The organism is Streptomyces sp. ITFR-6, from assembly GCF_031844725.1.
Classification (GTDB): domain Bacteria; phylum Actinomycetota; class Actinomycetes; order Streptomycetales; family Streptomycetaceae; genus Streptomyces.
Genome location: NZ_CP134612.1, coordinates 3,649,992 through 3,763,858 on the forward strand (window position 1 = coordinate 3,649,992; position 113,867 = coordinate 3,763,858).

At 70.6% G+C, this 113,867-nt stretch carries 100 protein-coding genes, 3 rRNA genes and 2 pseudogenes (1 of these 105 only partly in view); 54 read left to right on the plus strand and 51 right to left on the minus strand.

The window, feature by feature from the left end:
- Positions 1-146 carry the 5' end (the start) of a hypothetical protein gene (locus tag RLT59_RS16590; RefSeq protein WP_311304115.1) on the minus strand. Its footprint begins 493 nt before the window's first position, so 146 of the gene's 639 nt are visible here — the first part of the coding sequence; it begins with the start codon at positions 144-146; its stop codon lies beyond the left edge, outside the window.
- 27 nt (positions 147-173) lie between these two features.
- Positions 174-629, minus strand: a complete 456-nt coding sequence (locus RLT59_RS16595; protein WP_311304116.1) for a helix-turn-helix domain-containing protein — start codon at positions 627-629, stop codon at positions 174-176.
- 256 nt (positions 630-885) lie between these two features.
- Here RLT59_RS16595 and RLT59_RS16600 point away from each other — a divergent pair, with 256 nt between their 5' ends.
- The gene (locus tag RLT59_RS16600; RefSeq protein ID WP_311304117.1) at positions 886-1,782 is read left to right on the plus strand and encodes an aminoglycoside phosphotransferase family protein; all 897 of its coding nucleotides are present in this window, start codon (positions 886-888) and stop codon (positions 1,780-1,782) included.
- Between the two features lie 207 nt (positions 1,783-1,989).
- A complete protein-coding gene (locus RLT59_RS16605) occupies positions 1,990-2,502 on the plus strand; it encodes a tetratricopeptide repeat protein (RefSeq protein WP_311304118.1) in 513 nt (170 codons plus the stop codon).
- 125 nt (positions 2,503-2,627) lie between these two features.
- Here RLT59_RS16605 and RLT59_RS16610 read toward each other — a convergent pair whose 3' ends face one another.
- Together RLT59_RS16610 and RLT59_RS16615 are read right to left on the minus strand one after the other, a co-directional pair.
- Positions 2,628-3,278 (minus strand): DUF6000 family protein, encoded by a 651-nt coding sequence (locus tag RLT59_RS16610; protein WP_311304119.1) that lies wholly within the window; start codon positions 3,276-3,278, stop codon positions 2,628-2,630.
- A 68-nt stretch (positions 3,279-3,346) separates the two neighbouring features.
- Positions 3,347-4,543, minus strand: coding sequence for an MFS transporter (locus RLT59_RS16615; protein WP_399125554.1), 1,197 nt, complete (start codon positions 4,541-4,543; stop codon positions 3,347-3,349).
- Positions 4,544-4,646: 103 nt separating this feature from the next.
- Here RLT59_RS16615 and RLT59_RS16620 point away from each other — a divergent pair, with 103 nt between their 5' ends.
- Positions 4,647-5,156, plus strand: a complete 510-nt coding sequence (locus tag RLT59_RS16620; RefSeq protein WP_311304120.1) for a winged helix-turn-helix transcriptional regulator — start codon at positions 4,647-4,649, stop codon at positions 5,154-5,156.
- Positions 5,157-5,186: 30 nt separating this feature from the next.
- On the opposite strand, the gene RLT59_RS16625 is transcribed toward RLT59_RS16620, so the two are convergent.
- Entirely contained in the window at positions 5,187-6,164 is a 978-nt protein-coding gene (locus tag RLT59_RS16625) for an NAD(P)H-dependent flavin oxidoreductase (protein ID WP_311304121.1), read from the minus strand.
- Between the two features lie 124 nt (positions 6,165-6,288).
- A complete protein-coding gene (locus RLT59_RS16630; protein WP_311304122.1) occupies positions 6,289-6,639 on the minus strand; it encodes a winged helix-turn-helix transcriptional regulator in 351 nt (116 codons plus the stop codon).
- Between the two features lie 54 nt (positions 6,640-6,693).
- Here RLT59_RS16630 and RLT59_RS16635 point away from each other — a divergent pair.
- A pseudogene (locus RLT59_RS16635) lies at positions 6,694-7,581 on the plus strand (NAD(P)-dependent oxidoreductase).
- Between the two features lie 68 nt (positions 7,582-7,649).
- On the opposite strand, the gene RLT59_RS16640 reads toward RLT59_RS16635, so the two are convergent.
- Both RLT59_RS16640 and RLT59_RS16645 read right to left on the minus strand, forming a co-directional pair.
- Positions 7,650-8,717: an MFS transporter gene (locus tag RLT59_RS16640; RefSeq protein ID WP_311304123.1), complete on the minus strand. Its 1,068-nt coding sequence runs from the start codon at positions 8,715-8,717 to the stop codon at positions 7,650-7,652.
- A gap of 308 nt (positions 8,718-9,025) precedes the next feature.
- Positions 9,026-10,141 carry a DUF4037 domain-containing protein gene (locus RLT59_RS16645; protein WP_311304124.1) on the minus strand — a complete coding sequence of 372 codons (1,116 nt, stop codon included), beginning with the start codon at positions 10,139-10,141 and terminating at the stop codon, positions 9,026-9,028.
- A 123-nt stretch (positions 10,142-10,264) separates the two neighbouring features.
- On the opposite strand from RLT59_RS16645, the gene RLT59_RS16650 reads away from it, so the two are divergent.
- The 3 genes from RLT59_RS16650 to RLT59_RS16660 all read left to right on the plus strand — a co-directional run bounded on the left by RLT59_RS16650 (position 10,265) and on the right by RLT59_RS16660 (position 13,023).
- The gene (locus RLT59_RS16650) at positions 10,265-10,753 is read left to right on the plus strand and encodes a MarR family winged helix-turn-helix transcriptional regulator (RefSeq protein WP_311304125.1); all 489 of its coding nucleotides are present in this window, start codon (positions 10,265-10,267) and stop codon (positions 10,751-10,753) included.
- A gap of 131 nt (positions 10,754-10,884) precedes the next feature.
- A complete protein-coding gene (locus tag RLT59_RS16655; RefSeq protein WP_311304126.1) occupies positions 10,885-12,438 on the plus strand; it encodes an MFS transporter in 1,554 nt (517 codons plus the stop codon).
- Positions 12,439-12,504: 66 nt separating this feature from the next.
- Positions 12,505-13,023: a DUF2199 domain-containing protein gene (locus tag RLT59_RS16660; protein ID WP_399125559.1), complete on the plus strand. Its 519-nt coding sequence runs from the start codon at positions 12,505-12,507 to the stop codon at positions 13,021-13,023.
- Here RLT59_RS16660 and RLT59_RS16665 read toward each other — a convergent pair.
- Positions 13,020-13,703: a TetR/AcrR family transcriptional regulator gene (locus RLT59_RS16665; RefSeq protein WP_399125561.1), complete on the minus strand. Its 684-nt coding sequence runs from the start codon at positions 13,701-13,703 to the stop codon at positions 13,020-13,022. The genes RLT59_RS16660 and RLT59_RS16665 overlap by 4 nt on opposite strands.
- A 19-nt stretch (positions 13,704-13,722) precedes the next feature.
- Positions 13,723-14,532, minus strand: coding sequence for a TetR/AcrR family transcriptional regulator (locus RLT59_RS16670; RefSeq protein WP_311304128.1), 810 nt, complete (start codon positions 14,530-14,532; stop codon positions 13,723-13,725).
- 98 nt (positions 14,533-14,630) lie between these two features.
- Here RLT59_RS16670 and RLT59_RS16675 point away from each other — a divergent pair.
- Both RLT59_RS16675 and RLT59_RS16680 read left to right on the plus strand, forming a co-directional pair.
- Positions 14,631-15,633 (plus strand): annotated as a pseudogene (locus tag RLT59_RS16675) (ATP-binding cassette domain-containing protein).
- Positions 15,626-16,354, plus strand: coding sequence for an ABC transporter permease (locus tag RLT59_RS16680; protein ID WP_311304129.1), 729 nt, complete (start codon positions 15,626-15,628; stop codon positions 16,352-16,354). The pseudogene RLT59_RS16675 and the gene RLT59_RS16680 overlap by 8 nt, the downstream one beginning before the upstream one ends.
- Before the next feature lie 311 nt (positions 16,355-16,665).
- On the opposite strand, the gene RLT59_RS16685 is transcribed toward RLT59_RS16680, so the two are convergent.
- Complete coding sequence (locus tag RLT59_RS16685; RefSeq protein ID WP_311304130.1) at positions 16,666-16,929, minus strand: DUF7848 domain-containing protein; 264 nt, start codon at positions 16,927-16,929, stop codon at positions 16,666-16,668.
- Positions 16,926-17,315, minus strand: coding sequence for a hypothetical protein (locus tag RLT59_RS16690; RefSeq protein ID WP_311304131.1), 390 nt, complete (start codon positions 17,313-17,315; stop codon positions 16,926-16,928). Before RLT59_RS16690 ends, RLT59_RS16685 begins: the two co-directional genes overlap by 4 nt.
- Before the next feature lie 187 nt (positions 17,316-17,502).
- Between RLT59_RS16690 and RLT59_RS16695 the strand changes: the two genes are divergently transcribed.
- Positions 17,503-18,735 (plus strand): helix-turn-helix domain-containing protein, encoded by a 1,233-nt coding sequence (locus RLT59_RS16695; protein ID WP_311304132.1) that lies wholly within the window; start codon positions 17,503-17,505, stop codon positions 18,733-18,735.
- On the opposite strand, the gene RLT59_RS16700 is transcribed toward RLT59_RS16695, so the two are convergent.
- The 5 genes from RLT59_RS16700 to RLT59_RS16720 all read right to left on the minus strand — a co-directional run bounded on the left by RLT59_RS16700 (position 18,716) and on the right by RLT59_RS16720 (position 22,666).
- Entirely contained in the window at positions 18,716-19,378 is a 663-nt protein-coding gene (locus tag RLT59_RS16700; protein WP_311304133.1) for an HAD family hydrolase, read from the minus strand. The two genes, RLT59_RS16695 and RLT59_RS16700, sit on opposite strands and share 20 nt — an antisense overlap.
- Positions 19,347-19,565: a hypothetical protein gene (locus RLT59_RS16705; RefSeq protein WP_311304134.1), complete on the minus strand. Its 219-nt coding sequence runs from the start codon at positions 19,563-19,565 to the stop codon at positions 19,347-19,349. The genes RLT59_RS16700 and RLT59_RS16705 overlap by 32 nt, the downstream gene beginning before the upstream one ends.
- A gap of 78 nt (positions 19,566-19,643) precedes the next feature.
- The gene (locus RLT59_RS16710; RefSeq protein WP_311304135.1) at positions 19,644-20,897 is read right to left on the minus strand and encodes a GNAT family N-acetyltransferase; all 1,254 of its coding nucleotides are present in this window, start codon (positions 20,895-20,897) and stop codon (positions 19,644-19,646) included.
- Positions 20,898-20,979: 82 nt separating this feature from the next.
- A complete protein-coding gene (locus RLT59_RS16715; protein ID WP_311304136.1) occupies positions 20,980-21,996 on the minus strand; it encodes an asparaginase in 1,017 nt (338 codons plus the stop codon).
- Between the two features lie 46 nt (positions 21,997-22,042).
- Positions 22,043-22,666 (minus strand): RsiG family protein, encoded by a 624-nt coding sequence (locus tag RLT59_RS16720; protein WP_311304137.1) that lies wholly within the window; start codon positions 22,664-22,666, stop codon positions 22,043-22,045.
- 114 nt (positions 22,667-22,780) lie between these two features.
- On the opposite strand from RLT59_RS16720, the gene dtd reads away from it, so the two are divergent.
- Positions 22,781-23,230, plus strand: coding sequence for a D-aminoacyl-tRNA deacylase (gene dtd / locus RLT59_RS16725; RefSeq protein WP_311304138.1), 450 nt, complete (start codon positions 22,781-22,783; stop codon positions 23,228-23,230).
- A 28-nt stretch (positions 23,231-23,258) separates the two neighbouring features.
- Here dtd and RLT59_RS16730 read toward each other — a convergent pair whose 3' ends face one another.
- The 3 genes from RLT59_RS16730 to RLT59_RS16740 form a co-directional block, all read right to left on the minus strand.
- Complete coding sequence (locus RLT59_RS16730) at positions 23,259-24,227, minus strand: CAF17-like 4Fe-4S cluster assembly/insertion protein YgfZ (protein WP_311304139.1); 969 nt, start codon at positions 24,225-24,227, stop codon at positions 23,259-23,261.
- Positions 24,228-24,251: 24 nt separating this feature from the next.
- Entirely contained in the window at positions 24,252-24,764 is a 513-nt protein-coding gene (locus RLT59_RS16735; RefSeq protein ID WP_311304140.1) for a Fur family transcriptional regulator, read from the minus strand.
- A gap of 67 nt (positions 24,765-24,831) precedes the next feature.
- A complete protein-coding gene (locus RLT59_RS16740; RefSeq protein WP_311304141.1) occupies positions 24,832-25,404 on the minus strand; it encodes a heme-binding beta-barrel domain-containing protein in 573 nt (190 codons plus the stop codon).
- Positions 25,405-25,743: 339 nt separating this feature from the next.
- On the opposite strand from RLT59_RS16740, the gene RLT59_RS16745 reads away from it, so the two are divergent.
- Positions 25,744-26,106, plus strand: a complete 363-nt coding sequence (locus tag RLT59_RS16745) for a DsrE family protein (protein ID WP_073733068.1) — start codon at positions 25,744-25,746, stop codon at positions 26,104-26,106.
- 9 nt (positions 26,107-26,115) lie between these two features.
- On the opposite strand, the gene RLT59_RS16750 is transcribed toward RLT59_RS16745, so the two are convergent.
- The 8 genes from RLT59_RS16750 to RLT59_RS16780 all read right to left on the minus strand — a co-directional run bounded on the left by RLT59_RS16750 (position 26,116) and on the right by RLT59_RS16780 (position 31,780).
- A complete protein-coding gene (locus RLT59_RS16750) occupies positions 26,116-26,469 on the minus strand; it encodes a DUF3099 domain-containing protein (protein WP_311304142.1) in 354 nt (117 codons plus the stop codon).
- Between the two features lie 147 nt (positions 26,470-26,616).
- Positions 26,617-26,904, minus strand: a complete 288-nt coding sequence (locus RLT59_RS16755; RefSeq protein WP_018490348.1) for a DUF1416 domain-containing protein — start codon at positions 26,902-26,904, stop codon at positions 26,617-26,619.
- A 50-nt stretch (positions 26,905-26,954) separates the two neighbouring features.
- Complete coding sequence (locus tag RLT59_RS16760; protein WP_311304143.1) at positions 26,955-27,800, minus strand: sulfurtransferase; 846 nt, start codon at positions 27,798-27,800, stop codon at positions 26,955-26,957.
- 153 nt (positions 27,801-27,953) lie between these two features.
- On the minus strand, positions 27,954-28,061 hold the full coding sequence (locus RLT59_RS39375; protein WP_353962123.1) for a putative leader peptide: 108 nt from the start codon (positions 28,059-28,061) through the stop codon (positions 27,954-27,956).
- 209 nt (positions 28,062-28,270) lie between these two features.
- A complete protein-coding gene (locus RLT59_RS16765; RefSeq protein WP_311304144.1) occupies positions 28,271-28,966 on the minus strand; it encodes an LmeA family phospholipid-binding protein in 696 nt (231 codons plus the stop codon).
- A 183-nt stretch (positions 28,967-29,149) separates the two neighbouring features.
- Positions 29,150-30,556, minus strand: a complete 1,407-nt coding sequence (locus tag RLT59_RS16770) for a hypothetical protein (protein WP_311304145.1) — start codon at positions 30,554-30,556, stop codon at positions 29,150-29,152.
- 10 nt (positions 30,557-30,566) lie between these two features.
- Positions 30,567-30,821 (minus strand): MoaD/ThiS family protein, encoded by a 255-nt coding sequence (locus RLT59_RS16775; protein ID WP_024489652.1) that lies wholly within the window; start codon positions 30,819-30,821, stop codon positions 30,567-30,569.
- A gap of 62 nt (positions 30,822-30,883) precedes the next feature.
- Positions 30,884-31,780 (minus strand): alpha/beta hydrolase family protein, encoded by an 897-nt coding sequence (locus RLT59_RS16780; protein ID WP_311304146.1) that lies wholly within the window; start codon positions 31,778-31,780, stop codon positions 30,884-30,886.
- Between the two features lie 302 nt (positions 31,781-32,082).
- Between RLT59_RS16780 and RLT59_RS16785 the strand changes: the two genes are divergently transcribed.
- The 8 genes from RLT59_RS16785 to RLT59_RS16820 all read left to right on the plus strand — a co-directional run bounded on the left by RLT59_RS16785 (position 32,083) and on the right by RLT59_RS16820 (position 39,609).
- Positions 32,083-32,883 (plus strand): response regulator transcription factor, encoded by an 801-nt coding sequence (locus RLT59_RS16785; protein ID WP_311304147.1) that lies wholly within the window; start codon positions 32,083-32,085, stop codon positions 32,881-32,883.
- Positions 32,884-32,907: 24 nt separating this feature from the next.
- Positions 32,908-33,954, plus strand: a complete 1,047-nt coding sequence (locus RLT59_RS16790; RefSeq protein ID WP_311304148.1) for a LacI family DNA-binding transcriptional regulator — start codon at positions 32,908-32,910, stop codon at positions 33,952-33,954.
- A 192-nt stretch (positions 33,955-34,146) separates the two neighbouring features.
- Complete coding sequence (locus tag RLT59_RS16795) at positions 34,147-34,890, plus strand: DUF4232 domain-containing protein (protein ID WP_311304149.1); 744 nt, start codon at positions 34,147-34,149, stop codon at positions 34,888-34,890.
- 117 nt (positions 34,891-35,007) lie between these two features.
- Positions 35,008-36,093, plus strand: a complete 1,086-nt coding sequence (locus RLT59_RS16800; RefSeq protein ID WP_311304150.1) for a S1C family serine protease — start codon at positions 35,008-35,010, stop codon at positions 36,091-36,093.
- Between the two features lie 89 nt (positions 36,094-36,182).
- Complete coding sequence (locus RLT59_RS16805) at positions 36,183-36,914, plus strand: response regulator transcription factor (RefSeq protein ID WP_311304151.1); 732 nt, start codon at positions 36,183-36,185, stop codon at positions 36,912-36,914.
- On the plus strand, positions 36,911-38,353 hold the full coding sequence (locus RLT59_RS16810) for a sensor histidine kinase (RefSeq protein WP_311304152.1): 1,443 nt from the start codon (positions 36,911-36,913) through the stop codon (positions 38,351-38,353). Before RLT59_RS16805 ends, RLT59_RS16810 begins: the two co-directional genes overlap by 4 nt.
- A gap of 300 nt (positions 38,354-38,653) precedes the next feature.
- Positions 38,654-39,172 (plus strand): hypothetical protein, encoded by a 519-nt coding sequence (locus tag RLT59_RS16815; RefSeq protein ID WP_311304153.1) that lies wholly within the window; start codon positions 38,654-38,656, stop codon positions 39,170-39,172.
- Complete coding sequence (locus RLT59_RS16820; protein WP_311304154.1) at positions 39,124-39,609, plus strand: LAETG motif-containing sortase-dependent surface protein; 486 nt, start codon at positions 39,124-39,126, stop codon at positions 39,607-39,609. The genes RLT59_RS16815 and RLT59_RS16820 overlap by 49 nt, the downstream gene beginning before the upstream one ends.
- Before the next feature lie 86 nt (positions 39,610-39,695).
- Here RLT59_RS16820 and RLT59_RS16825 read toward each other — a convergent pair whose 3' ends face one another.
- Positions 39,696-40,589 carry a phosphatidylinositol-specific phospholipase C gene (locus RLT59_RS16825; RefSeq protein WP_311304155.1) on the minus strand — a complete coding sequence of 298 codons (894 nt, stop codon included), beginning with the start codon at positions 40,587-40,589 and terminating at the stop codon, positions 39,696-39,698.
- Between the two features lie 394 nt (positions 40,590-40,983).
- Positions 40,984-42,879, minus strand: a complete 1,896-nt coding sequence (locus tag RLT59_RS16830; RefSeq protein ID WP_311304156.1) for a bifunctional metallophosphatase/5'-nucleotidase — start codon at positions 42,877-42,879, stop codon at positions 40,984-40,986.
- A gap of 340 nt (positions 42,880-43,219) precedes the next feature.
- Between RLT59_RS16830 and mshD the strand changes: the two genes are divergently transcribed.
- The 11 genes from mshD to pstB all read left to right on the plus strand — a co-directional run bounded on the left by mshD (position 43,220) and on the right by pstB (position 54,826).
- Positions 43,220-44,158 (plus strand): mycothiol synthase, encoded by a 939-nt coding sequence (gene mshD, locus RLT59_RS16835; RefSeq protein WP_311304157.1) that lies wholly within the window; start codon positions 43,220-43,222, stop codon positions 44,156-44,158.
- An 89-nt stretch (positions 44,159-44,247) separates the two neighbouring features.
- Positions 44,248-44,655 carry a GntR family transcriptional regulator gene (locus RLT59_RS16840; RefSeq protein WP_311304158.1) on the plus strand — a complete coding sequence of 136 codons (408 nt, stop codon included), beginning with the start codon at positions 44,248-44,250 and terminating at the stop codon, positions 44,653-44,655.
- The gene (locus tag RLT59_RS16845; protein ID WP_311304159.1) at positions 44,655-45,557 is read left to right on the plus strand and encodes an ABC transporter ATP-binding protein; all 903 of its coding nucleotides are present in this window, start codon (positions 44,655-44,657) and stop codon (positions 45,555-45,557) included. The genes RLT59_RS16840 and RLT59_RS16845 overlap by 1 nt, the downstream gene beginning before the upstream one ends.
- Positions 45,554-46,522: an ABC-2 membrane transporter-related protein gene (locus RLT59_RS16850; protein WP_311304160.1), complete on the plus strand. Its 969-nt coding sequence runs from the start codon at positions 45,554-45,556 to the stop codon at positions 46,520-46,522. Before RLT59_RS16845 ends, RLT59_RS16850 begins: the two co-directional genes overlap by 4 nt.
- Positions 46,523-46,758: 236 nt before the next feature.
- Positions 46,759-49,014, plus strand: a complete 2,256-nt coding sequence (locus tag RLT59_RS16855; protein ID WP_311304161.1) for an RNA degradosome polyphosphate kinase — start codon at positions 46,759-46,761, stop codon at positions 49,012-49,014.
- A complete protein-coding gene (locus RLT59_RS16860) occupies positions 49,001-49,987 on the plus strand; it encodes a CHAD domain-containing protein (RefSeq protein WP_311304162.1) in 987 nt (328 codons plus the stop codon). Before RLT59_RS16855 ends, RLT59_RS16860 begins: the two co-directional genes overlap by 14 nt.
- Entirely contained in the window at positions 49,984-50,430 is a 447-nt protein-coding gene (locus RLT59_RS16865; RefSeq protein WP_311304163.1) for an NUDIX hydrolase, read from the plus strand. Before RLT59_RS16860 ends, RLT59_RS16865 begins: the two co-directional genes overlap by 4 nt.
- A gap of 259 nt (positions 50,431-50,689) precedes the next feature.
- Entirely contained in the window at positions 50,690-51,817 is a 1,128-nt protein-coding gene (gene pstS / locus RLT59_RS16870; RefSeq protein ID WP_311304164.1) for a phosphate ABC transporter substrate-binding protein PstS, read from the plus strand.
- Between the two features lie 136 nt (positions 51,818-51,953).
- The gene (gene pstC / locus RLT59_RS16875) at positions 51,954-52,946 is read left to right on the plus strand and encodes a phosphate ABC transporter permease subunit PstC (RefSeq protein ID WP_311304165.1); all 993 of its coding nucleotides are present in this window, start codon (positions 51,954-51,956) and stop codon (positions 52,944-52,946) included.
- Positions 52,943-54,025, plus strand: coding sequence for a phosphate ABC transporter permease PstA (pstA, locus tag RLT59_RS16880; protein ID WP_311304166.1), 1,083 nt, complete (start codon positions 52,943-52,945; stop codon positions 54,023-54,025). Before pstC ends, pstA begins: the two co-directional genes overlap by 4 nt.
- 24 nt (positions 54,026-54,049) lie before the next feature.
- Entirely contained in the window at positions 54,050-54,826 is a 777-nt protein-coding gene (pstB, locus tag RLT59_RS16885; RefSeq protein WP_311304167.1) for a phosphate ABC transporter ATP-binding protein PstB, read from the plus strand.
- Between the two features lie 157 nt (positions 54,827-54,983).
- Here the strand turns inward: pstB and RLT59_RS16890 are convergent, their stop codons facing one another.
- Complete coding sequence (locus RLT59_RS16890) at positions 54,984-55,982, minus strand: inorganic phosphate transporter (RefSeq protein ID WP_311304168.1); 999 nt, start codon at positions 55,980-55,982, stop codon at positions 54,984-54,986.
- 5 nt (positions 55,983-55,987) lie between these two features.
- Positions 55,988-56,608 (minus strand): DUF47 domain-containing protein, encoded by a 621-nt coding sequence (locus RLT59_RS16895; RefSeq protein WP_024493297.1) that lies wholly within the window; start codon positions 56,606-56,608, stop codon positions 55,988-55,990.
- Positions 56,609-56,808: 200 nt separating this feature from the next.
- Here RLT59_RS16895 and RLT59_RS16900 point away from each other — a divergent pair, with 200 nt between their 5' ends.
- Positions 56,809-57,204, plus strand: a complete 396-nt coding sequence (locus RLT59_RS16900) for a metal-sensitive transcriptional regulator (protein WP_311304169.1) — start codon at positions 56,809-56,811, stop codon at positions 57,202-57,204.
- Positions 57,205-57,263: 59 nt separating this feature from the next.
- Here the strand turns inward: RLT59_RS16900 and RLT59_RS16905 are convergent, their stop codons facing one another.
- Both RLT59_RS16905 and RLT59_RS16910 read right to left on the minus strand, forming a co-directional pair.
- A complete protein-coding gene (locus tag RLT59_RS16905) occupies positions 57,264-57,458 on the minus strand; it encodes a hypothetical protein (RefSeq protein ID WP_123527661.1) in 195 nt (64 codons plus the stop codon).
- Between the two features lie 135 nt (positions 57,459-57,593).
- Positions 57,594-58,580, minus strand: coding sequence for an SCO4651 family lipoprotein (locus RLT59_RS16910; protein ID WP_311304170.1), 987 nt, complete (start codon positions 58,578-58,580; stop codon positions 57,594-57,596).
- 132 nt (positions 58,581-58,712) lie between these two features.
- Between RLT59_RS16910 and RLT59_RS16915 the strand changes: the two genes are divergently transcribed.
- Together RLT59_RS16915 and RLT59_RS16920 are read left to right on the plus strand one after the other, a co-directional pair.
- Positions 58,713-58,898, plus strand: coding sequence for a hypothetical protein (locus RLT59_RS16915; protein ID WP_311304171.1), 186 nt, complete (start codon positions 58,713-58,715; stop codon positions 58,896-58,898).
- 43 nt (positions 58,899-58,941) lie between these two features.
- Positions 58,942-60,546, plus strand: a complete 1,605-nt coding sequence (locus RLT59_RS16920) for an FAD-binding oxidoreductase (RefSeq protein WP_311304172.1) — start codon at positions 58,942-58,944, stop codon at positions 60,544-60,546.
- An 88-nt stretch (positions 60,547-60,634) separates the two neighbouring features.
- Here the strand turns inward: RLT59_RS16920 and RLT59_RS16925 are convergent, their stop codons facing one another.
- The 5 genes from RLT59_RS16925 to RLT59_RS16945 form a co-directional block, all read right to left on the minus strand.
- On the minus strand, positions 60,635-61,369 hold the full coding sequence (locus RLT59_RS16925; protein ID WP_311304173.1) for a phosphatase PAP2 family protein: 735 nt from the start codon (positions 61,367-61,369) through the stop codon (positions 60,635-60,637).
- Between the two features lie 269 nt (positions 61,370-61,638).
- Positions 61,639-62,601, minus strand: a complete 963-nt coding sequence (locus RLT59_RS16930; RefSeq protein WP_399126907.1) for a C40 family peptidase — start codon at positions 62,599-62,601, stop codon at positions 61,639-61,641.
- A 126-nt stretch (positions 62,602-62,727) separates the two neighbouring features.
- Positions 62,728-63,285, minus strand: coding sequence for a hypothetical protein (locus RLT59_RS16935; protein WP_399126909.1), 558 nt, complete (start codon positions 63,283-63,285; stop codon positions 62,728-62,730).
- A complete protein-coding gene (locus RLT59_RS16940) occupies positions 63,285-65,093 on the minus strand; it encodes an alpha/beta hydrolase (protein WP_311304176.1) in 1,809 nt (602 codons plus the stop codon). Before RLT59_RS16940 ends, RLT59_RS16935 begins: the two co-directional genes overlap by 1 nt.
- Complete coding sequence (locus tag RLT59_RS16945; protein ID WP_311304177.1) at positions 65,090-65,353, minus strand: hypothetical protein; 264 nt, start codon at positions 65,351-65,353, stop codon at positions 65,090-65,092. Before RLT59_RS16945 ends, RLT59_RS16940 begins: the two co-directional genes overlap by 4 nt.
- Before the next feature lie 488 nt (positions 65,354-65,841).
- On the opposite strand from RLT59_RS16945, the gene RLT59_RS16950 reads away from it, so the two are divergent.
- Positions 65,842-67,029, plus strand: a complete 1,188-nt coding sequence (locus RLT59_RS16950; protein WP_311304178.1) for a low temperature requirement protein A — start codon at positions 65,842-65,844, stop codon at positions 67,027-67,029.
- Positions 67,030-67,059: 30 nt separating this feature from the next.
- Here the strand turns inward: RLT59_RS16950 and RLT59_RS16955 are convergent, their stop codons facing one another.
- Positions 67,060-68,232 (minus strand): hypothetical protein, encoded by a 1,173-nt coding sequence (locus RLT59_RS16955; protein ID WP_311304179.1) that lies wholly within the window; start codon positions 68,230-68,232, stop codon positions 67,060-67,062.
- Between the two features lie 248 nt (positions 68,233-68,480).
- Positions 68,481-71,645, minus strand: coding sequence for a beta-galactosidase, LacZ type (locus RLT59_RS16960; RefSeq protein ID WP_311304180.1), 3,165 nt, complete (start codon positions 71,643-71,645; stop codon positions 68,481-68,483).
- A gap of 237 nt (positions 71,646-71,882) precedes the next feature.
- Here RLT59_RS16960 and RLT59_RS16965 point away from each other — a divergent pair, with 237 nt between their 5' ends.
- From RLT59_RS16965 to RLT59_RS17000, 8 genes are all read left to right on the plus strand, one after another.
- A complete protein-coding gene (locus tag RLT59_RS16965; protein ID WP_311304181.1) occupies positions 71,883-72,278 on the plus strand; it encodes a hypothetical protein in 396 nt (131 codons plus the stop codon).
- A gap of 68 nt (positions 72,279-72,346) precedes the next feature.
- Positions 72,347-73,066 carry a ribonuclease FAU-1 family protein gene (locus RLT59_RS16970; protein ID WP_311304182.1) on the plus strand — a complete coding sequence of 240 codons (720 nt, stop codon included), beginning with the start codon at positions 72,347-72,349 and terminating at the stop codon, positions 73,064-73,066.
- Between the two features lie 324 nt (positions 73,067-73,390).
- Positions 73,391-73,699: a DUF8827 family protein gene (locus tag RLT59_RS16975; protein ID WP_024493027.1), complete on the plus strand. Its 309-nt coding sequence runs from the start codon at positions 73,391-73,393 to the stop codon at positions 73,697-73,699.
- Between the two features lie 182 nt (positions 73,700-73,881).
- Positions 73,882-74,760, plus strand: a complete 879-nt coding sequence (locus RLT59_RS16980) for a DUF8175 domain-containg protein (RefSeq protein ID WP_311304183.1) — start codon at positions 73,882-73,884, stop codon at positions 74,758-74,760.
- Entirely contained in the window at positions 74,750-76,105 is a 1,356-nt protein-coding gene (locus RLT59_RS16985; RefSeq protein ID WP_311304184.1) for a hypothetical protein, read from the plus strand. Before RLT59_RS16980 ends, RLT59_RS16985 begins: the two co-directional genes overlap by 11 nt.
- Complete coding sequence (locus RLT59_RS16990) at positions 76,102-77,652, plus strand: SCO6880 family protein (RefSeq protein WP_311304185.1); 1,551 nt, start codon at positions 76,102-76,104, stop codon at positions 77,650-77,652. The genes RLT59_RS16985 and RLT59_RS16990 overlap by 4 nt, the downstream gene beginning before the upstream one ends.
- An 87-nt stretch (positions 77,653-77,739) precedes the next feature.
- Positions 77,740-79,158, plus strand: a complete 1,419-nt coding sequence (locus RLT59_RS16995; RefSeq protein ID WP_311304186.1) for an ATP-binding protein — start codon at positions 77,740-77,742, stop codon at positions 79,156-79,158.
- A 1-nt stretch (position 79,159) separates the two neighbouring features.
- Positions 79,160-80,749 (plus strand): type IV secretory system conjugative DNA transfer family protein, encoded by a 1,590-nt coding sequence (locus RLT59_RS17000; RefSeq protein WP_311304187.1) that lies wholly within the window; start codon positions 79,160-79,162, stop codon positions 80,747-80,749.
- Between the two features lie 34 nt (positions 80,750-80,783).
- On the opposite strand, the gene RLT59_RS17005 is transcribed toward RLT59_RS17000, so the two are convergent.
- Complete coding sequence (locus RLT59_RS17005; RefSeq protein ID WP_311304188.1) at positions 80,784-81,341, minus strand: GNAT family N-acetyltransferase; 558 nt, start codon at positions 81,339-81,341, stop codon at positions 80,784-80,786.
- A 141-nt stretch (positions 81,342-81,482) separates the two neighbouring features.
- On the opposite strand from RLT59_RS17005, the gene RLT59_RS17010 reads away from it, so the two are divergent.
- The 4 genes from RLT59_RS17010 (at position 81,483) to RLT59_RS17025 (ending at position 85,219) form a co-directional block, all read left to right on the plus strand.
- On the plus strand, positions 81,483-82,424 hold the full coding sequence (locus tag RLT59_RS17010) for an ABC transporter ATP-binding protein (RefSeq protein WP_311304189.1): 942 nt from the start codon (positions 81,483-81,485) through the stop codon (positions 82,422-82,424).
- The gene (locus RLT59_RS17015; protein ID WP_311304190.1) at positions 82,421-83,212 is read left to right on the plus strand and encodes an ABC transporter permease; all 792 of its coding nucleotides are present in this window, start codon (positions 82,421-82,423) and stop codon (positions 83,210-83,212) included. The genes RLT59_RS17010 and RLT59_RS17015 overlap by 4 nt, the downstream gene beginning before the upstream one ends.
- Before the next feature lie 70 nt (positions 83,213-83,282).
- On the plus strand, positions 83,283-84,557 hold the full coding sequence (locus RLT59_RS17020; RefSeq protein ID WP_311304191.1) for a sensor histidine kinase: 1,275 nt from the start codon (positions 83,283-83,285) through the stop codon (positions 84,555-84,557).
- Positions 84,554-85,219, plus strand: coding sequence for a response regulator (locus tag RLT59_RS17025; RefSeq protein WP_311304192.1), 666 nt, complete (start codon positions 84,554-84,556; stop codon positions 85,217-85,219). The genes RLT59_RS17020 and RLT59_RS17025 overlap by 4 nt, the downstream gene beginning before the upstream one ends.
- 97 nt (positions 85,220-85,316) lie before the next feature.
- On the opposite strand, the gene rrf is transcribed toward RLT59_RS17025, so the two are convergent.
- The 4 genes from rrf to RLT59_RS17045 all read right to left on the minus strand — a co-directional run bounded on the left by rrf (position 85,317) and on the right by RLT59_RS17045 (position 91,707).
- Positions 85,317-85,433, minus strand: a 5S ribosomal RNA gene (gene rrf / locus RLT59_RS17030).
- 79 nt (positions 85,434-85,512) lie between these two features.
- Positions 85,513-88,641, minus strand: a 23S ribosomal RNA gene (locus RLT59_RS17035).
- A 302-nt stretch (positions 88,642-88,943) separates the two neighbouring features.
- Positions 88,944-90,470 (minus strand): 16S ribosomal RNA (locus tag RLT59_RS17040).
- Together the 16S, 23S and 5S rRNA genes form the textbook arrangement of a ribosomal RNA operon.
- Before the next feature lie 682 nt (positions 90,471-91,152).
- Positions 91,153-91,707 (minus strand): MarR family winged helix-turn-helix transcriptional regulator, encoded by a 555-nt coding sequence (locus RLT59_RS17045; RefSeq protein ID WP_207319605.1) that lies wholly within the window; start codon positions 91,705-91,707, stop codon positions 91,153-91,155.
- 156 nt (positions 91,708-91,863) lie between these two features.
- On the opposite strand from RLT59_RS17045, the gene RLT59_RS17050 reads away from it, so the two are divergent.
- The gene (locus RLT59_RS17050; protein ID WP_311307751.1) at positions 91,864-93,174 is read left to right on the plus strand and encodes an MFS transporter; all 1,311 of its coding nucleotides are present in this window, start codon (positions 91,864-91,866) and stop codon (positions 93,172-93,174) included.
- 21 nt (positions 93,175-93,195) lie between these two features.
- Here the strand turns inward: RLT59_RS17050 and RLT59_RS17055 are convergent, their stop codons facing one another.
- Both RLT59_RS17055 and RLT59_RS17060 read right to left on the minus strand, forming a co-directional pair.
- The gene (locus tag RLT59_RS17055) at positions 93,196-94,860 is read right to left on the minus strand and encodes an ATP-binding SpoIIE family protein phosphatase (protein ID WP_311304193.1); all 1,665 of its coding nucleotides are present in this window, start codon (positions 94,858-94,860) and stop codon (positions 93,196-93,198) included.
- Positions 94,861-95,133: 273 nt separating this feature from the next.
- Entirely contained in the window at positions 95,134-96,531 is a 1,398-nt protein-coding gene (locus RLT59_RS17060) for an NAD(P)/FAD-dependent oxidoreductase (RefSeq protein WP_311304194.1), read from the minus strand.
- A gap of 336 nt (positions 96,532-96,867) precedes the next feature.
- Here RLT59_RS17060 and RLT59_RS17065 point away from each other — a divergent pair, with 336 nt between their 5' ends.
- Together RLT59_RS17065 and RLT59_RS17070 are read left to right on the plus strand one after the other, a co-directional pair.
- Complete coding sequence (locus RLT59_RS17065) at positions 96,868-97,764, plus strand: TetR/AcrR family transcriptional regulator (protein WP_311304195.1); 897 nt, start codon at positions 96,868-96,870, stop codon at positions 97,762-97,764.
- A 351-nt stretch (positions 97,765-98,115) separates the two neighbouring features.
- On the plus strand, positions 98,116-100,095 hold the full coding sequence (locus RLT59_RS17070) for a sigma-70 family RNA polymerase sigma factor (protein ID WP_311304196.1): 1,980 nt from the start codon (positions 98,116-98,118) through the stop codon (positions 100,093-100,095).
- Here RLT59_RS17070 and RLT59_RS17075 read toward each other — a convergent pair.
- Both RLT59_RS17075 and RLT59_RS17080 read right to left on the minus strand, forming a co-directional pair.
- Positions 100,082-103,528 carry an ATP-binding protein gene (locus RLT59_RS17075; RefSeq protein ID WP_311304197.1) on the minus strand — a complete coding sequence of 1,149 codons (3,447 nt, stop codon included), beginning with the start codon at positions 103,526-103,528 and terminating at the stop codon, positions 100,082-100,084. The genes RLT59_RS17070 and RLT59_RS17075 overlap by 14 nt on opposite strands.
- Before the next feature lie 81 nt (positions 103,529-103,609).
- Complete coding sequence (locus tag RLT59_RS17080; RefSeq protein WP_311304198.1) at positions 103,610-105,721, minus strand: asparagine synthase-related protein; 2,112 nt, start codon at positions 105,719-105,721, stop codon at positions 103,610-103,612.
- A gap of 1,397 nt (positions 105,722-107,118) precedes the next feature.
- Here RLT59_RS17080 and RLT59_RS17085 point away from each other — a divergent pair.
- The 4 genes from RLT59_RS17085 to RLT59_RS17100 all read left to right on the plus strand — a co-directional run bounded on the left by RLT59_RS17085 (position 107,119) and on the right by RLT59_RS17100 (position 112,835).
- The gene (locus RLT59_RS17085; RefSeq protein WP_311304199.1) at positions 107,119-108,759 is read left to right on the plus strand and encodes a collagen-like triple helix repeat-containing protein; all 1,641 of its coding nucleotides are present in this window, start codon (positions 107,119-107,121) and stop codon (positions 108,757-108,759) included.
- A gap of 133 nt (positions 108,760-108,892) precedes the next feature.
- Positions 108,893-110,149: an L-2-hydroxyglutarate dehydrogenase gene (gene lhgO / locus RLT59_RS17090; protein ID WP_311304200.1), complete on the plus strand. Its 1,257-nt coding sequence runs from the start codon at positions 108,893-108,895 to the stop codon at positions 110,147-110,149.
- A gap of 4 nt (positions 110,150-110,153) precedes the next feature.
- On the plus strand, positions 110,154-111,041 hold the full coding sequence (gene trmB / locus RLT59_RS17095) for a tRNA (guanosine(46)-N7)-methyltransferase TrmB (RefSeq protein ID WP_311307752.1): 888 nt from the start codon (positions 110,154-110,156) through the stop codon (positions 111,039-111,041).
- 96 nt (positions 111,042-111,137) lie between these two features.
- Complete coding sequence (locus RLT59_RS17100) at positions 111,138-112,835, plus strand: PrsW family intramembrane metalloprotease (protein ID WP_311304201.1); 1,698 nt, start codon at positions 111,138-111,140, stop codon at positions 112,833-112,835.
- Positions 112,836-112,889: 54 nt separating this feature from the next.
- On the opposite strand, the gene RLT59_RS17105 is transcribed toward RLT59_RS17100, so the two are convergent.
- Positions 112,890-113,834: an aldo/keto reductase gene (locus RLT59_RS17105; protein WP_311304202.1), complete on the minus strand. Its 945-nt coding sequence runs from the start codon at positions 113,832-113,834 to the stop codon at positions 112,890-112,892.
- Between the last annotated feature and the right edge of the window lie 33 nt (positions 113,835-113,867).

Sequence of the window (113,867 nt, forward strand, 5' to 3'; positions counted from 1 at the left end):
ATGCGCTCCGGCGCCTCGGCCCGCAGCTGCTCGATCAGCGCCGGAACCTTGCGCGCCTGCTGCACGGCGAGATCGGCCGTACCGGCGGCGAAGTAGAGGGGGGTCGGGTCGGTGAGGGTCTTGCGCAGGTCATCGGTGATGGCCATGACTGTGGTCCTCCCGGATCATCAGACTCAGTGTGAGGGTTTTGAAGGCTTTGAAGCTGTATCGGCAGCACTGCCGTCGGCATTGAAGGGCGCGTCCGCACCGGACGCACTCCCCTCCTCACCCCCGGGCCCGTCCTCGAACCCGTTCTCCTTGCGGAAGGAGGCGTAGATCTGCAGCAGCACGCTCTTCTGCCGCTCGTTGATCGACGGATCGGCCAGAATCACCGCCCGCGTCTCCAGCTCGTCCCGCTCCCGCTCGTCCAGGATCCCGGCCCGTACGTAAAGCGTCTCGGCGGAGATCCGCAGCGCCTTGGCGACCTGCTGCAGCACCTCGGCACTGGGCTTGCGCAGCCCGCGCTCGATCTGGCTGAGGTAGGGATTGGACACCCCGGCCGCATCCGCGAGCTGCCGCAGCGACAGCTGCGCGGTGCGCCGCTGCTCACGCAGGTACTCGCCGAGGCTGCCGACGTTGAGTGATGCCATGCCTTGATGGTGGACCCTCGGCGCTAACTTTTGCAAGCAGCCGCTTGCAAAAGTGTTCCGAACCACTCGCACGGGTCTGCGGCGGCGGCTGAGCACGCCATCCGTTCCCAGTACAGCTGTCCGTTCCCCGTACGTCTGCGGCGTCCCGCCGGACCCGAGATGCGCACGGCGATAAATCGGTCGACAGGCGAGCCGCGACACACTGTGATGGCCCGCACCGTCCGCCGCACGGAGTGGACCGAGCGCAGGAGGCGTCTTGGCAACCGCGAGAACCGCGGACATCCGGCCGGAGATCGATGCCGCACTCGTCAGGCGCCTGATCGACACCCAGTTCCCGCAGTGGGCGGGACTGCCCCTGAAACTGCTCGACCCGGCCGGCTCCGACCATGTGATCTACCGGCTGGGCGAGGAGCTGAGCGTGCGGCTGCCCCGCCATGCCGGGGCAATCGGCCAGGCCAGGAAAGAGTTCCAGTGGCTGCCGCGACTCTCCCCGCGCCTTCCCCTGAGCATTGCGGTACCCGTAGAAGTAGGGGAACCCGGCTTCGGCTATCCGTGGCCGTGGGCGGTGTCCCGCTGGCTCGAAGGCGAAGTGGCGACTGTCGACGCGCACGCCGACTCCACCAGGACCGCCGTCGAACTGGCACACTTCCTGGCCGCTCTACAGCGGTTTTCGCCCGACACCACACCCAGGACCGCCCAAGAGCATCTCACCAGTTGGTCGTTGTCCGACCGAGATCACGCGACGCGGGCCGCCATCGCGAAGGTCGACGGCGTCTTCGACGCCGCGGCGATGACCGAGCTGTGGGATGCGGCCATGAGCGCCCCCGGATGGCATGGCCCTCCGGTGTGTTTCCACGGCGACTTCCACACGGGCAACCTGCTGACCGTCCACGGCCGCCTCAGCGCCGTCATCGACTTCGGCGGGCTCGGCATCGGCGACCCGGCCTGTGACCTGATGATCGCCTTCACCCTGATGACGGCCGGCAGCCGAGCCTCATTCCGCAACGCGCTCGGCGTGGACGACGCCACATGGTTGCGAGGCCGCGGCTGGGCCATGGCCACCGGCCTGAACGCCTACACCTCCTACGCCGCCGTCAGCCCTCGGGTCGCCGCGCAGACCACCCGGCAGATCACCGAGGCGCTCACCGGCTGATGGGGGGCATCGGTGGTTGGACCGCCACATCGCGGCCCGCACCCGAGGGAAGGTGGTCCTCAGCGTCGCGGCGGGGTGACCCTTCGACACAGCGGACCAACTGGTGTCCTCGGTGCCCGAAGTCGGTCGGTTCCGCGCCTGCCGCAGCGGGGGCGAGGCGCGATACGGTGCGTTGATCTTCAGGCTTGTACCAAGGGGGAGGAAGCGGTGACGGCCGACTTGACACCAGAGCTGGCCGAGGCGATCCAGCGCGGCTACGAGCAGCGCGACCGGGCGGACATGGCACCGACGATCGCCTATTTCCAGGCACTGCTCGCGGACCATCCCGACCACCCGGTCCTCGTGTACGAGGTGGCCGGCGCCTACGACACCGCGGGCGAGGAGGAGACCGCCCGCGGCTACTACGAGCGGGCACTCGCCCTCGGCCTCGACGGTGACGTCCTGCGCCGCTGCCTGTGCCAGTACGCCAGCACCCTGAGGTGGCTGGGCAAGCTCGACGAGTCGCTCGCGGTGCTCGACCGCGCCGCCGAGGAGTTCCCGGACTCCGACTCCGTCCGCGTCTTTCGCGCTCTGACTCTCAACGACGCCCATCGGGGGGACGAGGCGGTCGCCGCACTGCTGACCGTCGTCACCGAGCATGCCGAGGTCACCGACCTCGGGCGGTGGGCGGTCGGACTGCGCGGCCTCGCCCAGTGGCTCGCCGACGGCCGCCCCGAGTAGCGGCCCCGAGACCGGCAGGGACCCGCGCGCCACGATCGGGGTGTCGCGGCGCGGCGGGTCCGGCTCGGAGCTCCGGCGACGGATTCAGGTGCCTGTGCAGGGCGCCGGGCCGAGGGCAGGGTGGCTCAACCCTGTTGGCTCGGATCGTGGTTGAGGATCGGCCTCTCCCGCAGTTCAGCGCATTCGTAGGCGAACGCGCAGAGCCTGCGGATCAGGCTGAGGTGGGTGGCGGGGTCCGTGGTGCGCTGCACGCGGGGTGCCTCCCGGAGCCACTCGTGCCACAGGCCGCCCGGGGCCAGGAACCGGGCGGCGTAGTCGTCCCCGAGGTTCAGACCAGTGAACACGAGGGCGCCCATGGCCACGATCTGGTCGTAGCCGAGGTCCGGGCGGCGAAGGTAGCGGTCGAGATAGGCGGCCAGCAGTTCGGCATCGCGCGGCGTGCCGAAGCGGGCGAGGGCCACGCTGTACGCCAGCCCTGCGCAGCAGACCTCGCTGTCCAGCAGGAGTTCTCCGAGGCGCTCACGGAACTCGGTCCGGCAGGAGACCGCGATGAGCCATGCGGCGGTCCTCCGCTCGCGCCATCCGCCCTCCAGGAGGGTGGCGATCTCGTGCGGGGTGACGCGTCCCGCGTCTTCGCCGAGGGCTCGCGCGAAGCGGTCGTATGCTGGATCGGGCATGGTCAGCACACCGCCGCCGAGCTTCCGGTAGCGGCGCCCCGGCGTGACGTAGCGGCTGACCAGGGCCCGCAGTTCGGTGTCCTCGTGAGCATGGCGCATCACAGGATCCTGGCTCTCCGGCGCGTGATCGGCCACCCCTTCTCCGAAGTGCATGTGCCGGAGTTCCGCTACCGAAGCTGAAGGCCGGGGGACGCGCTCGTGCGGCGGGTGAGCGCCCATACCGCCAGGGCGGCGACGGCGTAGGCCGCGCCCAGCAGGCAGGAGGCCCGCCAGCCGGCGGTGGCGTACGCCCAGGTCGTGGTGGTGGCGCCGAGGGCGGAGCCGAGCGAGTAGAAGGCCATGTAGGCGCCGATGACGCTGCTGGAGCGTTCGGGGTGCGCGGCGGTGAGAAGGTGCTGGTTGCTCACGTGCACCGCCTGGACGGCGAAGTCGAGGAGTACGACGCCCGTGATGAGCGGCCACAGGCTCGGGGACGTCCACGCGGTGAGCGTCCAGGACACCGCCAGGAGCACCAGCGACCAGCCGGTGACGGCGTGGGCGTGTCCCGCGTCGGCCCAGCTGCCCGCGCGTGCGGCGGCCACCGCGCCGATGAGGCCGGCCAGGCCGAACAGCCCGATCACCGACGTGCCGAAGTGCCACGGCGCGGCCCCCAGCGGCAGGGCCAGCCCGCTCCACAGCGTGCCGAAGGACGCGAACAGGAAGAACGCGATCAGCCCTCGGCCGAGGAGGAGCCGGTCGGTGGCGACGAGGCGTCCGGCGGCAGCCAGGACGTCGCGGTAACGGGCCCGCGCGGGCCGGACGTCGGGGTGCAGGGTCAGGCGGGCGAGCAGCGCGAGAGCGAGGCAGAGCACGGCGAGTACGGCGTAGACCGACCGCCATCCGAGGCTGTCCCCCAGTACGCCCGCGAGCAGCCGGACGCCGAGGATCCCCAGCACCACCCCCGAGGTGACCGTACCGATGTTGCGACCGCGCTCCCCCGGGGGCGAGGTCGCCGCGACGTAGGCGACCGTGATCTGCACGACGACCGCGAACAGGCCCGCGAGCGCCAGTCCGGCCCCGGCCGCCAACCCGCCGGGAGCGAGTGACGTGATCGCCGCACCCGTCCCGGTGAGGACCAGATGCCCGACGATCAGCGTGCGCCGGTCCAGTACGTCCCCGAGGGGCACCAGCAGGACGAGCCCGGCGAAGTAGCCGAGCTGGCCGGCCGCGACCAGCCGTCCCAGCTCCGGCCCGGCCAGCCCGAGTTCGCCGCCCGCGGACTCCAGTACCGGCTGGATGGCGTAGATCGTGGACACCGCCACCGCGCACACCGCCGCCAGGACGAACCGCTGACCGCGCGTGATTGCCGACGGCATCTCCGTCATGTCCCCGCCACCCTCCGATTGGTTTCAATCTGCAACCGTTTGAGAGTAGGACATCACCGCTTGAGGCACAATGGTTTCAATCTGAAACTCATATGGGGGCCCGATGACGGACGTGGAACGGACCGAAGAGAACCGGACAGAGCAGGACCCGGCCGAGCTGGACTGGACCGATCCGGCGTGCCCCGTCGCGCGCACGGTCGATCTCGTGGGCGACCGCTGGAGCCTGCTCATCGTCCGGGACGCGATGGCCGGCGCGGCGTCGTTCACCGACTTCCGCAACCGCCTCGGGGTCGCCCGCAACATCCTCAGCGACCGGCTCCGGAAGCTCACCGCGCACGGCATCCTGGCCACGAGCACGCCGCCCGGGGCCAAGCGCCACACCTACCGGCTGACCGAGTCCGGCCAGGAGCTGTTCACCGTCGTCGTCGCGCTCAGGCAGTGGGGTGAGCGGCACGCCTTCGCGCCCGGCGAGGAGCACTCCGTGCTGGTCGACGACAGCGGGCGGGACGTGCCCCGCTTCCGCGTGCTGGACCGGAGCGGCCGGCCCGTCACCGCGGCGACATCACATGTGCGGAAGGCCGGGACACCACAGGTGCGGAAGGGCGGTGAGTGACACCGCCCCCGGCCGTTCACCACTCACCACTCACCGCCCCTCCTGCGCGCGGTGCTTCCCCGCCCGCTCCAGGGCGTCGGACGCCTGGGCCGCCAGCTCGGCTACGAGATCGGCCGCGCGCGGCATGTCCGTGATGAGGTCGGCGCCCTCACCCGCCCATACCGGCACGGGCGGTACGGAGCCGTCGGCCACGTCGCCCCGATAGCGCCGCCGGGCCCCGGAATCCGCCGCGAGTTCCGCCTCCCGGCCCCGCCACCGGTCGAGGTAGGGGTGACCGAGGGTGCGAGCCGTGTACTCCGCCGGCCACCGCGACTCCCGGGCGATGTCGAGAACGCGGCTGCGCTCCGTGTCCTGCCCGCTCCCCCGCACGATCGCCTCGGTGACCGAGGCGTCGGCCAGGGCCTCCGCCGTGGCCTGGAACCGGGTGCCGATGAGCGCCCCCGCGGCGCCCAGGGCCAGGGCGGCGGCCACGCCCCGGCCGTCCGCGATCCCGCCGGCCGCCAGCACGGGTACCGGACCCGCCAGGTCCACCACGACCGGCACGAACGGCAGGGTGGACCTCCCTCGCCGGGCACCGTGCCCACCGCTCTCGGTGCCCTGCGCCACGATGGCGTCGGCGCCCATATCCACGGCCTGCCGGGCCTCCTCCACACCGGTGACCTGGATGATCAGCGCCGCACCCGCCTCACGGACGCGTTCCGCAAACGGGCCGGGGTCCCCGAACGACAGCATCACCGCCCGGGGCCCGTGCTCCAGCACCCGCTCGACCGCGCCGATATCCGCCGCCCAGCTCAGGAAGCCGACGCCCCACGGCTCCGCCACATCCGCCATGAGCGGCAGTTCCCGGTCCAGCCAGTCCCGGTCGCCCATTCCGGCACCCAGCATGCCGAGCCCGCCGCCGCGCGAGACGGCCGCCGCCAGGGCGCCCCCGGCCGATCCGCCCATCGGCGCCAGCATGATCGGGTGCCGTACACCGAGCAACTCCGTGAAAACAGTCGACAGTTCCATCCCGCCAGCATCGCCCGTACCCACCTTTTTGTGGGTACTTGGCAGCGGAACCCGCCGGGGCGAACCTGGATACGGAAGACGGCGGGGCAGCAGGCGGAATCGGGAATGGAGGGGGTGAGCCCGGTCAGGTCGCCGGGGCGGAACCGGTCAGCCGGTCCAGGCGGCGGTGTCCCCAGTCGGACAGCGGCGCCAGCGCCTCGGAGAGTGCCCGCCCGAACGGGGTCAGGGAGTACTCGGTCCTGAGCGGCAGTTCGTCGTACACCTCCCGGTGCACGAGTCCGTCGTCCGCCATCTCGCGCAGCGCCTGCGTCAGCACCTTCTCGCTGAGCCCCGGCAGCTGTCGCCGCAGCTCCCCCGGGCGGCACGGCCCCGACTCCAGCAGCCAGAGCAGGACGGTCTTCCAATTGCCGTCGATCACCGCGATCGCGGCCGTCACTCCGCAGACATTCGGGTCCTTCGCACGGCTGCGCGTCATCTCGGCCCTTCCACCGCTTTCATCAACGTTCTTGATTTTCCATGGAGTTGAACCATGCCCACATCCTCCGGACAGTCTGCCGTCACCGTGCTCGGCCTGGGGGCGATGGGCCGTTGCCTGGCCCGTGCGTTCCTGGACGCGGGTCTGCGGACCACGGTCTGAAACCGGACACCGGGCCGGGACCGGGAGATGCTCGAACGCGGCGCGGCCGGCGCCCCCTCGGCCGGGGAGGCGGTCGCCGCGAGCCCGCTGACCGTGGTGTGCGTCGTGAACTACGACGCGGCCGACGCCGTCCTGCGGAGCGTTACGGTCACGGCCGCGGCCAAAGGCCGCACGGTCGTGAACCTGAGCGCCGACACCCCGGAGCGGGCCCGGTCCACCGCGCGGTGGGCCGCCGCGCACGGTGTGCGCTACCTGGACGGCGCGATCATGACACCGACCACGACCATCGGGACCCCGGCCGCCGTGTTCCTCCACAGCGGCCCGGCAGAGGTCTACCGGGAGCACCGGCCGGTACTGGAGGCGCTGGGCGGCACCCATACCCATCTGAGCGAGGAGACCGGCCGGGCGGCCGCGTACGACATCGCGCTGCTGGACATCTTCTGGACCGCCATGACCGGCTTCGCCCACGCCCTGGCGGTGGCACGGGCGGAAGGGATCACCGCCCGCGAACTGGCCCCGTTCGCCCAGGGAATCGGCGCCATCCTGCCCCCGCTCTTCGAGCAGTACGCGGGGGCGCTGGACGACGGGGACTTCTCCGGCGACGACAATCCCCTCACCTCGGCGGCATCCTCCATGACCCATATCGCCCACGCCTCCGAGGCCCACGGCATCGACGCGGGCGTGATGCGGGCGGCCGGGGAACTGGCGCGGCGGGCCATCGCCGACGGACACGGCGCCGACGGCTTCGTCCGGATCGCGGAGCTCCTCGGCCGGGCCTGAGGGGCGGAGTCCCGGCCGGGCCCACGGGCGGAGTCCGGGCCGGGCAAACGGGCGGGGGCCCGGCCTGCTCAGCCGTTGCCGTTGCCGTTGGCGCTGGCGCTGGCGCTGGCGCTGGCGGCGCGGGCGCGGACCGCGAGGGCCGCCGCCAAGGTGCTCGGTACGAGCAGCAGGCCGAAGGCGGCGGCGTACCCGGCCAGGTCGGCGGAGCCGATGCCCAGGAAGAGGTTGAACAGGGCGGAGGAGGCCCCCATGACCGCCATCTGGCCCAGGTTCTGGCTGGTCTGCATCGCGCTGCTCGCGTACCCCTGCCGGCCCGGCGGGCTGTGGGTGAGCGAGAGCAGGGTGAGGGACGGGGCGACCATGCCCATGCCGATGGCCGCGAACACCACGGCCCCGGCGGCGGTGAGCGCGGGCGTACCGGGAAGCGTCCCGGCCGCCGCGATCACGACCGCCGCGCCCATCACCAGCGAACCGGCGGAGACCAGGCGGTGCCGGGACACCCGCCCCTGGAGCCGCCCCTGCAGCCAGGAGGCGCCCGCCCAGGCGATGGCGGCGCCGGTGAACGCCAGCCCCGTCAGCACCGGCGGCACGTGCCGGGCGGTGTCCAGCAGCAGCGGCACGAAGGCCTCCAGAGTGAAGTACGCCCCCGACGTCAGACCGCGCAGCAGCACGGCGGCGGGCAGCCCGCGCGCTGCGCGCCAGGTGCCCGGCGGCAGCAGCCGGGGCGTGAAGACCACCAGCAGCGCCACACCCGCCACCCCGAACAGCAGATGGCGCACATCCCAGCCCGAGACGGCGTACTGCCCCAGCGCCGCGCCCACGCTCACCGCGGCGGCGACCAGCAGCGCGGGGCGCGGCACCCGCTCCGCCGACGCCTCGGGCACCCGGTCGGCGGGCGCCGCCCGCAGGGAGCGGCTCCGCAGCAGGAACACCACGACCAGCGACGGGATCACGGTCAGGGCGGCGAGGCCGTAGAACACCACCCGCCAGGACCACCGGTCGGCCACCAGCCCGGCCAGCGGCGGACCGGTCAGCGACGGGATGATCCAGCAGGTACTCATCAACGCCAGGGCGCGCGCCCGCAGCCGGTCCGGGTAGGCGTGGGCGATGGCGGTGTTGATGGCCACCGCGATCATCCCGGCCGCCACCCCGTCCAGGAAGCGCCCGGAGGAACATCACGGCGGCGAAACTGACGGTCGCGGCCGCGTACGCCCGGGAGAACAGGCGCTCCTCGACGACGGTCCCCGGCTTCACCGGAGCCCGCTCCGTCATCGGTCTCCGCCCGTCACCGGGAGGGCAGTTGACCGGGTACGGAGCACATCTGTCAACCCGTCACGCGGCGCTTTGGGATCATGGGTCACGGGCGCCAAAGCTATGTGCGCGACGCCACGGCCTGCCACTCCTTTTCGTGCCGCCGAGCGAAGGCGTCGAGGGGACGGCGCCCTCACCCGCGGGCCGCGGCCGCCTCCGCCGCCCGGAGCGCCTCCCCGTCCGCCCCCGTCAACAGGTCCGTACTGTCCGCCCATTGGTCCACGGAGCCGGTCAGCGGTCGGCCGCGCAGCTCCGGGTCCGTGACCGAGGCGGCGAGCGGGCGGACGAAGCGTTCGGCGTGCAGGACGAGGAACGGCCTGCCGTGGTACGGGCGCGGGGACGGGTCCACCGGGTCGACGAGGCCGCTCTCGTTCCGGCGGATCGCGACGGCCCGGTACGCGTCGCAGAGATGCCGTTCCCGGTCCGGGTGGCCGGTCGCGGCCAGTGCGCCGCGCAGGGACGGCAACATCCCCTCGGCCGAGTCCAGTTGGGCGAAGGTACTGCCGAGCCATTTGCTGTACGACGCGTACCGCCGCTCCAGGAGCAGGCTGAGGCGCATGAGGTCGCGCACCTGCCGGGCCGCGACCACGGCGGAGCCGAGTTCGTCACCGACCTCGGCGCAGCGCCCGACGAACGCCTCCTCCTGGGAGATCCGCTGCCACTGGCAGGCCAGCAGGTACCGCCACACCTGTTCGGGGTACCGGGCCAGCCGCCGCCGTGCGGTGGTGAGGAGTCCGCGGCCGTCGTGGAACACCGCGCCGCCGGTGATCCCGGCGAGCCGCTGCTGAGGCATCGCGAGCCAGTCCCGTACGGACGGTCCGGCGGCCGTCGCGTCGAAGCCGGCCTCCCGGGTCAGCCAGCCGGCGATGTCGTGGGCGGCCGCGCGGTGGTTGACCGGTCCGTCGGTCGCCGCCATGTGCCCGACCGGGTCGAGCGGATCGTCGGCGGGGCGGAAGTGGGTGGGCCAGCCGCGGATCTCCTTGGGCAGCCGGTCCGCCAGGAGCCGTCTGATCGTGTCGCCGTGTGCCGCGACGTCGTCCGCCGTGAGGAAGAGGTCCAGCCGCGGGCCCCAGTCGTGGTCGGCGGAGCGGGCCGTGTCGAAGCCGAGCACCTCGGAGCCCGGCCCGATCCGCGCGGCGGCGTACGGCAGTCCGGGGAAGGCGGCGTACAGGACCGGCCGTACCGCCTCCTCGTAAAGGATCCGGGAGAGCTCCAGACCCGGCAGGAAGGCGGCTTCGGTGGGCGTCATACGGACACTCTGCGGGGACGGAAACGGATCGGCCAGCGAAATTACCCCGGGCCGGCGGCAGCCGCGCAGGGACAGTCCGCTTGCGGACAATCCGCCACAGACCGAATTGTTACCCTGGCGGACATGACCGCCATGGCGCCCACGCGCACCGAACCGGACCTCTCCTACCTCCTCGACCACACCAGCCACGTCCTGCGGACCCAGATGTCGGCGGCGCTCGCCGAGATCGGGCTCACGGCACGGATGCACTGCGTCCTGGTCCACGCCCTGGAGGAGGAGCGCACCCAGATCCAGCTCGCCGAAATCGGCGACATGGACAAGACCACGATGGTGGTGACGGTGGACGCCCTGGAGAGCGCCGGCCTCGCCGAGCGCCGGCCCTCCAGCCGGGACCGCCGGGCGCGGATCATCGCCGTCACCGAGAAGGGCGCCGAGGTCGCCGCGAGGAGCCAGGACATCGTGGACCGGGTGCACGCGCACGCCCTGGCCGGGCTGGACCGCGGCGACCGGCAGACGCTGCTGCGCGCCCTGGAACGGCTGACGGGCGACCGCCTCGCCACCCCGGCCGAGACCCCGGCGACGGCCCGCCGCGCCCGCCAGAGCCAGAAGTAACCCGACCCACCCCCAATTCGCGAGTTCCACGGCGCCCACGATATCCACGGAAAACAGAACCGAAAGAAATAGTCTGCAACAAAACCATCTGTTAGCGTCTCTCTTGTCGACCCGACCGACAGGAGAGTCCGATGTCCGTGCCTTCGCCTGCCCGCACGCCCGCCACCGCTCCCAGCGCTCCCACCACCCCACCGGCCACCGCCCGTTCACGCCGGCTCGCCCTCGGCGTGATCGCCACCGGCCTGCTGATGACCGTGCTCGACGGCTCGATCGTGACCGTCGCCATGCCCGCCATCCAGAACGACCTCGGGTTCTCACCCGCCGGCCTCAGCTGGGTCGTGAACGCCTACCTGATCGCCTTCGGCGGACTGCTGCTGCTCGCCGGCCGGCTCGGTGACCTCATCGGCCGCAGGCGGATGTTCCTGACCGGCACCGCCGTCTTCACCGCCTCCTCGGTACTGGCGGGCGCGGCCGGCTCCCCCGCGCTGCTGATCACCGCCCGGTTCCTCCAGGGCACGGGCAGCGCCATGGCCTCCGCGGTCGGCCTGGGCATTCTCGTCACGCTGTTCACCGAGAGCCGTGAACGCACCAGGGCCATCGCGGTGTTCAGCTTCACCGGAGCGGCGGGCGCGTCGATCGGGCAGGTGCTCGGCGGGGTCCTCACCGACGCCGTCGGCTGGCACTGGATCTTCCTCATCAACCTGCCGGTCGGGGTCGCGGCACTCCTCGTCGCGGTGCGCGTGCTGCCCGCCGACCGGGGTCCCGGCCTGCGCGCCGGGGCCGACGTCATCGGTGCCGCCCTGGTCACCTCCGGGGTGATGCTGGGCATCTACTCGGTCGTCGAGGCCGGGACGTACGGGTGGCTGTCGGCGCACACGCTCGGCCTCGGCGCGCTCGCCCTCGCCCTGCTCGCCGGGTTCCTCGTCCGGCAGGCCACGGCCAGGACGCCACTGCTGCCGCTGCGCGTCCTGCGGTCGCGGAACGTCGCCGGCGCCAATCTGATCCAGATGCTCATGGTGGCCGCGCTGTTCTCGTTCCAGATCCTGGTCGCGCTGTACCTCCAGCGGGTGCTCGGCCACGGGGCCGCCACCACCGGTCTCGCGATGCTGCCCGCCGCCGCCGTCATCGGAGCCGTGTCACTCGGCGTCTCGGCCCGGCTGAGCGCGCGGTTCGGTGAGCGCAACGTCCTGCTCCTGGGGCTCGCCCTGCTGATCGCCCTGCTCGGCATGCTCACCCGGCTCCCCGCCCACGGGCACTACGCCACCGACCTGCTTCCGCTGATGTTCCTCGCCGCGGGCTTCGGCCTCGCCCTCCCGGCGCTCACCGCGCTCGGCATGTCGGGGGCGGGCGAGGAGGACGCCGGGCTCGTGTCCGGGCTGTTCAACACCACCCAGCAGATCGGCATGGCGACGGGCGTCGCCGTCCTCTCCACCCTGGCGGCCTCCCGCACCGACACGCTGCTCTCCGAGGGCAGCGGCCGGGCCGAGGCGCTGACCGGCGGCTACCACCTGGCGTTCGCGGTCGGCGGCGGGCTCCTCACGGCCGCCTTCCTCGTCGCACTCACGGTCCTCGGGCGCAGCCGCCCCGGCGCACCCACCCGCTCAGACCGGCCGGAGCACGGAACGGCTCACCGAGCCGGGGCCGCCGAAGCCGTCGAAGCCACCGACGCGGTCCGGTCCGCGTAGCCGTCTCGGCGGGCGCCGGACAAGCGGGTGGGCCCCGGTGCCCCTTCCGGCCATAGGATCCCGCCCATGGCACCCGACCCCGGCTACACCTGCTCCCGCTGCGGCGGACACCACTCGGAACTCCCGATGGGGTACTCGACCATGGCACCCGACGTCTGGGACGCGAGCCTGGAGAGCGATCCCGACAGCATGCTCTCGACGGATCAGTGCATCGTCAGACACGAGCACTACTTCATCAAGGGCCTGATCGAGATACCCGTGGCGGGCAGCCGGGAGCCGTTCTCCTGGGGCGTCTGGGTCTCACTGAGCCGGGAGAACTTCGGCCGCGCCCTCGACGTGTGGGAGACGCCGGGCCGGGAGTCGGAGAAGCCGTACTTCGGCTGGCTGACCACCGAGCTGGGGCTCTACTCCCCCCGTACGACCAACCTCAGGACCAACGCGCACACCCGCGAGATCGGCCGGCGCCCGCTCATCGAACTGGAGCCCACCGACCATCCGCTGGCGGTGGAGCAGCGGAACGGAATCACGTTCGACCGGGTACGGGAGATAGCCGAAGCGGTGCAGCACGCCGAGGACAGACCCTAACGCGTGCCCGGTCCCAGCCCCGACCGCAGCTGTACGAACCCCAGCTCCGCCGCCTCGACCGCGTCCGTGTACACCTCGTCCGCGCTCTGCCCCGCGCTGATCCGGCGCCAGTTGTCCAGGGCCAGGATGCGCAGGACCGCGATGATCTGGCCCGCCGCCAGCCGGTCCGGCACCGCGTTGCCCAGAGCGCGGGCGAGCGCCGCCTCCGAGCGGCCCTGGTACGCGTAGAGCCTGGCCACCAGGGACGGGGTCCCGTACAGCAGCCGGTGGAACGCCAGCACCTCGGGCACGTCGCACAGGCCGGTGACCGGGTCGCGCCGCTCCAGGCCCTCCAGGAAGTGCCGCCGCAGCGCGTCGAGCGGGGATTCACCGTCCGCGCGGGCGGCGACCACCCGGGCCGACTCGTCCTCGTGATCGGCGAACCGGTGCAGGGCCAGGTCCTCCTTGGACGGGAAGTACCGGAACAGCGTCGGCTTGGAGATGTCCGCCGCGGCCGCGACCTCCGCCACCGAGACCTTGTCGAAGCCGCGCTCCAGGAACATGGCGATCGCGGCGTCGGACACGGCCTGGTACGTCAGCTGCTTCTTCCGCTCGCGCAGGCTCATCGGCGCGTTCGGCCCACGGGGCGCGTCCTCGTCCGCCACCGCGCCGGACCTGGGCTTCTCTCCGCTCATGACCATGCAGCGTACGCCCTCGACCTCAACCGGACTTGACGTCCACCGCCGCATCCCGCTCCCGCTCCCGCCGCCGCTCGCGGATCAGCGCCTCGACCCCGTCCAGCACCCGTTCGATGCCGAACCGGAACTCGTAGTCGGGCTCGTCCGGGACCCACATCACGTCGGTGGCCATCAGCCGGGAGAGCGCGGGGTGGCGTTCGGGGTCGACGAGCCGGGTCAGCGTACGGGCGTAGCCCTCCATGACCTCCCGCGCCGGTACGCCGCGCGCCTCCACGGCGGCGTCCAGATCGCCCATCAGCAGTGCCTCGTTCCGTACGAAACCGCTGACCAGAAGGATGACGGAGACGGCGTCGCCCGGCCCCAGACCGCTGCCTTCGAGGGCCTGGAGGCCCTGCTCCCACCAGGCGACGGAGTGCGGGCTCGCGGGCGGTCCGGCGATGGGGATGCGGAGCATCCAGAGGTTGCGGTGGTAGACCCCGCGCTGCGCCCAGGCCCACTGGGAAAGCGCCTCCCGCCAGCCGGCCCCTTCCTCCAGGGCGGGCAGCGGGGGCGGCGGGCCCATGGCCGCCTCCTGCATCAGCACGTAGAGCTCGTCCTTGGCGGCCACGTACCGGTAGAGGGACATCGTCGAGGCGCCCAGGTCCTTGGCGACCCGCCCCATGGACACCCCGCCGAGCCCCTCGGACGCCGCCACCGCCACCGCCGCGTCCACGATGCGCGCCAGGCTCAGTCCGGGCTTGGGCCCCTTCACCGGACGCGCCCGCAGCCCCCAGGCGGCCTCGATGCTGGCCGGCAGGCCCGTACCGCCCGGCTGACCGTTCTCTTCCGTCACCTGAAAACCGCCTTCCCTTGACGGCCATCCTAGTTATGCGTAACCCTTACACAGTAACGCGTACGCCATACGCAGAGAGCGCGCGGAGAGGCGCACCCATGCCACCAACCACACGGACACCACCAGCCCCGGCGGCCATGATCGAGGCCCACGGCCTGACGAAGTCGTACGGAGCGTGCGCACCGCCCGTCCTGGACGGCATCGACCTGCGCGTCGAGCGCGCCACCGTCTTCGCACTCCTCGGCCCGAACGGTGCGGGCAAGACCACCGCCGTACGCATCCTGGCCACGCTCACCACCGCCGACAGCGGCACGGCCCGCGTCGCCGGGTACGACGTCGTGGCCGAGCGCGGCCGGGTCCGCCGCGCGATCAGCCTCACCGGGCAGAACGCCGCCGTCGACGAGACGCAGACCGGCGAGGAGAACCTGCGCATGATGGCCAGGCTCACCGGCCGCTCCCGGGCGGACGCGCGCCACCGGGCCGCCGAACTCCTCGAACGCTTCGACCTCACCGCGGCGGCCCGCCGCACCGTCCGCACGTACTCCGGCGGCATGCGGCGCCGGCGCGACCTGGCGGCCGGCCTGGTCGGCAGCCCGCAGCCGGAGGTCTTCTTCCTGGACGAGCCGACGACCGGCCTCGACCCGCGCAGCCGCCAGGAGCTCTGGCAGGTGGTCCGCGAACTCGCCGCCGAGGGCGCCACGGTGCTGCTCACCACCCAGTACCTGGAGGAGGCCGACCGGCTGGCCGACCGGATCGCCGTCCTCGACCGGGGCCGGAAGGCCGCAGAGGGCACGGCGGACTCCCTGAAGTCACGCGTCGGCGGACACCGCCTCGACCTGGTCATGGCCGACCGCGCGAGCTACCTCCGGCTCACCCACCGCGCCGTGCACCACTCCCCCGCGACCCTCACCATCGGACGGCTCGGCGGCCCAGATACGAGCGCTGCTCGACGAGATCGACCCGGGCCGCACGGCGGTCGAGCGGTTCACCGTGCACAGCACCACGCTCGACGACGTCTTCCTGGCCCTGACCGCGACGGACCCGAGGACGGACCCGGAGGCCGCGACGGACCCGAAGGAGGCACCGCCCGCCCATGTCTGAAGCCCTCACCACCACCGCCCCGCCGCACGCGCCCCTGACCTCGCTGATGCTGCCGGTCATGCTGATGCTGATCTTCGTCTACTTCTTCGGCGGCGCGATCGACACCGGAATCCCGCACACCGCGTACGTCACCTACGTCGTCCCCGGTGTGCTGCTGCTGTGCGCCGGCTTCGGCGCCGCCACCACCGCGGTGGCCGTCAGCGAGGACATGAAGGGCGGCATCATCGACCGCTTCCGCACCCTCGACATCGGCGGTGCGGCGATCCTGGCCGGTCACGTCGGAGCGAGCACGGCCCGCAGCCTGGTCTCCACCGCCCTGGTCCTGGGCATCGCCCTCCTGATCGGCTTCCGCCCCACAGCCACCGCCACCGGCTGGCTCCTCGCCCTCGCCGTCCTGATCGCGTACCTCGTCGCGCTCTCCTGGCTGTCGGCCGCGATCGGCCTGCTCGCCAGAACCCCGGAGGCGGCCGGCGGATTCACCTTCCTTATGCTGTTCCTGCCCTACCCGAGCAGCGCCTTCGTCCCGGTCGACTCCATGCCGGCCTGGCTCCACGGCTTCGCCGAGCACCAGCCCGTCACCCCGGCCATCGAGTCCCTGCGCGGCCTCCTGCTGGACCAGCCGGTGGGCAACTCCCCCTGGATCGCGCTGACCTGGGCCGCCGGGATCCTGCTGACGGCCGTGGTCCTTTCGGGCGTGCTGTTCAGGGTGCGGACTCGGTGACCACGGGGCCGCCCACAGACGCTCGGCGAGCCCCCCGAGCGGGAGCACAGCGCCGGCGTCGACGTCAGTGTCGACGTCGGCCGAGGTCGTGGCTGTCGTCGAACTTCCGCCGGAACGCCAGCCGCTTCCGGGTGCGGGGCAGGCACTCCGGGGTTCGCGGTGGACGGCGTACGAGTCCTGTCGGGCCGCTGACATCGAATCGCCGTACGCGACCACCACGTACGCGCCGGTGATCACCTGGTCGCAGTCGACGCAGATCACGACCGCACCCGATCCCCTGCCCCCAGGGCCGGGGATCGCGGGCACCTCCGTCATGGCGCCTCCCGGTGGAGCGGGTTGCCCGGGGCGGGAGCAACACGGAGGAACGACGTGATCACCGCGCGGTATCCGCGATGGTCAGGGTTGCGTCCGGTATGACGCAGCGCCCAGTCCTCGGGCGGCCTCGGCCGCTCGTCGGCGTCGGACGCCTCCCGGCAGGTGGTGCACTCCACCTCGTACACGGGGCCCGAGGCGCCAGGGGTACGGTCCACGGTGATCGCCCAGTCCGCGAAGTGAATCACCGATCGGGTGCTCATTCCGCTTCCTCCGTGGCAAGAGCCGGTCCGAATGCGTCCAGCAGCGCCGCACGTAACGCAGCCGGTTCCGTGACCCAGGCTCCTTCACCCGGACAAACCCGCCAGTAAAAGCCTGGCCCTTCCGTGCGACGGACAGGCGGGATGGCAAGGTGCGCTTTCTGCTCCAGAGTCCTGGTGTTCGGGACATTCCACTCGACGGACGCACCCTGCGGGATGAACCAGTACAGCGAGGCCGAGAGCGGGTCATCAAGGACGGCACCGGACCGGCTGCCGAGGATGGCCAAGGCGTCGAGACCGATACTGCGGGGCACGCGAACCGCGTCTCCGGTACGCCCCGCTTCTTCGCTGCGACAGCTGCTGACTGTGCCGATCCTGGGACTGGGCATGGGCGGCTCCTTGGGGCACCGTATGGACAGTGCCCCAAGCCTGGCCCTCATAGGCTCACCATTCGAGGGCTTCCAAGGGACTTTCCTTGCAACCGAAGAGGGCTTTCAGGCCACGGAACGGATGATCGCTGGCCTTGGAAAGGGCCTGCTGTGAAACTGACTTGAGTTGCATCAATGGAGGCCCACCATGTCGCAGTCCGCAAGCAATGTCCGACTGAGGTCGGCCCGGCACGCCGCTGGCTACCGCTCACAGCAGGAACTGGCCACCGCTCTCGGAGTCGGCGTCCGGCAGGTCCGGCGCTGGGAGTCCGAGAACCCGCCGTGGCCGCACCCGGAACTCCAGCAGGCTCTTACCGACCTGCTCGGACAAGACCTGGAATCGCTCGGATTCACTCCCCCTGCCGGACGCGACCGGCCGCACACACTGCGCCGGACGACGGCAGGGACGGCTGTCGCCGCAGCCGGCCTCGCAGCGATTCCGGTGCAGACCACCGCCGCGATCCAGCCCGCGTCAGTGGCCGCCGACTTCGAAGCCGTGACCCGGTCTCACCGACGTCTGTACTGGTCAGTTACCCCCGCGACGCTGCACCCTGCGGCAGTCGCCCATGCCGCTCTCGGCTGCGCCCTGCTCACGGAGACAACTGGGCAGACCCGCCGATCCGTCGCCGCAGCACTCGCCGAGTCGTACCTGCTGGCCGGACGGATCGAGTTCTTCGACCTGCGCGACTCAGAACATGCGGGCCGGACTCTTCTGCTCGCCCTGCAAGCCGCCGGGCAGGCGGACGACCCCCTGCTCGGTGCTGCGATCCTCGCTCATTCAGCGTTCATCCCGGCCTGGGACAGTGAGCGAGAGGCCGCAGCGGAACGCATGGTCGCCGCCCGCACGTATGCCCGCCGCGGGCCGGCTTCAACCGAGTTCCTGGCATGGCTGGACGCAGTCGAGGCCGAGTGCGAGACCCGATGCGGGAACATCCGGACGGCCCTCCACCTGATCGGCCACGCCGAGGATGTCCTGCGCCATGGCACCGGGCACACGAGTCCCCCCTGGATGGACTGGTTCTCCGGCGCGCGATTGGCGGCATTCAAGGGCAACACCCAGCTGGTGGCCGGTCATTTGCCCCAGGCCCGGACGACTCTCCTGAGTGTCCTGGAAGACATGCCGGCCACAGAAGACAAACAGCGCACCGTGGTTTACGGCGACTTGGCTGCCGTGGAGGCTGCCGCAGGAAACCCGGAGCAGGCTTGCGCGTATGCGCGTCAGGCGCTCGACCAACTCGGGATCACCTGGTACGCCATGGGCATGGATCGCATTCGCGAGGTGCGGCGCACCTTGGCCCCGCACCAGCATGAGCAGTGCGTACGTGACCTGGACGAGCACCTGTACGGGTGGTCGACGACCGTCAGTGCGCTCGCTCGTTGAACTTGCCGATGGCGCCAGGCAGTTGTGCCAACGGCTCGATGCGGAACGTCGGCAGCTCGCGGGCCTCCGCGGTATTCCACTGGATGGTCCCCCAGGGCCCCCGGTGGATGAGCGCCGTGTGCATACCCGCGGCGACGGCAGGGCGCAGATCGTTGTCCACGCGGTCTCCGACGTAAAGGATCTCCCGGGGCTCGTACGGGACCACGGCGGCAACCTGGACGAAGAACTCGGGATCAGGCTTCGACGCCCCCCAGTCGTCCGAGGTTCCGATCAGATCGACGTCATCCGCGAACAGGGAGCGGAGGATTGCACCGGCCCGAACGGTCCGGTTGCCCGCGATACCGAGCCACAGCGCGTCGGCCCGTAGCCGCGCCAGGGCAGGGCGGACATCGTCGTAGAGGTCGGTCTCGTCGAAGTGCTCGGGCTGACCGGCATCGGCACGCGCCTGCCGCTGCTCGTACAGGTCGAAGCCGGGCCGGAACTCCTGGAACACGTCCCTGTAGTCACGGCCCTGGGCGACCACAGCCCCGAACATCGAAGCGAACGTGTGCCGCGGGACGCCGAGCCAGTCGGCCCAAGTGCCGTACTCGCGGGTCTCATCCACCAGGCACTCACCGACGTCGAATACGACCGCGCGAATCATGGACCGATCCTCCGTAGGCGCATTGCCGTCCTGGCGAGGGCGGGGCAGCGAACGCGCCCGAGTCGACCGCCTCGCTGGACTGGCTCCGCATGAGCGGATCCGCGAACGCGGCCAGCACCGCCGGGGCGTCCTCGGCCTGCCAGCTCCGCAGCACCAGGCCTGCGGAGGCGTCTACACGATCGCGCATGCCGCGAGCCTCCCCCGGCGGGCACGGCCCGTCACGCCGGTTTCCCGGCAACTGCCGCGCCCCACGCGGTCGCAGGCACTAGAACACATCCGGGCACCAGGCCCGCCGTCCCGCCCGGAGGACCACGTCCGCCAGCGCCGCCGCGCCCGGGGTCAGTTCCTCGATCCGGTCCAGGGCCGCCAGCCGCAGGGCCGACTCGTCGCCCAGGTAGAGCGTCCCCAGCTCCCGCACGTCCAGCGCGAGATCCGCGGTGCGCGTGGTAGGGGCGCAGGTGGCGCCGGACGGCGAGGCGTCCAGGTGGAAGCGGCCGGCGGTGAGGCCGGTGGCGTCGTGGACGTCCAGGACCAGGGAGCCGGGGACCGCGTAGGTACGGGCCTCCAGCGCGCGTACGACGTCCAGGAGGCGCACCCACAGGAAGTCCGCTTGCGTCACCACACGGGCCGCGCGCGGGTCCGGGAGGAGCAGCGGGAGGAGGTCGTCGGGGGCGCGGTTGCCGGTGCGGATCGTGGTGACCCAGTCGACCGAGCAGAGGAAGTGCCACAGCGCCCGCTCCGCCGCCGGGGTCGTCGCGATCATGCTGCGCACCGTCGCCCGGTTCAGTGGCTGCTTGGCATCGCCCCAGTGGTCGTCGGCGCGGTAGACGAGGAGACCGTCCACGGTGCCTTCGGCGTCGCGGTGGACGGCGTAGAACGGCTCGGTCCAGTGGTCGTTCGGGAAGAGCACCTCGCCGGTCGTCAGGTCCCACCAGCGGTCGTTACGGCTCACCACCCCGTGCTGCCGGGCCCGCAGCCGGTCGTGGAGGGCAGGGCCCAGCTTGCGCACCTCCGGCGCGTCCACCAGGTCGATCCGGCCGCCGTCCGCTGCCGACGTCCCGGACAGTCGGGGGTCGAGGCCCGCCCGGGGTATGTCGATCTCCCACTCGGTGGTCCAGGCCGCGGGGCCGAAGCCGTACCGCCCGTAGATCGGGTACTCGGCGGCGATCAGGGTCGCGGCCACGTCGCCGCGCTCCCTGGCCGCCGCCAGGTCCTTCGCCATCAGCCGGGAGAGCAGCCCGCGGCGGCGGTGGGTGGGCGTCACGGTGACGTTGGTGACCGCGTCGGTGGGCACCGTCGCACCCCCGACGACCGTCAGCTCCTGCGCGAACGAACGGAACGTCGCCACGCACCGCCCGGCGTCGAACACCCCCTGGACGCGGGCCAGATCCATATGGGGCAGCCTTCCGGCCACCTCCTCGTCCGAGGGGGTCGGCGCGCGCAGGAATCCGGTGTTCAAGGCGCGCAGCCAGTCGGCGAACTCGGACTCGGTGACGGTACGGGCCTCAAGGCTGTTCATACGCTCCACGCTAGACACCGCCGTTCGGGATGTCGCCCGCTTTTCCCGGTGCGCGGGGCGGGGCAGGGGGGCCGGAACGGGCTCAGAACGCCGCTCGGATCTCGCCCACCTCCGCGGCGCCGCCCAGCAGCGGTGCCCGGCCGATCCGCGACACCACCGGGGCGTCCACCCCGAGCAGGCCGAGCGCGCGGGCCAGCACCGGACCCAGCGCCCGGGTCGAACCGTCGTCGATCTTGAAGGCCAGCGCCCTGCCGTCCGCGAGGGCCACCGCCTGGACCGCCTCCGCGCCCATCTTGGACAGCGTGCCGGGCAGCTCGCGCATCAGCCAGGTGTCGGGGCGGCGGGTGCCCGCCACGTACTCCGGGTGCGCCCGCATCGCGTCCGCCACCCGGCGCTCCGCCGTACCCGGGGTCGCCGTGACGAACGTACGGAACGCCCGCGCGAGGCCCACCAGCGAGATCGCCATCAGCGGCGCCCCGCAGCCGTCCGTACCGACAGAGGCGACCGGTTCGCCCGCCGCCTCCTCGACCACCTGGAGCACGAGTTGCTGGAGCGGGTGCGCCGGGTCGAGATAGCCGGCCGGGTCCCAGCCGTTGCGCAGGCACACCGCGAGCATCGCCGCGTGCTTGCCCGAGCAGTTCATGGTGATCCGCTCCCGGACGTGGCCCGCGGCGAGGTACGCCTCCGCCTCGACCGGGTCCAGCGGCAGGTCAGGCGGGGTCTGGAGGTCGTCGGGCGACAGCCCGTGCTCGGTGAGCATCGTGCGTACGAGATCGAGGTGGAAGCCCTCGCCCGAGTGGCTCGCGGCGGCGAGCGCCAGCCGCTCCCCCGACAGGTCGAGCCCGGCCCGCAGCACCGCCGCGGCCTGCATCGGCTTGTTCGAGGAGCGCGGGAAGACCGGCGCCGCCGGATCGCCCATGGTCAGCTCGACGCTGCCGTCGGCGGCCAGGACGACCAGTGATCCGCGGTGGTGGCCCTCGATGAAACCGGACCGCACGATCTCGGCCAGCACCGGTGGTGCGGGCACCGGCCCGGATACCGGCCCGGGTATGGCGTCGGAATCGGCGGAACCGGCGGACGGGGCTGCGCTGGAGGTCATGTTGGCCTTCCGGGGACGGGCGGGACCCGCCCCCGGAGGGGTTGCCTCAGGCGAGCAGGTCGTCTACTTGTGCTTCCCCGTCACGGTACCTGCGGGCGATCTCCGCGCTGCAGTCGTCCGCGGTGCGCTGGAGCCGGTGGCGGCGCCGGGACACCTGCTGCTCGTAGCGGACCAGGCGGCCCATCGCGGTGTGCAGCTCTTCGTCCGTACGGGCGTCGAGGTCGGACAGCTCGACCTCCGCGAGCGTCTCGGCCGCCAGCTGCCGGTACTCGTCGCTGCGCGGGGTGCTCAGCGTGACGTGCCGGGCCGAGGAGCGGTGCAGCGACGGGGCGTCCGCGAGGATCTCGGAGAGCCGGTCCACCACCGGCGACTCGGGGTCCCGGCGCCGGGCCAGCTCGGCCCGCAGGATGTCCACGCGTCCCTGGACCAGCCGCCGCACATAGCTCAGGTCGGCCTCGTCGCTCTGCGAGTCGCGGCGCAGGGTGCGCAGCTCCGGCAGTCGCAGGGCGCCCAGTTCGGGCGGGGGCGCGGCCGGACCGTCGTCGGAGCCCTGTCCGGTCCGCTGCACAGGTGGGCGCATGGTGCTCGTGCTCGTACCCGCACTGCTGTTGACGCCGGCACGCGTGACCGGCACGGTACCCGGGGACTGCCCGGTTCCATGGGTGCTCATGCTTGTCCATCCCCTCGACCGGTGCGTCGGCGCACCGTCTCCGTGCATCGTGCCACTCCGAGGGTGCCGGTGGAGGTGCTCTGTACCCGTTCAGCCCAAGATAGGTTGGTCTGTATGCGTGCAGTGGTACAGAGGGTGGACGGTGCGACCGTCACAGTGGCCGACGCCGACGGCGAGGGCAGCGGCCCCGCGGTGGTCGGTGAAATCATCGGCGAGGGCCTGTGTGTGCTGGTCGGAGTCACCCACGGGGACACCCCGGAGAAGGCGGCACAGCTCGCCCGGAAGCTCTGGTCGGTCCGCATCCTGGGGGGCGAGAAGTCCTGCTCCGACGTGAATGCGCCGCTTCTGGTGATTTCGCAGTTCACTCTCTACGGGGACGCCCGCAAGGGCCGCCGGCCCACCTGGAACGCCGCCGCGCCCGGCTCCACCGCCGAGCCGCTGGTCGACGAGGTGGTGGCGCGGCTGCGGGCGCTGGGGGCGCAGGTGGAGACGGGCCGGTTCGGGGCGGACATGCGGGTCTCGCTCACCAACCACGGCCCGTTCACCCTCGTCGTCGAGGTCTGACGCGGGACACCCCCCCAAGGCTCGACCCCTAAGGCTCGACGACCGTCTCCTGGGCGGCGGCCGTGTTCTCCCCCGCCAGCAGCTCCGCGTCCACCGGCACGTTCCGCTTCACCAGGGCCAGGGCGATCGGCCCCAGCTCGTGGTGGCGGGCGGAGCTGGTGATGAAGCCGAGCTGACGGCCCTCCGAGCCGTCGGAGGCGAGCCGGACCGGGGTGCCGTGCCCGGGGAGCAGCACCTCGCTGCCGTCCAGGTGCAGGAAGACCAGTCGGCGGGGCGGCTTGCCCAGGTTCTGCACCCGGGCCACGGTCTCCTGGCCCCGGTAGCAGCCCTTCTGGAGGTGGACGGCGCTGCCGATCAGGCCCAGCTCGTGCGGGATGGTGCGGTGGTCGGTCTCGAAGCCGAGGCGCGGGCGGTGGCCCTCGACGCGCAGCGCCTCGTAGGCCAGCACCCCGGCGGCCGGCCCGTGCTCCGCCGCGTACGCCTCCAGACCGGCGCGCGGCAGGAACAGGTCGCGGCCGTACGGCGTCTCGCGTACGGCGCTGCCCTCCGGCGCCGGGGCGATGGAACCGGCCGGCAGGTACACGACCGCAAAGTCCTCGGTACGGTCGGCGACCTCGACGCGGTAGAAGAACTTCATCGACTCCAGATAGGCGATCAGCTCGCCCTGGGTGCCCGGCTCGACGTGCATCCACACGGTCTCGCCGTCGTCGACGAGATACATGGCGTGCTCGATGTGCCCGTTCGCCGTGAGGATCAGGGAATCGGTGGCCTGGCCGGGCGCGAGGTCGGTGACGTGCTGGGTGATCAGCAGGTGCAGCCAGGCCAGCCGGTCGCTCCCGGTGACGGTGACCACCCCGCGGTGCGAGAGGTCGACGAGGCCGGAGCCGTCAGCGAGGGCACGCTGCTCGCGGAACAGGTCACCGTAGTGCGCGGCGACACCTTCGTCGCAGCCCTCGGCGGGGACGGCACCGGGCAGGGACAGCAGGGGGCTCTTCATGCGACCAGCGTACGACTCGGGCCCTCAGGCCGGACCCGCAGACCGCTCGGCCGGATCCGCGGGCCGCTCGGCCGCCTTCGGCGCGGAGCCCGCAGAGCCCGCGGAGCCCGAGCAGTCCGCGGAGCCCGAGCAGTCCGCGCATCGGCCGAAGATCGCGAAGTGCTTCATGTCCGTCTCGAACCCGAACGTGCCCCGCAGCTTCTCGGTGAACTCCGCGACGACCGCGACATCGGCCTCGATGACGTCTCCGCAGTCCCGGCAGACGAGGTGGATGTGGTGATGGCGGTCGGCCAGGTGGTACGTCGGTGCCCCGTGGCCCAGGTGGGCGTGGCTGACCAGGCCGAGCTCCTCCAGGAGCTCCAGGGTCCGGTAGACGGTCGAGATGTTCACGCCGGAGGCCGTCCGGCGGACCTCGGAGAGGATGTCGTCGGGCGTCGCGTGCTCCAGCACGTCCACGGCTTCCAGGACAAGCTGCCGCTGCGGCGTCAGCCGGTAGCCACGCTGCCGAAGATCGGTCTTCCAGTCGGTGCTCACCACAGGCCCCAGTGTAGGACCGTACGGGTGCCGCCCCCAGCAGATCGGAGGGCGGACCGCCGGGCCGGGGCTACTTGAAGAACGCGATCCCGTCGTCCGGCAGGTCCCCGAGGCTCTTCGCCATCGCGGCGACGTCTTCGGGGGTGACGACCTTCTTGAGGTGCGCCGACATGTACGGGCGCAGCTCCACCTCGGGCGTGGACTTCTCACCGACCCACATCAGGTCGCTCTTCACATAGCCGTAGAGCCGCTTGCCACCGTTGTACGGGCCGGAGGCCGCGGTCCGGGCCACCGCGTCGGTGACCAGATCGATCTGCGGCTTCTGGTGGGCCAGCTCGCCGTACCAGATCTCGATGACGCCCTGGTCGCGGACCATCACGACCTCGACCTTGCGGTCCTTGTCGATGCGCCAGTAGCCGGACTCGGACTCCAGCGGCCGGACCTTCTCGCCCTCGGCGTCGAGCACCCAGGTGTGCGAGACGTACTCCAGGAAGTCCCGGCCGTCGTGGCTGAAGGTCACTTCCTGGCCGAAGTTGCACTTCTCGGCACCGGGGAAGTCGGACACGCCCGCGCCCGCCCAGTTGCCCAGGAGGAAGGCCAGCGGGACGAGGTCCGGGTGGAGGTCGGACGGAATCTCGATCATGAGCGGCTCAGACGATCTGTGAGGCGGGCGGAACGGGGAGGACGCGCGTGGAGCTGAGAGGTCAGCGCTGACCCTGGTACAGCTTCTTCACGGTCAGACCGGCGAAGGCGAGGGTGCCGACACAGACCAGGACCAGCAGGGTGGTGAAGAATGCCTCAAGCACGGGAGCTCCTTGAACGAGCGGTATGGCAGCAGTACGGGCCGGGCCCCAGCCTAATGGGTGGAGGCCCGGCCCGTCGGTTCGGGGTTTGCCGCGGAGCGGCTCGGCCCAGCGGCTGGTACCGCACCGACCCGCCACTCACCGCCGGGGCCGTACGCCCGAGGATTACAGTTCCGCGTATGCCGAAGAAGCTCGTGATCAAGGTGACCGCAGGTGCCGACTCCGCCGAGCGCTGCTCGCAGGCGTTCACGGTGGCGGCGGTCGCCGTCGCCAGCGGCGTGGAGGTCTCGCTCTGGCTGACCGGGGAATCCGCCTGGTTCGCCCTGCCGGGGCGGGCCGCCGAGTTCGAACTGCCTCACGCGGCGCCGCTGCCGGATCTGATCGAGTCGATCCAGGCGGGCGGCCTGATCACGCTCTGCACGCAGTGCGCGGCCCGGCGCGACATCACCGAGCAGGACGTACTGGACGGGGTACGGATCGCCGGGGCCCAGGTCTTCGTCAGCGAGATCATGGCCGACGGCGTGCAGGCCCTCGTCTACTGACGGAACCCGTTACTGGCGGCGCTTCCTGCCGTCGAGCTCGTCCCACCACGCGTCCGACTCCGGGTCACCGGTGGGGTTCCATTTGTCCGTGCGGCCCGTCCGGTCCGTGCGGTCCGTCCGGTCCGCGCGGTCCGTGCGGTCCGTGCGCTGCCGCGGATCCTGGGGCGGGTCGTCCCACCAGCGGTCCTCCGGGCCCTTCCGGTTGGCCACGATCGCCGCGACGGGCGGGATGACCATGGCGATCACGCACATGCTGATGGCGGCGGGAATCGACCAGAGCCGCACGAAGGCCCAGGACGAGACGAAGAGGACGAGACATCCGCCCATCATCAGGAAATATGCGCGACGGCGTCGGGCGTACATAAGTCCAGCGTAGGCCTGATTCGCCCGCCCAGCCGGTCCTGGAGAGCGGGCACCTTCACCCGGACGCCACAAAGGGCCGTACCCCGGTTCAACAGGGCGTCCAACGCCCGGGGGTACGGCCCTTCGGCCGGTCTGTCGTGCCTGGTGCTAGACCGCGATGGCCACCTCGGAGAGGCCGCCCGTCTGCGCCACGACCGTGCGGTCGGCGCTGCCGCCCGGGACGAGCGCGCGCAGCGTCCAGGTGCCCTCGGCCGCGTAGAAGCGGAACTGTCCGGTCGCGGAGGTCGGGACCTCCGCGGTGAACTCGCCGGTCGAGTCCAGCAGGCGGACGTAGCCGGTGACGGGCTCGCCGTCGCGGGTCACGCTGCCCTGGATGGTGGTCTCACCGGGCTTGATCGTCGAAGCGTCGGGGCCGCCGGCCTTTGCTCCACACATGGTGTTCTGTCCTTCTGGTCGGGGGTCGTGCCGATCCGGGTGGTACGGAGTTACTTGTTGGCGCCGAGCTCGATCGGCACGCCCACCAGGGAGCCGTACTCGGTCCACGAACCGTCGTAGTTCTTGACGTTCTCCTGGCCGAGGAGCTGGTGCAGCACGAACCAGGTGAGCGCGGAGCGCTCACCGATGCGGCAGTAGGCGATGGTGTCCTTCGACAGGTCGACCTGCTCGGCCTCGTAGAGGGCCTTCAGCTCGTCGTCCGACTTGAAGGTGCCGTCGTCGTTGGCGTTCTTCGACCACGGAATGTTGCGGGCGCTCGGCACGTGGCCGGGGCGCTGCGACTGCTCCTGCGGGAGGTGGGCCGGGGCGAGCAGCTTGCCGCTGAACTCGTCGGGCGAACGCACGTCGACCAGGTTCTGGGTGCCGATCGCCTTCACGACGTCGTCGCGGTAGGCGCGGATCGACTCGTCCTGCGGCTTGGCCTTGTACTGGGTGGCCGGGCGGGACGGGATCTGGTCGCCGTCCACCAGGTCGCGGGAGTCGAGCTCCCACTTCTTGCGGCCGCCGTCGAGCAGGCGGACGTCCTGGTGGCCGTAGAGCTTGAAGTACCAGAACGCGTAGGACGCGAACCAGTTGTTGTTGCCGCCGTACAGGACGACCGTGGTGTCGTTGCCGATGCCCTTGCCGGACAGCAGCTCCTCGAAGCCCGCCTGGTCGATGAAGTCACGCCGGACCGGGTCCTGGAGGTCCTTGGTCCAGTCGATCCGGATCGCGTTCTTGATGTGGTTCTTCTCGTACGCGGCGGTGTCCTCGTCGACCTCGACGATGGCAACCTTCGGGTCGTCGATGTGGGCCTCGACCCAGTCGGCGTCTACCAGGACGTCACTGCGGCTCATTGTGTTCTCCTCCGGGGCAGTCTGCGGCGAGATGATGCGAGTTGGTGCGGATGCGGATGTACGGAGCGCGGAATTCGGCACGTGCACAGAGGCATCGGGATGGCCCCGACACAGGGTCGGAAGGCCGGGAATGCGGGAAGTCGACGCTCCCGCTCAGACAGTGCGACAGAGCATGGCGGCGACGCGGCACAGGTCCACTGCCCGCCGCTTCGTGAGATCCGCCCGTCCCCGCTGCGGGAGACCGCTAATAGAGCACTGCATGGGACCGATCGTAGGGACGTACGGGCGGACATGTCACCGTCGTGTCGCCCATTGAGACACGATCGTCCGCAGGATGAGACGGGAGGGGATTCGCGCCTCCCCCGCTCCCGCTTCCGGGGTCGCCGCGCCCGCCAGGCATCTGCGGAACGGACGCAGCCGTCTCAGTATGTGGCGCAGGCCCGGTATGACGCGGCGACTCGCCGCCGGAGTCAGCCGGCGAGCGTGACCTCGGTGCCGGTCACCGAGATCTCCAGGCCCTCGGCGGTCGGCTCGATCTTCTCCAGCTTCAGGCCCTTGGGCAGCCCGCCGACCTCGCGCTCGAAGTCGGTCTTCTTTCGCACCAGGCCCTCAAGTCCGGGGATGCCCTCGCCCGGCACCTTGTCGGCGTGCACCCGCACGGTGTGGCCGTCGGCCAAGGTGACGCTGGACAGCACGCTGCGCGAGATCTCCTGGCCGAGGCCGGGGACCTGGACCGTGCCGGTCACCTTCACCTTGCCGTTGCCGCCGTACGCGACCGCGACGTCCGCGCTGGCCGCCTTGGTGAGGTCCGCGTACGACACCAGGGCCGTCCCGGTGGCCCGTGCGGCGACCGCGCCGGAGAAGCCGTCGGTCAGCCGGACCTGGTGCAGGTCGGCGTTCATCTCGCTGATCCGGAGCGTGCGGCCGTTCGCACTGGTCTCCAGGCCGGTGATCTTCACGTCGACCTCGTCGAGCTCGGAGCCGGCGAGCTGCGTCAGGAACGGGAAGCCCTTGATCGAGACATCCGTCGAGCCGATCTCCGCCCCGGGCACTCGCACCCGCTCCGCGACCTGCGATTCGGCGAAATACACCGCCGCGCGGTCGATGGCGATGAACACGCCGGCCAGAATCACCACCATGACCAGCAGTATTCGCAGTGCACGCATGCCTTGTCCTCCCCCACCCGCGCCCGTTCGGACGGCTCGGCGACCGTGAGCCTACTGCGGCCGCACGTCACGCTCCGGGTGATCGACGAGCGGAAGCCCCCCATCGGTTCCCCGTGGAGGGCTTCGGCATCTCTGTGACGTATGAGGCGCGACGGTCAGGAGTGACGGGTCGCGGGCGACCGGCTACCCGATCGCGCGGCCGATCAGATACACGGCTGGCGCGGCCGCAGTGAGCGGCAGCGCCACTCCGGCGGTCATGTGCACGAAGCGCGACGGGTAGTCGTAGCTGGCCACCCGCAGCCCGATCAGCGCGCAGCCACCGGCGGCCAGGCCGAGCAGCGCACCCTTCGCCCCCAGGTCCGTGACGGCCCCCGCCGCCCCGCCCGCGGCCGCCGCGACGAGCAGCGCCGCCACCACGGAGACCGGCCCCGGCAGCGGAAGCGCCCGAGCCAGCACCGCGACGGCCACCGCGATCCCGCCGACCGTCACCGCGTCCGGGACCGCCGCGAGGTGCCCGGCGGCCAGGACCGCGAGCGCGGCGGAGGCGACGGTCGCCATCAGCCCTTCCATCCGCTCGTCGGCGCCCGCCCGGCTGCGCAGCTGGAGGACGACGGTGAGCAGCACCCAGACGCCGAGCGTGCCGAGGATCGCGGCCGGACCGTTCTCCCGGCCCGCGGCCAGCAGCGCCACATCGGCGACGAGGCCGCCGGCGAACGCGAGCGCGATGCCCTGCCGGGCCGGCCACATGCCGTTGAGCCGGAACCATCCGGCCGCGGTCACCGCCTGGAGCAGCACCAGCGGCACGACCAGGGCGTACGAGCCGACGGCCGCGCCGAGCGCGAGCAGCAGCCCGAGCCCGGCTGTGATCGCGGCCGGCTGCATCCCGGGCGCGATGATCGGGGAGCGGCCCTCGGCGCGGGCCCGCTGGGCGTCCGTGATGCGGCTGTTGCCCAGCGTGGTGGGCGCGCTGTACCCGTCGTCGCCCTGCGCGGCGTCCACGGAGGAGGCCACCGGCTCGGGAGCCACGGGCGCCGCCTGGACCTCGGGCGGCAGCGGGTAGGCGCCGGAGGCACCCTGCGCGGCCTGCACGGGCTGTGCGGGCTGCTGCGCCGGCCGGAGGGTGGGCTGGTACTGGGTGTCCCAGGTCTGGCCCTCCCAGGTCTGCGCGACCACCGGCTCCCCGGCCTGCGGATCCCGGTAGGGCTGCTGCGCCTGAGGTGCCTGCTGGGGCTCGTAGGGCTGCTGCGCCTGGTGGGGCTCGTACGCGTGCTGCACGGACTGGTGGGTCGGGTGTGCGGCCCGGTACGGCTGTGGCGCGGCCTGCGGCGGCTCGTACGTGCCCTGCGGTGCCGGTGCTGCCTGTGGTGCGTACGGGGCCGCTTCGCCCACGTAGGGGGTCTGCTGACCGTAGGACGGTTCACCGTAGGGCCGCTGCTGCCCGTAGGCGGGGTCCTGGTAGCCCTGGCCCCCGTACGGCTGGTCCCCGTACGACTGCGACTCCTGCCCGTACGGCTGATTCCCGTACGGCTGCTGCGGCTCCTGGCCGTGCGGCTGGTCCGGGTACGGATGCTGCTGATCGCTGCTGCTCATGTTCTGCGGTTCACCCTCCTGCGAACGGCGGGAGCACCTCGACCGTGCCGCCCTCGGCAAGGCGTACGGTCTCATGGCTCCGGGTCCCGACGGGGTCCCCGTCGATGAGGAACGAACACCTCTGGAGCACCCGGGTCAGCTCACCGGGGTGCCGGCCGCGCACCGCGTCGAGCGCCTCCTTGAGCGTCGCAGCGGTGTACGGCTCCTCCGCCGTTCCGGCAGCGGCCTTGGCGGCTGCCCAGTAACGGATCGTTCCCGCGGGCATGGCGGCGGCTCCTCTCGTCTCGCGTCGGCTCGGGTCCGGCTGTCCATCATCGTGCACCGGGGTCACCGGTCCGCGGCCCAGTCGGCGATGCGGCCGAGGAGAGCCGCGTCCGCCGCGTTCTCCGCGTGCCCCATCCCGCGCTCCAGCCACAGCTCAGCGGCCCCGTCCGCCGCGTCCGCCAGCATCCGGGGGTGGTCGAGCGGGAAGTACGGGTCGCGGTCGCCGTGCACGATCAGCAACGGGGCCGGGGCGATCAGCGGGACCGCCGCGACCGGGGAGAGCGGGACCGGGTCCCAGTCGTCGCGGGCGATCCGGGTCCGGAAGCCGTACCGCCCGACGAGCCGGCCGGTGGGACGGGTCACCACCCAGTGCAGCCGACGCATCGGGGCCGTACCCCGGTAGTACCAACGCGCCGGAGCGCTCACGGAGACCACCGCATCGGCGTACGCCCCCAAACGCGCTTCCGTGCGCCCCCTGCGCGCCGGAACGGACCGGACGCCCTCGCGCTCGGCCGCCGGAGCCGTATACAGCGCCCCGTGCCGGAGCACCACGGAACCGCCCATGGAGAACCCGACCGTAACGACTCGCCGGTGCCCGAGCGACCGCGCCCAGTCCACCGCGGCGGCCAGATCCAGCACCTCGCGGTCGCCCACCGTGGAGCGTCCACCGGAGCCGCCGTGCCCCCGGAAGGAGAACGTGATCACGGCCGCACGCTGGGAGAACACCTCCACGGCGCGCCGCACCGCAAGGCGGTCGGCCGAACCGGTGAAACCGTGCGCGACGACGATCGCCGTACCGGCGCCGTCCGCACCCGCGAGTGCGTCGTCATCCGCCGTACACGGGTCGTACACCGCCTCGATCAGCACGCCGTCATCGGCGCGCAACGTGGTCCGCGACGGCCGGCGCGTGATCAAGGGAACAGAGGAACTCCGAAATCGCCCCTCGGACACAGAACTCATGTGGGCTATTCTGCTGGGAAGAGGATCCGGGCAATGCAGCCCCCGGGTCCTTTTGTGCTTTCCGCGCGTTGTTACGGAGACGTTTCAACAAGCTCAGCGGCCCTGGGCGCGGGGCCGCACCGGTAAAACCCGTATGACGAAACGTCGTACGGAACAACACGAATAAGCGTACGAAGCAGTGCCGCATACTCCCCCGGGCCCGGCCCGGGAGTGCCCCTCTCGCAGGGAACGAGGAGGACCGACGTAATGGGCGAGCCAACCGTGCACGATCATCGACCGACGACCCAGGCAGGTGGGCGGCGATGAGTTCACTGCTGCTCCTGACGAATGCCCTCCAACCGTCGACGGAGGTGCTTCCCGCCCTCGGCCTCCTGCTCCACAGCGTGCGGGTGGCGCCCGCCGAAGGCCCCGCTCTCGTCGACACCCCAGGTGCCGACGTCGTCCTCATCGACGGACGGCGCGACCTGCCCCAGGTCCGCTCCCTCTGTCAGCTGCTGCGGTCCACCGGACCCGGCTGTCCGCTGATCCTCGTCGTCACGGAGGGCGGCCTCGCGGCCGTCACCGCGGACTGGGGAATCGATGACGTACTGCTGGACACGGCGGGACCCGCAGAGGTCGAGGCGCGGCTGCGGCTGGCCACCGGCCGGCAGCAGATCACCTCCGACGACTCCCCGATGGAGATCCGCAACGGCGATCTGTCGATCGACGAGGCGACGTACAGCGCCAAGCTCAAGGGCCGGGTCCTGGACCTGACCTTCAAGGAATTCGAACTGATCAAGTACCTGGCGCAGCACCCGGGACGGGTCTTCACCCGCGCCCAGCTGCTCCAGGAGGTCTGGGGCTACGACTACTTCGGCGGCACCCGGACGGTCGACGTACACGTCCGGCGGCTGCGCGCCAAGCTCGGCCCCGAGCACGAGTCGCTGATCGGCACCGTCCGCAACGTGGGCTACCGGTTCGTCGCACCCGAGAAGGTGGAACGGGCCGCGGAGGAGGCCAAGTCGGCGGCCGCGAAGACGGCCTCCGAGAGCCTCACCCGTTCGGAGCAGCCGGAGGCTGTCGAGGTAACGGAAGAAGGCCCGGTCCAGCCTGCCAAGAGGTAGTTATATCCGCGTAGACTGCCGCGCGTGGCCAAGGTGACGCGGGACGATGTGGCGAGACTTGCGGGAACGTCGACCGCGGTCGTCAGCTACGTCATCAACAACGGACCCAGGCCGGTCGCCCCGGCCACGCGCGAGCGGGTACTCGCCGCGATCAAGGAGCTGGGCTACCGGCCCGACCGGGTCGCCCAGGCGATGGCCTCGCGGCGGACCGATCTCATAGGGATGATCGTGCCGGACGCGCGGCAGCCGTTCTTCGCGGAGATGGCGCACGCGGTCGAACAGGCCGCCGCCGAGCGCGGAAAAATGGTGCTCGTCGGCAACTCCGACTACCGCGACGAGCGCGAGGTCCACTATCTGCGGGCCTTCCTCGGCATGCGGGTCTCCGGGCTGATCCTGGTCAGCCAGGGCCCCAGCGAGCGCGCGGCGGCGGAGATAGAGGCGTGGGACGCCCGGGTCGTGCTGCTGCACGAGCGGCCCGAGGCGATCGACGACGTCGCGGTCGTCACGGACGACGTCGGCGGCGCCCAGCTGGCCACCCGGCACCTGCTGGAACACGGCAACGCGTACGTGGCCTGCCTCGGCGGCGTCGAGTCGACCCCGGCGGTCGGTGACCCGGTGGCCGACCACGTCGAGGGCTGGCGCCGGGCGATGCACGAGTCGGGCCGCACGACGGAGGGCCGGCTCTTCCAGGCCCCGTACAACCGTTACGACGCCTACCTGGTGGCGCTGGAGCTCCTCGCGGGCCCGGACCGCCCCCCGGCGATCTTCTGCGCGACGGACGACCAGGCCATCGGCGTGCTGCGGGCCGCCCGTGAGCTGCGGATCGACGTGCCGGGCGAGCTGGCGGTGGCGGGCTTCGACGACGTGAAGGAGGCCGGGCTCACCGATCCGCCGCTCACCACGGTCTTCTCGGACCGTCCGGCGATGGCGCGGGCGGCCGTGGACCTGGTGCTCGACGACTCGCTCCGGGTGTCGGGCTCGCGGCGGGAGCGGCTGAAGCAGTTCCCCTCGGCGCTGGTGGTCCGGCGTTCCTGCGGCTGCGGTGAGCCCCCGGCGGCCCGGCAGGGCTGAAGAAGGCCAGGTGACAGGGGCGCTCTGTCCGCCTACCTCCGCTTTTCCGTAACGGGGCTTCGACCCGTGTGTCACAGCGGCGTCTTGATCCAACTCTCGCCGCGACGGCGCGCCCGACGACAGATGTCCTATGAAGCAACACGCCCGCTCAGCCAGAACGGGCGTTCCCCCCACCGCTTCCGAGGAGTCCCCATGCGCGTCAAGAAGATGTCCGCCCTCGCCCTCGTCGTCGCCGCTGCCGGCCTCTCGCTGACCGCGTGCGGCGGCAGCGACGGATCGAGCGCTGCCGCCGACACAGGCGCGTCCAGCCCGGCGAGCAGCTCCGCCGGCGGCCAGGACACCGGCTCCACCGACACGAGCGGCTCCACCGAGGCCGGGGCCGACGCCAACGCCAACGGCGACGGCGACGGCGACAGCCGGAGCGCGGCCTCGGGTTCCGCCGAGACCGGCTCCTCCTCCACCGGCTCCGGTAAGGGCAGCGACCTCGCCGCCAAGGGCGGCACGTCGGCCTCCGGCTCCATGTGCAGGACCGACGACCTCGCGTTCAGCGCCGGCTCGGCGGGGGTCAAGAACCAGGTGGTCGTCAACCTGAAGAACACCGGTTCCGCCACGTGCAGCATGCACGGCTTCCCGGGCGTCCAGCTCGTGGGCCCCGACGGTCTCGGTGACACCGGTCCGGACGCCGCCCGCACCGACTCCAAGGCCTCCACCGTCACCATCGGGCCCGGCGAGGAGACCCGCTTCCTGCTGCGCTACATCCCGACCACCGACGGATCCGGCAAGACCTTCACCAGGCTCTCCGTCACCCCGCCCAACGAGAAGATCTCGGCGATCGCGAATCTCGACGGACCGACGATCACCGTCCCCGCCTCCGGTGGTACGTCCCCCGACGTCTTCGTCGACCCGATCGGCTACCACGTCGGCTCCGGCAAGTAGCCGAGGAACCGGCCCTTATGCCGAGGAACCGGCCTTTATATCGGGCATACGAGGTTCTGCCGGGCTTCTCAGGGCGTACTCACGCTCCTCTCATCTTCGCTGGACACTCTTCTAGACATGACAGAGAGCCAGCGCCCGAGCGGCGAGTACCCGATGTACCCCTCGTACGGCAACGGCGACGCGGCCTACCCGCCGCCGCCGTCATACCAGCCCGCGCAGCCGGTGGGCTCGGGCGGCGGTGACCCCGTGTGGCCCGCCCCCGGACAGCCGGAACCGGCGCCCGAGCCGTCCGCGTCCCGGCGCCGGGCCCGCCGCCCGATCGCGCTCCTCGCGGCGGTCGCCATCGCGGCGGCGATCATCGGCGGCGGCACCGCCACGGTGATCGGGCAGCTCACCGACCACGGCACCGACACCACCGGCGGCGTCATCCCGGGCACCACGGTCTCGCAGAGCAGCAAGGGCACCGTCTCCGGGGTGGCCGCCGCCCTGTCACCGACGATCGTCGAGATCAGCGCGACCTCGAACGCGGGCCAGTCCACCGGTTCCGGTGTGGTCATCACGTCCGACGGCGAGATCGTCACCAACAACCACGTCGTCGCGGGGTCCTCCTCGGTCAAGGTGACGCTCAGCACCGGCAAGACGTACACCGCAGACGTCGTCGGGACCGACCCCGACAAGGACCTCGCGCTGATCAAGCTCCAGGGCGCGAGCGGCCTGAAGACGGCGACGCTCGGTGACTCGTCCAAGGTGGCCGTCGGCGACCAGGTCGTCGCGATCGGCTCGCCCGAGGGCCTCACCGGCACCGTCACCAGCGGCATCGTCTCCGCGCTCGACCGGGACGTCACCGTCGCCAAGGAGGGTGACAGCGGCCAGGACCAGGGACAGGACCAAGGCCAGGGGCAGGGCGGCGGGCAACAGTGGCCGTTCGAGTTCGGCGGTCAGCAGTTCAACGGCGACACCGGCGACTCCACCACCACGTACAAGGCGCTCCAGACCGACGCCTCGCTCAACCCGGGCAACTCCGGCGGCGCGCTGATCAACATGAACGGCGAGATCATCGGCATCAACTCCGCGATGTACTCCGCGAGTTCGGCCGAAGGCTCGGGCAGCTCCGGAGCGGGCAGCGTCGGCCTCGGCTTCGCCATCCCGGTGAACACCCTCAAGGCCGATCTGCACACCCTGCGGGCCGGCGACGGCTCCTGACCCGCGCCGCCGCAACCAGGCCGTGCGAGGCTGAGAAACTGGAGGGCAGCGCCCCGCCCCGTACGGATCGAGAAGAGGACGAAGCAGTGATGAGCCCCGCCGAAGACGATCCGCAGCGCATCCTGATCGTCGACGACGAGCCCGCCGTGCGCGAGGCCCTGCAGCGCAGCCTCGCGTTCGAGGGATACGGCACCGAGGTCGCCGTCGACGGTCTCGACGCCCTCACCAAGGCCGAGTCGTACGCCCCCGACCTCATCGTCCTCGACATCCAGATGCCCCGGATGGACGGGCTGACCGCCGCCCGCCGCATCCGGGCCACCGGGACCACCACACCCATCCTGATGCTCACCGCCCGCGACACCGTCGGAGACCGGGTCACCGGACTCGACGCGGGCGCCGACGACTACCTGGTCAAGCCCTTCGAGCTGGACGAGCTGTTCGCCCGCATCCGGGCCCTGCTGCGCCGCAGCTCGTACGCGGCCGCCTCCGGCGCCGACCTCCCCGACAACAACGTGCTGGCCTTCGCGGACCTCCGGATGGACCTCGCCACCCGCGAGGTCAGCCGGGGCACCCGCCGCGTGGAGCTGACCCGCACCGAGTTCACCCTGCTGGAGATGTTCCTCGCGCACCCGCGCCAGGTACTGACCCGCGAACAGATCCTCAAGGCGGTCTGGGGCTTCGACTTCGAGCCGAGCTCCAACTCGCTGGACGTGTACGTGATGTACCTGCGCCGCAAGACCGAGGCGGGCGGCGAGCCGCGCCTGGTCCACACGGTCCGGGGTGTGGGATACGCGCTGCGGGCGGGCGGGGGCGAGGGGTGACGGGGCCCCTGCACCGCTTCCGCGCCCTGCCGCTCCGCTCCCGGCTCGCACTGCTGGTCGCCACCGCGGTGGCGGTGGCGGTGGCGGCGGTGGCGGCGGCGTGCTGGTTCGTGACGCGGGCGCAGCTGGAGCACCAGGCGGATGCGACGCTGCGCGCCGCCAAGGTCGACAAGGACTACCTGGGCGATTTGTACAAGTACTGCACCAGCGCCACCAAGCTGCCGCCCCCGCCCTACACGAGCTTCACCGTCCAGCTCATCGACGCCCAGGGCACGGTCTGCATCGCCCCCGACTCGTCGAAGCTCCCGGTGACCCGGGCCGACCTCGCGGTGGTCAACGGCGAGCGGAGCGAAGCGCTTCACACAGGCGCCGATGCCGACGGGGTGAACATGCGCGTCTTCACCTACGCGGTGACGGTTACGGTGTCGCGCGGGCCCGGCCTGCCGGGCACCGACCTCACCCTCGGCGTCTCCGTCGCCCGCCCCATGAGCGAGATCAACAAACCCCTCTCCACCCTCACCTGGGTCCTCCTCCTCGTCTCCGGCATCGGCGTCATCGGCGCGGGCGCCGCCGGTCTCTGGATCGCCCGCTCCGGACTGCGGCCGGTCGACGAACTGACCGAGGCCGTGGAGCACGTGGCCCGCACCGAGGACCTCACCGTCCGCATCCCGGTCGAGGGAGAGGACGAGATCGCCCGGCTCTCCCGCTCCTTCAACTCGATGACGGCTTCCCTCGCCACCTCCCGGGACCGCCAGGCCCAGCTGATCGCGGACGCGGGCCACGAACTGCGCACCCCCCTGACCTCCCTGCGCACCAACGTGGAGCTGCTCGCCCGCAGCGACGAGACGGGCCGGGCGATCCCGCCGGACGACCGCAAGGCGCTGATGTCCTCGGTCAAGGCCCAGATGACCGAGCTGGCCTCGCTCATCGGCGACCTCCAGGAACTGGCCCGCCCGGACGCCTCCCAGCCCGGCCCGCTCCAGGTGATCGCCCTGCACGACATCACCCGCACCGCCCTCGAACGCGCCCGGCTGCGCGGCCCCGAGCTGACCATCACGGCGGAGCTGGCCCCCTGGTACGTACGGGCCGAACCGGCGGCCCTGGAACGGGCGGTCGTCAACGTCCTGGACAACGCGGTGAAGTTCAGCCCGCCCCGCTCCACGATCGACGTGGTCCTGCACCGGGGCGAACTGACGGTCCGCGACCGGGGCCCCGGCATCCCCGCCGACGAACTCCCGCACGTCTTCGAGCGCTTCTGGCGTTCCCCCTCCGCCCGCCAGCTCCCCGGCTCGGGCCTCGGCCTGTCGATCGTCGCCCGTACGGTCCAGCAGGCGGGCGGCGAGATCGGCCTGCGCCCGGCGGACGACGGCGACGGCACGGTGGCCACGATCCGGCTGCCGGGGGCCCCGCAGCCACCGCCGGAGACGCCGCGGAGCTGAGCGGGCCGGGTGAGCGCCGCGCCAAGGGCTGTCCTGTAGGCAACGCGCAGCTCAGCGAGGGTCCGGGGCAACGGCATGTGCCTTTCGTCACAACGAAAGGCACCCAGCTGAGAGCAACTGCGCCGTTTCATGACGTCTGTCCGCGTCCGAGGCCCCGGACCGGCCCTCAGCGCCGGGAAATACCTGCCACCGGCTCCGGCGACAGCCATAGCATCTTCACAGCCGCCCGCGTGATCCAGCCGCTGTGGCAGCCGTTCATCCCTATTTCTTTCCTTTTCGGATCCGGACCCAAGGGCTCATGTGAAGATTCGCCGCGTTCTCGCCACCGCCGTGGCCGTCGCCGCGACCACACCCGCCGTGCTGCTCTCCGTCACCCCCGCGTTCGCGGACGCCTCGCCGATGGCACGGACGCAGGCCAAGCCCACTCTGGAAGAGCTCGAAAAGGCCGCGGCCGCGGCACAGGAGGCCTACGACAAGGCCCTCGCCGCGAAGACCGCCGCCGCTGACGCGCTGGCCAAGGCCCGCGAAGAGGAGGAGAACGAGAACCAGAACTGCGTGGCCGAGCCCGGTCTCACCACCGTCCTGACCGGCGTCCCGGACTCGATCACCGCCGGTACGACCACCGCTCTCTCGCTCCGGGTGAGCAACCGCTCGGGCAAGACCATGGACAACGTCCTCGCCTACACCTTCACGCACGCCACCGACACGAGCGGCCTCAAGGAGACCGACAGGCTCCTGCACCTCCAGTGGTCGACGGCGTCCTCCCCGAAGTGGCACAGCATCGGCGGCGACCACCTGATCGACGGCATCGGCCGCTGAAGGACGGCGCCCACGCCGACATCAAGCTCCGCCTCACCATCGACGCGTCGGCCCCGGCCGGCAACGGCGCCGCCTTCGTGTCGGCCGACTACACCAACGAGAACGGCTCCTGCGGGGGCAACCCGGACATCGCCATGTACGACTTCGGTGTCCTCAAGGCCGCGAAGCCGAAGCCCGGCAAGACCGACTCCGGTACCACCGGCACGACCGGCACGGGCACGACCGGCACCACCGGCACCGGCACCGGCACCTCTGGCGGCTCCAACCCGTCGGCCCAGGGCACGGCGTCGAGCAACCCGGTGACCACCGGCGGCAGCCTCGCCTCGACGGGCGCATCCTCCACCACCCCGCAGCTCGCCCTCGCGAGCGGCGCGGCCGTGGCGCTCGGCGCGGCGGCGATGTTCACCGCCCGCCGCCGGACGGGCTCCCGGGTCTGATCAGGAAGCACCACGAGCGGAGGGGTGGCGGGCCGGTCGGCCCGCCACCCCTCCGCTCGTGGTGTTCGGCCCCGCCTCCGGGTCGCTCAGGACACCGGGTTGTGCCGGATCAGGGACTCCACCAGCCCGGACCGGGTCGCGGGGAAGTCCAGCGGGACGATGCCGAGGCCGGTCCAGCCGGACGCCTCAGAGCCGTCCAGGAACGAATGGACCTGCGGGTTGAGCCGGTCCGCGTTTCCGCGGGGCGGCAGGAGGGCGGCGGTCGAGACGTAGTTCATGAAGAGCTTGCCCGGCTGCCCGGCCGCCTTGCGGAACTGGGCTTCTATCTTCGGGTACTTGGCGAACGGCTCCGCCATGTAGTCGTCCTGGATGTCGAAGAGGTCCGGATCGGCGTAACGCACTCCCGGCAGGCCCCCGTTGTCGGCGAGCAGCACCACCTTGCCGCGCGCCTCGCCCAGCGCGGGCAGCGCGGAATCGATGCGGAACAGCGGCCGCCAGCCCCGGACGTCGAGGTAGTCGTCGAAGACCGCCCGGAACGCCGCGTCGCTCTCCTCCGAGTACTCCTGCTTGACCCGCATCAGTACCGTCTCGGTGGGCCGCTCGGCCAGGAAGTCCCAGCAGGCGCCCAGCACATCACCGAACATCAGGTTCTGGTACGAGGCTCCGTGGTGGATCGCGAAGGACCCGTCCGTGATCCGGCACCGTACGTCGAGGAAGCGCAGCCCGCTGTTCAGCTGTTCCGCGATCGTCGTGTTCTGGCACTCGGTCCAGGGCCCGCCGTAGCGGGCGCCGGAATCGTGCGAGCCGGGGATGGTGAGCCGTCGCAGCTCCGTTCCGTCCGCGATGCCGCTCATCCAGTCCTGGTTGGTGAGGACCCGGCGGGCCGAGGCGCGGGCCGGCGCCGTGCCAAGGACCGCGGTGGCGGAAACGGCCAGTGCGCCGGCCAGGAAGTTCCGGCGGTTGGCTGTGTACGGGCTCATGCGGGGACGCCTCCGGATGCCGTGTGGGGTCAGCGCTCAGATTATGACCGGTGCACGTCACGAGCAACAGATGGCAACGGCACGCAGGACGCGTCCCGAGTCCGCGTTCCGGCCGCCGTACGCCCTACTGCACGTCTGTGTCACGGCGGGCGCTGCCGCCCCGGAAGAGTGCGGGCTCCGTCCCCGTCCGGCAATGCGCGCTCCTCTACGGCCGGGGGTCAGCCCCGCAAGCCCGGTCGGGCCCGTAACAGGCCGAAGGACCGCCACTTCCCGTGGCGGGCCTTCGGTTCGGACTCGGTCCGAGCGTCGAGCGCTCGGGCGCTCGGGCGCTCGGGCGCTCGGGCGCTCGGGCGCTCGGGCGCTCGGGCGCAGGGGCGGTCCCCCGCAGCCGGAACTACTGAACGACCGTGATCCGGTCCGTCGCCGGCGGGGCCAGCGGTGCGGCGGCCGTGGAGTGCGCGGCCAGGTAGTCGTTGAACAGGTCCAGGTCGGAGGCGCCGACCAGCTTGTTGGTGCCCTCACCGAGCGCCGCGAAGCCGTCGCCGCCGCCCGCCAGGAACTCGTTCATCGCGACGCGGTACGTCTTGGCGGGGTCGATCGCCTCGCCGTTCAGCCGAATCGTGTCGGTGACCACCCGGTCCGCGCCCGACTTCGTCATGTCCAGCGTGTACGTGAGGCCCTTCGACACCTGAAGGATCTTCGGGCTGGCCTCGTTCGCACCGCTGACCTGCTGCTGGAGCGCGCTGACGAGCTGCGCACCGGTCAGGTCGAGGACGTTCATCATGTTGGTGAACGGCTGCACGGTGAACGACTCGCCGTACGTCACCACGCCGTCGCCCTCACTGCCCGACGCCTTGTACACCAGGTCCGCGCGGATGCCGCCCGGGTTCATGAAGGCGACGACCGCTCCGCCCTTGTCCGCCGGGGCCAGGCCCTCCAGCTGCGCGTCCGCGATCAGGTTGCCGAGCGGCTTCTCCGGGGCCGTGGAGCCGCGGCCGTTGATGTCGGCCGAGATGTAGCCCTGGGGCCGGTTCGCGATCGGCGCCGCGAGGGTGTTCCAGCGCGCGATGAGGGCCGTCAGGTCGTTCGCCGGGGCCTGGTCCCTGTCCACGATGTGGTTCGCGGAGACCGGGTTGGCGGGCTTGGGACGCGGGTGGTGCTTCGACCCCTTCTGCACCTTCGGCGTCTTCACCGCCGTGCGCACGATGTCGTCGGTGCGACGGTCGTAGGTGAGCGTCGTGTCCGTGTACAGCTTGCCGAACGACGAGGCCGAGGTGACCAGGCGCGGGTTGCCCGCCGGGTCCGGGATGGTGCAGACGTACGCCTGGTGGGTGTGGCCCGTCACCAGCGCGTCGACCTTCGGCGAGATGCCCTTGGCGATGTCGGTGATCGGCCCGGAGATGCCGTCACCGGCACCCGGGCTGTCGCAGTCGTAGTTGTACGAAGAAGAGGCGGGGGCGCCGCCCTCGTGGATCAGCGCGACGATGGACTTGACGCCCTGCCGGTCCAGTTCCTTGGCGTACTTGTTGACCGTCTCGATCTCGTCGTGGAACTTCAGACCCTTGACGCCGTTGGCCGTCACGATGTCCGGGGTGCCCTCCAGGGTCACTCCGATGAAGCCGACCTTCACGCCGTTCTTCTTCCACACCGTGTACGGCTTGAGGATCGGCTTGCCGGTCTTCTCGCTCGTCACGTTGGCGGCGAGGTAGGGGAAGTCGGCACCCTTGAACTTCTTGCCCTTCTCGTAGCACCCCTCGACCGGGTGGCAGCCGCCGTTCTGGAGGCGGGCCAGCTCCGTGGCGCCCTCGTCGAACTCGTGGTTGCCGACGCTCGTCACGTCGAGGTCGATCTTGTTGAGCGCCTCGATGGTCGGCTCGTCGTGGAAGAGCCCCGACAGCAGCGGGCTCGCGCCCACCATGTCGCCGCCGGCCGCGGTGATCGAGTACGGGTGCCCCTTGCGCGCGGTGCGCAGCGAGGAGGCCAGGTACTCCACGCCGCCGGCCGGGACGGCCTTCACCGTGCCGTCGGCCTGCGTCTCGTTGACCGTACCGGCCGAGCCGGCCGGCGGCTCCAGGTTGCCGTGCAGGTCGTTGAAGGACAGCAGTTGTACGTCCACGGTCCGGTCCGGCGCGTGATGGCCGTGGCCCTTGCCGTGCCCATGTCCGTGTCCGTGGCCGCGCTCCTGTGCGCCGGCCGGCATGGCTGCGACGAGCGCTCCGACGGTGGCAAGGCCGGCCGCGGCGGCGAGCACCCGCCGGGACGCGCGGTTCTTCTGCGGTGTCGCTGACATCGGTCCCCTTGTGAGTTCAGCGGAGGTCTGAGAATGGTGACGAGTCTGGAGACTGCGTGCCGCAGCCTAGAGTCAACGCGCGTAGCGCGACAGGTGTTCGGGGTTACGAACTGGTTGCCGTGTGATCGGAACGGGGCCATTCACCCATATGGCGCCCGGGTCCGGGGCGCGGGTGCGCCTGTCCGGTGGGCGGGGGGTGGTGCCCCCGCACCCGGCGGAGCACCCGCACCCGCACGAACAAGCCCGTCCGGCGCTTGAGGACGGAACCCCGCGCCCCGGACCAGGGCAGGGTCAAGGAACCCCGCCGCCGCCCGCGCAAGGGCCACGTACGCTCGTACGCATGACGACTGACGTACCCCTCCCCGCCCCCGGCCGCGAGATCCGGACGCTCGATGCCCTCGACCCCGAGCAGGCGGAGGCCGTGTCCGGGCTGCTCGCGGAGGCGGCCAGGTCCGATGGCCGGCAGGCCGTGTCCGAGCAGGGGCGGCTGCAGTTGCGCGGCGGGCACCGGGAAGGCGTGCGGCACTTCCTGCTGACCGCCGGGGGCGTGCTCGTCGGGTACGCGCAGCTGGAGGACACCGACCCCGTGGAGGCGCCGGCCGCCGAGCTGGTCGTGCACCCCTCGCACCGAGGGCACGGGCACGGGCGGGCGCTCGGGGCGGCGCTGCTGGCTGCCACCGGGAAGCGGCTGCGGGTGTGGGCGCACGGCGGCAGGTCCGGGGCGCGCCACCTCGCGCAGGTCCTCGGCCTCTCGCTCTTCCGCGAACTGCGGCAACTGCGGCGCCCGTTGAGCCCGCTGAACATCGCGGAGCCGGTACTGCCGCCGGGCGTCACCGTCCGCGCGTTCGTCCCCGGCCAGGACGACGCCGCCTGGCTGGCCGTGAACCGCGCCGCCTTCGCCCACCACCCCGAGCAGGGCTCGCTGACCCAGCACGACCTGGACGACCGCAAGGCCGAGCCCTGGTTCGACCCGGAGGGCTTCTTCCTCGCGGAGCGCGCCACCGATGACGGCGGCGCCGAGCTGATCGGCTTCCACTGGACGAAGGCGCACGCCGAGGAGCAGCTCGGCGAGGTGTACGTCGTCGGCATCCGGCCCGACGCTCAGGGCGGTGGTCTGGGCAAGGCGCTCACCGCGATCGGGCTGCGCCACCTCGCCGCCGAGGGGCTGCCGACCGCGATGCTCTACGTCGACGCGGACAACACCGCCGCCGTGGCGGTCTACGAGCGGATGGGCTTCACCACCCATGAGGTGGACCTGATGTACCGCACGGAGTCCTGAGCGGCCACAACCACCCCGGGGCGGCGTCGTTTGACGCCGCCCCGATTTTACGCCACCCTTTCACTACTCAATTAGTGAAAGGGGTGAACATGGCACAGCCCGCAGCAGTCGAGTACCGCATCGACCGGCGCAGCGGCATCGCCACTTACCTCCAGATCGTCCAGCAGACGAAGCAGGCCCTGCGCCTGAATCTGCTGAAGCCGGGCGACCGGCTGCCCACCGCCCGCGAGGTCGTGGAGGCCACCGCCATCAACCCGAACACCGTACTCAAGGCCTACCGCGAGCTGGAGCGCGAAGGGCTCGTCGAGGCGCGGCGCGGCCTCGGCACCTTCGTCACCCGGACGCTCGGCGGCGCGGCCTCGGCCAACGACGCCCCGCCGCGTGCCGAACTCGCCGACTGGACCCGGCGCGCCCGCGCGGCCGGACTGGACAAGGACGACGTGGGCGCGCTCTTCACCGCCGTACTGGACAGCACATTCGAGGGGAACCAGGACTGATGACAGGTGCAGCGATCGAGGCCGACGGCCTCGGAATGAAGTACCGCGGCAGAGGCGGTGGCTGGGCCCTGCGCGACTGCTCCTTTCGGCTGCCGGCCGGCCGCGTCTGCGCGCTCGTCGGCCCCAACGGGGCCGGGAAGTCCACACTGCTCGGCCTCGCCGCAGGACTCCTTCGACCGGTCGAGGGCACCCTTCGGGTACTGGGCTCTTCACCGGCCGAAGCCCGCAGCCGCGTGGCCTTCGTGGCCCAGGACAAGCCGCTGTACCCGCAGTTGACGGTGGCCGAAACCCTCTGGGCGGGCGCCGAGCTGAACCCGCGCACCTGGGACCAGGACACCGCCGCGCGCATCACGGAACCGCTCCCCGCAGACGCGAAGGTACACACCCTCTCCGGCGGAGAGCGTACCCGGCTCGCGCTGGCGCTCGCCCTGGGGAAGCGGCCCGAACTGCTCCTGCTGGACGAGCCGATGGCCGACCTCGACCCGCTCTCACGGCACCAGCTGATGGGCAGGCTCATGGCGGAGGCCGCCGAGCGCTCCACCACCATCGTGATGTCCTCCCACGTCCTCACAGAACTGGAGGGCTCCTGCGACTACCTCCTGCTCGTGGACGACGGCCGGATCCGCCTCGGCGGCGAGACCGACGATCTGCTCGCCGCGCACGCCCTGCTCACCGGCCCGGCCGCGGACCTGGCTCCGCACACCGTCGTCGAGTCCCGCACCACGGGACGGCAGTTGACCGCACTCGTCCGGAAGGAGGGCCCGGTGGACACCTCGGCCTGGGAGACGACCGATCCGTCCCTGGAGGAACTGCTGCTGGCACACCTCCGGTCCCCCGGCGCGCCCGCCCTGCTCACGCCGAGCGCTCATGCCCCGACCCGGCGGGCGGCGAGCGCGGCATGAGCATCCTCGCGCTGCGCGGCCCCGCCCGCGTCATCGTCCTCCAGCACCGCCGCGTCCTCTGGATCGCGGGGGCGCTCGCGCTCGCCGGGGTCGTTCTGCTGACCGCATCCATGTGGTGGAACTCCGGCACGGCAGACACGTACGCCGACACCGGGTGCTCCTACATGGACACCTCCGCACGCTGCGTCGCAGCGCTCGACGACGCACTCAGCCACCAGGCGAGGCTCAGGGAAGTGCTGTATTACGTGGGCATCGCCATGGTGGTCTTGCCCGCGGCCATCGGCCTGTTCGTCGCCGGTCCACTGATCGGCCGGGAGCTGGAGAGCGGCACCTACCGGCTGGCCTGGTCCCAGTCCGTCTCCCCCGCACGTTGGCTCCTCGCCAAGCTCGCCGTTCCGGCGGCGATCACGGTGGTAGTGGTGCCGGTTATCTCGACCGTCTACGCCTGGTGCCGGACCTCTCCCGACGCCAACCGCCTGGACTGGTACGAGTGGAGCACGTACGCCGCGATCGGCGCCCTTCCCACGGCCTCGGCCCTGCTCGCCATCGCCCTCGGCGCGCTCGCCGGGCTGCTGGTGCGCCGCACGCTCCTCGCCATGGGCATCACAGCCCTGGCCTACGGGGCGGTGGCACTCACACTCGGCGCCGTGCGCAGCAGCCTGTGGGCGGTCAGTACGGTGATCACGCCGCTCGACGCCAAAAGCGGCCAGCCCCCCGGTTCCCTGCGGGTCGGCGGAGGCATGATGGCAGGGGAACAGCGGCTGCCCGGCGACATCTGCGAGCCGGGCGCCACACCCGACATGGTCCGCTGCATGGCGGACCACCACGTCACCGGCACCTACGTCGACTACCATCCCGCCTCGCACTTCTGGCCCCTCCAACTGGTCGGGACGGGCATCGTCCTCGTCCTCACCGCCGTCGCCGTCGCCCTCGCCTTCCGCGTCCTGCGCCGCCGCCACGCCTGAGAAGGGGGCCGTGTCCGAGGGCCTCTCGGCCCCGGACACGGCCACACCGCTTCCCGCATGTCATGTCGCCGTTACCGGGCATTCAGACGGCCTTGCGACCCTCTCAGGATGCAGCCAGCTGTGCCGTCCCCCCGCAACGGGAGAATTCCCGGCAGAGAACGCGCCGACCGTGCGATCTCCGCGATCTCACCCCCTCCGACGCGCCCCCGGAGCACTCCGCGCGGAAGAATGGGCCCATGAGCCAGCAGCCCAGCTCCGAGGTCCCGGTCCAGCCCGCCGCTCAGCCGTCCGTCGGCTCCCTCGCCGCCCACCGGCCGCACGCCGTCGCCACCCCCGCGCACGCAGGCTCCACCCTGTCCACGGCGGCCGATCTGGACCCCGACATCGACGCCGACGCCGACGCGTACGAGCCCGATGTCGACGGGGACGAGCTGCCGCAGGGCCGGTTCCTGGACCGCGAACGCAGCTGGCTCGCATTCAACGAACGCGTTCTGGAACTGGCCGAGGACCCCTCGACCCCCCTCCTCGAACGGGCTAATTTCCTCGCCATCTTCGCCTCGAACCTGGACGAGTTCTTCATGGTCCGGGTGGCGGGTCTGAAACGCCGCATCGCGACGGGTGTCGCCACCCGTTCCGCGTCCGGTCTGCAGCCCCGCGAGGTCCTCGACCTGATCTGGACCCGTTCGCGCGAACTCATGGCCCGGCACGCCGCCTGCTACCAGCAGGACGTCGCCCCCGCCCTGTCCGACGAGGGCATCCAGCTGATCCGCTGGCCCGAGCTGACCGAGAAGGAGCAGGCCCGCCTGTTCACCTTCTTCCGGCAGCGCGTCTTCCCCGTACTGACGCCCCTGGCGGTCGACCCGGCGCACCCCTTCCCGTACATCTCCGGGCTCTCGCTCAACCTCGCCGTCGTCGTACGCAACCCGGTCAGCGGCCACCGCCACTTCGCCCGGGTCAAGGTCCCGCCGCTGCTGACCCGCTTCCTGGAGGCCTCCCCGCAGCGCTACGTCCCCATCGAGGACGTCATCGCCGCCCACCTGGAGGAGCTCTTCCCGGGCATGGAGGTGCTCGCGCACCACATGTTCCGGGTCACCAGGAACGAGGACCTGGAGGTCGAGGAGGACGACGCGGAGAACCTCCTCCAGGCCCTGGAGAAGGAGCTGATGCGCCGCCGCTTCGGCCCGCCGGTCCGGCTGGAGGTCGAGGAGTCCATCGACCCGTACGTGCTGGACCTGCTGGTCCGCGAGCTGAAGGTGTCCGACGCCGAGGTCTACCCGCTGCCCGGACCGCTCGACCTCACCGGCCTCTTCGGCATAGCGTCGCTGGACCGGCCGGAGCTGAAGTTCCCCAAGTTCATCGCGGGCACCCACCGCGACCTCGCCGAGGTGGAGTCCGCCTCCGCGCCCGACATCTTCGCCGCCCTGCGCGAACGCGACGTCCTGCTGCACCACCCGTACGACTCCTTCTCCACCTCCGTCCAGGCCTTCCTGGAACAGGCGGCGGGCGACCCGGACGTCCTCGCGATCAAGCAGACGCTGTACCGCACCTCGGGCGACTCCCCGATAGTGGACGCCCTCATCGACGCCGCCGAGTCCGGCAAGCAGGTCCTCGTACTCGTCGAGATCAAGGCCCGCTTCGACGAGCAGGCCAACATCAAGTGGGCGCGCAAGCTGGAGGAGGCGGGCTGCCACGTCGTCTACGGGCTCGTCGGCCTCAAGACGCACTGCAAGCTCTCGCTCGTCGTCCGCCAGGAGGGCGACACCCTGCGCCGCTACTCGCACGTCGGCACCGGCAACTACCACCCCAAGACGGCCCGGCTGTACGAGGACCTCGGCCTGCTCACCGCCGACCCGCAGGTCGGCGCGGACCTCTCCGACCTCTTCAACCGGCTCTCCGGCTACTCCCGCCGCGAGACCTACCGGCGGCTGCTGGTCGCCCCCAAGTCGCTGCGCGACGGACTGATCGCCCGGATCGACAAGGAGATCGCGCACCAGCGGGCCGGCCGCCCCGCCTACGTACGCATCAAGGTCAACTCGATGGTCGACGAAGCGATCATCGACGCCTGCTACCGGGCCGCGCAGGCAGGCGTCCCGGTCGACATCTGGGTACGCGGCATCTGCGCGATCCGCCCCGGCGTCACCGGCCTCTCCGAGAACATCCGGGTCCGCTCGATACTCGGCCGCTTCCTCGAACACTCCCGGGTGTTCTCCTTCGGCAACGGCGGCGAACCCGAAGTCTGGTTCGGCAGCGCCGACATGATGCACCGCAACCTCGACCGCCGCATCGAGGCCCTCGTCAGGGTCACCGACCCCGCCCACCGGGCCGCGCTCAGCCGCCTCCTGGAGACGGGCATGGCCGACACCACCTCCTCCTGGCACCTGGGCCCCGACGGAAACTGGACCCGGCACGCCACGGACGCGGAGGGCCGGCCGCTGCGGCACGTACAGGAAATGCTCATTGACGCCCGGAGGCGCCGGCGTGCGACGCCCTGACCACCAGACCCAGACGGACGTGACCGCGGGGGCGGTGCTCGCACCGTATCTCCGGGCGCAGGCAGCGGACTTCCTGCGGAGTCTGCGCCTGCACCGCGAGAACAGTGCCCCCACGGACGCCGGTCCACAGGCCGCGGAGCAGACCGCCGCCGCGCTGCGCCGCTCGTCCCGCCGGATCGGCGGCACCCTGCACACCTTCCGCGCCGCGCTCGACCCGCTCTGGGCCGAGCAGCTGCGCACCGAACTGGCCTGGCTGTCCGGCACGCTCGCCCGCGAGCACGCCTACGCGGACCGGCTGAACCGGCTCCTCGACGCACTGCACGGACTGTCCGGGACGCCCCTGCCGGCGGCCCGCACCTCCTCCGGCAGCAGCGCCCCGAAGGAGCGCGCCGGCCTCGGCGTCGGTGCGGCGCGCGCCGGCGCACTGCTGGAACGGCAGCTGACCCTCGCCCGGACCCGCGCGCACTCCGCCGCACTCCAGGCCCTCGGCTCCTCCCGCTTCCACGCGGTGGCCGACGCGGTCGCGCTGCTCGCCTCCGAGGTCCCGCTCGCCCCCGCCGCCTCCGCCCCCGCCGCCGAACTGCTGGCCGAGCCCGCGGACCGGGCCGAACAGCGGCTCCTCGGCGCGGTGGCCGCCCTCGCCTCCGGCACCGCGGCCGAGCCGTACAACGAGGCGCAGGACGCGTCCTGGCACCGGACCCGGCTGCTGCTGCGCCTGCACCGGTACGCCCACGAGGTGGTGCGCGGCGCCCCCGACCCGGTCCTGGCCGGCCCGGGGCACGCCCTCGATCTGCACCGGGACGCGGCGGAGGCGGCCTCGGCGGCGGCCTCCGCCGCCCGTACGCCACGCATCGCACCGGCGACCGCGTACGCCCTGGGCGTGCTCCACGCCGACCAGCGCCACGAGGTGGAGGCGGCGCGCGCGGTGTTCCGGGAGACCTGGCCGTACGCGGCGGCCGTGACCGCACGGTGAACGGCACGGTGGTACGGGCGGCGGGGTGCGTGCTGTGGCGCCGCCCGGCCCCGGCCGCCGTGGCCGATACCGGTGGGCCTGCCGTCGGTGTCGAGCTCTGTCTCGTGCACAGGCCGCGTTACGACGACTGGTCCTTCCCCAAGGGCAAGCTGAAGCGCGGCGAGTCCCCGAGGGACGCGGCGCTGCGCGAGGTACTGGAGGAGACGGGCCACCACTGCGTGCCGGGCGCCGTGCTGCCCATGGTCCGGTACATCGCGAACGGGCGCCCGAAGGAGGTCACGTACTGGTCCGCCGAGGCCACGGCGGGCTCCTTCGTGCCGAACCGTGAGGTTGACGCCGTGCTGTGGCTCCCGCCGGAGGCCGCCCGCGCCCGCCTGACCCACCCGCGCGACCGCGCCCTGCTGGACACGGCCCAGTCCCTGCGCACCCTGCCGAAGGCGTAACCCGGGGCCTAACGCGTAACCCTTCCGAACGCGTGACCCGGCCGATCCGGCCCGTCCCGGCGGCGGAACCAGGCCGCCCGACACGGTTCACCTCCCGTTCACTCACCCCCGCAGACCGCTTCACCTGTTCTGCCTAATTTCGGCAGTACACGGTGCGAGGCACAGACCGCACCGGCAATGACTTCCGCACGGCCCACCACCTCGCACGCCGTCGTGGAACGAAATCAATCGCGGCGGCTCCTGGAAGGAACACCCGAAAGTGAAGCTTCAGCGCAAGAACCGGCTTCGTGCCACCGCGCTCGGTGCCCTCGCCGTCTCCGGCGCCCTGGTCCTCACGGCGTGCGGTTCGGACAACAACAGCGGCGGCGACACCGGCGGCAAGACGAAGGCCGCCTCGAACGTCAAGTGCGACGGCGCCAAGGGCCAGCTGCGCGCCTCCGGCTCCAGCGCCCAGAAGAATGCCATGGACCTGTGGGTCAAGGACTACATGGCCGCCTGTTCCGGCGTGGAGATCAACTACAACTCCTCCTCGTCCGGCGAGGGCATCGTCGCCTTCAACCAGGGCACCGTCGGCTTCGCCGGCTCCGACTCGGCGCTGAAGCCCGAAGAGGTCGCCGACTCGAAGAAGATCTGCAAGACCGGCCAGGGCATCAACCTCCCGATGGTCGGCGGCCCGATCGCGGTCGGCTTCCACCTCGAAGGTGTCGACAGCCTGACGCTGGACGCCCCCACCCTCGCCAAGATCTTCGACACGAAGATCAAGAAGTGGAACGACCCGGCGATCACCAAGCTCAACCCCGGCGCCAAGCTCCCGGACAAGGCCATCCAGCCCTTCCACCGCTCCGAGGACTCCGGCACCACCCAGAACCTGGGCAAGTACCTCGCCGCCACCGCCCCGAGCGACTGGAAGTACGAGGCCGAGAAGAAGTGGCCGGCCCCCGGTGGCCAGGCCGCGTCCGGCTCCTCCGGCGTCGCCACCCAGGTGAAGGCGGTCGACGGGGCGATCGGCTACTTCGAGCTCTCCTACGCCGCCTCGCAGAAGATCACCACGGTCGACATCAACACCGGCGGCGCCGCCCCGGTCAAGGCCTCCTCGGAGAACGCCTCCAAGGCCATCGCCGCCGCCAAGGTCACGGGCACCGGCAAGGACCTGGCGCTCGACCTCGACTACACCACCAAGGCCGAGGGCGCCTACCCGCTGGTCCTGGTGACGTACGAGGTCGTCTGCGACACCGGCAACAAGGCCGACACCCTCGGCACCGTCAAGTCCTTCCTGACCTACACCGCCTCCACCGAGGGCCAGCAGCTCCTCACCGAGGCCGGCTACGCCCCGATCCCCGAGGCGATCAGCACCAAGGTTCGTGAGACGGTCGCCGGCCTCTCGTAACCCGGCCCGCACACAGAGACACACGCGACAGGCGGCCGGTCCGGCACACCCCTCCGGACCGGCGGCCACCACCACCCCCATCCGGTGCACCGCCGCCAGGGGAGCACTCAGCTCCCCCACACAGACCGGAAAGACCATGGCTTCCACCACACAGACAGAGACACCACCGGCCCGGCCGGGCGGGCGATCCCGCCCCCGGCCGACCGGGCGCCTCGGCGACCGGATATTTTTGGGCCTGTCACAGGGCTCCGGCATCCTGCTGCTCGTGCTCATGGCGTCGATCGCCGTGTTCCTCAGCTACCGCGCCGCCATCGCCATCTCCGGGGACGAAGGCAACTTCTTCACCACCTTCGACTGGAACCCGGCAGGCAGTCCCCCCGTCTTCGGCATCGCCGTCCTGCTCTTCGGGACCGTCGTCAGCTCGATCATCGCGATGGTCATCGCGGTTCCGATCGCTGTCGGCATCGCCCTCTTCGTCTCGCACTACGCGCCGCGCAAGCTGGCCGGCCCGATCGCGTACGTCGTCGATCTGCTCGCCGCGGTGCCCAGCATCGTCTACGGCATCTGGGGCGCGCTCGTCCTGGTGCCGTATCTCGAAGGCCTGAACCTCTGGCTCGACCAGTTCTTCGGCTGGACGTACATCTTCGAGAAGACCGAGGTCGGCGTCGCCCGCTCGCTCTTCACCGTCGGCATCCTGCTCGCGATCATGATCCTGCCGATCGTGACCAGCGTCAGCCGCGAGGTCTTCCTCCAGGTCCCGAAGATGAACGAGGAAGCCGCGCTCGCCCTCGGCGCCACCCGCTGGGAGGTCATCCGCCTCTCGGTGCTGCCCTTCGGCCGCTCCGGCGTGATCTCCGCGTCGATGCTGGGCCTGGGCCGGGCGCTCGGCGAGACGATGGCCGTCGCCACGGTGCTGTCCCCGAACTTCCTCATCTCGCTGCACGTGCTCAACCCGGGCGGCGGGACGTTCGCCCAGAACATCGCCGCGAAGTTCGGCGAGGCCGACGCGTTCGGGCGGGACGCCCTGATCGCCTCCGGCCTGGTCCTCTTCGTCCTCACCCTGCTGGTCAACGGCGCCGCGCGGCTCATCATCGCCCGCCGCAAGGAGTACTCGGGGGCCAACGCATGAGCCACGCATCCACCAGCGTCCAGGACCGCCAGACGCCGATACCGCCCGCACGGCACAACAGCCTCAGCAGCCGTACGCTGCCCCGCCTGGCACCGCTCGGCTTCGCCGCCGTCTCGATCGCCCTGGGCATCGGCCTCGGCGCGGCCGCCGGCTGGCACAGCCGCGTCCAGTGGGGCCTGATCTCCGCGCTGTTCTTCCTGGTGATCTCGTACGTCGCGACCAGCGTCGTGGAGAACCGGCGACAGGCCAAGGACCGCCTGGCCACCAGCCTGGTGTGGGTCTGCTTCCTGATCGCCGTCGTCCCGCTGGCCTCGCTGCTCTGGACGACCGTCAGCCGCGGCTCCGGACGGCTGGACATCTACTTCCTGACCCACTCGATGGCCGGTGTGCTCGGCTCCGAGGACAGCGGCGGTGTCTACCACGCACTGATCGGCACGCTGGAACAGGTCGGCATCGCGACGGTGATCTCCGCCCCGCTCGGCCTGCTCACCGCGGTCTACCTGGTGGAGTACGGCAAGGGCCCGCTCGCCAGGGCCGTCACCTTCTTCGTCGACGTGATGACGGGCATCCCGTCCATCGTGGCCGGCCTCTTCATCCTCTCGATCATGCTGATCGCGGGTCTCGAACCCTCCGGCCTGATGGGCGCGCTGGCCCTGACGATCCTGATGATCCCGGTCGTGGTCCGCTCCACGGAGGAGATGCTGAAGCTCGTACCGAACGAGCTCCGCGAGGCCTCCCTCGCCCTCGGCATCCCGAAGTGGCGCACCATCCTGAAGGTGGTCCTGCCGACCGCGATCGGTGGCATCGCCACCGGCGTCATGCTCGCCATCGCCCGGATCGCCGGCGAGACCGCCCCGATCATCCTGCTGGTCTTCGGCAGCCAGCTGATCAACCCGAACCCCTTCGAAGGCGCCCAGTCCTCGCTGCCGTTCTACATCTACGAGCAGTACAAGATCGGTGAGACCGCGTCGTACGACCGCGCCTGGGCCGCCGCCCTGGTCCTGATCGCCTTCGTCATGATCCTCAATCTGGTGGCCCGCGGCATCGCCCGCTGGAAGGCCCCGAAGACCGGCCGCTGAGGCCAGCAGAAAGCAGTGATTCAGATGGCCAAGCGCATAGACATCAGCGGACTGTCGGCCTACTACGGCAGCCACAAGGCGATCGACGACATCTCGATGACCGTGGAACCTCGCTCCGTGACCGCGTTCATCGGCCCGTCCGGCTGCGGCAAGTCCACCTTCCTGCGCACCCTGAACCGGATGCACGAGGTCACCCCCGGCGGCCGCGTCGAGGGCAAGGTGCTGCTGGACGACGAGAACCTGTACGGGGCCAACGTCGACCCGGTCACCGTGCGCCGCACGGTCGGCATGGTCTTCCAGCGCCCGAACCCGTTCCCCACCATGTCGATCTTCGACAACGTCGCGGCGGGCCTGCGGCTGAACGGCAACTACCGCAAGAGCGCCCTCAACGACATCGTGGAGAAGTCGCTGCGCGGCGCGAACCTCTGGAACGAGGTCAAGGACCGGCTCAACAAGCCCGGCTCCGGTCTCTCCGGCGGTCAGCAGCAGCGGCTGTGCATCGCCCGCGCGATCGCGGTCGAACCGGACGTGCTGCTGATGGACGAGCCGTGCTCCGCCCTCGACCCGATCTCCACCCTCGCCATCGAGGACCTGATCGGTGAACTGAAGGAGCGCTTCACGATCGTCATCGTGACGCACAACATGCAGCAGGCGGCCCGGGTCTCGGACCGCACCGCGTTCTTCAACCTCGCGGCGGTCGGCATGCCCGGCAAGCTGATCGAGATAGACGAGACGGAGCGGATCTTCTCCAACCCGTCGGTCCAGGCCACGGAGGACTACATCTCCGGCCGCTTCGGCTGAGCCGGACCACTCCCACAGACGGCCTTGGGGTGCTGCATGGCGGTGCCACCACAAGGCGAAGGGTCCGCCCCGCTCTCCACAGGAGAGCGGGGCGGACCCACATACACCTTCAAGCCCGCCCGGCGATTGAGGACAAAGCGCCCGCCCGGCGCACCCGTCACCCGAAGAGCAGGAACACAACCCCGTAGCTGGCGCCAGCGACAAGCGCCGCGGCCGGCATCGTGATGAACCACCCCAGGATGATGTTCTTCGCGACACCCCACCGCACCGCGTTCACCCGCTTCGTGGCACCCACACCCATGATCGCCGAGGTGATGACATGCGTCGTCGAGATCGGCGCGTGGAACAGGAACGCGGAGCCGAACATGATCGACGCCCCCGTCGTCTCCGCGGCGAAGCCCTGCGGCGGGTCCAGCTCGATGATCTTGCGGCCGAGCGTACGCATGATGCGCCAGCCGCCCGCGTACGTACCCAGCGACAGCATCAGCGCGCAGACGAGCTTGACCCAGACCGGAATCGGGTCGCTGTACGTCTCGTGGCCGGAGATGACCAGGGCCATCACCACGATGCCCATCGTCTTCTGCGCGTCCTGGAGACCGTGACCGAGCGCCATGCCCGCGGCCGACACCGTCTGCGCGATCCGGAAACCGCGCTTGGCCTTGTGCGGGTTGGACTTCCGGAACATCCACATGATGGCGACCATCACCAGATAGCCGACCACCAGGCCGATCACCGGCGAGATGAACATCGGGATGACGACCTTGTCGAGCACGCCCATCCAGTGCACCAGCGTCCCGCCCGCGAGCGCCGCGCCGACCATGCCGCCGAACAGGGCGTGGGAGGACGACGACGGCAGGCCGAAGTACCAGGTGACCAGGTTCCAGATGATCGCGCCGACCAGCGCGGCGAAGAGGATTCCCATCCCCTTGTCGCCCTCGGGCGTCGCGATCAGGCCCTCGCTGACGGTCTTCGCGACCCCGCTGCCGAGGAACGCGCCGGCGAGGTTCATCACCGCCGCCATCGCCAGTGCCGCACGCGGGGTGAGCGCCCGGGTGGAGACGGAGGTCGCGATGGCGTTCGCGGAGTCGTGGAAGCCGTTCGTATACGTGAAGCCGAGCGCGACGCCGATGGTCACGATCAGCACAAAGGTGTCCACGTGGTTCAGGACTCCTTGACCGCGATGGTCTCCACCGTGTTCGCGACGTGCTCGAATGCGTCGGCAGCCTCTTCCAGCACGTCCACGATCTGCTTCAGCTTCAGCACCTCCATGGCGTCGTACTTGCCGTTGAAGAGTTGCGCGAGCAGCTTGCGGTGGATCTGGTCGGCCTGGTTCTCCAGGCGGTTGACCTCGATCCAGTACTCGGTGAGGTTGTCCATGGTCCGCAGGTTCGGCATCGCCGCGGCGGTCAGTTCCGCCGCCCGTGCCAGCACCTCGACCTGCTGCTCGACACCCTTCGGGAGCTCATCGACCTGGTACAGCACGACCAGGTCGACCGCCTCCTCCATGAAGTCCATGATGTCGTCGAGCGACGACGCGAGATTGTAAATGTCCTCGCGGTCGAACGGCGTAATGAAGGAGGAGTTCAGCTGGTGGAAGATCGCGTGGGTGGCGTCATCCCCCGCGTGCTCCGCTGCCCGCATACGCTCCGCGATCTCGACTCGGGAGGCAGAATCCGCCCCGAGCAGTTCCATCAGGAGTTTCGAGCCCGTGACGATGTTGTCCGCAGACGCGGAGAACATGTCGTAGAAGCTCGTCTCCCTGGGGGTCAGACGAAAGCGCACGTGGGGTCCTCGGGATGCTTTGGATTCGGTCAGGCTGATGCTAGGCGCATCATCCGGCCACGGCTAACCGGCATTCTTCAGTGTCGCGCATCAGGCACAGTGATCAGCACGGGACCCCGGTCACGTTTCAGCTGAATTCGTTAGGATATACCCACCAGGGGTATATAAACGGCAGGGTAAAGGGAAAATGGGAGGCAGCAATGACCACCACCGAGGCCGCCGGGGCGGACCGGTCACCGGACACCGCGGACGCCACGAGCCCGGCGGACGCCGCCGTTCCGGCGGTCGAGATCGTCACCGATCACGACCGGGGCATACACGGCTACCACCACCAGAAGGCGGAGCACCTCAAGCGCCTGCGTCGCATCGAGGGCCAGATCCGCGGCCTGCAGCGCATGGTCGACGAGGACGTCTACTGCATCGACATACTCACCCAGGTCTCCGCGTCCACGAAGGCGCTCCAGTCCTTCGCGCTCCAGCTGCTGGAGGAGCACCTGCGGCACTGCGTCGCGGACGCGGCGGTCAAGGGCGGCGAGGAGATCGACGCGAAGGTCGAGGAGGCCACCAAGGCCATCGCCCGGCTGCTGCGCACCTGAGCCACCGCTGCTCACCCCCGCGTGGGGTGCTGCCCCGCACCCCCGCCTTGCCCGCCCCGTCAGCCCCGGTGCTCTCCCTGCCGGGGAACGGTGGTGCGTTCAGTGATCACCTTCACATCGAGCACCTCGTCGATACGGTCCGCACTGAGGCGTTCCCCGATCGCCGCCGACGCCGCGATCATCAGCTCCCCGCACAGCTCGATCTCGGCGAGTGCCACATGGTCCGATACGGTCCGTGCGCTGAGCGTCACCACGTCACTCACCTCTCACCGCCGTCGCCGAGTTCCTAGGGTAGGGAGCGCACCACACACCGCGCATGGCACGGACGGACCATTTCGCCTCAGCGAGATGCCTACGGAACAGCCCCCGGCCGGCCCCGTCCGTGGCGGTCACGGCTGCTGCCCCTGCCGGATCTCACCGGTGTAGATGTCGCGCCCGGCCGGGATCCTCACGGACACCGGCACCCCGAACCCGTACAGCAGCGTCGTCGACACCACCTCCACCGCGGGCCCTTCGTTGGCGAAGCTGAACCGGTGGCGCACCTTGCGCAGCCGCCCCTGCTCGTCCAGATACGCGTCGAACGGCACGGTGTCCGTACGGAACCCCTTCGCCGCCGCCGTCAGCGCACCCCGTGAGGCCGCCGGCGCCTGCCGCGCGGCCCGCCCGATGTCCGTGGTCCCCCGGTAGTGCCGCACCGTCACCCCGGCCAGATCGCTCTCGCCCAGGTACGTCACCGCACGCGCCCCGAGCAGCAGCTCGGCCGCGGCCATCGGATCGGTCGCCCCGCCGGTCACCAGGTTGCCGTCGGCCAGGGTTGTCGTGTCGATCCGGACCCACTTGTCCTTGGGCACCCCGGCGCCGCGGTTCATCATGTAGAGCGCGCCGGGGGCCAGCAGTTCCGTGATGGGCAGGTGCTCCTCCTTGCCCACGGCGTCCTGCGGCAGCACCACCTCGAGCCGGCCGGACCGGCTGCGGAAGTCGTACGTCCCCCGGCCCCTGATCGTCACCCGGGTACCGCCCGCCGCCGTCTCCATCGACGTACTCACCTTGGCGGTGGTGCCCGACTTCGTGGCGACGCCGGGCTTCGTGGCGGCGCCGGCGCCGGCCCCGGTCTGGGCGGGCGGGTCCCCGGCCCCGCGGGTGGCGCCGGGTTTCCCGGTGACAGGGGCGGGGGACGCGCCGTCGGCGTCCGTCCCGGTGAGCACCGCGGCCGCCTGCCGCACCGCCTCGACGGCTCCGGGCCCGGCCCGGTCGTCGGCCGCGGCCCGGTCGCCGCCACCGCCCGAGCAACCGGCGGCCGCCGCCATCACGCCCATCGCGGCGAGGGCGCACACAGCGCGCGCCCCGCCTCCGGATCTGTGCTGCTGCACCACCATCGCCTGCCAACCCCCAACGCCGTGCCGCTTGCCCGAGCCCCCACCCGTTCCGGATAACGACGGCCCCTGTCCCCCGTAACGCCGCCCGCCCACCCCTCACCGCCGGACGGCCCCGCCCAGTACCGTGGACGCGTGTATGACCAACACACCGCAGAGGTTCCACCGGCCCTCCCACCGGCCCGGCCCGCCCACGAACCCACCACCGTCGAACGCGGCTCGTTCTGCACCGCCCGATGCGGCTGCGGCTGGTCCGGGCCGGCCCGCAGATCCCGCGACCGGGCCCGCGCCGACGCCGACGCACACCGCGCCGCCCCCTGACCGGACCACCGGCCGCACCCGTTCCCCCCACTCCGGAGGTCCGATGACCCTGCCGAACCGGCGCACCGTCCTGACCGCGGGCGCCGCCGCCGCACTCACCGGCGTCACCGCCACCGCCTGCGACGACACCGGCTCCTCCACGCCCACCGGCGGCTCGACCCCGGCCACGAGGACGGGCGGACCGTCGCCGACGGGCACCTCCGCGTCCCCGTCGACGACCGCGCCCTCCGGCCCGGCGGACTGGCCTGCGCTGGCCAAGAGCCTCGACGGCCCCGTCGTACGCCCCGACGACGCGTCCTATCCGACCGCCCGTCAGCTCTACAACACCCGCTACGACAAACAGAAACCGGCCGCGGTCGCCTACGTCCGGCACGAGGACGACATCCGCGAGTGCCTGGCCTTCGCCCGGCGCAGCTCCACACCCGTCGCCATCCGCAGCGGCGGCCACTCCTACGGTGGCTGGTCGAGCGGCAACGGCAGGCTCGTCATTGACGTCTCGTCACTCTCCCGCGTCGGCGGGGACGGCACGATCGGCGCGGGCGCCCGGCTCCTCGACGTCTACCAGGGCCTCGCCGCACACGGCGTGACCATCCCCGGCGGCTCCTGCCCCACGGTCGCGATCTCCGGCCTCACCCTCGGCGGCGGCCACGGGGTCGCGGCCCGCGCATACGGCCTGACCTGCGACAGCCTGACCGCCGCGACCATCGTCACCGCCGACGGCAAGACCCTCACCACCGACGCCAAACACCACCCGGACCTCTTCTGGGCGCTGCGCGGCGCGGGCAACGGCAACTTCGGCGTCGTCACCGAACTCCGCTTCCGCACCCGCCCGGCCCCGCAGACCGTCACCGCGTACATGTCCTGGCCCTGGTCGCGCGCCCGGTCCGTCATCACCGCCTGGCAGGAGTGGGGGCCGGACCAGCCGGACGAGATCTGGTCCTCCGCACACCTCGCGGCGGGCCCCGGCGGCGGAAACCCGACCGTGACGGTCTCGGCCTTCAGCCTCGGCACGTACGGCGACCTGCAGAACGCCGTCGACCGCCTCGCCGACCGGATCGGCGCGCCCGCCTCCTCCGTCTCGCTGCGCCGCCGCAGCTACCAGGAGGCGATGCTCATCTACGCGGGCTGCTCGGGCATCACGGACGCCCAGTGCCATCTGCCGGGCACCACGCCCGGCCGCACCTCGCAGGGCACGCTCCAGCGCGAGACGTACGCGGCCGCGTCCGACTTCTACGACCACGCCCTGCCCCCGGCCGGCGTCCAGGCCCTCCTCGACCGGACGGAGGCCTTCACCCGGCTCGGCACGGCCGAGGGCGGCGGCGGATCGATCGCGCTCACCGCGCTGGGCGGGGCGATCAACCGGGTGGACCCGCAGGCCACGGCGTTCGTCCACCGGAACTCACGGGTGCTCGCCCAGTACATCGGCGCCTGGCGTCCCAACACATCAGGCAGCCCACAACAGAACTGGCTGAAAGACACCCATTCCGCGCTGCGCCGGTACGCATCCGGAGCGGCCTACCAGAACTACGCGGACCCGGCACTGACGGACTGGCGGAAGGCCTACTACGGCTCGGCCGCCGCCCGCCTGGGCGAGGTGAAGAAGCGGTACGACCCGGACGGCGCCTTCACGTTCCCGCAGTCGCTCTGAACGACCGTGCGGGGCTTCCCGACCAGGAAGCCCCGCACGACTCCGCGTCACGACGGCGCATAACAATTCCCGTCAGGACTCCGCGTTTCTACGCCGCGAGCCCTTTCTCGCCGTCACCGCCGCCGCCGGAGCCCGGCCGCGGCTCGGGAATCCCGAGCGCCTCGCCGCGGCTCTCGGTCCCCGCCGCCGACAGCGCCCGGCGCGACCGTACGAGCCTGCCCGCCCGGGGAGACCGGGAGACGGCACCCACGAGGGGGGCCAGCAGCATCATCGCGAGCGGGGCGAGCAGCAGCGCCGCGGCCGTGCCGAGGGCGAATCCGCCGATGACGTCGGTCGGGTAGTGAACGCCCATGTAGATCCGGCAGAAGCCCTCCAGCAACGCGAGCCCGATCGCCGCGATGCCGAACTTGCGGTTCGCCACGAAGAGCCCGACGCCGAGGGCCATCGCCATCGTGGCGTGGTCACTCACGAAGGAGAAGTCGTTCTTCCCGTTCACCAGGACTTCGAGGCCCTGGTGGTCCTTGAACGGCCTCGGCCGTTCGACGAAGCCGCGGATCGGGATGTTGATCAGCAGGGCGATGCCCGCGGCGAGCGGCGCCCACACGATTCCGGAGACAGCCGTCACCGAGTCCTCGGGGGTCCCGCGCCGACGGGCACTCCACCAGCACCACAGGACCACCAGGACCATGCCGAGCATGATCCCGTACTCGCCGATGAACTCCATGACCTTGTCGAACCAGGTCGGAGCGGACTTGGCGAGCCCGTTGATGTCGTAGAGCAGGCTGACGTCGGGGTTTGACCCATCCAGTGCGAGTCCAGCCATCTGCCGCGGCCCCTTGCCTTGTCTGCTGCTGATACCGCGGCACACACCCATGTGCACCGCTTTGACGAACCCCCGTGTTCGCTTCGATCACGTACGTGGGACGACGCTCGGTCAGTGGCCGCTGCCCCGGTCCAACCAGAGAACGACGCGTTCCGTGCGTACGTTCCACTCTCCACCGAATGATCACCATGACGTTATCGAAGAGTGACTCATCGTCGCAGCTCAGGGCCCAGGCTTCACAGAGAGTTCCGGCCACCGCCGCCCACCGGTCAGGCGGCCGGCTGCGTGGTCGGAAGGGCCGCGGCACCGTCCTTTGTGACGCGTGTCGCACCGAAGTAGTCGGGCGAGTCGATCTTGTCGAACCGGATCACGGCACCGGTGTACGGCGCGTTGATCATGTACCCGCCGCCAACGTACAGGCCCACGTGGTGGATGGCGCGCGAGTTGGCCAGGTCGTCGGAGAAGAAGACCAGGTCACCGGGGAGCAACTCGTCGCGCGAGGGGTGCGGTCCGGCGTTGTACTGATCGTTCGCCACCCGCGGCAGCTCGATGTCCACCGTCCGGTACGCGGCCTGCGTCAGCCCCGAGCAGTCGAACCGTCCGCCCTGCTCCGCCGTGCCGTTGCCGCCCCACAGATACTTCGTCCCGAGCTTCTTCTGCGCGAAGTAGATGGCACCCGCGGCCTGCTGAGAGGGCTGCACCCGGCCCACGGGTTCGGCGAAGCTCTTCTCCAGGGACCGGATGATCTTGACGTAGTTCTCGGTCTCCGAGATGCCCGGGACCCCGCCCGCCTTGATCACCCGGTACGCGCCCGCGTTGTAGGCGGCCAGCATGTTGTCGGTCGCGTCCCCCGGAACCTTCTTCACGTACCCGGCCAGTTCGCAGTCGTACGAGGCGGCGGAAGGAATCGCGTCGGCGGGATCCCAGACGTCCCGGTCGCCGTCGTTGTCCCCGTCGATGCCGTGTCCGGCCCAGGTCCCGGGGATGAACTGCGCGATGCCCTGCGCGGCGGCGGGACTCTTGGCGCCCGGGTCCCAGCCGCTCTCCTGGTACAGCTGGGCGGCGAGGAGGGCGGGGTTGATGGCGGGACAGAGGTTGCCCCACTTCTCCACGAGCGGCTGGTACTTGGCCGGCACGGCTCCCTTGGCCAGCCCGACAGCCCCGCCACCGCCGCCCCCGAGGCCGGCTGCGGCGGAGTACGTCCCGACAACGAGCAACGCCACGAAGCACATGGCGGCCCCGACGCCGATCCCACCCACCAACCAAAATTTCCGCACCCCTCAACCTTCCCCCATCGGGGAGGGCTTCATGGGTGTTTTCGACGGTGTGTGCGAGTCATCGGGGTCACTGATGGAGCATCAGGGCGCTCCGGCGGACCAGAAGTCGGAGCGGACGTTGGGGCGAGGGATGACTTCAGCGTCCGCGTAACTCGGACCGTTCGGCGCAGTCATGGGCTCAGCGACCTCCGACTCCCGGACACACGGGCTGTCGACTTCAAGAAAGACCTGCCCTTGGCCTCCGACGATCAGGCTGACCCCGAAGCCGTCCCTCGTCTGCGCGAAAATTGCCGGGACATCTAGATCATTATTAATGGCCTTGATCTTGTAGTTATTCTTCCTCCAGAATCGCTCAACCAGGCCCAAGAAGCTCCCACGCCGCTCAGCGGAGACAATGGTCATAATCGCCCTCCTCCGAGTCACATCGCAGCTCCCCGTGGTTGTCGGACCGTGGGTCCATTGCACCTCTGGACGAATCTCCTTCAGTACATCATTTAACAGCCCATCGGCATGCTCGGCAGCTTCCTGTATGTCCATGCCAACCTCTTCGTCTTCGTTAAATTTTCCACCACTACCGACACATGAAGAGATTAACGCACACGATGCCAGCAACATGACCACCTTGGCGGCACCACGCATCATCGATACTCCTCGGCCTTCAACTTGTCCGATCGGCCGGCCGCCACAAGTGCAATACTATTTGCCGACACCGCACCCCTATCCGGATCGAAGTAGCGAGAGTGCGCATCGATCGAAACGCCCTCGGCGCTCACCAACTTTGGCCCTTCATCAACCTGAAAACGCCGAGCACCGAAAGCACTACTGGCAGGGTCCTTACCGAACCAGAGATCATCATCCCCCTGGTCTGCGAGATCACCGAGGAGATACCCGCCAACCGGCCCCGTCATCCAAACAGCTGCACCAGCAGCACTCTGCCGCTTGGATGGAAGCTTGGTCACGACATCGTTCTCTGCCGCACCCACGAAGACATGCTCCTTTCCAACTCCGAGATCCTCAGCTCGGTCTACGCCGACCCCGGGACTTCCAACCAGAACAATATCGTCGACCCCTGGAATCCCACCTCCTTCTTGAGCGGCCGCCCCCACAGTGCGCGAGCCATACGAATGACCAATTGCCGTCAAATGCGGGTCCTCATGCTCATTCGTAGCCGAAATGCCATCCATGAATCGATTGAAGGTGCCACCCCCTTTCTCCGCCCTCTCGCTCCCCATGACATCAAGGCTGTCAATCCCATCGATCGACTGAGGTGCGTCGTAACCAAGCCAGACCATTGCCGCACTCGATGAATCATAGTATCGGGCACCAATCGCCGTATCGCGCGCCCGCTTCAGATCGCTACTCGCGAATTCCTTATCGAGCGACGTATTCAATCCTGGAACGTAGGTGGCAACATTCCTAGAAGAATCTGGATTGCCGAACGAAACAATTGCCCGACCATTCCCCTGGTCTCCGATGCCAAGCAAGTACATGGGCGGCTCTCCAGGTCTGTGGCCCGCACTCAACTGCCGGTCGATCTCTCGCAGCCCCGCCAGCTTCGTTTCCGCGTCCGAGTCGTCCTGCCCCTCCAGCTTGCCGATCAGCAGTTGGAGGTTGTCGCGGTTGGCCGTGTCGCGGACCAGGGCCGGGATGCCGTCCAGGTTGCCGATCTGGTCCGGGTACACCGCGAGGTACTCCTCGCGCTGTTCGTCCGTCAGGCCCGCCCACCACGCCATGCGCGCAGCCGGGCTCGCATCGCGCGGGATGCCCGACTTCAGGTAGCCGCGCGCCACCTCCCGTACCGCTGCCGCGTCCCCCGCCGCGTCCGTCCACGTCCGGTCCGGGACCTTCAGGCCCTCCTCGGCCTTCAGGTCCCGCAGGATTCCGGCGAACCGCCAGTCGATCTCGGCCGCCGTCCGTACGGCTTTCGTGACCCGGTCCGCGATGTCCTGCGCCTTGCCCGCGTTCGGGTTCGGCGCCGGCAGTCCCGACGGCGGCAGCAGTCCCGGTGACGCCGTGACCGAGGCCGTGCCACCCGGCAACGGCTTACCGTCGACCAGGCCCTCCCCCGCCTCCGGGTACGTCACCGAGCCGTCCGCGTGGACGGTGAACCTCAGCGCCTCCGCATCGTCCAGCGCGTCCCGCAACGCCCGCTGCTGCGCCCTCATCTCGTGGGCGAGGCTGTTCAGCGCCGTACGGACCAAGCCGCACTCCGTGTACACGTACTGCAGGTTCTGGCCCAGCTGCCGCAGCCTGCCGACCGCCGCGTCCGCCGCCGCGCCGCGCTGGGTCTCGCGCAGGCCGTTCAGCAGTTGCTTCTCGATCCGGTCCCGTCCGGCGTCGGCGCGGTTGCTCGCCTTTCCCCATCCGTCGGCCGCACCCTCCAGCTCGGCGCACCTCAGGTCCCGTAACTGTGCCCAGGTCAGAGTAAAACTCGGCGGCGGCGTCAACGTACGACTCCCCACTCCGTCCTCGCCACGGGGTTGAAGGACGACTTCACGGTCTCGTTCGTCTCGCCCAGGGCCCGTGCGACGCCCCGCAGGTTCCCCGCCAGGGACCCGCACTCCCGGCGCGCGGACTCGAAGCGCCGCTCCCACGACTCCCGTACGCTCCCCAGCTCCGCGAGGGCACTCAGCCCGGCCGTACCGGCGAGCAGTCCCTCGTGCGCCGCCGCGAGCTCCGCCTTCACCGGCCCGAGGTGCACGGCCATCCCCTCCGCACCCCCGGCCGCCCGGACCCACACCCCTCCGCTGTGCCGAAGCTGATCCCCAGCAGAACCACCAGCCGCACCCGACCGGCCAGACCCGCCCACCAGGTCGCTCAGCCTCTGCCGCCCCCCGGGCTGCCCCACCACGGCCATGCCAGTCACACCGCTCACACCGCTCACCCCGTTCCTTGATCGTGGAGCGGCACTGTGCCAAAACGGGCGACCGCGACACGCCGGACCGGACGACGCGCAAAGGCCCGGAGAGCGGGAAATGCCCTGCTCCCCGGGCCTCTCAGGCCGGTCCCGCCACTCGGGGATCACCCGAACGGTGGACCGGTTCACACCCCGCGCGATGCGTCACACCCGAGTCGGGGTCTTGGACATCCACGGGTAGAACGACGCGCCCTTGCCCGCACCAAGAGAGAGCGCCCATCACAGCCGGGGCGTGGCTGTACGCCCCCCGCCACCCCCAGCGGGAAGAATGCGCCCCCATGAGCCATTCCCAACCCGCCCGCAACGAGTCCGCCTGGCTCCGCCCGATGGTCGCCCGCCCGGCCGACGAGCAGCACCGCACCGCGACCATGCTGGAGCTCTTCTTCGACCTCTGCTTCGTCACCGCCGTCGCCCAGGCGGCGACGGCGTTCGAGCACGAACTGGCGGAGGGGCGCATCGGCCACGGCGTCCTCGGCTACGCGATGGTGTTCTTCGCGATCTGGTGGGCCTGGATGAACTTCACCTGGTTCGCCTCCGCGTACGACACCGACGACGTGCCGTACCGGCTGCTCACCCTCCTGCAGATCACCGGCGCACTCGTCCTGGCCGCCGGCGCGACCGAGGCGGTCCAGCACGAGGACTTCACGGTCATCACCTGTGGCTACGTCATCATGCGGCTGGCCATGGTGGCCCAGTGGCTGCGCGCCGCCCGCGCCGATCCCGAACGGCGCCGCAGCTGCCTGCGCTACGCCGTGGGAATCCTCGTGGTGCAGGCCGGCTGGGTCGTACGCCTCGCCCTGCCGGAAAGCAGCGGACTCGCGACGTTCGCGGTCCTCGTGGTCGCGGAGATCGCCGTCCCCGTATGGGCCGAGCGGGCGGCCACCACCACCTGGCACCCGCACCACATCGCGGAGCGGTACGGACTGTTCACGCTGATCGTGCTCGGTGAGTCGATCACCGCCGCCACCGGTGCGGTACGGGCCTCCCTCGACACCCACGCGGCGCTCGGTGACCTCGCCGCGATCGTCGTCGGAGGGATCCTGACCGTGTTCGCCCTGTGGTGGCTGTACTTCGCACAGAGCGCGCCCCGGCGGCTCACCACCCTCCGCGTCGCGCTCCTCTGGGGCTACGGACACTACTTCGTCTTCGCCTCCGCGGCCGCCGTCGGCGCCGGCCTCGCCCTCAACGTCGCCCACGCCACGGGCCACGGCCACCTCTCCGACCACGCGGCGGCCTCGGTCTACACCGTTCCGGTCGCGCTCTTCGTCATCCTCGTGTGGCTGCTGCACCACCCCACCCCGGTGCGGATCGACGCCGCCGACGTCGTGCACCCGGTCGCGGTCGCCGCCATCCTCGCCGCGACGTTCGCTCCCTCGCCCGTCCTGGTCACGGGCATCCTCGCCGCACTCCTCATCGCGGCGAAGCTGACCTTCTCCGCACGCGGCGCCACGAAGGCGTCGCCCTGAACAGCACTAGCAACAGCAACAGCGCCACGTTCAGCGAGTGGTGCGCGCCGACTGCCCCGGCAGGGCGATCCCGTGGGCCCGGGCGACCCGGCCCGGACGCAGCGTCCACGGCACCGGCGAGGTGTCTGTCAGCCAGTCCTCCGCGACGATCCGGTGCACGACGAAGCCGCGCAGCGAGCGTGACAGCTTCCAGCCGAGGCCCTTGCACAACTGCCCGTACGAGGGGCCGTGCCCGTGTTCCGCGCGGAAGGCGGCGGCGAAGCCTGCGGCCTGCGGGCCACGGTCGGGATGGCCGTCCTCCCAGGCGTCGTAGGCGGTGAGTACGGACCGGGGGGCGGGGATGTCGGCCGGGGGGTACATGAACGCCTTCGCCACCCGGCCCGTGGAGAACCGGCACAGGGCGCAGTGCTCGACCGCCTCCACGTGCCGCCGCAGAGCCGGACTCGTACCGGACTTCCACGCGTCCCACGCGGCCGGGGTGATCTGGTCCGGCTCCGGGTCCGCAGGCGGGCGGCTCGCCTCGACGCGCGCCTCCTCCGCGATCTCCTCGGGGGTACGGAACCTGCCCGCGAGGTGACGTACCACCGGGTCGAGGCGGTACGCGTCGCCGGAGAGCTCCGCGAGGAACCCCTTGGCGGCGAGTTCGGGCACGGCGGCGCGGCAGGCCTCCGGCAGGTGGCCGGGGATACGGCCGTGCAGCTCGGAGGTGCTGTGGGCGGCCAGGAACAGGGCCGCCAGTCGGATCGCCGGCGACGCCTTCTTGACCGGCTTCGCGATCCGCGCGCGCATGGCCCATCCCGACACCCGCGACCGTGTGCCCTTGCCCAGGGGCAGCGGGTGGCCCGCCTCCCGGCTCATCTCCGGCACCCTGATCCCCACCGGGACGTCCTGGTCCCCGTCGACCAGCGGACCGGGTACCTCCCATCCGGCGGCCTCCAGATCGGCCACGGCATGGCGCGGATCCTCCAGCCGCAGCGAGCGCACGTCGGTGCCGGTGACGTTGCCGACACCACCCCGTGCGGCCCGGATGGCCACGACGACGGCGAGGAACTGCGCGTCGACGGACGCGAGCGGCAGCTCGGCCACGTACGACAGGAGCGCGCGTGCGGCCTCCCCCTGCCGGTGCGTCAGCAGAAAGGGCGGCAGGGTGGGTTCGACGGGCTTCGAGGCGGCAGTCTCTTGCGAGATGACAGTCTTGGGCACATCTCTCCTAACGCGGGTCAGCCGTCGAGGACACGGGCACCGACGTCGTGACGCCATGAGGTCGCGACGTCACGACCTCATGGCGTCACGACCTCACGACCTCACGACGAATCACGCCTGCCGCGCCGCACCACCGGCATCCGGGACCAGGAGAGAACGGTATCCGCCCGCAGGGTGCCGCGAAGGCGGCCGGACGCCCGCCGGCCCGGGGCATCACCCACTTCCCGGGCCGGCGGTGTCCGGCTCCGCTACGCGGACCGCAAGCGGTAGGCGTAGGTGTACGTGCGCCCGGCGTGCAGCAGGTACTCCTCAAGCGGCGGGGCACCCCAGGAGTCGTTGCCGCCGACCCCCATCTGCCGGTGGTTGACGCCCAGGACGGTCTCGTCGCGCCGCTTGAGCTCGTAGGGGTGCTTCGGCCCCTCCAGGTCGAACGGCGAGTAGTGCAGGACGCTCGTCTCCAGCATGGGTTCGCCGTCGCCGGGGTCGGCCCGTACCAGCAGTCCGGTACCCGAGCGGTCCGTCACCGAGAGCGTGCGTACGTCGGTCATGTTGCCGGTCTGCTGAGGACGGGCGTACGGCGCGACCTGCGCGTCCACCGTGGAGCGGTAGCGGCCCACGAACGCGCCGGTGCGCCGGTCCCAGTAGTTCTCCTGCGGGCCGCGCCCGTACCAGTCGATCTGCTCGAAGCCCTCGGGGACGGTCAGCAGCGCGCCCACCATGGGCAGATCGGGCAGCCCCGCGGCGGCCTCCAGAGTGTGCCGGACCCAGATCTCGCCGTCCCCGCGGACGGTGAACACGGTGGTCCAGGTGGACGTGGCCGGTGCGGTGGGCAGGGTGCACGCCACCTCGACGGTGACGACTCCGGGCGACGGCTGACCGGTCCTGATCGAGGTCACCTCGCGGTCGGTACCGGCGTCCCGCCAGGTCCGCAGGGTGTTCTGGGCATCGCGGCCGGTGTCGTTGTCGGTGGGCCCGCGCCAGAAGTTCGGCACCGGGCCGCCGGCCAGCAGCAGCCGGCCCTTCACCCGGTACGAGGCCAGCGTCCCGGTGGACTTGTCCAGGACCACCTCCGCGTCGCGCCCGCTGATCCTTACGCGTGCGTCGGTCTCGTCGAGGGTGAGGACGGGCAGCGTGTCCGGGGCCGGGTCCGCGGGGGCGAGGGTGTGCCAGTCGAGCGCGAGCTGCTCGGCGGCAACGGTGTGCCCGGCCTCCGCCCATGTGGCCTTGGCCTTCAGTACGAAGGAGACGTTCAGCCAGTACTCGGCACCCGGCTCGGGCTTCGCCGGCTTCCGGTACGGGATGCGTACGGTGCCCTCACCGCCGGGCGCCACCTTCGGCGCCGCGAGCCTGCCGTGCTGCACACTCCGCCCGTCGCAGCTGACGTCCCAGCGCAGCTCGTACGCGTCCAGTCCGCTGAACAGGTGCTTGTTCCGCACCGTCACCTCCCCGGCCGCGAGGTCCGAGGCGGCGACCGCCACCGGCTGGTAGACCTTCTTGACCTCCAGCAGGCCGGGGTGCGGCGTACGGTCCGCGGCGACCAGACCGTCACAGCTGAAGATCCCGTCGGTCGGGTAACCGTCCTTCCAGTCCCCGCCGTACGACAGGTAGGTGTGCTTGGCGTCGCCCGGCACCGGGAGCCGGATCGCCTGGTCCACCCAGTCCCACACGAACGCGCCGTGCAGATTCGGGTAGCGCTCGAAGATGTCCCAGTACTCCTTGAGGTTGCCGCTGCTGTTGCCCATGGCGTGCGCGTACTCGCACAGCATGAAGGGCGTCTCCTTGCCCGACTTGCCGTACGCCTCCACGTCCGCCGGCTTGGTGTACATCTCGCTGTGCAGGTCGGCGACCTCGTTCATGCCCTCGTAGTGCACGGGCCTGGAGGCGTCCCTGGCGTGCACCCAGTCGGCCATCGCCCGGAAGTTGGACCCGCCGCCGGCCTCGTTGCCCAGCGACCAGACCACGACGCTCGGATGGTTCTTGTCGCGCTCGACCATGGAACGGATCCGGTCGATGCAGGCGTCGGTCCACTCCGGCAGGGAGGCCGGCACGGTGTCGCGGACTCCGTGGGTCTCCAGGTTCGTCTCGTCGATGACGTACAGGCCGTACTCGTCGCACAGCTCCAGCCAGCGCGGATTGTTCGGGTAGTGCGAGGTGCGCACCGCGTTGATGTTGTGCTGCTTCATCAGCAGGATGTCCTGGAGCATCCGCGGCTCGCGGACCGCCTGGCCGTGGTCGGGGTCGGACTCGTGACGGTTGGTGCCGCGGAACATCACGGGCCTGCCGTTCACGGTGAATTTCCCGGGCCCGTACTCGACCTCGCGGAAGCCGGTGCGGGTGCGCTGGACGTCGACCGTCCGCCCGGAGCCGTCGGTGAGCGTGACGACCACGGTGTAGAGGTTGGGGTCCTCGGCCGACCAGAGCGCGGGCGCGGAGACGTCCGCCTTCAGCGTCACCTCGGTGTCCCCGGCCGAGCCCTTCGGGTCGACGTCCCCGGTGAGCGGACGGCCGACCCGGCGCCCCCGTCCGTCGTACAGCACCGCCTCGATGCGGTGGCCGGCCGCGCCGGCGCCGCCCCGGTCGCGCACGGTCGCGGTGACCGTGAGGACCGCGTCGCGGTACGCGTCGTCCAGCCCGGTCCGTACGAACAGGTCCTGCACATGGACCGGCGCGACCGCGTACAGATAGACGTCCCGGAAGATCCCGGACAGGTCGATCATGTCCTGGTCCTCCAGCCAACTGCCGTCGGACCAGCGGTAGACCTCGACGGCCAGGGTGTTGCCGCCCGGCCGCACGTGGTCGGTGATGTCGAACTCGGCGGGGGTGTAGCTGTCCTCGCTGTAGCCGACCCGCTTGCCGTTGACCCAGAGGAAGAACGCCGACTTCACGCCCTGGAACGAGATCAGGGTGCGCCGGCCCGACCAGTCGCGCGGCACGGTGAAGGTGCGGCGGTAGGAGCCGACCGGGTTGAATTCGTGCGGAACGGCGGGCGGGTCCGGGGTCTCGTAGCCGATCCACGGGTAGCGGATGTTGAGGTAGATCGGCTCCGGGTAGCCCTCGATCTCCCAGTTCGACGGTACGGGGATCCGGTCCCAGCCGCCGTCGTCGTAGCCGGGCGCCTCGAAGCCGGTGGGCCGGGCGTCGGGGTTCTTGGACCACTTGAAGCGCCAGGTCCCGTTCAGCGACCGGAAGTAGGGCGACCTCTCGATGTTCCCGCGCAGTGCGTCGGAGCCGTTCGCGTACGGGACCAGCCGGGCCCGTGCCGCCTCCCTGCCGACCTGGAACACTCTCGGCTCCGCGTCCCACTCGGGGGCCTCCGCCGCGAAGGCCTGTCTCTGCGCGGAGAAGACGGCCCAGCCCGCGAGGGCTGCCCCGGTCGAGAGGACGGAACGACGGCTCGGACGGTATGCGCTCATGAAGCGACTCCGAACGGAAGGCAACAAGAACCACCACCATCAGACGGAAACACTCAACACGCAAGACTCCGCGCGGGATCGCCGCACATCACGGCCGACGCCGCCCCCACATCGGGGACCCGACCACCCCAAAGGGCGTAACGCCAGCGCCGAAGGTGGCCGGAAGTACGCGCCCGGCCGGAGCCGAATCCCGGTCGGGCCACCCGTACGCCGTCGTCGGGTGCGACGCTCCACCGCATGACCGGATGGATGTCCCGGACCCCACGCCACGCGGTGGCGCTGGTCTGCGCGTACGCGTCCGGCCTCCTCCTCGTGGGGTCCGTCGCCCACATCACCGGCCTCCTTCAGCACGGCCTTCACCCCTACGACTGGGCTCCCGGCTGGTTGAACCTGTACTGGACCTCGCTGGCTCTCCTGGACACGCTCGCGGCGCTCCTCCTGCTCCGGGGAAGGCGCGCGGGGTTGGACCTCGCCTGCACCATCATGGCGACCGACCTCGTCGCCAACTGGTACGCGGTCCACGGCATCCAGCACAGCCACTTCACGGTGCAGCCCGGTCTGCAACGGCTCACCGCTTTCACGGTGCTCGTACTGGGAACGGCACCGTTCGTCCGCAGGCACCTCACCAGGTGACGCGGGTGCGAGCGCCTGGCGGGTCCGGGCACGTGTCCGAAGACCTCACGGCGGGCATGATCAATCGCATGAAAGCGGGCAAGAGGGACGTCGCAACCAACGGCACGAGGCTCGGCACGAGCACGAGCGCCCATGTCGGCACCGGCACCGGCTCCGAAGCAAGTAATAGGCCGGGGCAGGTCCTGAGATGGAACTTCTTCATAGGTGGACACCTGAGCGCCTCCGTTCCCGTCCGCCTCGTCGAACGCACGACCGCAGGTCAGCTGCTGTGGATGGAGACCGGCACCCCGATGTGGCGGACCGCCCTGCCGCGCGGCACCACGCATCTGCGGGACATCGCCCCGCACGAACGCCCCGCCGAGGGCTACCCCCTGGTCCCCGACCGGTGGCCGATGGGCGACGCCCTCTTCTACCAGCCGACCGGCGCGGCCCACTCCGTCCTGTGGCTGTTCGGGCGCAGGCAGAAGTTCCGCGGCTGGTACGTCAACCTGGAACGCCGGCTCCACCACGGCGACGACATCGACATCGCGGACCACGAGCTGGACCTCAACGTGGCACCGGACCGCACCTGGCGCTGGAAGGACGAGCAGTCCTTCGCGGAGAAGACCGGCCACCCCGCGTACTGGACCGCAGAGGAAGCGGTCGCCATCCGATCCGAGGGAGACGCTGTGGCACGGCTCGCTGAGGCCGGAACGTTTCCCTTCGACGGCTCCTGGTGCGATTTCAGGCCACCATCGACCTGGACAACACCACCCCGCCCGCCCAACCCCCGCCGCTCCCTCCTCTGATCGGCGCATGCCTCGCATACCTCCACCTCGCCACTCATGCGCCGATAGGTGCGGTCCGCGTGCGGATGCCGCTCCCGGCCAGGGTGGCGCGATGGCGATCATTGCCCGGCGTCACGCTCCGTGATACACAGAGTAACGATATGCAATTCGCTCACACACCGATTCGATCCGCAGGTCAGGGCGGTCAGACCGGTCAAATGTGCGAGATCCGGGTAAAGAGAGCCGCCAAGTCGTCGTGCGAACGCAGTTTCATCAGCGATGATAGAGGGTGACTCGTGCCGTGCGGTGCGGGCACCGAACTACCCAGCAAGGGCGGTGACTTAAATGATCCTGGCAGCCGAAAAGGGCGACATCACCACCATCATCGGCGGAATCGCCCCGAACTGGGGGCCGTTCGGGACCTTGGGCAACGAGGCCCGCGTCATGATCGAAGTGGTGATGGCGATCGCCATCCTGCTCTGCCTCGGCATCGCGATCTGGGGAGCGGCGAAACAGCGGATCGGCGCGACGGCTCTGCGTGACACGTTCAGCGCGGAGCAGGGCAAGGGGCTGATCGTCGCCGGTCTCACCGGTGTGTTCATCATCGGATCGCTGGGAACCCTGTTCACCATCGTCTACGGGATGGCTGTCTAACCGACCGTCAGCCCGCGCCCGGGGGCGCTCCCGCCCCGTCCCCACCATCCGCCCGTCGTGCCCACCGGCAGAGGTTGCGTCTCCCTGATGTCGAGTCACCACACCGCGTCCGCGCGGGAACCAGCACGGCTACCGTCGTACTACGACGCGGTTCAGGCAACGGTTGAGGGGGCGTACGCGGCATGAGTCCCGACGACGACGGCTACGGCAACGACTCCGGCCGTTCGAACGACGGCTACAGCACCCTCGGCGGCACGCGCCAGACCCGCACCCGCCTCCCCGACGGCCAAGGCGGCGACGGCTACGGCCCCCGCCGCCCGGCCCGCAACTCCCGCTCGCTCTTCACCGTCCTCGGCGTGGTGGTCCTGCTCCTGGCCGCCATCGCCTTCGCGAACATGGGCGGGGGCGACGGGGGCGACGGGGGCGACGGCGGCGACGGTACGCGAGGAAGCGACGCCAAGAAGGCCGGCTCGGCACCGACCGCGGCCACCGGGACGAAGCCGGTGACGGGGAAGAGCGGCTCGATTCCCTCGGGGTTCGCGCATGACGAGCAGGGGGCGCAGAGCGCGGCGGCGAACTATTCCGTGGCGCTCGTATCGGCAGACATCCTCAAGCCAGATCGCCGGACGCAGATCGTACGCCGCGTCTTCGCCGCAGGCCGAGTCGACGAGCTTGAGACCAAGCTCAACCAGGCGTACAGCAAGGACTTCCTTGACAAGGTCGGCCTTGACGAGAACGGCCAAGCAGCTGAAGGCATGACTTACGTCTCAAGGACCGCGCCCGTCGGGACCAAGGTGACGCAGCTCTCTGACTCTTCCGCCACTGTCGAGGTGTGGTGCACAGGAGTCTTCGGAACGGCGGGGGTCGGCTCCACCAATCCCGTGAGCAACGACTGGTTCACGATGACGCTCAAGCTCCGGTGGGAGAGCAACGACTGGAAAGTCGACAGCTTCTCCCAGAAAGACGGACCGGCACCGGTCAATACCGACCGTACGGCCTCCAACGCCGATGACATCGCCAAGGCCGTCGAGGAGTACGGAGGGTTTACCTATGCCCGCTAAATCACGGCACGCGCTCAAGTTGAGTGCGGCCCTGACAAGCGCCCAGGCAACTCTGGTAATTCTGGCCACCCGCGCCGCAGCGGCACCGACGCCGTCCCCCTCTCCCTCCGGGGATGGAAACTGCTCGCTCATCGTTGGCCCCGCCAAGGACTACTGCGAAGGCGACGCCGGCACCTCCAAGTCCAACGCCCCCAAAAGCGTCGACTCCGCCCTGGACCCCCTGACCTCCCTGGGCCGTGGCTGTGCCGACGCCGCCGCGTGGATCGTCGGCAAGCTCAGCGACGCCGTCAAGGGCACCGCCAACGTCGACTTCACGAACACCCGCTTCCTCCAGCAGTACGCGATCGTCTTCGCCGCCTCCACCGTGCTGACGCTCGTCCTGTGGCTGCTCGCCGTCGCCAAGCGCGCCATCCGCGGGGTGCCGCTCACCACCGCCATCTCCGAGGCCATCGGGTTCCTGTGGCTGACGGTCCTGGCGTCCGCGTTCACCCCACTGATCCTGTACACGATCGTCTCCGCCACCGACGCCGTCACCGAGGTCATCGCCTCGTCCTCCGGCCGGCAGACGGACGTCTTCTTCGGGTCGTTCGCGGAGGCGCTCAAGAAGGACTCCGACATCGGCGGCGGGCCGATCATGCTGATCGTCGTGTCGCTGGTGTCGATCCTCGCCGCAGGCATCCTCTGGCTGGAACTCGTGATCCGGGCCGCCCTCCTCTACGTCGGCGCCCTGCTCGGAACCGCCGTGTACGCGGGGCTCGTCGACAAGAACATGTGGGGGCACGTACGCCGCTGGGCAGGCATCATGATCGCCGTGATCATGGTGAAACCCGTCATCGTCATCGTGCTCGGCCTGGCCGGCGCGCTGTCCTCCGACGACGGACCGGACGCGTTCTCCGCCGTCGTCTCCGGACTGGCGATCATCCTGCTCGCGATCTTCGCCTCCGGCATGATCTACCGCTTCGTCCCCGGCTTCGGCGACGAGATCCAGGGCGCCCGTACCAACCGCAAGCAGGCAACCGACGGCTCCCAGGCGGCCGCGATGATCAGCTCGCCCGCCGCTCTCGTCTCCCAGGGCATCAAGACCCACAGCAGCCGCGGCGGCGGCCAGGACAACGGCGGTGGCAACAGCGGCGGCGGACGCCCCGCCAACCCGGTCAGCGGCGGAGTCGCCGCCCACAGCTCCCGCAACTCCGGGAGCGGGGTCGGCGGCGGATCTGTCCCCTCCGCCGCACCTCCGCCCCGCAGCGGCTCCGGCCCCACCTCCGGTACCCCGCACAGCAGCCGCGGCCCGCGCCGCGGATCAGGAAGTTCAGGTAACAGCAGCACAGGAGGTGGCGGGCGTTGAGCACGCAGTCCCATCCGATCGCGCCCCGCCGTACGTATCTCATCGGCCGGGCCAGGCCCAACGCCATGGTCGGCAAGAACCGCGAGACCGGCGAGATCGCCCTGATCATCGGCGGGGCGTTCCTCGGCATGATGAGCGGGCTGCTCGTACCGGTCCTGTCCATGCGGATCGTGCTGCTCACCGGCTTCCCGCTGCTCGCCCTCGCGATCGTCTACGTCCCGTACAAGCACCGGACGTTCTACAAGTGGTTCGAGATCAACCGCAGCTTCAAGCGCTCGCTGCGCCGAGGCGCCACCTACCAGTCCGGCGCCATGGAAGCGGGCACCAGCGCCGACGGCCGCGAGGTCGAGATCGGACCGCCCCCCGGCATCGGCCGGATCAACTGGCTGGCCGCACCCTTCGGCCCCGACGAGATCGCCGTACTGCTGCACGCCGACCGCCGCACCGTCACCGCGGCGATCGAGATCGAGGGACCCGGCGTCGGGCTGCGCGACAGCGAGGACCAGGAAGCGCTCGTCGACCGCTTCGGCACCCTCCTCAAGCACGTCGCCAACGGCGACGGCTTCGTGACCCGCATCCAGATGCTCGCCCGCACCCTGCCCGCCGACCCCGACGCCCACGCCAAGGACGTAGCCCAGCGCGGCGACAAGACCTCCCCCGGCTGGCTCCAGGAGTCCTACGAGCAGCTCCAGTCGATGGTCTCCACCTCCAGCGAGCAGCACCGCGCCTACCTGGTCGCCTGCATGGAGTTCGACCGCGAGCTCGCCGCGGAGGCCAACGCCATGGCCCGCGCCGCCCGCCCCCACGGCGGCCGCAAGCTCGACCGGGACGCCGGACTCGCCGTCGTCATGGCGCGCGAGCTCACCGACATCTGCGCCCGCCTCGCCGAGGCCGACATCCGGGTACGCCAGCCGCTCGGCCAGAGCCGCCTGGCCTCCCTCGTCCACTCGATGTACGACCCCGACCACCCCATCGACCACATCCAGGCCATGACGAAGCGCAACGCCTGGCCCGCCGAACTGGACGCGGTCGAGCCGACGTTCCTCCAGGCCAAGACCCGCGAGTCGTCCACCCGCGCCCCCTGGTGCCACTCCACGGCCTGGGTGAAGGAGTGGCCGATGACGCCCGTCGGCGTCAACTTCCTGGCCCCGCTCCTGGTCCACACGCCCGATGTGATCCGTACGGTCGCGGTCTGCATGGACCTCGAACCCACCGAGATCGCCATCGAGCGGATGCTCACCGAGAAGACCAACGACGACGCCGAGGCCAGCCGCCAGGCCAAGATGAACCGCACCGTCGACCCCCGCGACATCGCCGCCCACGGCCGGCTCGACCAGCGGGGTGAAGATCTCGCGAGCGGCGCGGCAGGGGTGAACCTGGTGGGGTACATCACCGTGTCGTCCCGTTCGCCGGAGTCCCTCGCCCGCGACAAGCGGACGATCCGGGCCTCGGCCGGCAAGTCGTACCTGAAGCTGGAGTGGTGCGACCGCGAGCACCACCGCGCGTTCGTGAACACCCTGCCGTTCGCCACTGGCATCCGCCGCTAGCCGTACACGCCCCAGAGCACCGAACGCACGGAACGCACCGAGAGCACCCAGAGCACCGAGAGAGACGAAAGGGAGGTCGGTCACGCCATGCGAGATCCGCTGTCCGCGTTGTCGGACGCCTTTACCGCCTTCCTCTTCGGGAAGGTGGAGACGACCCGGCTGCCCGTCCGCACCTCGACCGGACAGGCTCAGGCGGTCTACCTGCCCACCGCCGCCCCCGGCCTCGGCGACTCCGGCGTGATCATCGGCCGCGAGGTGTACTCCGGCAAGGGCTACATCTACGACCCCTTCCAGCTGTACGGGCAGCAGCTCCCCGCCCCGCACTGGCTGGTGCTCGGTGAGTCCGGCAACGGCAAGTCCGCGCTGGAGAAGACGTACGTGCTCCGCCAGCTCCGCTTCCGCGACCGCCAGGTCGTCGTCCTGGACGCCCAGGGCGAGGACGGGGTCGGCGAGTGGAACCTCATCGCCCAGGAACTGGGCCTGACCCCCATCCGCCTCGACCCCACCTCCGCGCTCAACGGCGGCATCCGGCTCAACCCGCTCGACCCCGCGATCACCACGACCGGGCAGCTCGCCCTGCTCCGCACGATCATCGAAGTCGCCATGGGCCACGGCCTCGACGAACGGTCCGGCTTCGCGCTCAAGGTCGCGCACGCCTTCGTGAACGAGACGAAGAACGACCGCCAGCCCGTCCTGATGGACATCGTCGACCAATTGCGCCACCCGGAACCCGAATCGGCCGCGGCGATGAACGTCGACATAGACGACGTACGGGCCTGGGGCCTGGACGTCGCCCTCGTCCTGGACCGGCTCGTCGACGGCGACCTGCGCGGCATGTTCGACGGGCCGACGTCCGCCGATATCGACCTGGACGCCCCACTGATCGTCTTCGACCTCTCCCACATCGACCGCAACTCGATCGCCATGCCGATCCTGATGGCGATCGTCGGCGTCTGGCTGGAGCACACCTGGATCAGGCCCGACCGGAAGAAACGCATCTTCCTGGTCGAGGAGGCCTGGCACATCATCAACTCCCCGTTCGTCGCTCAGCTCTTCCAGCGCCTGCTGAAGTTCGGCCGACGGCTCGGGCTGTCCTTCGTCGCCGTCGTCCACCACCTCAGCGATGTCGTCGACGGAGCCGCGGCACGGGAAGCGGCGGCCATCCTCAAGATGGCCTCGACCCGCACGATCTACGCCCAGAAGGCCGACGAGGCCAGAGCCACCGGCCGGGTGCTCGGGCTGCCCCGATGGGCGGTCGAGATCATCCCCACGCTCACCCCGGGCATCGCCGTCTGGGACGTCAACGGGAACGTACAGGTCGTCAAACACCTGATCACCGAGGCCGAACGCCCCCTCGTCTTCACCGACCGCGCGATGACCGAGTCCTCCGCCATCGACCTGCTCCCGGAGGACGTACGCGCCGCCGAACTGGAGGCGGAGCAGCGCGCGGCCCGGATCGAGAACCAGCAGCGGCTCAACGAGTCGTCCGAGTCAACGGTGGCATGACATGGCAGGGCGCGGCGAGGCACGGTCCGGCGGCAACGCGGGCGGCAACGGCGGCATCCCCGACGGACTGCTGATCGGCCTGCTGGTCTTCCTGCTGGGGCTGACACTGCTGGCCTGGACCGCCACCGGCCTCTCCGGAGTCCTCGCCCACGGCGCCTGGCCGCACGGCGTCACCCTCGCCGAGACCCCGCTGGCCATGCGGCGCCTGGTGGAGGCCCCGCACGACCTGCCGGCCGCCTGGCCGACCACCCCAGCGGGGGCGCTCTCCGGATACGGACTGTTCTGGGGCCTGTTCATCGGTGAGCTGATGGTGCTGGTCGTCCTGACCATCTTCGTCATGGGCGTGGTCGCACGCCGGCGCGACGTACGGTCCCGGCAACGCGCCCAGCGGCTGGACCGGTTGGAACGGCTGGAGGAGCATCGGCCGGAGCGGGCCGCCCCGCAGCTCCCCGGCCTGGAGAAGGGCCAGGAGCACAGACATCAGTCCCCAGCACCGACCCCCGCCCCGGCACCCGCCCCGACCCCCGCCCCCACGGAACGCCTCCCCGAAACACAACAACAAGCCACCACCGCCCCGGCCACCATCCCCACCACCACATCGGCCACCACCACCGAACTCCTCGCGACCGCCGCCCCGCTCACCGTGCCCTCCCCCCGCGCCCCCCTCGTCGTCTACGGCCCCGCCGCCACCCGCCGGCCCACCGTCGTCCAGGCCATCAGCGAAGCCGACGGGCCCGCGCTCGTCGTCACCTCGGACCCCAGCGTCTGGGCCGAGACCAAGGACGCCCGCGCCAAACTGGGCCCCGTCCTCATCTACGACCCCGGCCACCTCTGCGACACCCCGGCCCGGCTCCACTGGGCCCCCACCGCCGGCTGCGAACAGCCGGCGCGGGCGGCCGCCCGCGCCGCCGCCCTCCTCGCCCCGGTCCGCCCGCAGGCCCGCATCGACGCGGCGACGGCCGACACCGCGGAGACGCTCCTCCAGTGCTGGCTGCACGCCGCGGCCATCGACGGCCGCCCCTTCCGCCAGGTCCACCGCTGGGCCCTGGGCGGCGCCGCCCACGAACCGGTGCGGCTGCTGCGTACCCACCCCAAGGCCGCGTCCGGACTCGCCGGACTGCTGGAGTCGGCGCTCACCGCGCACCCCGAACGCCGCGAGATGGCGCAGGAACTGACGGTCCGGGCCTTCGGCGCGCTCTCCTCGGTCCATGTCCGCGACACCTGCACCCCCAATCGGGCCGATGCGCTCGCGCTGGAATCTTTCGCGGACGAAGGGGGCACGCTTTATGTGGTGGGTGAACCCATCGAGAATCCGCGATCGGGCCCGGGAGCCATGCCCCTGCTCACGGCGCTCGCCTCAGACGTGGTCGAGCACGGCCGCCGCATGGCCGCACGGTCATCCGACGGTCGGCTCGACCCACCAATGACGCTCGTCCTCGACGACGTCGCGGCCGTCGCACCGCTGCCCCGGCTGCCCGAGCTGCTGGCGACCGGAAACAACCTGGGCCTGCCCACCGTCGCCCTGCTCCGCTCCCCCGAACAGGGCCGCGCCCGCTGGACCCAGCAGCTCCAGACGCCGAGCACCCCCTGACCCCACCCGGGCGCACCCCACCCCCGCCCCACCGCTACGGCCGGACCACCGCGTACTCCAGCTCGCGAGCCGTCGGCTCGCCCTGGACCGGCACCGTCTCCCCGGTCGGCGCGAACCCGATCCGGCGGTAGAACGCCGAGGCCCGCAAGTTGTCCTCGTGCACATACAGCCGTACGCGCTCGATCCTCGGCCCGCCCAGCGACCACGCCCAGTCCAGACCGGCCCGGAAAAGCTCCCCCGCCACGCCCCCGCCCCGCGCCTCGGGGCGTACGAACACCCCGACCACATGGGCCTGGTGGACATCGGCCGCCGCTCCGAACGCCACCTCCCCGTCCGGCCGCTCGACCAGCACGGTCACCGAACCCGCCCAGCTTCCGTCCGGCGCCACCGCGACGAACTGCCGCTTCTCACCGTCGCCCGTCTCCGAAGCGCCGGCCGCCCGCTCCTGCCAGAACGCGTCGGACCGCTCCACGGCCTGCTCGTACGTCTCCAGGAACGCCAGCGGCGCCACCGGGTCCCGCAGCGCGGCCAGCCGGAGTTCCTTGACCAGCCGCCACTCCTCGGCCCGCACCGGCCGTATCACGTAGTCCATGCGCCGATCCTCACCCGCCGCCGACGGCCGTGCAAACGGGTTCCGCCCCGGCCCCGGCGTCGTACCCCGGTACTACGCGCGCCGCCACCTGCCACCCCCGGTCCGACGTCCCGCGCCCGCCCGCTCCGTAGCGTCGACCGCATGATCAGGGCATACGAACTCACCAAACGGTACGGGGACACCACCGTCGTCCAGGACCTCGACTTCACGGTCCGGCCCGGCACCGTGACCGGCTTCCTCGGCCCGAACGGCGCCGGGAAATCAACCACCATGCGCATGCTGCTCGGCCTGGACGCCCCCACCCGGGGCCGTTCGACGATCGGCGGACGCGCGTACGCCACCCACAGCGCACCGCTGACCGAAGTCGGCGCCCTGCTGGAAGCCCGCTCCGTCCACCCCGGCCGCACCGCCTTCCACCACCTGATGTCCCTCGCCCACACCCACGGCATCCCCCGCAGCCGCGTCGAGCACGTCCTCGACCTGGCCGGACTGACCTCGGTCGCCGGGAAGCGGATCAAGGGATTCTCACTCGGCATGGGCCAACGGCTGGGCATCGCCGCCGCACTGCTCGGCGACCCGGCCGTCCTCATCCTCGACGAACCGGTCAACGGCCTCGACCCCGAGGGCGTCCTGTGGATCCGCAACCTGCTCAGATCCCTCGCCTCCGAAGGCCGCACGGTCCTCGTCTCCTCGCACCTGATGAGCGAGATGGCGCTGACCGCCGACCACCTCGTCATCATCGGACGAGGCCGCCTCCTCGCGGACACCACCGTCGACGACTTCGTCGCCATGGCCGGCGGCGCCTCCGTCCGCGTCCTCACCCCGCAGGCCCCCGCCCTGCAAGCCCTCCTCCAGGGCCCCGGCATCGACATCACAGGTCCCACCAGCACCACCGCTACCGGTGAACTGGACGTCCGCGGCGCGGACGCCGCCCACATCGGCCGGGTCGCGGCCGCACACTCCATCCCGCTGTACGAGCTCACGCCGCGCACCGCCTCACTGGAGCAGGCCTTCATGGACCTCACCCAGGAGTCGGCCGAGTACCGGATCACCGCCCCCGAACCGACCGGAGCCCTCGCATGACCACCGTGGCCGTCACCCCGCACCCCTATCGCATCACCCCGGCCCGGGTGCTGCGCTCCGAGTGGCACAAACTCCGGTCCCTGCGCTCGACCTGGATAACTCTGGGATCGGCCACCGCTCTCGTCCTCGCCGTCGGCATCCTCATGGGCACGACCTATACGTCCGGGGGCGGCGACTCGGACGTCGACACGGTCGTCATGGTCCTCTACGGCACCACACTCGGCACGCTCTGCACCGTCGTGCTGGGCATCCTGGTCACGGCGGGCGAGTACTCGACGGGCATGATCCGCGCCTCGCTCACCGCCGTACCCCAACGGCTCCCGGTCCTGTGGGCGAAGGCCGCGGTCTTCGCCGCCACCGTGTTCACCGTCATGCTCGCCACCTCGCTGGTCACCTTCGTCGTCGCCCAGTTCTTCCTCTCCGACACCGACCAGGCCGCCGCCCTCACCGACCCCGGCGTCCTGCGCGCCATAGCGGGCAACGCCACCGGGACCACGCTCCTCAGCCTGATCGCCCTGGGCCTCGGCGCCCTGCTCCGCTCGATCCCCGGCGCCATCGGCGCGTTCATCGGGGGCGTGATGGTCCTCCCGGAGGTGCTCACCATGCTTCCCTACGACGCGGTGGAGACCGCCGTCCGCTATTTCCCCACCCAGGCCGCCGGCGTACTCGGCTCCGCCACCCCGCTCCCCGACGCCGCCTCCAACGGCGCCGCCCTGCTCGCCCTCGTCCTCTGGGCTTCGGCCGCACTCCTCGCGGCAGCCGCCCTCCTGCGCCGTCGCGACGCATGAGGCGGACGGGGCCGCGGACGAGGGTGTAAGGATCGCGGGGGAGACGAAGGACGATCGGGGGGACGCGGACATGACGCACGACAGGGACGACGGCACCGACCGGCCGGGGGCACCCCGCCCCAGCCCGCTCACCGGGCACATTCAGCGACAACTCCAGCGCATCCGCGCGGCCGACCGGCGCAGGCCGGCCGTCTGGGACGGACTGCTCACCACGTTCTGGATCCTGTTCGCCGTGCTCGACGTCTCCTCGGGCGGCTGGCGCACCGTAGCCATCGACCCGAGCGTGTCCCCCCGGCTGGTGCTGCTGCTGAGCGCCGCGTTCTCCGCACCGCTGCTGTGGCGCCGCGGCCACCCGCTGGCCGTCCTACTGTTCATGACCCCGTTCGCACTGGTCAACGTCTGGACGGGGGCGGTCATCCAGGCCGCCTTCCTCCAGGAGATCGTGGTCTTCAACATCGCGCTCCGGCTGCCGCTGCGCACCCTGGCCGTGTCCGGCGGGATCGTGCTCGCCCCGCTCGCGATCGGCTCGGCCCACTTCTCGGAGCACTGGAACCAGCTCCTCGTACCCCACCTGTACGCGTTCGTGTTCGCGTCCCTGCTCGGCATCGTCTTCCGGACCCGCAAGGAGTACACGGAGGCCCTCGTCGACCGCGCCGACCGGCTCGAACTCGAACGGGACCAGCAGGCCCAGCTCGCCGCCGTCGCCGAACGGACCCGGATCGCCCGGGAGATGCACGACATCATCGGCCACAACCTGTCCGTCATCACGGGGTTGGCCGACGGCGGCGCGTACGCCGCGGCCAAGAGCCCGGAACGGGCCGCCCAGGCCCTCGACGCGATCAGCACCACCAGCCGCCAGGCCCTCGCCGAACTCCGCCGCCTGCTCGGAGTCCTGCGCGAATCCCCCGAGAGCGCCGACCGCACCCCGCAACCGACCCTCGACGACATGGAAACCCTGCTCACCGGCGTACGGACGGCAGGTCTTCCCGTACGTCTCAGCACCCAGGGCACACCGCCGGCCGTACCACCCACCGCAGGAATGCAGTTGACGGTCTACCGGGTGGTGCAGGAGGCGCTCACCAATACCCTGAAGCACAGCGGCGGACACTCCGCCCTGGCCGCCGAGGTCACCCTGACCTACCGGCCGAACGAGCTGGAGGCCGTGATCACCGACAACGGAACATCTGCTCCCGGCGCCGCCGCCGCACCGGACGGCACCGGGCAGGGCATCACGGGCATGCGTGAACGTGCTTCCCTGTACGACGGCACCGTAGAAACGGGCCGGCCCACCGGCACAGGCTGGCAGGTACGGCTCCGGCTCCCTCTGGAGGACTCCCCCTCGTGACGACCGTGCTCATCGCGGACGACCAGCCGATGCAACGCTTCGGATTCCGCATGCTGTTGGAGAGCCAGGGCGACATGACGGTCGTCGGCGAGGCCGCCAACGGCCACGAGGCCCTCCAACTCGTCGCCCGGCACCAGCCGGACGTCGCCCTGATGGACATCCGCATGCCCCTGCTCGACGGCATCGAGGCGACCCGCCGCATCATCAGGACGGGTTCCCGCACCCGCGTCCTCATCGTCACGACGTTCGACCTGGACCGGTACGCGTACGACGGGCTGCGGGCCGGCGCGAGCGGCTTCCTCATCAAGGACGCGATGCCCGAGGAGCTGCTCTTCGGCATCCGGGCGGTCGCGAGCGGCGACGCGGTGGTCGCCCCCCGCCTGACCCGCCGTCTCCTGGACGCGTACGTCCAGCACCTGCCGACCACCCCCGGCGGACCCGCGACGCCGGACTCGCGCATCGGGACCCTCACCGGCCGGGAACGGGAGATCCTCACCGTCATGGGACAGGGCTGGACCAACTCGGAGATCGCGGAGCGATTGCACCTGGCCGAATCAACCGTGAAGACCCACGTCTCCCGCATCCTCGCGAAAACCGGTGCCAGGGACCGCGTCCAGGCAGTGATCCTGGCGTACGACACCCACCTGGTCACTGCGGGCTGAGAGAGACGGGCCGAGAGAGGTAAGGGGCCTTCTGGTCTGGTCGGGAACGCAGAAAAGCCCCGTGCCACAAAGGCACGGGGCTCAACTATTAAAAGGAGTTCGGCGGCGTCCTACTCTCCCACAGGGTCCCCCCTGCAGTACCATCGGCGCTGAAAGGCTTAGCTTCCGGGTTCGGAATGTAACCGGGCGTTTCCCTAACGCAATGACCACCGAAACACTATGAAATTAACCAACACCGGAACACAACACGGCCGTTCGTTATTTCAGAACTAACACAGTGGACGCGAGCAACTGAGGACAAGCCCTCGGCCTATTAGTACCAGTCAGCTCCACCCGTTACCGGGCTTCCACATCTGGCCTATCAACCCAGTCGTCTACTGGGAGCCTTAACCCCTCAAAGGAGGTGGGAATACTCATCTCGAAGCAGGCTTCCCGCTTAGATGCTTTCAGCGGTTATCCTTTCCGAACGTAGCCAACCAGCCATGCCCTTGGCAGGACAACTGGCACACCAGAGGTTCGTCCGTCCCGGTCCTCTCGTACTAGGGACAGCCCTTCTCAATATTCCTACGCGCACAGCGGATAGGGACCGAACTGTCTCACGACGTTCTAAACCCAGCTCGCGTACCGCTTTAATGGGCGAACAGCCCAACCCTTGGGACCGACTCCAGCCCCAGGATGCGACGAGCCGACATCGAGGTGCCAAACCATCCCGTCGATATGGACTCTTGGGGAAGATCAGCCTGTTATCCCCGGGGTACCTTTTATCCGTTGAGCGACAGCGCTTCCACAAGCCACTGCCGGATCACTAGTCCCGACTTTCGTCCCTGCTCGACCCGTCGGTCTCACAGTCAAGCTCCCTTGTGCACTTACACTCAACACCTGATTGCCAACCAGGCTGAGGGAACCTTTGGGCGCCTCCGTTACTCTTTAGGAGGCAACCGCCCCAGTTAAACTACCCATCAGACACTGTCCCTGATCCGGATCACGGACCCAGGTTAGACATCCAGCACGACCAGAGTGGTATTTCAACGACGACTCCACAACCACTGGCGTGGCCGCTTCAAAGTCTCCCACCTATCCTACACAAGCCGAACCGAACACCAATATCAAACTATAGTAAAGGTCCCGGGGTCTTTCCGTCCTGCTGCGCGAAACGAGCATCTTTACTCGTAGTGCAATTTCACCGGGCCTATGGTTGAGACAGTCGAGAAGTCGTTACGCCATTCGTGCAGGTCGGAACTTACCCGACAAGGAATTTCGCTACCTTAGGATGGTTATAGTTACCACCGCCGTTTACTGGCGCTTAAGTTCTCAGCTTCGCCGACCCGAAAGTCAGCTAACCGGTCCCCTTAACGTTCCAGCACCGGGCAGGCGTCAGTCCGTATACATCGCCTTACGGCTTCGCACGGACCTGTGTTTTTAGTAAACAGTCGCTTCTCGCTGGTCTCTGCGGCCACCCCCAGCTCACGGAGTAAATCCGATCACCAGTGATGGCCCCCCTTCTCCCGAAGTTACGGGGGCATTTTGCCGAGTTCCTTAACCATAGTTCACCCGAACGCCTCGGTATTCTCTACCTGACCACCTGAGTCGGTTTAGGGTACGGGCCGCCATGAAACTCGCTAGAGGCTTTTCTCGACAGCATAGGATCATCCACTTCACCACAATCGGCTCGGCATCAGGTCTCAGCCTTAACGTGTGACGGATTTACCTACCACACGGCCTACACCCTTACCCCGGGACTACCACCGCCCGGGCTGGACTACCTTCCTGCGTCACCCCATCGCTTACCTACTACAAGTCTGGTTCGCTTAGCTCCACCACTACCCTCAACTCCGAAGAGATCGGGCTTAGCTTCACGGACTTAGCATCGCCTGATTCAGTACTGGGCGTTTCAAAGCGGGTACCGGAATATCAACCGGTTGTCCATCGACTACGCCTGTCGGCCTCGCCTTAGGTCCCGACTTACCCTGGGCAGATCAGCTTGACCCAGGAACCCTTAGTCAATCGGCGCACACGTTTCTCACGTGTGTATCGCTACTCATGCCTGCATTCTCACTCGTGAACCGTCCACAACTCGCTTCCGCGGCTGCTTCACCCGGCACACGACGCTCCCCTACCCATCCACACAGGCGTTGGCCCTATATGTGTGAATGACACGACTTCGGCGGTACGCTTGAGCCCCGCTACATTGTCGGCGCGGAATCACTTGACCAGTGAGCTATTACGCACTCTTTCAAGGGTGGCTGCTTCTAAGCCAACCTCCTGGTTGTCTCTGCGACTCCACATCCTTTCCCACTTAGCGTACGCTTAGGGGCCTTAGTCGATGCTCTGGGCTGTTTCCCTCTCGACCATGGAGCTTATCCCCCACAGTCTCACTGCCGTGCTCTCACTTACCGGCATTCGGAGTTTGGCTAAGGTCAGTAACCCGGTAGGGCCCATCGCCTATCCAGTGCTCTACCTCCGGCAAGAAACACACGACGCTGCACCTAAATGCATTTCGGGGAGAACCAGCTATCACGGAGTTTGATTGGCCTTTCACCCCTAACCACAGGTCATCCCCCAGGTTTTCAACCCTGGTGGGTTCGGTCCTCCACGAAGTCTTACCTCCGCTTCAACCTGCCCATGGCTAGATCACTCCGCTTCGGGTCTAGAGCGTGCAACTCAAACGCCCTATTCGGACTCGCTTTCGCTACGGCTTCCCCACACGGGTTAACCTCGCTACACACCGCTAACTCGCAGGCTCATTCTTCAAAAGGCACGCAGTCACGACGCACCGAGTAAACTCGGCGCGCGACGCTCCCACGGCTTGTAGGCACACGGTTTCAGGTACTATTTCACTCCGCTCCCGCGGTACTTTTCACCATTCCCTCACGGTACTATCCGCTATCGGTCACCAGGGAATATTTAGGCTTAACGGGTGGTCCCGCCAGATTCACACGGGATTTCTCGGGCCCCGTGCTACTTGGGTGTCTCTCAAACGAGCCGTTAATGTTTCAGCTACGGGGGTCTTACCCTCTACGCCGGACCTTTCGCATGTCCTTCGCCTACATCAACGGTTTCTGACTCGTCTCACAGCTAAGCAGACTATGAAAAAGAGATCCCACAACCCCGCATGCGCAACCCCTGCCGGGTATCACACGCATACGGTTTGGCCTGATCCAGTTTCGCTCGCCACTACTCCCGGAATCACGGTTGTTTTCTCTTCCTGCGGGTACTGAGATGTTTCACTTCCCCGCGTTCCCTCCACACTGCCTATGTGTTCAGCAGCGGGTGACAGCCCATGACGACTGCCGGGTTTCCCCATTCGGACACCCCCGGATCAAAGCTTGGTTGACAGCTCCCCGGGGCCTATCGTGGCCTCCCACGTCCTTCATCGGTTCCTGGTGCCAAGGCATCCACCGTGCGCCCTTAAAAACTTGGCCACAGATGCTCGCGTCCACTGTGCAGTTCTCAAACAACGACCAGCCACCCATCACCCCACCCTTAACCAGGTGAGTGCACTGGGGCTAAGCAACCGAAGGACGACCATGACGGCCGTACCTTCAGATACCCAACAGCGTGCCCGACCCGACCGATCCCTTCCCACATTCCACGCCGAAGCAGTACTAGTGAAAAACAACCTGTCGTGCCGAATAGTCAACGTTCCACCCATGAGCTGACCACCGCCGAACATTTGCTTAGCGTAGTGGCTCTGAATTCCTTACGGAATCTAGATGCTCCTTAGAAAGGAGGTGATCCAGCCGCACCTTCCGGTACGGCTACCTTGTTACGACTTCGTCCCAATCGCCAGTCCCACCTTCGACAGCTCCCTCCCACAAGGGGTTGGGCCACCGGCTTCGGGTGTTACCGACTTTCGTGACGTGACGGGCGGTGTGTACAAGGCCCGGGAACGTATTCACCGCAGCAATGCTGATCTGCGATTACTAGCAACTCCGACTTCATGGGGTCGAGTTGCAGACCCCAATCCGAACTGAGACCGGCTTTTTGAGATTCGCTCCGCCTCGCGGCATCGCAGCTCATTGTACCGGCCATTGTAGCACGTGTGCAGCCCAAGACATAAGGGGCATGATGACTTGACGTCGTCCCCACCTTCCTCCGAGTTGACCCCGGCAGTCTCCTGTGAGTCCCCATCACCCCGAAGGGCATGCTGGCAACACAGAACAAGGGTTGCGCTCGTTGCGGGACTTAACCCAACATCTCACGACACGAGCTGACGACAGCCATGCACCACCTGTACACCGACCACAAGGGGGGCACCATCTCTGATGCTTTCCGGTGTATGTCAAGCCTTGGTAAGGTTCTTCGCGTTGCGTCGAATTAAGCCACATGCTCCGCTGCTTGTGCGGGCCCCCGTCAATTCCTTTGAGTTTTAGCCTTGCGGCCGTACTCCCCAGGCGGGGAACTTAATGCGTTAGCTGCGGCACCGACGACGTGGAATGTCGCCAACACCTAGTTCCCAACGTTTACGGCGTGGACTACCAGGGTATCTAATCCTGTTCGCTCCCCACGCTTTCGCTCCTCAGCGTCAGTAATGGCCCAGAGATCCGCCTTCGCCACCGGTGTTCCTCCTGATATCTGCGCATTTCACCGCTACACCAGGAATTCCGATCTCCCCTACCACACTCTAGCCTGCCCGTATCGACTGCAGACCCGGGGTTAAGCCCCGGGCTTTCACAACCGACGCAACAAGCCGCCTACGAGCTCTTTACGCCCAATAATTCCGGACAACGCTTGCGCCCTACGTATTACCGCGGCTGCTGGCACGTAGTTAGCTAGCGCTTCTTCTGCAGGTACCGTCACTTTCGCTTCTTCCCTGCTGAAAGAGGTTTACAACCCGAAGGCCGTCATCCCTCACGCGGCGTCGCTGCATCAGGCTTTCGCCCATTGTGCAATATTCCCCACTGCTGCCTCCCGTAGGAGTCTGGGCCGTGTCTCAGTCCCAGTGTGGCCGGTCGCCCTCTCAGGCTGAGCTACCCGTCGTCGCCTTGGTAGGCCATTACCCCACCAACTAGCTGATAGGCCGCGGGCTCATCCTTCACCGCCGGAGCTTTTAACCTTCCCCCATGAGAGAGAAAGTATTATCCGGTATTAGACCCCGTTTCCAGGGCTTGTCCCAGAGTGAAGGGCAGATTGCCCACGTGTTACTCACCCGTTCGCCACTAATCCACCCCGAAAGGCTTCATCGTTCGACTTGCATGTGTTAAGCACGCCGCCAGCGTTCGTCCTGAGCCAGGATCAAACTCTCCGTGAATGTTTTCCCGTAATCGGGGATCACATCACGAGAGCGGAACAGTCGAGTCGGAATAAGACCGACCGTTCACTGTGTCCTCGCTATGTGCATTGCCTGGTAGAACCACAAGTGGGTCTGCCAGGACTTTCAAAGGAACCTCGAACCTGCCGAAGCAGGTCGGGGTATCAACGTATCTGGCGTTGACTTTTGGCACGCTGTTGAGTTCTCAAGGAACGGACGCTTCCTTTGTACTCACCCTCATCGGGCTTTCCTCCGGGCGCTTCCCTTCGGTCTTGCGTTTCCGACTCTATCAGACTCTTTCGTGTCCGATTCCCGGTCGAAGCGGGCCTCGCAATTTCGCTTTCCAGTTCTTCGCTTTCGCGTTTCCCTTTCCGGCGAGTCCGACTCTATCAGATCCTTTCGGGCCCGATTCCCAGTCAGCGGGGTTTGTCTTCCCGGCTGTTGGGCCGTTCCGACGTCTCAAACTCTAGCGGATCTTCCCGGCAGCTCATAATCGAGCCTTCGAAATAAATTTCGGCATACCGAAATTCTCCCGGGTGGGAGATCGTGCTGAGTTTTGGTTGCCGCATTCGCGGCGGATCGGTCGCCACAGAACCGGTTTGGCTCTGTGACAACTCGAAGAACCTTACGGATCGCGGTGGGGCGTGTCAACCCCTCCCCGGCCCGCCCGCGGAGGGGCGGTTCAGTCCAGGTCGGTGAGGCGGCCGCCGGCGTCGGGCTGGGCGTGTTCCACCCGACGCAGCAGCCGGATCAGCATCTCGCCGAGGACGCCGCGCTCGTCGCCCGAGAGGTCCTGGAGCAGTTCCTCTTCGAAGTCGGTGGCCATCCGCATCGCCTCCAGCCACTTCGCCCGACCCTCGTCCGTCAGCTCGACGATGACGCGGACCCGGTTGTTCTCGTCGCGGTCGCGGGTGACGAGGCCCTCGCCCGCCATGCGGTCGATGCGGTGCGTCATCGCGGCCGGGGTGAGTCCGAGCCGCTTGGCCAGCTCCCCAGGACCCAGCCGGTAAGGGGTGCCCGCCAGCACGAGGGTCTTGAGGACCTCCCACTCGGCATTGCTGATGCCGAGGGCGGCGACCTGGCGTCCGTACGCCACGTTCATCCGGCGGTTCAGCCGGCCGAGGGCGGAGACGACCTGCTCGACCTGGGGGTCCAGGTCCCGGAACTCGCGCTGATAGGCGGCGATCTGCTCGTCGAGGCTCGGCTCCTGGAGACCGGGCTCGGTGGTGTCAGACATGGCGCGCAGTATGGCACGCCACCCATAGCCGTCGAAGTCCTTCAATCTGTATTGTTGAGCTTCTAACTTTAGTGCTAAAGTCTTCGGGTTCGAGTCGTTCGGTTCGCTCGATCACATGGCTTCGAGACCTTGAGGTAGGTGAGTGTGACCAGGGAAATGGGTGCAGCACTGCGGCGGATCCAGCTGGGGAGCGCGCTGAGCGCGTTCGGACTCGGGTTCACCGTTCCGTATCTGTACGTCTATGTGGCGCAGGTACGGGATCTGGGTGCCGGTACGGCGGGCGTCGTGCTGGCGGTCTTCGCCATGGCAGCGCTCGCCGTCCTGCCGTTCACCGGGCGGGTCATCGACCGTCGCGGGCCGCTGCCCGTCCTGCTGGTCGCCTCGGTCGTCGCCTCCCTGGGCGCGGTCGCCCTCGGCTTCTCCTCACAGGTGACTGCCGCCGTCCTGTCGGCCGCGGTCCTCGGCGCGGGGACCGCCGTCATGCAGCCGGCCCTCGCCACGATGCTCGTGCGGTGCTCGGACACCGGCACCCGTACCCGGGCCTTCGCCATGCAGTTCTTCCTGCAGAACCTGGGCCTCGGCATCGGCGGACTGGTCGGCGGACAGATCGTCGACACGGAGCGGCCGGCGTCCTTCACGCTGCTGTTCCTGATCGAAGCGGTGATGTTCCTCGTGCTCGGCGCCATCACGGCGACCGTGCGGATGCCTCGCACGCCCGCCGTCGCGGCGGAGGTGTCCGGCACGGGTGCGGGCGCGCGGGGCGGCGGGATGCGGACGCTGCTCTCGCACCGGGCCATGGTGCAGCTGTGTGTGCTCGGGTTCGTGGTGTTCTTCGCCTGCTACGGACAGTTCGAGTCCGGGCTCGCCGCGTACGGCACGGAGGCCGCCGGGATCGAGCCCTCCACGCTCGGGATCGCGCTGGCCGCCAACACCGCGGTCATCGTCGTCGCCCAGTTCGTGGTGCTGCGGCTGGTGGAGCGCCGCCGTCGCAGCCGGGTGATCGCGGCGGTCGGGCTGATCTGGGCCTTCGCCTGGATCGTGGCGGGCTACGCCGGGCTCGGGCACGGCAGCCAGACCATGGCGACGGCCGCGATGATCTCCACGTACGCGCTGTTCGGGCTCGGTGAGTCGATGCTCTCGCCGACCGTCGCGCCGCTGGTCGCCGATCTGGCGCCGGAGTCGATGGTCGGGCAGTACAACTCGGCCTTCGCCCTGTGCAAGCAGCTGGCGCTGGCGGTCGGTCCCGCCGTGGGCGGACCCATGGGGGCCTCGCTGCACGGGCCGTACATCGTGACGTTCGTACTGTTCTCGCTCGGGATCACCGTGCTCGCGCTGCGGCTCGGCCGGCGGCTCACCCCCGTACAGGACCAGCCTTCGCTCGCGGCGGTGCCGTCGCGGGTGGTGGCGGTGTCGTTGCCGGAGGGCGCGGCGGCCGAAGCGCCGGTCCCGGTCGCCGCCGTGCACTGAGGCCGGGACCGCGCCCTGCTCCTACCGGGGCAGGGCGAATTCGCACCAGACCGCCTTGCCGCCGCCCGGCGTGCGACGGCTGCCCCAGGACGTGGCGATCGTGGCGACGATGGAGATGCCCCGGCCCGCCTCGTCCGCCGGTTCGGCGCGGCGGCGGCGCGGCAGGTGGTCGTCGCCGTCCGTGACCTCGATGATCAGCCGGCGGTCGGTGCGCCGCAGGCCCAGGCGCATCGGCGGTGTGCCGTGCTGGAGGGAGTTGGCGACCAGCTCGCCCGCGGCGAGGACGCCCAGGTCGCAGAGGTCCACCGGGAAGCGCCACGACGTCAGGACGCCCGTCGCGAAGGCGCGGGCGCGCGGGGCGGCTTCGATGCCGCCGAGCAGATCGAGCGAGGCGTTGTGGAACAGCTCCGCGACCGGTCCGGTGCGGGCGGGGTGCTGGACCACCAGGACCGCGACGTCGTCGTCGTGTTCCGCGGTGATGTTGAGGGAGCGCATCAGTCGGTCGCACACCACCTGCGGCGCGCCCTTCGCACCGGAGAGCGCCCGCTCAAGAGCGGCCACGCCCTCGTCGATGTCCTCGCTCCGGCGCTCGACCAGCCCGTCCGTGTAGAGGACGGCGGTGGAGCCGGGCGGCAGCGCGATCGTGCCGGAGGTGTGGGTCCAGCCGCCGGTGCCGAGCGGCGGGCCGGTCGGTCCCTCGGCGCGGTGCACCGTGCCGTCCTCGTCGCGCACCAGGATCGGCAGGTGGCCGGCGGAGGAGTAGACGAGCAGGCCCTCGTTGGGATCGTGGACCGCGTAGGCGCAGGTGGCGATCTGGTTGGCGTCGATCTCGGCGGCCAGCCCGTCGAGCAGCTGGAGCACCTCGTGCGGCGGGAGATCGAGGCGGGCATAGGCCCGGACCGCGGTGCGCAGCTGGCCCATCACGGCGGCGGCGCGCACCCCGCGCCCCATCACGTCCCCGATGACCAGGGCGGTACGGCCCGCGCCGAGGGTGATGACGTCGTACCAGTCGCCGCCGACCGCGGCGTCCGTGCCGCCGGGCTGGTAGGTGGCGGCGATCCGCAGGTCGTCGGGCTGCTCCAGCTCCTGCGGGAGCAGCGAGCGCTGGAGGGTGACGGCCGTTTCGCGGTGGCGCCGCTCGCTGGTGCGCAGCCGCTCGGCCGCCTCCGCGTGGTCGGTGACATCGGCGGCGTACACGAGCACTCCGCCCTGCTGCCCCTTGTCCTTGTCGTGCTGGACCGGGGTGCAGGTCACGGTGTACGAGCTGCCGCCGGCCACCTTGCGGGACTTGACCGTGCGGGGTGTGCCGCTGCGCAGGACCTGGTCCATCAGGGGGAGCAGGCTCAGCTCGGTCAGCTCGGGCATCGCCTCGGCGGCCGGGACACCGGAGGGGCGGGGGCCGAAGGCCGCGGCGTAGGCGTCGTTGACGTACGCGACGCGGTGCTCGGGTCCGTGCAGCAGGGCGACGAGGGCCGGCAGCTGGCCGAGGATGTCGCGGGCGGAGAGGTCCTCAAGGGCGGGCGCCGGGGGGCGGGTCGCCGGCGCGTCGGGTCCGTCCTGGGGCGGGCCGGACGCGGTTTCGTCCTGTGCGTACTCGGCGCGGGCCGCCGGTACGGCACTGTGGTCGTCCCGGGCGGCTCGACGCTGCGTACCGGGTAGGCGGGCGCTCCAGCGCGTGAAGTTCACGGAATTTCTGGCCTCGTGTGTCGGTCTGGTCCGCTCGGGCGGGCTGCTTCCTCTGCTGCTTCCTCTGCCGGTCCTCTGCCTGTTCTCCTGCCGGGCTGCTTCCGCTGCCGGCCGTGCTCCTGCCGGGCTGTTTCTTCCCGCCGGTCCGGGGGCCGGACTGCCAGGAGGGCGCAGCCGGAGCCCGCCGCTGCTGGTTACTGTCGGTCGCCGCCTGCCGGGTCACTCTGTGCAGATGTGAGCCCACCTATGGTCACACGTCCAGCGTGTCGGACCCTACTGACAGTCGTCGCCGTCGCCGCCGGGACGCCTTCCCGCGGCGAGTTCGAACTCGGCCCGGGGGTGTTCCAGCGAGCCGAGGGAGACGATCTCGCGCTTGAACAGGCCCGCGAGGGTCCATTCGGCGAGGACGCGGGCCTTGCGGTTGAACGTGGGGACCCGGCTCAGGTGGTAGACGCGGTGCATCAGCCACGCAGGGTAGCCCTTGAGCCTGCGTCCGTAGACATGCGCGACACCTTTGTGCAGGCCGAGCGAGGCGACGGAGCCCGCGTAGCTGTGCCGGTACTCCGTGAGCGGTTCGCCGTTCATGGACGCGACGATGTTCTCCGCGAGGACCTTGGCCTGGCGGACCGCGTGCTGGGCGTTGGGCGCGGTCTCCCGTCCCGGTTCGTCGGAGGTCAGGTCGGGGACGGCGGCGGCGTCACCGGCGGCCCAGGCGTGTTCGGCGCCCTCGACGGTGAGCTTCGCCGTGCAGCTGAGCCTGCCGCGTTCGTTGAGCGGCAGACCGGTGGCGGCGAGCAGTGGGGCGGGCTTCACACCGGCCGTCCACACGAGGGTGCGGGTCGGGAAGCGGGAGCCGTCGCTGAGCACGGCCACCCGGTCCTCGCAGGACTCCAGCCGGGTTTCGAGCCGTACGTCGATATTGCGGCCGCGCAGCTCCCGTACCGCGTACTTCCCCATCGATTCACCGACCTCGGGCAGGATGCGGCCGGTGGCCTCGACCAGGATCCACTTCAGGTCCTCGGCCTTGATGTTGTGGTAGTAACGCGCCGTGTAGCGGGCCATGTCCTCCAGCTCGGCCAGTGCCTCCACCCCCGCGTAGCCGCCGCCGACGAAGACGAAGGTGAGGGCGGCGTCGCGGATGGCGGGGTCGCGGGTGGCGGAGGCGATGTCCATCTGCTCGATCACGTGGTTGCGCAGCCCGATGGCCTCCTCGATGGTCTTGAAGCCGAAGCCGTGGTCGGCGAGACCGGGGACGGGCAGGGTGCGCGAGACGGAGCCGGGCGCGATGACGATCTCGTCGTACGGGATCTCGACGGCTCCGGTGCCGTCCTCGCCCGTGGCCAGTGTGGTGACGGTCGCGACGCGCTTGGCCGGATCGATCCGCCGCGCCTCACCGATGACGATCGTGCAGTCGGGCAGGACCCGGCGCAGCGGGACGACCACATGGCGCGGTGAGATCGAACCGGCGGCGGCTTCCGGGAGGAACGGCTGATACGTCATATAGGGGTCAGGGGTGACGACGACAATCTCCGCTTCGCCGCTTCTCAGCCGCTGTTTGAGCTTCCGCTGGAGACGCAGCGCGGTGTACATCCCGACGTAGCCGCCGCCGACGACGAGAATGCGCACGCCGGGCGGGGGGCCGGGGGGTGTTCCCCCGGAATCTGAAGCCATCACCACCCCATGACGCAACGCGCTCCGGAGTTTGTCCACAGCCCCGGCAAATTGTGTGACCGGAGCTTCCGAACGGGCCGCTCCGGTTGATCGTCGCGGCAATACGGACGCCGCGCAGGTCAGGGGTTGCGGTGGGGGGTACGGGCAGTGGGCGAATCGGTGATCAACCGGTCCTTGTTCCGATCGGGGGGCGCTCCGGGCGGAACTGCCCCCTTCTGAATTGCCCCTGGCTCAACTATGTTCGTGTGTCGTCGGGGTGACGGATGAGATCATCGCTCAACCCGGCAGACACGGCGGGAGTCTCCGGGGGGAGACGTCATAACCGGGGGATCAGTTATGCATATTCAGGAATCGCATTGGCCAACTGCTGCTGTCGCGCCCGAAGGAAACGGGCGGATCGGCGCAGTCGGTGCGGTCGGCGCAGTCGGAACGGTGAGCGGTGTCGGGTCATCAGGGGCCCCTGTCTCACCGGGAGCGGTGAGCACGCTGAGTACCGCACTCGGCTCGGGCACCGTCGGCGCGGGAGCGCACGGCCGCTCGGCGCCACTCCGGGTGGACGCGCAGCGCAATCTGGAACATGTGCTGCGGGCCGCCCGCGAGGTGTTCGGTGAGCTCGGGTACGGCGCTCCGATGGAGGACGTGGCGCGTCGGGCCCGGGTCGGTGTCGGCACGGTGTACCGGCGCTTCCCCAGCAAGGACGTGCTGGTGCGGCGGATAGCCGAGGAGGAGACCTCCCGGCTGACCGACCAGGCGCGGTCCGCGCTGGGGCAGGAGGAGGAGCCGTGGTCGGCGCTGTCGCGCTTTCTGCGGACCTCGGTCGCCTCCGGTGCGGGGCGGCTGCTGCCGCCGCAGATACTGCGGGTCGGGGTGGACAGCGACGACTCGGCGCCGGTCGGCGACGCGGGCACCGCACGGGACGAACCCCGGGTGCCGCAGCAGCGCCAGGAGACCGGCCAGGGCGGTGGCCTGCGGGTCGCGGAGCCCCGGCAGGAGTCCGCGGAGCCGGAGATCGACGGCGTCGGCAGTGGAGCGGCCGAGCTGCTGGAGGTCGTGGGCCGACTGGTCGACCGGGCGCGGACATCGGGTGAGCTGCGCCGCGATGTGACGGTGGCCGATGTGCTGCTGGTCATCGCGACGGCGGCCCCCTCGCTGCCGGACGCGGCTCAGCAGGCGGCGGCTTCGGCCCGGCTGCTGGACATCCTGCTGGAGGGGCTGCGCTCACGTCCTGCGTGAGCGGGGGCTCGGGGGTCGGCCGCCGCCTCGGCGGACCGCCCCCGGCCCGTCACGGGCCCGGAAGCTTCGGGGGCTTCGGAAGCTTCGAGGGCTTCGGGGGCTTCGGGGGCTCCGGAAGCTTCGAGGGCTTCGGGGGCTTCGGGGCCGTTGTCGGCTCGGCTGTACTCATGCCGCTCAACTGCCCCATCAGCACAACCTGTTACCCCTTCCCCGAACGAGTGTCCGCTAGTGCTCACATTCGGGAGAACGCCCCGGATGAGTGGTTGGCGGGGCTGAGGGGTCGCGACTGCCGCCCTCTGTGGCACGCTTGCCCGGTATTCGGGTCCGAAAGCGCATACGGGGGCGACCGTGATGAGCGGTGACGGGCAGCAGGAAGAGTCGTTCGACGGTGTCTCCACCACGGGCGGCGGCTCAGGTACGGGCGGCCTGCCCGCGGAGCAGGTGCCGAGCCAGGCCGGACCCGGCCGCCAGGGCTCCGGCGAAGAAGAGGACGGCGGGACGGTCCTGCCAGGGCCGTGGCCCCCCGCACCGGCCGAGAACCCGGCGCCTGCGGGCACGGACGCGGTCCCCGCGCAGCGGGAGGGCGGCGGCCGGAGCGCCACCGATGCCGCCGGAACGGCCCTCTCCGACGCCGAGTTGATCCAGCGGATGCGGGACGGCGACGACCTCGCGTACGACGAGCTGTTCCGCCGGCACTCGGACGCGGTGCGCCGGTACGCGCGCACCTGCTGCCGGGACGCGCATACCGCCGACGACCTGACGGCCGAGGTCTTCGCCCGGACGCTACAGGCCGTACGGGGCGGCAAGGGCCCGCAGGAGGCGGTACGCGCCTACCTGATGACAGCGGTCCGGCACGTCGGCGCCGCGTGGACGAAGACCGCCAGGCGGGAGCAACTGGTCGACGACTTCGCGGCGTTCGCCGCACAGGCCTCGCGCTCCTCCGAGGTCTCGGACGCGGACACCCTCGATCTCGGCGCCGATGTGCTGGCGATGCACGAGGCCGAGCAGTCGATGGCGATGCAGGCCTTCCGCAGCCTCCCCGAGCGCTGGCAGGCGGTCCTGTGGCACACCACCGTCGAGGAGGAGTCGCCCAGCGACATCGCCCCGCTCTTCGGGCTCACCGCCAACGCCACCTCTGTGCTCGCCAGCCGGGCCCGCGAAGGACTCAAGCAGGCGTATCTGCAGGCCCATGTGAGCCAGGCGCTCACCTCCGGCGGCGACTGCGCCCGCTACGCGGACCGGCTCGGCGCCTACGCCCGCGGCGGGCTGCGGATGCGCGCCGAGCGCGGCCTGCGCGGACATCTGGACGAGTGCGCGAAATGCCGGCTCGCGGCGGGCGAACTGGCCCATGTGAATGCCGGGATTCCCGCGCTGCTCCCGGTCGCGGTCATCGGCTGGTTCGCCGCCGGATACACGCTCAAGGCCGCCGGGATCGTGGCGGGCGGAGCGGCCGGTGCGGCGGGCGCGGGTGCCGCGGCCGCGGCGACCGGCGGGGGTTCGTCCGCCGGCTCTGCCGGTGGCGCCGGGGCCTCCGAGGGGCTCGGCGCTCCGGCGAAGGCCGGTATCGCGGCGGCGGTCGCCGTCGCGGCCGCGGCCGGGCTGGTGTGGGCGCTGGTCGGCGACGACCAGCCCCGGCCGGAGGCGAAGCCGGTGGCCAGGCCGCCGGCCGTGGCGCCCGCGGTGCCCTCGCCCGCACCGCCGAAACCGAAGCCCACCCCGCCCCCGAAGCCGGCGCCGCCCGCTCCCGTACCGCAGAAGCCGGAGCCCACCCCGACACCCACGCCCACCCCCACACCGCCGCCGAAGCCGACGCCGCGGGCGCCCGCCCCGAAGCCGACCCCTACGCCCACCCCCACACCGACTCCGACCCCGACTCCCCCGCCCGCACCGGCGCCGGAGGTGTACCAGGTCAACGAGTTGAGCTACAGCCTCCTCGGAGACCACTCCGGCCCCGAGGTGGTGCTCGGGGAGAGCGGCTGGGTCTGGCAACGGTCCGGGATGTCGATCGGCGGCACGCGGTACGCCCACGGGGTGACCGTCCACAGCCGCTCGTCGGTCGTCATCGAACTGAACCGCCAGTGCACCCGTTACGAGGCGATGGTCGGCGTCGACGACCTGACCATGGGCCTCGGTTCCGTGCGCTTCTCCGTGTTCAACGGCGACGGGGCACGGCTGTGGCAGTCGCCCGTGATGAACGGCGACGATCCGGCCGTACCGGTGGGCGTCGGCATCGAGGGCCAGGACCGGATCCGGCTCGTCGTGGAGCCGACCACCCCGTTCGGCGGGGTGGCCCTCGCCAACTGGGCGGACTCCCGGATCAGTTGCCGCTGACCAGCGGGCCGGTGATCTCCGCGAGCAGGCGGACGACGTCGTCGATCGTCAGGGCGTGGCCCGCCGCGCGCTCCTTCTCGTAACTCCCCGTCCCCAGCGCCTCGCGGGCCAGCTGCCCGGCCTCGTCGACCGCCGCCTGCTCCACCTCGGTCCTGGGCCCGCAGAGCCGCCAGCTGTCGGCGGCGGCCAGGACGCGTACGGCGGCCGCGTGGTGGCCCAGCTTCGGCAGCACGGTCGCGAGGGCGTCCGCCAGGTATCCGGTGATGACCTCGGAGTACTGCCCGTCCCGGGCCGCGACCAGGGCCGCCGCCAGCCCGCGCAGAGCGACGGCCGGGCCGCCGTGGGGCTCCGGCTCGTACACGGCGATGCGGGCGGAGAGTCCGTCCAGCAGCGCGGGCATCTGCGTGGGCGGGCTGTTCTCGTCCTCCCTCCCCCGCGCCTCGGTGAGCCTGCGCCGGGCGACCGCGATGTCGCCCCGGTCCAGGGCGATGGTGGCGCGCAGGTAGTGGACGTAAGCGACCGCGTCGTGCGTCTGGTAGCGCTCCGCCTCGGCCGCCGAGCGGTCCAGGCCACGCTCTGCGGCGGCCACGTCGCCGGTGCGGTAGGCGAGTTCGGCCAGCCGGGCCAACAGGAACGGGGCCTCGGCGTGGGCGCCGACCTCACGGGCGAGCAGCAGCGCCTCCTCGTAGGCCGGACGCGCCTCCTCGTACCTGCCCCGCATCATGGCCGCCTCCGCCGCGGCGCTCTCGACCTGGGCGCGCATCCAGCGGTCCCCGACGCGGCGGCTCAGAGCTCGCAGTTCCACCAGGTCGTCGTCGATCCCCGGCATGCCTCCCGGCATGTCGACGATCATGTGCGTACGGAACATCAGCGACACGCCGTACCCCCAGTCGTTCCCGTGGACGCGGGCGTTGCCGACGACGGCGTCGATCTTCCGGTGTACGTCCCCCATGTCCTTCGTGCCCAGCGTGATGAACGAGGTCATCGGCCAGAGCAGCCCGGGGAAGCGGGCCGCCTGGGGACCGGCCGACATGAACGCGTCGGCCAGCCTTCGCACCAGCGCCTCGTCCGGCTGACCGTCGCGGCCCGCGTCCGGCGAACCGCTCTCCGCCTCCAGGAAGAACCGCAGCATGCGCAGATTCATCCAGGGCCAGTAACGGGGGTCGGTGGCGTCGGCGGGCTCCGGGCCGAACGACAGCGCCCGCGCGGTCCAGCCGAGGCCCTCGGTGCGGTAGTTGCGCAGCCACCAGAACCAGCCCATGCCCAGCACCAGCCGCGCGGCGTCCGATTCGGCGGACGCGGTCGATGGACCGGACCGGCCGGGCTGAGGGGCGGTGGTGCGGTGGAGCGCGGCCCTGATGTTGTCGAGGTCCGTCTCCAGGCGCTGGATCCAGGGGAGCTGCTCCGCGGAGCGCAGCTTCGGCTCCGCCTCCTCGACGAGCGAGAGGAAGTACGCGGTGTGTGCCCGCCCTGCCTCGGCCCGTACGTCCGGGGTCTCGGCGCAGCGCTCGATGGCGTACTCGTGGATGGTCTCCAGCAGGCGGTAGCGCATGCCGCCGTCGGCGGCCGGGGTGGCGACGACGAGGGACTTGTCGATGAGCGCCCCGATGAGGTCTGCCGTGTCTGCCGTGGCGGCTGTGGTGGCTGTGGTGGCTGTGGTGGCTGTGGTGGCTGTGGTGGCTGTGTCCGCGGTGTCGGCGGTGTCGGCGGTGTCGGCCGTGTTGTGCTCGGCAGGCCTGCCCGGTGGCGTGATCACCGCCTCCGCGGCGGGCAGGTCCCAGCCGCCCGCGAAGACCGAGACCTGGCGCAGGGCGGTGCGTTCGTCCTCGTCCAGCAGATCCCAGGACCAGTCGACGACCGCGCGCAGGGTCTGCTGGCGCGGCAGTACGGTCCGGCTGCCGCTGGTCAGCAGGCGGAACCGGTCGTCCAGCCGGTCGGCGATCTGGCGCGGGCTCAGCATCCGCAGCCGGGCGGCGGCCAGCTCGATGGCGAGCGGCAGCCCGTCCAGCCGACGGCAGATCTCGGCGACGGCGGCCGCATCGTGTGCGGCCTCCCGTGCGGGGTCGAACCCTGGCCGCACGGCACGGGCCCGCTCGGTGAAGAGACGGTGGGCGAGATCGGCCGGGAGCGGATCCACCGGACGGACGGATTCGCCGGGCACGCCGAGCGGTTCGCGGCTGGTGGCGAGGACGCGCAGCCGGGGGCAGCGGGTCAGCAGGGTCTCGGCAAGCGTGGCCGCCGCGCCGATGACGTGCTCGCAGTTGTCGAGGATGAGGAGGAAGGGGCGGGACCTGGACCAGTGCGCGAGGTGATCCGCGAGCAGCTCGACCGGATCGGTGCGCGGATGCGTTCCGTCGTGGGCGCTGTCCCGCAGCAGGGCCGTCTCGCGCAGCCCGAGCGCGGAGAGCACGGCTCCCGGGACGGCTTCGGGGTCCTCCACCGGGGCGAGTTCCGCGAGCCAGACGTCACCTGCGGCGCGGCCCCCGTGCGCCGCGGACTCCTCGGCCAGCCGGGTCTTCCCCGAGCCTCCCGGACCGGTGAGGGTGACCAGCCGGGAGCGGGTCAGGTCGTCCCGGATTGTGCGGAGTTCGGGCTCCCGCCCGACGAAGGAGGTGAGCCGGGGGCGGAGATTGCCCCGGCATTCCGGCGGTTCGGCCCCGGGTGCGGGTGGTGCGGGTGGTGCGGGTGGTGCGGGGTTGAGCAGTGTGCGGTGGAGGGCGGCCAGCTCGGGCCCGGGGTCGGTGCCGAACCCCTCGGCGAGGGCGCGGCGCGCGTCCTCGTACGCCGCGAGCGCGTCGGCCGGCCGTCCGGCGGCGCGCAGGGCGCGGATGAGCTGGGCCCGGAAGCGTTCGTCGTACGGGTGCGCCGCCGTCAGCTCCACCAGCTCGGGCACGAGAGCCGCCATCGGCCCCGTGGGGCCGTCGGCCGCCGCGCATCGCAGGTCGGCCTCGATGCGGTGCTCCAGTGCGGCCCGCCGGTGGGCCTCCGGACGCAGCGCGTGGCCGTGGTCGCGGTCGGGCAGGTCGGCCAGGGCGGGGCCACGCCACAGGGCCAGTGCCGTACGGAGCGTGCGGGCGGCGTCCTGCGGCGCGTCCGCCTCCAGCTCGGCCGCGCCCTGCCGGGCGAGCCGCTCGAACTCGTGCAGGTCCACGTCCGCAGGGGTGGCCGCCAGCCGGTAGCCGCCGGGGGTGCTGGCGAGCGCCTCCCGCCCCAGCGCCCGGCGCAGACGGCCCACCAGGGCCTGGAGCGCGGCGGGGGCATCCGCCGGAGGATCGTCCGCCCACACGTCGTCGACGAGCTCGGTGATCGGCACGGAGCGGCCGGGCCGCAGCGCCAGGGACGCGAGAAGGGCGCGCAGGCGCATGCCGCCGAGGGGCAGCGCCCCGCCCTTCTCGTCTCGCGCCTCCGTGACGCCCAGGATCAGATACCGCACACCGCCATTGTGTCCCGCCGGTACGACAACCGGAGGCGGGCGGCGCCAAGCCCCTCCGCCCGTCCCGTTCTCGCTCCCCGCCTACGGCTGGAGCGTCCGTCGCGCCGGGACCACCCCGCCGGCGACGGCCCGCTGGCGCGGTGCCGCCGTGCCCGTCCAGCAGGTGCCGCGGCGCGAGACGAGGCGGCGCAGCCACAGTTCGGTGGAGGCAAGGTCCGCGAGGCCGTCCAGCGGGAGGGGTTCGCCCTCCGCGGCCGCGCGCAGGGCCTTGCGTACGACGCGGGCCTCGACCAGGCCCGCGTCGGCGAGCAGCGGGGCGTCGAAGAGGGCGATCAGCTCGGGGAGCGCGGCGCGCAGGCCGGTGCGGGTGACCTCGGTCGAGGTGGCCTGGGACGGCGCGCCCCAGCCGGGCGGCAGCTCGTGGATGCCGGTGCCCGCCAGGACCCGGCGCAGGACCGCCGCGCGGGCGCCCGGCTGGACCCGGAGGGACTCGGGGAGCGCACGGGCGGCGCGTACCACCTGGTTGTCGAGGAAGGGCGCGTGCAGCCGCTGGCTGCGGACCTCCGCGGCCTGCTCCAGGATCCGGTGGTCGGCGGCGTTCCGGGCGAGCGCGGCCCTGGCGCGGGCCTCGCCGGGGCGTTGGACGGAGGTGGGGCGGATCGCCGCCTCCTGAAGGCGAACCGATACTTCAGCGAGCGCCTCCCCGGTCAGCCAGCGGGCGGCGGGCCCCGGGCGCGACCAGGTCAGGGCGGCGAGCGAGGCATCGGTGGGGGTGTCGAGCTCCGGGGTGAGACGGTTGGCGTCGGGAAGACGCTCCGCCGCCGCTTCGAGGCCGGTGCGGTACGACGTACGGGCCAGGCGCCGGGCCGCCCGGTAGACGGTCAGCGGGACGAACAGGGAGTGCGCGGAGGGGCCTTCGGCCTTGGCGAGCGCGGCGACCGGGCGCAGCAGATGGCGTCGGCGGCGGTCGAGCAGCAGGTCGGCCAGCCGGGCGGGGTGGGCGTCGAGCACCTGCCGGGCGCCGTCGCCCACGAAGTGGTCGGCGCTGCCCGCGGCGAGCCGGCGGCGATGGCGTTCGACGGCGACGAGGGACGGGGCCGGCTCGTCGGTCAGGGGGCCGTTCTCCAGTTCTGCGTACGGCAGCGCCTCCTCGCCTGCCGCGACGACGACGTGGTGCAGTCGCGGGTTGGCGGCGATGACGCGGGCACGTTCGAGTTCGTCCTCGTGGGCGCGGGTGGTCAGGTCGTTGAACGTGACGGCGAGCAGCCGTTCGCCCGCCCCCGTGCCGTGGCCCAGGAGGGTGCCGGGCAGTCCGGGGAGCCCGGCGGCGAGCAGGGCGAGGGTGGCGGACGCGCTGCCGCCGGAGAGGTCGGAGCCGATGCCGGGGACGGGCGCTCCCCGGGCGGCCCGGCGTTCGGCGGGGCCCATGCCGGGGACGGGGCCCGGGTCGGGTGGCGCGGTCTCCGGGGCGTGGCGGGGCGCGAGCAGCCTGGCGCGCACGGCCTCGACCAGGGCGTCGCGCACCCCGTCGACCGCGCTCACCGGATCGATCTCGGGTGCGGCCACCGCGAGGGAGGCCACCGCCTCGTACCCGGTGATCTCCCGCGAGCCCTCGCGGAGGATCAGCGCGTGTCCGGGCGGGATGCGTTTCACCCCGGCGTACGGGGTGCCGTCGCGCAGCGCCTCCGGGGTCTCTGGGCAGGCGAGCAGCGCGGCGAGGTGGCCGATGTCGAGCTGGGCCTCGATGAGGTCGGCGAGCGGCAGTGCGGCGGTGGCGTACGCCGTCCCGCCGGCCCAGGGCGTGTGGAAGACCGGGCGGGCGCCGGCGAGGTCGCCCACCACGGTGATCCGGCGGCCTATCTGGACGACCGCCGTGTAGCTGCCGGTCCAGGCGGTGAGGTGACGCAGGGCTCCGCCGCGTGCGGCGAGCAGTCCGACGCGCAGCTGTTCGTCGGAGGCGCCGCAGCAGCCGAGTACGGCGAGCCGGACCGTGGGCGCGCCCACGGCCGTGTCCACCCGGACGGTGCGGATCTCGTCGGGCCGCCAGTCCCCGACGGCCCAGAGCGGATCGGGGTCCCCCCACAGGAGTTGGGAGCCCACGGGGTGCATCGTGCGCCCCTCGTCACTCGCGCCGACCGCTCCGGCCGTGCCGAAGCTCGCGGCGATACTGCTCCATCCCACCAACCAACGCATCGCCGCCTCCACAGGCTGTGGACAAAACGGCGCGGCAGGGTGGTATCGGGAGAACTCCGGTAACGCGCGGCGCCGTTGCGGACATGCTGCCACGACAACGGCGTGCAGGAGTGGCTACGGACGGCGCACGTCGTGAGCGCATGCGCCCCTGGCAAAGGCCGGAGCGGGACCACCGGCCGCATCGGCGGTCACATCGCCCGCGCGCGTCGTTCCCGGCAGCAACGGAGTTACGGATTCAGCGTGTTGCCCCTCCCGTGCGCACCGCCTCCACGACCCCGATCCGGCCACGGCGCGCACCTCGCCCGGACAGCCGACCGGATGTCCGCGAACCCGGCGGCCCAACCTCGTCCGACCGACGACATTCGGCCATTCTCGGGGCACCTTGGAACCGGATCACCAGAAGTGCACGACTGCCTTAATCCGCTTTTCCGCCGTTTTGCTCCATGGCACATCGGACAGGTCACGGACTGCCGCGGACCGCCTCACGACCCCGGAACGGTTCGGTCGGGCGGCGGGCTCTCCCGGACCGCTCCCACGCCACCCCTCCGCACGAACTCCCACATGAAGGCACGCGCGCCCGTCCGCCCCGGCCCGGCGTACGGCTCGACGCACGGTCCGGGAGACGCGGTTGGCCTCCCGGACCGGTCCACCGCCTGCGGGGAATGAGGCGGCGGTTTCCCCCAGCCCGCAGTGTCCAGTGGAGCGGGCCGACCCACGCAGCACCCATGGAAGCGCTTCCGTACGGACCGGGCCAGAGCGCACGGCCGGGCGCACGGCCACACGCGAGGAGCGCGCCTGGACACCCGGAACAGGGCCCGCGCGAGGGCCGGCCGGACCCTGCGGACCACGAGGCGCCGCACCACCCGGAGTGCAGCCCCGGCCTGGTCAGCGGGTAGGCAAGGGGGCCTGCCGACGGGCCCGCACCCGGGCCGCCCCCGGTCGGGGCGCCCCGACCGCACCCGGCCGGAGCGCCCCGACCGCGCCGTCCCGGCACTCCCCGCCCACGCCCTTTCCACCGCTTCTCCGTGCCGCCTTCACGTCTCCTCCCCCGCTGCCCGCCGCGTTCGTCACGTGGACCACTCGCACCTCAGGGGCCCCAATTGCTCGCGGCGGCCCGTCGCTGTCGGCGGCCGCCGGCCGCCACTCGACGCGCTTCGCCACCCGAGGGCTCCGGACGGACAACAATCCCGCCATACGGACGTCCGCCCCTTAACGGTAGGGATGCGGCGAACTACGCTGGGTTTACTGATGTTCTCAGCAGAGCGGCATATTCCTCGGGGCTCGGCCAAATGCGTGTGCGGTCGGAGTGCGAGGGTTCGTCCCTGGGGAGAACACGGTACGAATGCCGCGCGCCTCAACGGTGTCGCGGCTGCCGTCTGTGTGTCGAGGGGTGGCGCATGTCCAGGGAGCAACGCGGACCGAACGACAAGCTCGGAACCGTTCTCGCCCTCGCGGGAATCAGCAACGCCGGGCTCGCCCGGCGGGTCAACGACCTCGGGGCGCAGCGCGGACTGACACTTCGGTACGACAAGACCTCGGTGGCCAGGTGGGTCTCCAAGGGCATGGTGCCGCAGGGCGCCGCGCCCCATCTCATCGCGGCGGCGATCGGGGCCAAGCTCGGCCGACCGGTCCCGCTGCACGAGATCGGGCTCGCCGACGCCGATCCCGCGCCGGAGGTCGGTCTGACGTTCCCGCGCGACGTGGGCGAGGCGGTGCGCTCCGCGACCGAGCTGTACCGGCTGGATCTGGCCGGGCGGCGGGCCGGCAGCGGCGGCATCTGGCAGTCGCTCGCGGGCTCGTTCTCGGTGAGTGCGTACGCCACTCCCGCGTCCCGCTGGCTGATATCCCCCGCCGACCCCTCGGTCGCCCGCGCCTCGGCCGCCGCCGAGGCGGCGGTGCTCGGCACGCAGGGCGCACGGGGCGCAGTGGGGGCGCAGGGTGCACCGGGGGCCTCGGCGCCGCCCGGCGTACCCGGGCAGCACCTCCTGTCCGGAACACCGCTCGTACCGGGTCAGGCGGGGGCGCCGCCGGTGCACGGGCTCGGTGCGCCGCCGGTGCCGGGGCACAGCGTGTCGATTCCGGCCCAGCCGGGTCCGGATTCCGCGCACGGCGTCTCGCCGCTGCGGGTCGGCCACAGTGATGTGTCCAAGCTGCGCGAGGCCGCCCAGGACGCACGGCGCTGGGACTCGAAGTACGGCGGCGGGGACTGGCGTTCGTCCATGGTCCCGGAGTGCTTACGGGTCGACGCCGCACCGCTGCTGCTCGGTTCGTACAGTGACGAGGTAGGCCGGGCGCTCTTCGGCGCCGCGGCCGAACTGACCAGACTGGCCGGCTGGATGGCCTTCGACACCGGCCAGCAGGAGGCCGCGCAGCGCTACTACATCCAGGCGCTGCGCCTGGCGCGCGCCGCGGCCGACGTACCGCTCGGCGGGTACGTCCTCGCCTCCATGTCCCTCCAGGCGACCTACCGCGGCTTCGCCGACGAGGGGGTCGACCTCGCGCAGGCGGCCGTGGAGCGCAACCGCGGTCTCGCGACGGCGCGCACGATGAGCTTCTTCCGTCTGGTGGAGGCGCGGGCGCACGCCAAGGCGAGCGACGCACCGGCCGCGGGGGCCGCGCTGAAGGCCGCGGAGGGCTGGCTGGAGCGCTCCCGTGACGGGGACGCCGACCCGTCGTGGCTGGGCTTCTACTCGTACGACCGGTTCGCGGCCGACGCGGCGGAGTGCCACCTCGACCTGAAGGCGCCCCGGCAGGTGCGGAGGTTCACCGAGCAGGCGCTGTCCAGACCGACCGAGGAGTTCGTCCGCTCGCACGGGCTGCGCCTCGTGGTGTCGGCCGTCGCGGAACTGGAGTCGGGGAATCTGGACGCCGCCTGCGCGGCGGGGACCCGTGCCGTGGAGGTGGCGGGCCGCATCTCGTCGGCCCGGACCACCGAGTACGTGCGCGACCTGCTGCACCGGCTGGAGCCCTACGGGGACGAGCCGCGCGTCGCGGAGCTGCGGGAACGCGCCCGCCCGCTGCTGGTGGCACCCGCGTAGGGCCCCTCGGACCGAGGACCGTGCCGGTGAGCCCGTGACCCGCGCCGCCGGGGTCGCGGGCGCCACGCTGGCCCTCTCAGGTTTGAGTGCGTTGTCAGTGGGTCAGTGCACTATCGGGGTGGGAGGTGGCGTGATGATGACGCACGCGGCGTACGACTGCGATGTGCTGGTGATCGGCGGCGGGATCGTCGGTATGTCGACCGCGTACGCGATCACGCGGAGCGCTCCGGGCACCAGGGTGACCGTGCTGGAGAAGGAGTGGGGCCCGGCGCGCCACCAAACGGGCCGCAACAGCGGGGTGATCCACAGCGGCATCTACTACCGCCCGGGTTCGCTCAAGGCGCGGTACGCGCTGCGCGGCGGCGCGGAGATGGTCGACTTCTGCCGGGAGCACGGCATCGCGCACGCGGTGACCGGCAAGCTGATCGTGGCGACCGGGCGCTCCGAGCTGCCCCGGCTGCACGCGCTGGTGCAGCGCGGCCGCGAGCACGGGCTGCCGGTGGCCGAGCTGGGCCCCGCGCAGATAGCGGAGTACGAGCCCCGGGTGCGCGGTCTCGCCGCGATCCGGGTGGGCACGACGGGGGTGTGCGACTTCGGGGCGGTCACCGAGCGGTTCGCCGCCGAGGTACGGGCGGGCGGCGGGCTGATCAGGTTCGGCGCGGAGGTGACCGCGATCGACCGGCGCCCCTGGGGCGTCGCGGTGCGGACGGCGGACGGCGTGGTGGTGCGGGCCCGGGTGCTGGTCAACTGCGCGGGGCTGCACTGCGACCGGGTGGCGCGGCTGGCGGGCGACGAGCCGGGGATGCGGATCGTGCCGTTCCGGGGGGAGTACTACGAGCTGGCCCGGCCCGATCTGGTGCGCGGCCTGGTCTATCCGGTGCCGGATCCGGCGTTCCCGTTCCTCGGCGTGCATCTCACCCGCGGCCACGACGGCGGCGTGCACGTCGGGCCGAACGCGGTGCCCGCGCTGGCCCGCGAGGGCTACGGCTGGCCGGTCGTGCGCCCCCGCGAGCTGATGGACACGCTGAGCTGGCCCGGCTCCTGGCGGATAGCGCGCAGACACTGGCGGTACGGGGCGGGCGAGGTGCACCGGTCGCTCTCGAAGCACGCCTTCACGACGGCGGTGCGGCGGCTGCTGCCCGAGGTCATGGAGGCCGATCTGCGGCCCGCCCCGGCCGGGGTCAGGGCCCAGGCGGTCCTCCGGGACGGCACCCTGGTGGACGATTTCCTGATCCGCGAGGCCCCGCACACCGTGCACGTGCTGAACGCGCCGTCGCCCGCCGCCACGGCCTCGCTGCCCATCGGGCGCGAGGTGGCGCGCAGAGCGCTCCTGCGGGCGGAGGAGACGGGGTGGAAGCCGCCCGCCGTAGAATCAGGGCATTGTGTCTGAGCCCATGAACCCCTCCCCCGCGACGCCCGGCGGCGCCGCGCCCGGAGCCGAACCGACAGCCGACGCGACCGGAACCGAGCCGACGGCGGCCGCGCCCGGCGCGTCCGCCACCCCCGGAATCCCGGACGAGCTGCGCGCGGCGGCCCTGGACCGCCAGCGCAGGCTGCGTCAGGCGCCCCGCTTCCCCGGCGGCCCCGCGGCTGATCCCGCGGGTTCGCACCACGAGCGCCGGATCCGCAGTTTCCAGCCGCGCCGCAGCCGCGTCTCGCCCGGCCAGCAGGACGCCCTGGAGCGGCTCTGGCCGAAGTGGGGCCTGGACATCGACGGGCTGCGCGTCCTCGATCTGCCCGAGCTGTTCGACGGGCTGCCGGTGGTCCTGGAGATCGGCTTCGGAATGGGCGAGGCCACCGCACAGATGGCCGCCGACGATCCCGGGACCGGCATCCTCGCCGTCGACGTGCACACCCCGGGCCAGGGCAATCTGCTCCGTCTCGCGGACCGGAACGGCATGTCCAACATCCGGGTCGCCAACGGTGACGCGATCATCCTGCTGCGCGAGATGCTGACGCCGGACTCGCTGGACGGACTCCGGGTCTACTTCCCCGACCCGTGGCCCAAGTCCCGCCACCACAAGCGCCGGCTGATCCAGCCGGAGTTCCTCGACCTGGTGGCACAGCGGCTGAAGCCCGGAGCGGTCCTGCACTGCGCGACCGACTGGGAGCCGTACGCCGAGCAGATGCTGGAGGTGCTGACCGCGCACCCCCGCTTCGAGAACACGGCGGCGGACGGCGGTTACGCGCCACGGCCCGAGTTCCGGCCACTGACCCGGTTCGAGGGACAGGGCCTGGACAAGGGGCATGTCGTGCACGACCTGCTCTTCGCCCGCCACTGATCCCTTCCCCCCAGGGCCCCGGTCACCCCGCGCCGGCCACTTCCGGGGGGCCGATACGCCATGGCCGTTGTCAGTCCTCCTCGTTAGGGTCATGGGGTGTCCGACGGTTCTGTTCCGCAGCAGCGGCAGTCGCAGCCGGCCGTCCCGGTGCTTGAGGAGCAGCGGGTCGGCGAGATCCTGGCGGCCGTGCCGGAGCGGGGCCAGTGGCGTTACCGGCCGCGCCGCGTCGGCATGCTGTGGCGGAGCAGGACGCTCCGCGTCGTCGCCGTCTTCACCGTGCTGGCCCTCTGCGGCCTGGTGATCCTCGCGCTGGTCCGGGACCAGACGGGCACTCAGGGGTTCCTCGTCGGGCTGGGTCTTGCCGTGCTGCCGGTCCCGCTGCTGATGACGGCGTTCCGCTGGCTGGACCGGGTCGAACCGGGTCCTTGGCGCAACATGCTGTTCGCCTTCGCCTGGGGTGCCTGCGCGGCCGCGCTCGTCGCGATCCTCGCGAACTCCTTCGCGACCCAGTGGATCGCCACCGCCACCGCCGACCCGGGCAGCGCGGACACGCTGGGCGCCACCGTCATAGCGCCCGTCGTCGAGGAGAGCGCCAAGGGCGCGGCCGTGCTGCTGCTCTTCCTGTTCCGAAGACGGGACTTCAACGGGATCGTCGACGGTCTGGTCGTCGCCGGATTCGCCGCGACGGGCTTCGCCTTCACCGAGAACATCCTCTATCTGGGCAACGCCTTCGGCGAGGACCAGCAGATGGGCTCGGGATTCGCCTCCGTGACCGTCGCGACGTTCTTCGTCCGGGCGGTGATGTCGCCGTTCGCGCATCCGCTCTTCACCGTCATGACCGGCATCGGCTTCGGGATCGCCGCGAGCAGCGCACGCCACCAGCGGTTCCGCCGCATCGCGCTGCCGTTCCTCGGCCTGGTCCTCGCGATGGGCATGCACGCCCTGTGGAACGGCTCCGCGACGTTCGGCCCGTACGGCTTCTACGTGGTGTACGGCGTGTTCATGGTGCCCGCGTTCGGTCTGGTGACCTGGCTGGCGATCTGGTCCCGGCTGCGCGAGCTGCGCACCCTGGCCATCGAGCTGCCCGCCTACGCCGCGGCCGGCTGGCTCGCTCCCACGGAGCCGCTCGCCCTGTCGTCGATGCGGGCCCGCGGAATGGCCAGGGACACGGCACGGCGGTGGCAGGCGGCGGCAGCGAGGGGCGGCCCCTACAGCCCGAACAGCCCGTACAGCCCGTACGGCCACCAGGGCTGCGTACCGGCGCCGGTCGCCACCCACGCCCACGTCACCGCTCGGGTCAGCGCCCGGGTCAGCGGCGTGGTCGGCGCCCAGGCGAAGGCCGAGGCCAAGGCCCGGGGGAAGGCGGCGGCGCGCACGGTCGCCGAGTACGAGTCGTTCGCGACGTCACTGGCGTTCCTGCGCCGGCAGGCCCGCCGCGGCACGGCCGGCCCGGATCTGCCCGAACGCGAGCTGGAGCTGCTGCACCACCTGTGGCAGCGCCGCGAGGTCGCCGGACCCGCCCTGGCGTACGCCGCGCAGGCGACGGGCCGCCTGCGCCCCCGGCACATACGCCCGGCGCACGGGTCGTACGGCACCGGGCCCGGCGCGCACCCGGGGCACGCCCCGTACCAGCCGTACGGCAGCCCCGCCCCGGCCCCGTACGGCCAACAGCCGTACCCCGCATACCCGTACGGGCAACAGCCCTACAACCCGCCGCCGTACGGCCAACAGCAGCACGGCCCGGCACCGTACGGGCAGCAGCCGTACGGCGCCGGGCCGCAGTCCCCGTCCTAGGCGGACCAGACGGAACAGGCCGTCCGGGCGGACCAGGCAGGCAGACCGGGCGGACTAGGCGGACGCCTCGGTGAGGGCGGTCAGCTCCTGGTCCGTCAGCCGCAGATCGTCGACGGCCAGCAGCGCGGGAAGCTGCTCGACCGTACGGGCGGAGGCGATCGGTGAGACCACGGTCGGCCGGGAGGCCAGCCAGGCCAGCGCCACCGTGGCGATCTCGGCGTCCCGCTCCTGCGCGATCGCGTCGAGCGCGGTGAGGACCTTCTGGCCGCGCTCCGTCTCCAGGTGCTGGGCGGCGCGACCGGCGCGGGCACTGTCCACGGTCGCACCCGCGCGGTACTTGCCGGTCAGGAAGCCGGAAGCGAGAGCGAAGTACGGGACGGCAGCGATCCCGGCCTCGGCGCTCAGGTCCTGGAGCTCGCCCTCGTAGGTGTCGCGCGAGACGAGGTTGTAGTGCGGCTGGAGCGCCACGTAACGGGCCAGTCCCTCGCGCTCGGAGAACTCCAGCGAGGCGCGGAGCCGTGCCGGGCTGATGTTGGAGGCGGCGATCTCGCGGACTTTGCCCTCCTTCACCAACTGGTCGAGGGCGGTGATGATCTCCTCGACGGGGACGGTCTCGTCGTCGTGGTGCGTGTAGTAGAGGTCGATGTAGTCCGTGCCGAGCCGGCGCAGCGACTCCTCCGCCCCGGCCTTGATGGTGGCGGCGGCGAGCCCCTTGTACTCGGGGTGGGAGCCGACCTTGGTGGCCAGGACGACGTCGGACCGGTTGCCCCGCGCGGCGAACCACTTGCCGATGAGGTTCTCCGACTCGCCGCCCACGTTGCCGGGGATCCAGGAGGTGTACGTGTCGGCCGTGTCGACGAAGTTGCCGCCGCCCGCCGTGTACGCGTCGAGAACGGCGAAGGACTGCGCCTCGTCGGCGGTCCAGCCGAAGACGTTGCCGCCGAGGGAGAGCGTGGAGACCTGGAGGCCGGAGGAACCGAGTCTGCCGAGAGAAGTCATGGATGGAACAACCCACCGCACCGCACGCGCTAT

Excerpts from the sequence above, each read along its gene's own strand:
- RLT59_RS16595 (WP_311304116.1), bottom strand. The coding sequence starts at position 629 with ATGGCATCACTCAACGTCGGCAGCCTCGGCGAGTACCTGCGTGAGCAG.
- RLT59_RS16610 (WP_311304119.1), bottom strand. The coding sequence starts at position 3,278 with ATGCGCCATGCTCACGAGGACACCGAACTGCGGGCCCTGGTCAGCCGC.
- RLT59_RS16615 (WP_399125554.1), bottom strand. The coding sequence starts at position 4,543 with ATGACGGAGATGCCGTCGGCAATCACGCGCGGTCAGCGGTTCGTCCTG.
- RLT59_RS16620 (WP_311304120.1), top strand. The coding sequence starts at position 4,647 with ATGACGGACGTGGAACGGACCGAAGAGAACCGGACAGAGCAGGACCCG.
- RLT59_RS16625 (WP_311304121.1), bottom strand. The coding sequence starts at position 6,164 with ATGGAACTGTCGACTGTTTTCACGGAGTTGCTCGGTGTACGGCACCCG.
- RLT59_RS16630 (WP_311304122.1), bottom strand. The coding sequence starts at position 6,639 with ATGACGCGCAGCCGTGCGAAGGACCCGAATGTCTGCGGAGTGACGGCC.
- RLT59_RS16640 (WP_311304123.1), bottom strand. The coding sequence starts at position 8,717 with ATGATCGCGGTGGCCATCAACACCGCCATCGCCCACGCCTACCCGGAC.
- RLT59_RS16645 (WP_311304124.1), bottom strand. The coding sequence starts at position 10,141 with ATGACGCCCACCGAAGCCGCCTTCCTGCCGGGTCTGGAGCTCTCCCGG.
- RLT59_RS16650 (WP_311304125.1), top strand. The coding sequence starts at position 10,265 with ATGACCGCCATGGCGCCCACGCGCACCGAACCGGACCTCTCCTACCTC.
- RLT59_RS16655 (WP_311304126.1), top strand. The coding sequence starts at position 10,885 with ATGTCCGTGCCTTCGCCTGCCCGCACGCCCGCCACCGCTCCCAGCGCT.
- RLT59_RS16660 (WP_399125559.1), top strand. The coding sequence starts at position 12,505 with ATGGCACCCGACCCCGGCTACACCTGCTCCCGCTGCGGCGGACACCAC.
- RLT59_RS16665 (WP_399125561.1), bottom strand. The coding sequence starts at position 13,703 with ATGGTCATGAGCGGAGAGAAGCCCAGGTCCGGCGCGGTGGCGGACGAG.
- RLT59_RS16680 (WP_311304129.1), top strand. The coding sequence starts at position 15,626 with ATGTCTGAAGCCCTCACCACCACCGCCCCGCCGCACGCGCCCCTGACC.
- RLT59_RS16685 (WP_311304130.1), bottom strand. The coding sequence starts at position 16,929 with ATGAGCACCCGATCGGTGATTCACTTCGCGGACTGGGCGATCACCGTG.
- RLT59_RS16690 (WP_311304131.1), bottom strand. The coding sequence starts at position 17,315 with ATGCCCAGTCCCAGGATCGGCACAGTCAGCAGCTGTCGCAGCGAAGAA.
- RLT59_RS16695 (WP_311304132.1), top strand. The coding sequence starts at position 17,503 with ATGTCGCAGTCCGCAAGCAATGTCCGACTGAGGTCGGCCCGGCACGCC.
- RLT59_RS16700 (WP_311304133.1), bottom strand. The coding sequence starts at position 19,378 with ATGATTCGCGCGGTCGTATTCGACGTCGGTGAGTGCCTGGTGGATGAG.
- RLT59_RS16705 (WP_311304134.1), bottom strand. The coding sequence starts at position 19,565 with ATGCGCGATCGTGTAGACGCCTCCGCAGGCCTGGTGCTGCGGAGCTGG.
- RLT59_RS16710 (WP_311304135.1), bottom strand. The coding sequence starts at position 20,897 with ATGAACAGCCTTGAGGCCCGTACCGTCACCGAGTCCGAGTTCGCCGAC.
- RLT59_RS16715 (WP_311304136.1), bottom strand. The coding sequence starts at position 21,996 with ATGACCTCCAGCGCAGCCCCGTCCGCCGGTTCCGCCGATTCCGACGCC.
- RLT59_RS16720 (WP_311304137.1), bottom strand. The coding sequence starts at position 22,666 with ATGAGCACCCATGGAACCGGGCAGTCCCCGGGTACCGTGCCGGTCACG.
- dtd (WP_311304138.1), top strand. The coding sequence starts at position 22,781 with ATGCGTGCAGTGGTACAGAGGGTGGACGGTGCGACCGTCACAGTGGCC.
- RLT59_RS16730 (WP_311304139.1), bottom strand. The coding sequence starts at position 24,227 with ATGAAGAGCCCCCTGCTGTCCCTGCCCGGTGCCGTCCCCGCCGAGGGC.
- RLT59_RS16740 (WP_311304141.1), bottom strand. The coding sequence starts at position 25,404 with ATGATCGAGATTCCGTCCGACCTCCACCCGGACCTCGTCCCGCTGGCC.
- RLT59_RS16745 (WP_073733068.1), top strand. The coding sequence starts at position 25,744 with ATGCCGAAGAAGCTCGTGATCAAGGTGACCGCAGGTGCCGACTCCGCC.
- RLT59_RS16750 (WP_311304142.1), bottom strand. The coding sequence starts at position 26,469 with ATGTACGCCCGACGCCGTCGCGCATATTTCCTGATGATGGGCGGATGT.
- RLT59_RS16755 (WP_018490348.1), bottom strand. The coding sequence starts at position 26,904 with ATGTGTGGAGCAAAGGCCGGCGGCCCCGACGCTTCGACGATCAAGCCC.
- RLT59_RS16760 (WP_311304143.1), bottom strand. The coding sequence starts at position 27,800 with ATGAGCCGCAGTGACGTCCTGGTAGACGCCGACTGGGTCGAGGCCCAC.
- RLT59_RS39375 (WP_353962123.1), bottom strand. The coding sequence starts at position 28,061 with ATGCAGTGCTCTATTAGCGGTCTCCCGCAGCGGGGACGGGCGGATCTC.
- RLT59_RS16765 (WP_311304144.1), bottom strand. The coding sequence starts at position 28,966 with ATGCGTGCACTGCGAATACTGCTGGTCATGGTGGTGATTCTGGCCGGC.
- RLT59_RS16770 (WP_311304145.1), bottom strand. The coding sequence starts at position 30,556 with ATGAGCAGCAGCGATCAGCAGCATCCGTACCCGGACCAGCCGCACGGC.
- RLT59_RS16775 (WP_024489652.1), bottom strand. The coding sequence starts at position 30,821 with ATGCCCGCGGGAACGATCCGTTACTGGGCAGCCGCCAAGGCCGCTGCC.
- RLT59_RS16780 (WP_311304146.1), bottom strand. The coding sequence starts at position 31,780 with ATGAGTTCTGTGTCCGAGGGGCGATTTCGGAGTTCCTCTGTTCCCTTG.
- RLT59_RS16785 (WP_311304147.1), top strand. The coding sequence starts at position 32,083 with ATGAGTTCACTGCTGCTCCTGACGAATGCCCTCCAACCGTCGACGGAG.
- RLT59_RS16795 (WP_311304149.1), top strand. The coding sequence starts at position 34,147 with ATGCGCGTCAAGAAGATGTCCGCCCTCGCCCTCGTCGTCGCCGCTGCC.
- RLT59_RS16800 (WP_311304150.1), top strand. The coding sequence starts at position 35,008 with ATGACAGAGAGCCAGCGCCCGAGCGGCGAGTACCCGATGTACCCCTCG.
- RLT59_RS16805 (WP_311304151.1), top strand. The coding sequence starts at position 36,183 with ATGAGCCCCGCCGAAGACGATCCGCAGCGCATCCTGATCGTCGACGAC.
- RLT59_RS16825 (WP_311304155.1), bottom strand. The coding sequence starts at position 40,589 with ATGAGCCCGTACACAGCCAACCGCCGGAACTTCCTGGCCGGCGCACTG.
- RLT59_RS16830 (WP_311304156.1), bottom strand. The coding sequence starts at position 42,879 with ATGTCAGCGACACCGCAGAAGAACCGCGCGTCCCGGCGGGTGCTCGCC.
- mshD (WP_311304157.1), top strand. The coding sequence starts at position 43,220 with ATGACGACTGACGTACCCCTCCCCGCCCCCGGCCGCGAGATCCGGACG.
- RLT59_RS16840 (WP_311304158.1), top strand. The coding sequence starts at position 44,248 with ATGGCACAGCCCGCAGCAGTCGAGTACCGCATCGACCGGCGCAGCGGC.
- RLT59_RS16845 (WP_311304159.1), top strand. The coding sequence starts at position 44,655 with ATGACAGGTGCAGCGATCGAGGCCGACGGCCTCGGAATGAAGTACCGC.
- RLT59_RS16850 (WP_311304160.1), top strand. The coding sequence starts at position 45,554 with ATGAGCATCCTCGCGCTGCGCGGCCCCGCCCGCGTCATCGTCCTCCAG.
- RLT59_RS16855 (WP_311304161.1), top strand. The coding sequence starts at position 46,759 with ATGAGCCAGCAGCCCAGCTCCGAGGTCCCGGTCCAGCCCGCCGCTCAG.
- pstC (WP_311304165.1), top strand. The coding sequence starts at position 51,954 with ATGGCTTCCACCACACAGACAGAGACACCACCGGCCCGGCCGGGCGGG.
- pstA (WP_311304166.1), top strand. The coding sequence starts at position 52,943 with ATGAGCCACGCATCCACCAGCGTCCAGGACCGCCAGACGCCGATACCG.
- pstB (WP_311304167.1), top strand. The coding sequence starts at position 54,050 with ATGGCCAAGCGCATAGACATCAGCGGACTGTCGGCCTACTACGGCAGC.
- RLT59_RS16900 (WP_311304169.1), top strand. The coding sequence starts at position 56,809 with ATGACCACCACCGAGGCCGCCGGGGCGGACCGGTCACCGGACACCGCG.
- RLT59_RS16910 (WP_311304170.1), bottom strand. The coding sequence starts at position 58,580 with ATGGTGGTGCAGCAGCACAGATCCGGAGGCGGGGCGCGCGCTGTGTGC.
- RLT59_RS16920 (WP_311304172.1), top strand. The coding sequence starts at position 58,942 with ATGACCCTGCCGAACCGGCGCACCGTCCTGACCGCGGGCGCCGCCGCC.
- RLT59_RS16925 (WP_311304173.1), bottom strand. The coding sequence starts at position 61,369 with ATGGCTGGACTCGCACTGGATGGGTCAAACCCCGACGTCAGCCTGCTC.
- RLT59_RS16930 (WP_399126907.1), bottom strand. The coding sequence starts at position 62,601 with ATGTGCTTCGTGGCGTTGCTCGTTGTCGGGACGTACTCCGCCGCAGCC.
- RLT59_RS16935 (WP_399126909.1), bottom strand. The coding sequence starts at position 63,285 with ATGCGTGGTGCCGCCAAGGTGGTCATGTTGCTGGCATCGTGTGCGTTA.
- RLT59_RS16945 (WP_311304177.1), bottom strand. The coding sequence starts at position 65,353 with ATGGCCGTGCACCTCGGGCCGGTGAAGGCGGAGCTCGCGGCGGCGCAC.
- RLT59_RS16950 (WP_311304178.1), top strand. The coding sequence starts at position 65,842 with ATGAGCCATTCCCAACCCGCCCGCAACGAGTCCGCCTGGCTCCGCCCG.
- RLT59_RS16960 (WP_311304180.1), bottom strand. The coding sequence starts at position 71,645 with ATGAGCGCATACCGTCCGAGCCGTCGTTCCGTCCTCTCGACCGGGGCA.
- RLT59_RS16965 (WP_311304181.1), top strand. The coding sequence starts at position 71,883 with ATGACCGGATGGATGTCCCGGACCCCACGCCACGCGGTGGCGCTGGTC.
- RLT59_RS16970 (WP_311304182.1), top strand. The coding sequence starts at position 72,347 with ATGAAAGCGGGCAAGAGGGACGTCGCAACCAACGGCACGAGGCTCGGC.
- RLT59_RS16975 (WP_024493027.1), top strand. The coding sequence starts at position 73,391 with ATGATCCTGGCAGCCGAAAAGGGCGACATCACCACCATCATCGGCGGA.
- RLT59_RS16980 (WP_311304183.1), top strand. The coding sequence starts at position 73,882 with ATGAGTCCCGACGACGACGGCTACGGCAACGACTCCGGCCGTTCGAAC.
- RLT59_RS16985 (WP_311304184.1), top strand. The coding sequence starts at position 74,750 with ATGCCCGCTAAATCACGGCACGCGCTCAAGTTGAGTGCGGCCCTGACA.
- RLT59_RS16995 (WP_311304186.1), top strand. The coding sequence starts at position 77,740 with ATGCGAGATCCGCTGTCCGCGTTGTCGGACGCCTTTACCGCCTTCCTC.
- RLT59_RS17000 (WP_311304187.1), top strand. The coding sequence starts at position 79,160 with ATGGCAGGGCGCGGCGAGGCACGGTCCGGCGGCAACGCGGGCGGCAAC.
- RLT59_RS17005 (WP_311304188.1), bottom strand. The coding sequence starts at position 81,341 with ATGGACTACGTGATACGGCCGGTGCGGGCCGAGGAGTGGCGGCTGGTC.
- RLT59_RS17010 (WP_311304189.1), top strand. The coding sequence starts at position 81,483 with ATGATCAGGGCATACGAACTCACCAAACGGTACGGGGACACCACCGTC.
- RLT59_RS17015 (WP_311304190.1), top strand. The coding sequence starts at position 82,421 with ATGACCACCGTGGCCGTCACCCCGCACCCCTATCGCATCACCCCGGCC.
- RLT59_RS17020 (WP_311304191.1), top strand. The coding sequence starts at position 83,283 with ATGACGCACGACAGGGACGACGGCACCGACCGGCCGGGGGCACCCCGC.
- RLT59_RS17045 (WP_207319605.1), bottom strand. The coding sequence starts at position 91,707 with ATGTCTGACACCACCGAGCCCGGTCTCCAGGAGCCGAGCCTCGACGAG.
- RLT59_RS17050 (WP_311307751.1), top strand. The coding sequence starts at position 91,864 with ATGGGTGCAGCACTGCGGCGGATCCAGCTGGGGAGCGCGCTGAGCGCG.
- RLT59_RS17060 (WP_311304194.1), bottom strand. The coding sequence starts at position 96,531 with ATGGCTTCAGATTCCGGGGGAACACCCCCCGGCCCCCCGCCCGGCGTG.
- RLT59_RS17065 (WP_311304195.1), top strand. The coding sequence starts at position 96,868 with ATGCATATTCAGGAATCGCATTGGCCAACTGCTGCTGTCGCGCCCGAA.
- RLT59_RS17070 (WP_311304196.1), top strand. The coding sequence starts at position 98,116 with ATGAGCGGTGACGGGCAGCAGGAAGAGTCGTTCGACGGTGTCTCCACC.
- RLT59_RS17080 (WP_311304198.1), bottom strand. The coding sequence starts at position 105,721 with ATGCGTTGGTTGGTGGGATGGAGCAGTATCGCCGCGAGCTTCGGCACG.
- RLT59_RS17085 (WP_311304199.1), top strand. The coding sequence starts at position 107,119 with ATGTCCAGGGAGCAACGCGGACCGAACGACAAGCTCGGAACCGTTCTC.
- lhgO (WP_311304200.1), top strand. The coding sequence starts at position 108,893 with ATGATGACGCACGCGGCGTACGACTGCGATGTGCTGGTGATCGGCGGC.
- trmB (WP_311307752.1), top strand. The coding sequence starts at position 110,154 with ATGAACCCCTCCCCCGCGACGCCCGGCGGCGCCGCGCCCGGAGCCGAA.
- RLT59_RS17105 (WP_311304202.1), bottom strand. The coding sequence starts at position 113,834 with ATGACTTCTCTCGGCAGACTCGGTTCCTCCGGCCTCCAGGTCTCCACG.